This window comes from Romboutsia weinsteinii (genome assembly GCF_002250835.2).
GTDB classification, from domain to species: domain Bacteria; phylum Bacillota; class Clostridia; order Peptostreptococcales; family Peptostreptococcaceae; genus Romboutsia_A; species Romboutsia_A weinsteinii.
Genome location: NZ_NOJY02000006.1, coordinates 1 through 115343 on the forward strand (window position 1 = coordinate 1; position 115343 = coordinate 115343).

Consider the following 115343-nt stretch of genomic DNA (forward strand, 5'->3'; position numbering starts at 1 on the left):
TACTTCTTCTTTATTTGAATCTATTATACATGTAAAAGTCACACTATCTTCTTCCATAGTGTATTCTTCACAATAGATGTCATTATCCTTTTTAAATCCAAATGTTTTTAATTTGTAGATATGAGGCGTATTTTTAATTGTTGCTAAGTACTCATCATCTCCATTTACAATTAATGTGTTTGATTCATCAAAGTTTGTAGCTATTTCCATCTTAGCTTGTAAAATACCAGCTTGTGATCCTAAGTTTTCAACATGAGATAATCCTATATTAGAAATAACTCCGATTTTAGGGTTTACAATGTTTGCTAGATATTCAATTTCTTTAAAATGAGACATTCCCATTTCTATGACTGCACATTCATGGCTATCATTTAGTCCAAATAATGTTAAAGGTACTCCAAAATGATTATTTAAATTCCCTTCATTTTTTAAAGAATTAAACTTCGCACTTACCACACCATATATCAAGTCTCTAGTAGTAGTTTTTCCTACACTTCCAGTAACACCGATATAAGGTATATCAAATTTGTCTTTATAATACTGAGCTATATGGCCAAGCGCAAGTTCTGTATCTTTAACCTCTATTAAGTTTATATCCGAACTCTCTAAATTTATGCCGCTACTTTCATTTTTTATAAAAGTTCTACACCCTTGCTCATATGCAGATTGCATAAAAGTATGACCATCTAAGTTCTCTCCTATTATAGCAACATATGCATTTGTTTTACTTGCTTTTCTACTATCTATAATAATATCATCTACACTGCTATTTTCATGTCCAATAGTTAATTTTCCTTTTGTTGCAAGTACTAACTCTTTTATTGTTAGACTCTTCATATCTTCCCTCCTTCTTAGATCTTAAGAATCTTAAAGCTACTCTTAATAAAAGGCAATGTATACCATAATATACATTGCCTTGGTAACTCTTAACTTTATAATTATATACCAAATCGTCTTGTTTTTGAAGATATTTATGAGTATATGTTAATTATCTCCTTTTGATTCTTCATAATATATCATTATACTAGACCCTTCTTGAACCTCTACCCCTGGTTTAGGGAACATATCTATAATCTTTGTATCTTCTGGCAATTCTATATCTGAATCTAGTATTGGTTTTAGCTTAGCTTCTTCTAATACTTTTACTGCATCCCCAATCTGTAAATTCCTAACATCTGGAACTTTTACCTTTGGCTTTTCAAGTTCAGCTTTTTCTTCATCAGTGTACTTAGGTTCTACTCCTAAATATTTTAGAGAGTTACTCATTACCTCTTTAATAATTGGCCCCGCTGTTGTACTACCAAATGCGCTTACACCAGTTGGCTCATCAACTATTGCAAGTACTACTATCTGTGGATCATCAGTAGGTGCTATTCCCACAAAAGAACAAATATATTTCCCTTGAGCATATTTACCATCTATAACCTTTTGAGCTGTACCTGTTTTACCACCTAATCTGTACCCAGGTAGATAAGCTATCTTTCCTCCACCCTCTGATACAACAGATTCTGTTATCTCCATCATCTGCTTAGATGTTTCTTCTGATAATACTTGCCTTACCATCTTAGGTTCTATCTCTTCAGTAATATTTCCTTTGTTATCCGTATACCCTTTAACAACTCTCGGCTGCATTAATTTACCCTCATTTGCAATAGATGATATTGCAGTTATAAGCTGTATTGGAGTTACTGATATTGATTGACCAAAAGATATTGTTGCAAGCTCTACAGGCCCTACATTTTTTTCATTATAGAAAATACCTTTTGCTTCCCCTGGCAAGTCTATTCCTGTTTTTGCTGTCAATCCATAAGCTTCTATGTAGTCATAAAGTTTTGAAACACCTAATCTATCACCTAACTCAACAAATACCGGGTTACATGAGTTTTGAACTGCATGTTTTAAATCTTGAACTCCATGTGGTCTATAATGTCTCCAACATTTTATTCTTCTTCCTCCTACCATTACACCACCTGTACAAGTAAACTTTTCACCATCTTTAACAACACCCTCTTCAAGTGATGCAGAAGTTGTTACTAATTTAAATGTTGATCCTGGTTCATATGTATCACTTATCATAGTATTTCTCCACATTTGATAATATCCTTTTATCTTGTCTTTATCACTATACTCATCTAGTAAATTTTGGAAATACTCATATTGTGGTGTATTTGGATCATTAGGGTCATAATCTGGCTTTGATGCCATTGCTAGTATATCACCACTTTTAGGATCCATTGCTATTACAGATACTTTCTTTGCATTATTTTTTTCATAAGCTTTTTGTACTGCATTTTCTGCATAGTGTTGTATAGTTTCATCTATTGTCAATACTAGTCCATTTCCTTGTACTGGTTCATAATACTTCTCCACACCTTGTGCTATTTCTCTTCCTGATGCATCTGTACTTATTATTAATCTTCCGTCTGTTCCTTTTAGAGCTTTATCATACTTCATCTCTACACCAGCAAGTCCTGTAGCATCTGTCTTTGAAGTATGCCCCAACACATAAGCAGCAAAGTTTCCATAAGGATAGTATCTTTGATTATCCTCTGCTACCCATATCCCCGATAGCTTTGTATCTCTTATTTTAGATGCTGTTTCATCGTCTATCCATCTTTCTATTTTTACTAAAGCTGTATTTGTTTTATTTACTAGTTTATACACATCTTCATATTCTTTACCTAGTATTTCAGCTACCTTTTTTGCTGTATCTTCTTTGTCTTTTACTTCTACTGGTTTGCACCAAACTGTATACTTAGTTACACTGACTGCAAGCTCTTTCATATTAGTATCGTATATAGTCCCTCTTTTAGGTTCTATTGGTATTTCTCTGGTTTGCTGATCTAATGCCTTAGTGCTAAGCCATTCTCCTTTTATAAGCTGTAGGTACCCTGTCCTAAGTATCAAGCAAAAAAATAGAGTACACGCCAATATTAAGGTTAAAACTAATCTTTTCTTACTAATCCTTTTTATTTTTTTCAAACTTCTCTCCCCCTAGTTATCAACATCTATATACTCAATCTGATCATCTTTAGGATATTCCATATTTAGCTCATCCTTGGCTTTTTTTTCAATTTCTTGAACAGATGTATTATTACTCAAAGTTGCTTTTACTTCTTCTAGTGCTACTTCTTTTTGTCTTAACTCTTTTTCTAAATAGTAAATATCATACTTAAGCTGAGACACTGCGGAGTATCCATACAGGTTTCCTATAACAATACCTAGGATACATATAGCAATAAATATTTTAGGGATTATTTTTTTAGTTTTTTTCTTACCTCTATTTCTATAATTATTCTTATTGATCTTTTTATATTCGTTTAACTCTCGTATTTTATTATTTGCTTCCAAATTATCACCCCAAAAATTAATATAATAATAATTATATTTCTCATTATACTTAGCTCTTCCTTTAAGCTTTTATCTCAAAATTAGTACTATAAAATACAATTTTTTTATAGTACTTTTTAATTTACATAAAAAAATCGTACTGTTATATGCTAACAATACGATTTTTGTCTAATAAAAATAGTTTCTGTCTATTTATTTTTTATATAATACTTTAAAACTCTACTAATAATCTAGCTGGTAATGCATCTAAACCTTCTATCTTCATAGGTAAACAATATACTTTAAATCCTTCATTTGGTATTTTATCTAGATTCGTCAAGTTCTCTATAGCATATGTATTATGTTTACCTAAATAAACATCTATAGTACCATGATTTCTTCCGACTCCTAGACCTAGAGTATCTATTCCTATCATATTAACTTTTTTATCTACTAAGTGTTCAATAACTTCCATAGATATTTCTGGATGACTATTATATTTTTCATCATCTAAATATTTATCCCAGTTAGTTTGGAAAAATACATACACCCCTTCTTTTACATATGAAACGTCTAAATCATTTAAAGTTATTGGCCTATCTATAATACTAGAAACATCCAGCTTTATTCCAGGTCCTATTAATCTATCATTTTCAATTACTATATCGGCTCCCATTACATCAATGTGCGTCCCCATGTTATGCACATCACATGAAAATGACGTTGTAATATACTCACTTCCACTTTTTGAGTAACGCTTAACTTCTTCAACCTTTAGAGGCGCTGATCCTGTTCTATACTCTTTCCCAATTTTTGTTGTTTGTGTAATATCAATTATCATAGACAATTCTCCTCAATAATAAATTTATAAACTAACGATACTTTTATTATTTAAAATACCATATTTTTTCTTAAATATATATATTGACTATTAAATTTAGTAATTATCTCAAATACCATAACTTAAGCCATGTATAACTAATTTCATGCCTATACATATAAAATAAGCTACCCTATAAGAGTAGCTTTGATAAATGATGCTATATTATACTTCTTCTACAAAATTAGTTATTTCAGAAGTTTGTAATGTTTTTTTATAAAATATCGTAAAGCAAGTTATAGTAGTAATCGATGCTACTATATCAGCTATCGGCTCTGACAATAGCACGGCCTGTAGACCATTATCTAGTATACTTGGTAATATAAATATTAATGGAACTAAAAGCACTACCTTTCTTAGAAGCGCTAGTACTAATGATATTTTAGCCTGACCTAGAGCTAAGAATGTTTGCTGACACGCTATCTGAGCACCAAATATAAACATTCCTGAGAAGTATATTTTAATACTCCATGATGTAATCTGAACTAGCTCTGGTTTATTATTAAATATACCTACAAAAGCTTCTGGGAATAACATCAATAATATAACCATTGAACATGAGTAGAATAAACAAGTTTTAAGTAGTAACTTAAAGGTTTCTTTAACTCTTTCATAATTTTTAGCTCCAAAGTTGTAGCTTATTATTGGCTGTGCACCTTGAGTAAGACCCATCAAAGGTAATACTATTATTTGCATAATACTACTCATTATTGTCATAGCTCCTACAGCTAAGTCACCACCAAATCTTGATAACTGATTATTTAAACTAATTAGTACTAAACTCTCTGTACCTTGCATAATAAATGGAGCAATACCTAGAGATACAATAGAAGTTATTACCTTTTTATCTAGCTTTAAATATTTTTTTCTTATTTTTAAAATACTCTTGTTTCCAAATAAAAACTTTAATACAAACATTGCTGATACTGCTTGCGCTATAATACTTGCAAGTGCTGCTCCTTTAACTCCCATATCAAATCCAAATATAAATATTGGATCAAGTATTATATTGATAACTGCACCAATAGCAACTGTAAACATCCCTATTTTTGCAAATCCCTGAGTATTTATAAAAGAGTTCATTCCCATAGAGATTTGTACGAATATACTACCTATAACATATATAGATAAGTAATCCATTGAATATCCTATAGTAGCTTCACTAGCACCAAATGCCCAAAGAATAGGCTCTTTAAATACTAGGAAGACAACTGTTAATATAGTCCCTAATATTATCAAAAGTGAGAAACTGTTGCTCATAATTTTTTCAGCTTCGTCATTGTTTTTTTCTCCCATTTTTATAGCTACTAGAGGTGCTCCACCACTACCAACTAGTGCACTAAATGCAGAAATAATCATAATTATCGGCATTGCTATACCGATACCAGCCATAGCTAACTCACCACTTGGCATTCTCCCTATAAATATTCTATCTATGATATTATATAGAATATTTACCATCTGAGCTATAATTGCTGGTATAGCTAGATTTGTAAGCAATTTAGGTATACTATTGTTTCCTAAATCAATACTCTTATTGTCCATTATATACTCTCCTTTTTAGTGTATATTTTTTTGTATATTTGGTATAATAAAGTATATGGTAACCCGATAGTCAATAGGAGATTAAAATAATATGAAAATAAACTCAAAATACCTAACAACAGGAGAATTCGCAAAATTATGTAACGTGAAAAAACACACTTTATTTCATTATGATGAAATCGATCTTTTAAAACCCGAAGTATATTGCGAAAATGGGTATAGACTATATTCCTATGAACAATTGAATTTATTTTACTTTATATCTGTTATGAAAGATATTGGAATGTCCTTATCTGATATCAAAGATTCTTTTAATAATAGATCACCTAAGTATATGGAAAAACTTTTTTTAGACAAAGTTGATGTATTATCCGAAGAAATTAATAAGTTGAAAAACTATCAAGATATATTAATTTCTCGAGTAGATAAAATAAGATTAGCATCTGATATAAATACTACTGAGTTTTATGTAGAGCATAGTGACGAGGAATACTATTTTCTAAGTATACATATTGATCGGTCTGATGACAAAGAGATTTATAATCTAATCAAAAATAATTTTAATGATTATATCTATAAATATAGTGTAGATGATTCACTTTGTTCATTAATTAACATTGAAAACCATAATGGAGAGTACAAATTAAACCAACAGTACTATATAAAGAAGGTAGATAAGAAAATCGATCCGGATAAATTATTCATAAAAAAAGGTGGTCGTTATCTAATTGGATATCATAGAGGATGCTACGATACTATAGAATCTACATATAAAAATATGTTCAAATATATAGATGAAAACAATTTAAATATTGGAAAGTATTCTTATGTTAAAGAAATATTGGATGAGTTAACTTCTATTAGTAAGGAACACTACTTGTTAAAAATTACGATTGAGCTAATTTAAAATATAGCTTTGGTATAGTATTTTTATCACTACACCAAAGCTATGTTTTTATTTATATATTTAAACTCAACACTTCTTTACTTTCAATATAATCTATCAATTCTAACAGTCCCCTTACATCATAAATCACAAAGTCAGCACCTGCATCTTTGAATATCTTAGATACTCTTTCTCTTTGTACTTCTTTTTCATCATCAGTAAGTGAATTAAACTCTCCTTCTGTTAAAGCCATTTCAGAACTTCCATCAATTAGTCCTACAGTATATACTCCTGCATTTTTGCCTTCTAATATATCAGATACTGTGTCCCCTACTTTAATTACATTCTTTACTGATGATACTTTTAATTCTTCTAGGTTTTTGAACAACATAAACGGATAAGGTCTACCTACATTTTTTGTTGATGTTGGGCTAAACATACAGTCTGGCTCATATCCTCTTCCTTTAGCTTCTCTAGTCACTATCTCCATCATTTCATCTGTGTACCCTGTTGTTGAACCAATCTTTATGCCCCTATTTCTTAACTGTTGTATAGTCTCAACAACAAATGGCTTTGGTTCGCCATAGTTATGTAATATACTCATAAGCTTATCTAAAAATATATCATGCATATTATCTATATCTTTATCTGTAAATTCCCTACCATGATTTTCAATCCATAATGAATTTATTCTATGCATAGACATCATAGTTTTTATATGATCCCACTTTAACATTCCCATCGGCTTTCTTGTTTCCTCTATTGTAGGTGAGATTTTATATGCTTCAAATACCTCTATAAACGCTCTTACGGGTGCAAAGCATCCATAATCTACTGTAGTTCCTGCCCAATCAAATATAACCGCTTCTATTTTATTCATTATATAGTCTCCTTTATAAGTACGAATTTTTCAAATATATCACAAAGGTTATTTATATCTTCTTCATATATTTCACCTATGTTCCCAATTCTAAATGTATCTACTTTAGTTAATTTCCCCGGATAAATTGCATATCCATTTTCCTTTACAAAGTTATACATCTCAATAAAACTAAAATCATTATTTTCATATAAGAAAGTTGTTATTATTGGTGATTGTATGTCTTCTTCTAAATATGAATTTATTCCTAACTTTTTCATCTTATTTCTCAAAATTTTATTATTATTTGAATACCTTTTATTTCTAGCTACTACTCCACCTTCTGCTTCTAATTCATCAAGTGCTTTGGAAAATGCTAAAATAACGTGAGTAGGTGATGTAAATCTCCACTTCCCATCCTTATCCATACCTATCCATTGATCGTATAAATCAAGAGAAAGACTTCTAGCTTTTCCTTTACTTTCTATAAGTTTTTCTTTATTAGCTATAATAAAAGAGAATCCTGGAACACCTTGAATGCACTTATTTGAGCTACTAATTAAAAAATCTATTCCATAATCTTTAAGAGATATATCTATCCCTCCAAAACTACTCATAGCATCTACCATAAAAGTCTTTGAGTACTTCTTTGAAATTTTCCCTACAGCTTCTATATCATTTAAAATCCCTGTAGTTGTCTCACAGTGTACCATCATCACATGAGTTATGTCCTTATCATCCTTAAGTATTTCTTCAACTTTATTTACATACGGTACTATATTGTACTCTTCGCTTAATACTACATAGTTTATTTTATGATATTTTGCTATATCTAGCATACGTTCACCATAAGCTCCATTTGTTACAAATAAGCATTTATCTTCTTTACCTATTACACTAGATATTACTGATTCTACTCCAAATGTTCCACTACCTTGCATAAGCACTGTAGTATACTCCTCTTCATTAACATGTGCTAGTTTTAATAGTTGTTTTCTTATCCTTTGAGTTATAACTTTATAATCATCATCCCATGTACAATGATCAAATAGCATCTCTCTTTTTACACTATCAGTTGTAGTTAATGGTCCTGGTGTTAATAATTTATAATTTTTCATGAACTTTCTCCTTTTTAATATCTTATATAAATTTTATATGTTTTTATTTACAGCTTTCAGAGAACTCTTGATGCTTCTTTAGTAGATCAACAGTTAATTTTTCACTAAATTTCTTTGGATATGCTGATGCTTTATTTGAATCTACTTCTTCACCTTCATATAAAGCATTTGGATAAGTTTTCATTATTTCACTTCTTCCATTTTTTATGATGCACTCCGCCATTTCCATAGCTAATGGATTAGTGTTATCACCTTTATTGATTACTGCTACTGACTCTGTTAATTCAAAGTTTCCTTCTATTGGATCTCTGTAATCTATAGGTAGACCTTCTTCTTTATCTTTTACAGCTTGATGTCTAAGACCAAAAGCTACTCCTACTTCTCCTGCACGCAATTTTTTAATAGGTGCAGATCCAGAAGATTCTAAATGAGGACCTACATTTTCAATTATTTTAGTTAAAATTTCTTTTCCTTCTTTTTCTCCATATTCACTTATTATGTCTTGGACTAATAACCATCCTGTCGAAGAACCTGTTATATCTGGTATAGATATTAATCCTTCATATTTTTTATCTGATAAATCTTTTATTGATTTTGGTGCTTCAAGGTTATGTTCTTCTAATACCTTAGTATTTACTATTATAGAGCCTTCTTGTGATGTTATTGGAGCGTAGTACTTTGGATTTTCTCCTAATGTTTTATAATCAAAGCTTAGATCTTTAAACATCCCTTGTTCTTCTTGAGCAGTGTCTATATAATATGAACTCATGGTAATTAAATCTGCTTCTATATTTTTTCCTTCAGCTATTAATTTACCACCTAGCTCTGAAGTTCCAAGAGATTGTATTATATATTTATTTTCATAGCCATTGTTATCTAAAGAATTTTTTATAGCCTTCATAGCTTCTTCATCTGCATTTGAGTAAATTACAACCTTTCCCTCATCACTACCACCAGTACTAGAACATCCTATCATTCCAGCCATCATAGTTACTGATAAACTTAAACCTACAAAAGATTTTACAAGTTTCTTCATACTAATATTACCCTCTTTTCCAACTTTTTTAGTTTCTCTACTGCCCATCTTAGATAGCCTCGTAAAGATTATTTTTGCAAATAAGTTTGTAAAGAATATTAGTAGTGAAAGTACAAATATTTCATCAAACTTAGCATAGTGTTGAAGCTCTTTTATTTTTGTTGTAATAACCATAGTTCTTGCACCTGTTATAAAGATTACAGCACTTATAGTTACCATTGAGTTTATAAAGTAATAACTAAATACTTCTAATATAGTTCCTTTTACATTTGGCGTTACTACTCTAATTATTGTTTTTATCCAGCTATCTCCCATAAGCATTGCTGTAGTCTCCCAAGATCTATTCATTTTAGATAATGAGTTTTTCATCATTAAGTATGGTGTTGAGAAAAAATGTATTATATTTGAAAGAATTATTATAATAAATGTATTTTGCAAGCTTGTTCCCGAAAAACTTACTAAAAATGCAATTCCAAGTATCATTCCTGGTATTGTGTTTGTTACTAGAGCAATAGATTCTATTATTGATTTATACTTTTTATCTATTTCACTTCTAGATGTAACTAGTGCTGCTCCATAAGCTATCAGTGTACCTATAATCGCTGTAGCAATAGCTATTTTTAGTGAATTTGCATAAACAACAGTTAAATTAGAATTAGCAAGAATATTCTTGAAATTACCCATAGTAAAAGTCACATCATAAGGCCAACTCTTTACAAATGGCACTACAAATATAACTACGAATATAGATGTTATTCCTAAAATAATTATCATGGATACAAATCCCAGTCCGTAATCTCTTATATTATTTTTCTTTAATTCTACTTTTGAAATCTTATTGTATCTAAAGTTATACTTTTCTAAATAGTTGAGAGCTGCTATCCCTATTATAGAAGGAATAAGCATAACCATAGCGATTACTGCTCCATTATTAAAGTTTGGTATAGATCCTAACATGTGATTATACAGAGTTGTAGCAACTACATCAAAGCTTCCACCTACTGATGCAGGTATACCAAAATCAGTAAAACTTAAGAAGAAAGCTTGTATAAATACTGCTGCCAATGTGCCAACTAATGGTCTAAAAATAGTTATATAAAAAGTTTTTAAGCTATTATCTCCCATCATTTTTGATACAACTGCAAATCTTTTATCTATATATTTAAAAGTATTATTTATCAACATAAATGATATCGGTAAAGTATATATACTGTAGCCTAGCACTAATCCATTAAATCCATATAGTTCAAATGGTTGAAATCCAAGTATTTTAGTTATAAGACCTTGCTTACCAAAAGAGTAAATTATAGCAAATCCATAAGTTATTGTTGGAAGAAGCATCGGCAATGTAGCAACAGCCGTTATAATTTTCTTTATATTTTCATTTAAATTTGTGTTGTTAACTGTATAAGAAAGTAAAAATGCTATTAATGTAGTAATTAATGCACTACACGATGATACCAAGAAGCTATTTTTTAAGGACTGTATAAACACTTCACTTGTAAGTATTTCTAGGTAGTTTCCTAGGCCTATGCTTTTATTACTTTGAAAAGATTTAAAAAGTAACATCGTAGTTGGGATAGCTAAAAATATTATAAATATTGATACTACAAATAATAAAATTAATTTTGTTTCTCTATCTTTCTTAAACATAACATCCTCCAAATAAAGAGAATATATTTTCCTTCTTTATTTCTAATTGATTTAATATAAAATCTTTGACGAAGTTATTTTTAGGATCATTTATTATTTCATCAGGCGTAGAGTATTGCGATATCTTACCTTCATTTAATATAAGTACTCTATCTGAAAGAGTTAACGCTTCTTCTGGGTCATGAGTTACTATTATAGTTGTAAGGTTATATTCTTTAGCTATAGTCTTTATTCTATCTTTTATTGATTCTTTAATTACTCCATCAAGTGCACTAAGTGGTTCATCTAAAAGTAATATCTTTGGCTTCATAACAAGAGTTCTCGCTAATGCTACCCTTTGTTTTTGCCCACCTGATAGTTGATCTATCTTCTTATCAAGATGCTTAGAAAGTCCTAATAGTTCTATAAGTTCATCTACTTCTTCCTTAGTTGAAATATTAGGTTTATTTTTTAAGCCGTAAGTAATATTTCTATACGCATTTAAATTTGGAAATAATGCATAGTCTTGAAACACAATATTGAATCCTCTTTTTTCCATAGCCACTTTAGTTATATCTTTATTGTCAAATATTATCTGACCATCTGTTGGATCTGTTATCCCAAGTATTAAATTTAATAAGGTTGTTTTTCCACTTCCTGATGGACCTAATATTGAAACTATCTCTCCATCCTCTATATCTAAACTTATTCCACGTAATATTTCTACTCCATCATAAACTTTCTTTATATTATTAAGTGTTAACAAATTGACTCATCTCCTTTAATTTATCTCTTCTCGCTTACAACAACAATGTTATCATTTAAGTTTTTGAGGTACAATTAAATCGAAGTTAACAAATTGTTAAAAAATGGATATGATTTGTAGTAATTCTACAATTCATAGCCATAATAATCATTTCTCATATTTAAATTTATTCTTTATTAATAACTTCTATCTTCAGATATGATACTATTCTTATCTAGTATTTTGGAATATTTATCATAATCACTTAATATTACCCCCATATAAAGCATATCAACTATTGCTATTTGTGAAGATCTTGAAAATATAGCACTTCCATAGATTGTTGCCTTAGAATTACTTGAATATATTGATACATCTGCATACTCATTAATAATTGTATCTTCAAAGTTTGTAATAACCAAAGTTTTTGATCCACAAGATTTTGCATTTCTTATAGCATCAACAGTATTTTTAGATGTTCCTGAGTATGATATTGCAATTGCTAAATCGTCTTTATCTAAGTTTGAAGCACACACATTTTGCATATAGTTATCAGTATAGTACCTTATATTTAATCCTAGATATATTAGCTTATTAACTAAATCACTTACAACAGACATAGAATTCTCGACTCCATAAATATCTATCCTTTTAGCTTTTATTATCATATTCACTGCTTCTTCAAAAGAATCTATAGAGATAGATTTTAACGTTTCTTCTAATATTTCTATTGTTGTACCTATTGTTTTAGCTGGAATATTGTCTATTAGGTCATCTTTGTTTAGCTCAAATCCATAAAGTAATTCTTGCTTTTTAGATTTATTATTTCCAATCTCCATAATTATTGCATCTTTAAATTCTCTGTATCCATTAAACCCCATTGCTTTTACAAATCTTATTATTGTAGGCTGACTTACATTTACTCTTCCTGATAACTCTGTAATAGTTAATTTTGATACATCCTCTGTATTTTTAAGTACAAATTCAGCTACTTTTTGCTCAGATGGTCGTAGTGAAAAATATGTACTTTGTATTTTAAATTTATATGTGTCTTGTATCCTCAATTTATTGCCCCCTTTATTTGTAAAAAAACTACATAAATTAATTTATTTTTATAATATATTAATGATTATTGCTTATTAATTTTAAAATCAATATACATTTGAGTGATAAATAAGTCAATAACATATTTTTTATTCATATTAACTCCATATAAAATTAAGTTCTATTTAAGTTTATAAAATTATAATTTAATCATAAAGATAAGCCAAACTATTTAAATTGGAGGAAATAATATGGCAATTAAGTCATTTAAACGATTTGAGAAAAAATTTATATTAAGTCAACAACAATATAATGAATTAGTACCTAGATTACTTGAATATATGAATCCAGATACCCATTGTAAAAATGATAAAAACTATACGATTTACAATATATACTATGATACAAAAAATAATGATGTCATTAGGCATTCTATATCCAAGCCTTACTACAAAGAAAAACTTAGATTGAGAAGCTATACTGTCCCTACTAGCCTAGACGATAAAGTTTTTCTAGAATTAAAGAAGAAAATAAATGGGATTGTAAGTAAAAGAAGAGTTGTAATGACTTTAGGCGAAGCTTATGAATTTTTATACTATGGCAAGAAACCTATTCAAGATGATTATATAAATAAGCAAGTTTTAGAAGAAATAGAATACTATCTAAGCAAAAACAAGGTATACCCAGCTGTCTACATAGGCTACACAAGAAATGCATACTTTGGAAAAGATGATACAGATTTTAGATTGACTTTCGATTCAAAGATTATTGCTAGGCGATATGATTTATCTTTAGAAGATGGCTGCTTCGGTAATGATATCTTGGGTGAAGAAAGATATTTGATGGAGGTTAAGTTCTTAGGTGCTATACCTATATGGTTTACACAAATTCTTTCAGAGCTAAAAATCTATAATACAAACTTCTCAAAATATGGCAATGAATATATGTCTTATTGCTTTGAAAATAAAAATAATAGTAGCAAAAGGAGAGAAAAAATATGTTAGGAACAATAATTTCATCAACAACTGGAGAGTCATTTACTCTCACAAATGCATTAATAGTAATAGTAGCTTCAATTTTACTGGGGCTTGTAATTAGTTTTGTATATATGAAAACTAACAAAAAAAATGGCTATAACTCAGGATTTACAACTACATTAGTTATGCTACCAGTAATAATTTCTATTATAATCCTATTAGTAGGAAACAACGTAGCTAGAGCATTTAGTTTAGCTGGAGCATTTTCAATAATTCGTTTTAGAAGTGCACCTGGAGATCCCAAAGATATTTCTTATGTATTTTTCACTTTAGCTGTTGGACTTACTTGTGGTATGGGCTATATAGTCTATGCAGTAATATTTACGATAATATTATGTATATTAATGTTTGTTCTTGATTTAATAAAATTTGCAACACCTAAGGGTAAGCCTATGCATCTTAAGATAACTATACCTGAAGACTTAAACTATGATGGTGTATTTGACGAAATCTTAAATGAGTATACTAATACATATCATATTGAAAGAATTAGAACCAGAGATTTTGGTGCATTATATGAATTAAACTATATGATAGAGTTAAAAGATAGTATAAGCCAAAAGCAATTTTTAGATAAGTTAAGATGTAGAAATGGCAATTTAAATATAAGCCTTACTCTTTCTGGATTTGAAGAAAAAATATATGGATAATAATACAAGCTCACTTAAATTTAATTTAGTGGGCTTTTTATTTTAGAATTAATTCTATTTTAAGGTTTATATGCTAAAATTTGATTAATAGTTTACAAAAAGTATATTATATAAAAAGGAGGGAATTTATAATGAGATTATTACTAGTAGAAGATGAAAAACAGCTTTCTGAAGCCCTACAACAGATCCTTATTAAAAATAACTACACCGTTGATGCAGTATTTAATGGCGAAGATGGATTAAACTACGGACTTACAAATGTATATGATGTAATAGTTTTAGATATTATGTTGCCTAAATTAAGTGGAATACAAGCACTTAAAATGCTTAGAAATAAAAAAATTTCAACACCAGTGATTCTACTTACTGCTAAGGATAGTGTTGAAGATAGAGTTCTTGGACTTGACTGTGGAGCTGATGATTATTTACCTAAGCCCTTTTCTCCGGAAGAATTATTAGCTAGACTAAGAGCTATTACAAGAAGAAATGGTGATTTAATCAATGAGAATATTTTGGAGTTCTCTGATATTAGACTTAATCTATCTACATATGAAGTTGAGGTTAATGATAACTCTATTACACTTACCTTAAAGGAATTCGATATATTGAAGTATTTTATGCAAAGACCTAAGATTGTAGTAAGTAAAGATGATTTAATTATGAAACTTTGGGGATTTGATTCAGATATAGAACACAATAATATTGAAGTATATATATCATTTTTAAGAAAAAAACTTGCTTATATTGAATCTAATGCGAAAATCACGACTATAAGACGAGTTGGATATAGGTTGGAATAATTATGTTTGATAAATTAAGAATTAAATTTATATTAATTAATATGACTTTGCTTACAGCTGTATTTGTAACTATTTTCGGATTTATATATGCTACTACTAGCTCAAATATAAACAATGAGATTGATGGAACTTTATTTGCACTTATTAATAATAACAAAAAACCGATGCCAAATACTATAAATATAGTTGTTGAAGTTAATGAATCTGGCAAGATTATAAAAGATTTTAAGCCTTTTAACATAAGCATTGACTCTACTATTCTCCAAAATGCTGTTGACCTTGTTTTTAAAAATGAAAATTCTTCTGATAAAATAGATATGGGCGATAGCTCTTATTCTTATCTAAAACAGACTACTAGACTTGGAACTAAGATTGCATTTTTAGATAGAACTCATTACCAAAATCTACTTATTGAATTGCTTAAAACATTTATACTAACAGGTTCTATAAGTCTAATTGCTCTACTTGTTATAAGTATTTATCTAACAAATAGAACTATAACACCTATTAAAGGTACTTTTGAAAAGCAAAAACAGTTTATAGCTGATGCTTCTCATGAATTGAAAACTCCCCTGACTATTATAAAAACTAATACATCATTGATCTTGAGCCATCCTGATGATAGCATCAGAAATCAAGAAAAGTGGATAAATTATATAAACTCTCAAACTGATAGAATGTCCATCTTAATAAATGAGATGCTATCTCTTGCTAAACTTGATACTGATGATAATATTATAACTCTCTCTTCTATAAATATTAGTAAAATTATAGAAAGTATGCTCTTGATGTTTGATGCTGTTATTTATGAAAGTAATATAGAATTAGAAACTAATATAAAAAAAGATTTGTATATCAATGGAGACAAAGAAAGTATAAAAAAGTTATTTAGTATAATAATGGACAATGCTATTAAGCATACAAATAAGAATGGTAAAATCACAGTTTCCCTATTTTCTGATAAAAATAAAATTAAGTTGATCATAAATAATACTGGTGAAGGTATATCCTCTGAACATCTTGAAAAAATCTTTGAGAGATTTTATAGAGTTGATAGTTCTAGAGATAGAGATACTGGAGGATATGGCCTTGGTCTTTCCATTGCTAGTTCTATTATTAAGCAACACAAAGGAAAAATTTATGCACAAAGTAATTTAGGAAAATCTGCTTCTTTCATTGTTGAAATACCTCACCAATCTTAGAAATTTAAGACATTAATAAAAAGCTCTGAGTTATTACTGCTCTGAGCTTTATTTATTAATATATATTATGATTATATGATATATATATTTGCTATTGTTTAGTAGTATTCATGTCTGAAGGGTTTTTCATTTCTTTTCTATCACCTTGTCCGCATGGTTGACCCTGACCTTTAGGTCCGCCTACTCCACCTCCAGTAGTTGCTCCTTCTTGAGTAATATTAGTTATAGTATCTTGCGCTGCTTCTGTTTTAATAATAGTTCCTCCTGAATGTTTTCCTTCAGAGTATACTCCATCTGTAGATTTTCCAGTTGAACTTCCTCCTACTAATACAGCATATTTTTTGTTTGATTCAATATCTGGTGTAGATACTATTACTGATTGATATTGTTTAGCTGGTGCAAATGTTAATATTTCTTTTCCATCTTCAGATTGTATATTTATTATATTACCTGCCTCTTGCGATGTTAGACTTATGTTTAAAGCTTTCTGAGAAGATGAACTACTTGGTGTTTGTACCATTCCAGCACTTCCCGATGCTATTAAAGTCCCTCCGCTTATATCAAATATACCATCATAATCTAGACTCCCATTTCCATTATTTGTAGGTCCATTTACTATTAGTGTACCATCTTTCATAGTAATATTACCATTTGAGTCTATACCATCACCACTAGCATCTACATAAGTATATCCACCATTAATATTTATTTGAGCCTTTTGCGATGCTCCATTTTGTTTATTTGTTTGTTGAGTATTTTCACTTGATTCAGTACTTGTTTCGGTTGCATTTATTCCATCATCACTTGCAACTAAATGTATACTACCATCATTAATATTTATTACTTCACTTTCAAGTCCTTCGTATGACTTAGTTATATTAATAGTTCCTCCATTAATATTTAACTCTGCATCTGAATGTATCCCATCATCTCCAGATGCTATATTCATAGTTCCTCCACTGATAGTAATGCTATTATTTGAGTGTATAGAATCATCACATGAGTCTATTTCAATATTACCACCCTCAATTACAATATTAGAAATTGCTTTTATTGCCTTTGTGCTTACAGTTTCTTCAGTTATTGAATCTGATGCTTCATTATTTCTAACATTTTCCTCTAAAGCTGGTTGTTGTTGATTTGAGATTTCTGGCATTTCCGGCCTTTCTCCCATGTCTTCACCTTGAACTGGCATCTCACCCACATCTTGATTTGGAATCTCTGATCTATCTCCTTTACTACCGTTAGATTTAGTGCTATTTTCACTTCCTCCACCTGAGTTTATAGTTATATCTCCATCCTTTATTAATACTTGAGTCTCTGCTTGTATTCCATCTTCACCAGATGTTATATTCAATTTACCACCTTCTATAAATACATATCCTTTAGTCTCATCAGTAGTATTATTGGATTGTATTCCATCTCCTTGAGAGTTTATAGTTATATCTCCATCAGTTATATTTATACAATCTTTTCCTTTTATTCCATCATTATTTGCATTGATAGTTATATTTCCACTTTGAATCTTTAATTTATCTTTACTTACAATCCCGTGATTATAATTTCCATTTACAGTAAGCTTACCTTCTCCAATAATAACTATATCATCTTTACTAAATATTGATGCATTTGGCTCATCACTAGATTCATCTTCAAATATGTATTCTTCTCCATCAGTTATATTATTCTCTGTTCCTTTTTGTAGTGCAATTATTAATTTCTTAGAATTTAGTGCATATATAGGTGCACTGTTGGAGCTTGTTATATCTACTCCATTTAAAATAATGTATACCTTATCTTCATCTCCTGCATTTACTATTATTTGCCCATTTTCTAACTTACCACTTATACTATATGTCCCTGCTGAAGTTATCTTAACTTTATTATTTTCTACTCTTGCTCCTTCTCCTTCAATACTAATTTCACTTCCAAGTTTTATAAATGTATCTGCATCTCCTATACTTTCACTCTTCATAGACTCTATATTAACACTCGAACCTGTAGTATTTTCAGTTTTAGAAGTATCATTTTTTTTAGAACATGCTGCTACACTCACGCATAATGAAAGTGCCGATATCATTGTTATAAGTTTCTTATTCATAATTTTCCTCCTTTAAGTTTTTATTTATATAAATTAAGTAATTGTATTTGTTCATTAAATATAGGTTATCACTCATACCTTAATCTAATCTTAAAGAAGAAAATAAAAATGGACTCTAATTATAAGAGTCCATTTTCTATAGAAACTTTTATGCTCACCTTACATACAAATTTAGCATCACGTAACAAAACGCTACTCTATCTAAATATTATTTTAAGCGTAAACTATATGATATAATCTACTACTATCCTATTTGTATATTAGTTGATGTGTTAGTATCCTCATTTAATATTAATACCTTATTATAGATGTTTATTATTTCCATATTTGTATTAGCTTTTACTACTATCTCATGTCTACCTGCTTGTACTCCTTCATGTATTATACCTACAAAGCTAACTTCTTTTTGGTTATTATATCCACTCATCTTAAGAGCTACTTCTGTACCACCAATTTTTACAGTAAGATTTCTATCTCCCATTATCGATACATTTTGACTGAATTTCAAATTAAGCTTTAACTCGTCTCCAGCTTTATAGGATTCTTTATTTCCCTCTATCATTACTGATTCTAATTTTGCAGATGTAGATGATTCTTCAGAGTTATGTTTAATGTAGTCTAAGTTCATTTCTGTATAAGACATTTCTTTTACATCAGTACCTTCATAAAATAGTCCTACATTACCATTAGGAAGTTCTGTTAAACATGAATATGCAAAGTATCCTGGCTTAACCAGTTTACTGTATTTCCAATCAAATTCATACTTGGGCTCTCCATTTTCATGAGTTCCATTTTGTGATATTAAACCAACACGAACAGTACCATTAGCTCTACTACTTGCATTTGGGTTTGAGAATATCAGTGCTTGTTTACCATCTACTTCTTGGCTGTAATTCATAACACTTAGCTGACAGTATGGCTCCCTTAAACTTTTATCTTCGACAACATCGTTGTCCCAAGTTTGTCCACCATCAAAGCTTGTTGCTATTCTTACATAGTTTCCTGTATTTCTCATAAACATTTTTAACTGACCATTAGGCATTTCTACAACTTGACACTCCGTCAACTGATTTCCTGATGTTTGAGTTTGCGCATTACCAACTTGACCATTCCCCATATCTCTACCATCAGTAGCAGTCTCCCCTATATTCCATGTTTCACCATTATCATCACTGTATATAGCTCCACTTGATTGGAATCCTGCTGAATTAGTTAAATATATTGGGAATACTAATCTTCCAGCATATTTACCATTTTCTATTCTATGTCCTCTACCTGGTCCAGTACCTAAGAATCTCATCCAATCTTCTTTTACTTCTTTGTTGAGATCAACTGGTTTACTCCAAGTCTTGCCGTCATCATCGCTATGAATTAGTGATAAGAAGCTTGTTCCCAGCACTTTTAATGGACTTGTTCTAGATAATACATTATCTTTTATTTCTCCATTTTGATATAGATTTTTATCTTCATCGACTGTATATTCAGTTATATTTCCCTCACTATCATATACCTTTCCTTCTTCCCTAACTGTATACTCTTTGTTACTTTCATCATGTAGTAATAAGTATCTCTCCCCATCTATTTCCTTATATCCACTTCCAGTTTTTGAACTAGGGAATCCATAACCTGATGCAAAATGAGTTACTAATAAAAATATTCTTCCAGTCTTCTCATCTTGCACCATAGCAGTATCTATAGCAGATGCCTTATCTGGGTAATCTAATATGATTTGACCATCATCCCAAGTTTTTCCTCCATCCTCACTTCTTCTAATAGCTGTGTCTATATTATTTGGAGCGTCTCCTCCATGATCTATTCTTGCATCTATTGATGCTAGCACTGTACCAGCTTTTGTTGTAAACAGTGCAGGTATTCTATATGCATTAGAATTTAGAAATCCTGGTTTAAATAAATCTACAGGCTCAGACTTATATGCGTCTTCTGGTAATACCTCCTCTACTGACGGTGTACTGGTTTCACCAGTTTTGCTTATAAGATATGAATCTGATACTGATCCATTATATATATCTATAAAATCTATATCTCCTGTAAATGGATATTGATTACCTGTCAACCTAGGTGTTTTCCCTAAGTAGGCACTATTTAATCCAGATATATCTTTTAAAAACTTTGTGTCATTAGTATTCTCAGTCTTAACTAGCTTCCCATTTAAATATAGAGAGTATGACTTATCTTTTTCAACTTTAAATGCAACCGTATTAAATCCTTTATTTAGAGTAACATCTGCATATATATGTTTGTTAAGCTTTGATGCTTCATCTCTAATTTCAACTCCTACTCTCCCTCCTGATTTGTATAAGTGAAAATGAGTTGAAGATTTACTATTATTTGATATTCCTATTAAACTTGATAAGTTATCATCGTTTCCTTTAAACCTGGCTACGATTGTACCTTCTTCTAATGTTTTCAATTCTTCTATCTTATCCGATATATCTACAACAGCTGAGCTTGAATTTATTCTTATATTTTCATAAGATCCTACTTTACTCGAGTTATTTTCTTGATCATTATTAGCTAGTAAACTCTCACTTATTTCTTGTGATAGTATTGGACTAACTAAGTCATTTCCGTTAGTTGTTGCTGCTAGTGATATAAAGCTATTACTTGCAACAATTGTCGCTATAATACCAACTGCTATTCTTTTGTTTCTCATAATAAAATCCCCCTTGTTTTTATATAGGTTTGCTTTGATATGATTTAGATGTGTATGATTAAAATATCAATTTGTTAACGTTTTCCATTCAGTTATATAAATATCTGTTAATGTATTTGTATAGTATTAATTTGCAATTTAGCGCTTTATACTTTAGTATAATTTTTAATTAATATTAGTATTCTTTGTCTGTTTTTTTTCTCCTGCTTATTTTGAAAAAATATTTCATATTATTTTCTACTTTAGTATTTTTTTAAAATTTTTTTTCAAATCAAAGCACTTTTTAACCTGTCACTTACATACAGTTATTATATTAAATACAAAATACCCCTATATAGTAGACTTTCATGTATCTATTATATAGGGGTATTACTTAATTATATATGATATACTTTAGCTTGCTTCTAATATTCAAACTCTCTATTCTTATATATTATACTTTTAGCATAAATCTATTACCTGAACTTGATATACTACAGTTATAATCTGACCTGGTGTCATAGTATTTAAATTAAATCCAGCTGATGGGTTATAATCTGTGTGTGCTACACCATTTACAACTACTGAGCCTAATACAAATACTGAATTACGAGGCGTTGGGTCTAAGAACACTACGTTAGTAGCATTAATATTTCCCTTATTAATAATTGTAATCGTATAAGTTAATCTCTCACCTACAGTAGCATACTGTTTATTTACTTCTTTTGTAACACTTAAATTGCCATATGCTATATTTGTTGTTACTTTATTTGAATAAGTTGTATCACTGTATGGTGCTTGTTTTGGATCTACTACATATTTAAATGTAATCACAGCTTGATTTGTTATTTGGTTTGATGAAGGTACTGATACTACAGATGCTGAGAATTCTACAGTTACAACTTCACCTATTCCTATATCTCCAAGACTAAATCCAGCTGTAGGGTCATAAGATGTTTGATTTATTCCATTAATTTTTACACTACCAGACGTAAATCTTGCACCAGTTGAAGGAATATCTTGGAAGTATACATCATTGTCTATTACATTTCCTACATTTGTTAATGTAACTGTATATACCAATGTATCTCCAATAGTTGCAATTGGTTTATCTACAATTTTTGATGTTGTTATCTTACCTAATACTACGTTAGTTGTTACACTATTACTAAATTGAGTATTTGTTGCCAATGATCCACTTGGATCTACCTTATAACTAAATTGAGTTTGAGAAATATTTGTTATATATGGTGGTGTTGGTAGTGAATTTATCTTAGCATCAAAAGCTACAGTAACAGTTTGGCCTGCTGCTAAATCAGACAAATCAAATCCTAACGTTGGATCAAGAGCTGGATATAATACATTATTTATTCTTACAGTTCCAGATATATAGGTTACCTCATTTTGTAATGAATCTATAAAGCGTATATTAGTTGCATTTATATTTCCTATATTAGTTATAGTTGAAGTGTAAGATACTGTATCATTAACTTTTGCGTACATTTTATCTACTGATTTTGTATTTGATAAATTCCCCACATTAATATTAGTAGTTACTGTATTTGAAGTGGCAGATATCGGATAATCCACTCCTTGTGGATTTATTTTGTACATACCATTAGATACAGCATAGTTTGTTACTTGTGGTGGCGATGGTATTGCATTTATTATAGCCTGGAATTTTATCAATGAAGTATTTCCAGCTACTAAATCATTTGGTAGATTAAATCCAACTATAGGATCATAAGTTGAATAGCTTACACCATCTATGGTTACTGTACTAGCCTTGAACGTAGCTCCATTTGATAATACATCACTAAAGAATAATTGATTAATAGTTGTGTTACCTGCATTTTTTACTAATATACTATAGTTTAGAGTATCTTGTAGAGTTGAATACGTTTTGTCTACTGTTTTTATATTGACTAAAATAGGCATAATTATAAAACTAGATACTGTATTTGACTGAGCTGAGTGGCTATAGTCTGATCCATTTGGATCTATTTTGTAAGAAAATGATGCTATCGCAAAGTTTAAAACTGAGTTTCTAATTGGTTGTTCCACTACAGTAGCTGTAAATGTTACTGTTACTGATCCTAAAGATGCTATATCTCCCAATCTAAATCCATTAATTGGGTTATAGTCTGGATAAGCTGTTCCATCTATTTTTACAGAACCTTGATTAAATGTTAAATCTGATTGTAAATTATCTGTAAATATTACGTTTTTAGTATCTACATTTCCATCGTTATTAACAATTACTTTATAAGTTAATACATCACCCTTAGTAACATAATTTAAATCTACACTCTTAGTAAGCTTTAATGAGCCTACATTTATTTGAGTAGTTACTGAATTTGAATTAGCTTGTGCATATATATCATCACCACTTGGGTTAACTTTGTAAGCAAAAGTAAGTTGTGCAGTATTGCTTACTAGTGATGGTATTTGTAGTGATGTAACATTAACATCAAATTTTACTACTACAGTGTCTCCAGATACTATATTTCCTAAAGTAAAACTTTCATATGGGTCATATCCTTGATAAGATATTCCATTTATACTTACTGAATTTTGTACAAATATTAATCCATTTGGTATAACATCTCTGAAGTTAACATTTTTTGCAAGTACATTTCCGCTATTGAATACATTTATTGTGTATGTTAATACGTCTCCGATGGTTGCATAAGATTTACTAACAGACTTGGTTGCTACTAATGAACCTACATTTATAATTGTTGCTACAGTATTACTTATAGATTGTTTCTGCACTGGTAGATTTGATGGATCTACATAAAATTCATAGTTTATTAAACTATGGTTATAAATAGTATAGTCTACTGGTGGTATACTCTGAACAGTTACTACAAAACTAACTGTAGCAGTATCATTAGCTGGTATATCATCCAAGTTAAATCCAATATTAGGATCGTAAGTTGGCTTACTTACTCCATTTACTATTACTGATCCATTTACAAATCTGGCATCTATTTGAATTAAATCTTGGACAAATACATTTGTACTATTTGTATTTCCTTCATTTGCTATTTTTATAGTGTAAGTTAAGTTGTTTCCTACAGTCTCATATGCTTTGTCTACAGTTTTTGTAACAGTTAATTTACCTAATAAAATTAATGTTGTTACTTTATTTGATGTTGCAGTAGCATCAACAGGAGTGTCTGTCGGTGTTAACTGATAGGTAAATGTTGTATCTGCACTATTTTCTATCTTACCACTAGCAGGTAATGAATCTACTTTAATACTAAATGTAACTGTATGATATTCATTTGGTAGTAAGTCTGATAAAGTAAACCCATCTATAGGATTAAAATCTAATTGAGGCAATCCATCTACAACTACGCTGTTAGTATTAAATGAAGCTGAAGCTGAGATTATATCCTTAAAGTTAAGATTTGTTGCTGCTACTGAGCCCGTATTTTTTATTCTGATAGAGTAATGTATATTATCTCCAACTGTAGCGTAAGCTTTATCTACTGATTTTGTAAGAGTTAATTCTCCTACTGCTACATAAGTTTTTGTAGTGTTAGTATCTATATTTGCATTTATAACGTCCGTATCAACTGTGTATTGATAATCTATTGAAGCAAAGTTATAAATTAAATTATCAGCTGGCCTAGTTGTTACAGTAGCTTTAAAAGTTACTGTTGTTGTACTATTTGGATCTATATCATCAAGGCTAAATCCATCATTAGGGTTATATCCAGTTCTTTGGTTACCATTTTCATATACTGAGTCTTGAACAAACTCAATATTAGGATCTAGCATATCTTCAAAGTGTACTGAGTTTGCATTAACGTTACCTTCATTTTTTATCTCGATCGTGAAGTTTAGTATTTCTCCTATCTTAGCCGTTGCTTTATCAACCATTTTATTAGCAGACATTATTGTGTCATAAACAAATACTGTTGTAGTATTTGATGATGTTGTTTTACTTGTAAGTGATCCATTAGGGTCTACATAATATGAATAGTCTACATCTGCTTTATTTAATAATTTATTTTCTGATGGCAATGAATTTACTGTAACTGTAAAGCTAACTGTAGTCTGTTGACCTATTTGTATATCACTTAAGCTAAATCCATTATTCGGATTATAGCTAGATTTTGACTCTCCATTTACTACTACTGAACCTGTATTAAATGATGATTCTGATTGGACTTTATCTGTAAATAAAATATTTTTTAGTACTGTGTTTCCTGTATTAGATATTACAAAGTTATAAGTTATTACATTGTTTAATCTTACTTTGGTTCTATTTGCACTCTTAGTTACTGTCATGCTACCTAAGTTTATATAGGTAATTACAGTGTTACTTGCTACAGTTTCTGACTTTACATATCCATTTGGATCAATATTGTAATCATAGTTTATAGTAGATGTGTTTGCTATTTGAGACTTATTAGGTACAGAGTCTACAGTTATATCAAATGTAACTGTTACTGAAGAACCTACATAAATAGTGCCTAAAGAAAATCCAATATTAGGGTCATAGTCTACTTGTGATTGTTGATTTATTTTTACAGATCCAACTACAAAAGTCGTATGCATTGGTATTATATCTGTAAATTTAGTATTTGTTATGTCTATATTTCCATTGTTAGTTATTACTGATGTGTAAGTTATAGTATCTCCTACTGTTGCATACATCTTATTTGCACTCTTAGTGTTTGTAACGCTTGTTGATACTATATTTGTAGTAACTGTATTGCTAGTTAGAGTACCACTATTTATAGATGATGTTGGGCTTAGTTGATACTTAAAGTTTATAGTTGATGAATTGTTAATCTGTGGAGGTGTTGGTAAACTAGCTACTCTTACTTTAAACATTACAACAACATTTCCGCCAGGTAATACATTACTTATTAAAAATCCCAAATTAGGATTATAATCCGGTTTACTTACTCCATCTATAACTACAGATCCATCCACAAATATAGCTTCATTTGGAATTATATCTATAAAGTTAACACTTGTTAAAGATACTGTACCTGTATTATTAACAGTAACTGTATAATTTAAAGTATCTCCTATAGTCGCATACATTTTGTCCACTTGCTTAGTCAATGTCGCTGTGTAACTATTTATTATTGTTGTTACAGTATTACTAGTTGTAGTTCTAGTTATTGGCTGACCATTTGGGTCAATATTGTAACTATATGATGTTATAGCATTGTTTTTTATACTGTTTGGGTTTGGTAGATTCTCAACTTTAGCCTTAAAGCTAACTGTTACAGATTGACCAACCACTATATTTCCTAAGTCAAAACCTACTTGAGGATCATATGATGGTTTACTTATTCCATTTATATATACAGACCTAGTTACAAAACTTAACTCTGTTTGAAGTGTATCTGAGAAAAATGTATTAAATACATTTGTGTTACCAGTATTGGTTGCTGTAAATGAATAAGTCAAAGTCTCTCCTACTGATGCATAAGACTTATCTACATTTTTTGTTAAGTTTAGTTTTGCATAAGGTACATATGTGTTTACTTCATTAGAATATACAGTCTTAGTTATTATAGGACTGTTTGGTGTTTGTTGATAGGTTAATGTAGCTTCTGACATATTTGGTACATATCCAACTGGTGGATTCCCTATTATTGTAACACCAAATGTTATGGTTGCAGTATCTCCAGGATGTAGGTCATCTATCGTAAATTGACTTTCTGGATTGTAGTCTGGATAGTTTTCTCCATTTATATATATACTTCCTGGATAAAACTTTAAATAAACTCCAATATAGTCTGCAAATTTTATATTTGATAAATCTACAGTTCCTGTATTTTCTATTGTTGTTGTATATACTAAATTATCGCCTACTTGTGCATATGATTTGTCTACAGTCTTAGTCAATTTATAGTCTGCTTTGTTTATAATAGTTTGAACTGTATTACTATTAATTGTACCTGTTAATATATTTCCATTCGGATCTGGTTTATAGCTATATACTAAGCTAGATTGGTTATATACAATATTTGGGATAGGCACGGAATTAACCTTAGCTTGGTAAGTTACTTCTATTTCTTCTCCTAAACATATGGTATCAACTGTAAATCCTTGTGTTGGGTTATATGCTGGATATGATATTCCATTTATTGTTACAGTACCAGGTACAAATGATGTGTCTGGTGCTAAATTAGATAAAAATACTGTATTAGTAGCATTTATATTTCCATTATTACTTATTTTAACGTTGTAATATAATGTATCTCCTACTGTTGCATATTCCTTATCTACAGTTTCAGATATATTCATGCATACATAGTTAGCTATTGTCTTAACCATATTTGATTCTTCTTCAGAATCTATATCCCCACTTCCTGGAGATATCTGATATTTATATGGAACTTGAGCAATATTTTCTATTATACCTGATGGGTTAATTTGATTTACTAATACTTTGTACTCTATATTTGTAGATTGTAATGGGTTTATTGGATCTTCTAATGTAAATCCATTAAAAGGATTAAGGTCTTCTTCTGTAACACCATTTATTTTGACACTTGAGCTTATAAATGTTGCTCCTGGTATTGGTGGTTCTAATACTTGAATATTATTTGCTGGCATATTACCAATATTAGTAAGCCTCAAATTATAAGTAACTGTATCTCCAACATTAGGATAGTTATTATTACCACATCTTTCGCCTACAATGTCTACATATTGAACTTGTATTGATACTACATTACTAAATATTGTTTTTTCTCTGATATAACCATATTGGTCAAATATATATCCAAATGATATACATGAGTCATTTGTTACCTTTGTCGAAGGTGGCAATGAGTTTACTTTAGATTGAAGTATTATTTCTGTATTATTATTTGGCTCTAAATTAGGTAAAGAAATACCTTGTGTAGGGTCATAATTAGGATAAGACACTCCATCTATAACTACTGATCCATTTACAAATGAACAACTTAAATCTATTTTATCTTGGAAGAACATATTTGTTGCTAGTTCTGTTCCTATGTTTTCTATATCAATAGTGTAAGTTACAATATCACCTACACTTGCACTTGTTTTAGATGCAGATTTATTAATACTTAGTAACCCATCCTGTACAATAACTTGTATAGAGTTAGTTTTACCAGAGTTTGTTATTGTGCTTGATCCTGATGTAAATTGATAGCTATAGTTTACATTTTGGCTTAGTAATCCTCCAGTTGGTACTGAGTTTACTCTTACAGTAAATAATACATTTAATATTCCTTTTGGAGGTATGCTATCAATATTAATTCCATTTGTTATATTTACATTACTTTGCTTTATAGTATTAATTGTTACAGATCCTGGTACAAATGTTGTTGAAGTATCAAGTGCTGCTGAAAGTATAATATTATTTGCTGGCACACTTCCATCATTTTTTATCTTAACTGCATATACTATAAATTCTCCAGCCTCAATATTGTACTCATCATCTCCATCTATATCATACATTACTAATTCAGCAGTTATATTAGGTGCTTGAGCATTTACTTGAGTTCCCATCGCTACTAATTGTAGACCATCTCCACTACCATTTGAAATAATCTGTCCTGCTAGTAATGTTTGATTAGTGATTAAAGATTTTGTAATATCTACGTTTGTTATATCCCATTTGTTTCTTGCACCCAGACTTTGAGTTGGAACAAATCCATCGTTATTGTTAATACCATTAGTACCAACTATATTTAAAAGTCCATTACTACTGCTTAGAGGGTCTGCTACGTTTATTATTCCTGAGAAAAATTTATTACCTGGGTTGTTAGGGGCTGTTCCTGGATTTGAGTTTGGGCTATATACTACGTTACCTATATTTGTTAATTGCGCAAAAGATGGACCAGCAGATACTATATCTTCTCCATTAAGAGGCTCTCCATTTGCACAAGCTAAAAATATACTACCTTTTAGACTTGCTTGTTCTGAGTCAGTTGTAAAACCTGTAAGACTTGTTTGTAGTGGTAAATCTGATGTTGATGTTGCTATACCTGAAGAGTAAAGTATCTTTTGAGGTAAGAAAGAATCATTTCTATAAATTACTGTAAGTGTCCATCCAGCTCTTGAATTACTTAGACCTGCTTCTGGTAAACTTATTGGAACATTGGACACTGTGTATGTTCCTGATAGGGCATCTTGTACATATGCTGTTACATCTGCTGCTCTGTATCTATCTATACTCCCTGATGCTCCAGCAAAGCTATCAGTATACTTAGGTGTAATTTGATAACTTCCTTTTGATGTTGTAAATGTCACTTGGCTATCTTGTAAACTTCTTAAGTCTGTTGCTCCTTGTACATTACTTTTTACAGTGGAATACCATATAAGCTCTGCATATTGTACATAACTATTTGCTAGTATATTTAAACTAGCACTACTACCTGCCTGTTTATAATCTCTAGTAGTCGTCCCATCAGGCTTAATCATATCTGAAGTATTGTTTCCTACTGATGTTGTACTTCCACATACTACTAAACTATTTCCAGTAGCGACTAATATCGACTTATCAACAGTCGAGAATCTCGACATTAATGACACTTTTCTGCCTCCTTTATATTTAATTTTTGAAAATTTTGTTTGCAAATTTAATGTGATTAATTTATTCGACCACGTAATATAATATTAAAAGCAATACGCAAAGTTGCCTATTACCTAGGATTTCAAAAATATTTTCTGGATTTTTGTATTAAGTTATAGTAACTCAATTTTACTAATTTGAATATCTTATAATGATAATTCTTATAGGAGTGATGCTATGCCATCTAATCTATTGAGCTTAAATATTGATAAGACTCAAAATATACAAATCGCGGTAGGTTCTACATCTACCTTTAATATAAGTATTAAAAATCTAAGCTCTAGCCAAAGGTTATATAATTTAGGACTTAGTCTAACTTTGCCTGATGGAATGGTTATTTCTTCATCAACCATACCTCAGACATCAAGTGTCACAAATAATGATAATAGTATTACTTACTCTTGGGTCAATCTAAAAGATATTGCACCTTTGGAGGTAAGTTATACTTTTAGTATTACTGTAAAATGTAATACTAAGTTTAAAAATGGTACTACAGTGCCTTTTGGGTATACTTTTTCTGGAATAAATGTAGGTTGCCAGGCAGATACAATGCCTAGAGGTAGCTATGATGTAGGCAATGAAGTAATTACACAACAAGTAGCTATGACTTTTTTAACTGTTATGTTTTACAGCACTATATCTACATCAGGTAAGGTATTAAAAGGTGCTGGATATTCCCCTACTTTAAATGATTATACTCAGGTTAATACTACAACCTGTAAATTTTATAATAACTCAGTATCATCATCTTTAGTCAGTATAACTATACTGCTTGAAGATGGAATAAGATATATTGGAAATATTGTTACTTCAGGTACTGATGCCACTCAGTTTAATTCTCCTACTATCAATACAGTAATTATTAATAATAAGACTTATACTCAAATTTATTATAGTAATATAAATCTTTCTATTGGAAGTAGCACTACAGTTACTTTTAATTACGCTGTTTGGAATCAATACAATAATAATCAAGGCAAGTTTATAAATCATGGTACTGTGCTAAACATGTTTATTAATATGAGCTCTGCCAATCCTCTTATAGTATCAAGCTATGATAGTAGTGTAAGCTTTTCTGCTATGGATTTGATAATTACTACTTCTACAAGTAAGTCTGTTGTAGATGTTCAAAGTACTTCAAGCTATACTTTTGTTTATAGAGTTGGTCAGTACTATAATATACAGGCTATAATAGTTCACTATTTATTGCCTGATGGAGTGTTTTACTTATCTAGTTCTTATACTCCTACATCTGCTGTTGATAGCTCTACTTTGCAAGGTTATTATTTAACTTATAACTTTCCTACAGCTACTCAAAACTCTACAAGAAGTGTAACTATTAATGTTAAAATTGATAGTTATTACAGATATAGAAAAGATAGCCAAGCTTCAAATTTACCAGTAGTTGCTTCAGATCCATTTACAGCTAATACTGATATTTTAGGAACTCTTATGGGAGTCCTTACTCAAGTTAGAGATAGCTCTGATGCTTCCTCTAGTATCAATGTAGGTAGCATTACGAAGCAATTTATAAAAGCATATTATAATGATGGTACTCCTAAAACTATAACTCCTCTTGCTCCAGGAGATCTCGCTGAGTACACATTAACTTATAATTCATCCACTTTAAAAGCTATTCAAAAACAAGTTTATATAGATGATTTTTTCCCATTATCTGCTGATCCTATAGATAACTTAACTTATATATATACTGGCTATAAACCTATATCACCACCTAGTTTGATAAGCCCACATGGAGTTGATTTTTACTATGGAGATATACCAGGTTTGTCTTTATCAACTATTAACTTTAAAGTTCCTATAAAATTGCTTGGTTCTTCTTCGCAAAATGCAAATCTTATGAAGTTAAAAGGGGTAAATACTTATGGGAATGCTTATAGTAACAGAGCACAAGTAACCATAAACATAGGCACACCTAACCTTCAGTTAACTAAATCGGTAACTGGAACAAACAAAAATGCTATACAAGCTCAGGAAATTTATACCTATACAGTCACAATAAGTAATACTAATACTTTAGGATCTGAGACTGATGCCTTTGATTTTGCTGTAAGTGATAGTTTATCTACTTGGTTTACTGTTGATCAAAGTAGCATAAAAATAACTGGAAGTGGTAGTTTTAATACTCCTCAAGTTCAAGATAATAATATAGTTTTTTATATAAATAAATTAGCTCCAGGTCAATCACTCACTTTGACATATAAAGTATCTATAAGTCCTGTAATAGCGCCAGGAGTAATCATAACAACTACAGCTACTAATACAAATCCTTACTCTCAAGTATACAGCGAAGGATCTAGTAATTTTCAGTATACAAACCTTAATAAGTCAGCTTCAGTGACAATATCATCAGCATCAATAGTTCTTACAAAAACTAATGCTTCTAGTATTCTTAAAGTAGGCTCGTTAATTTTGTATTCAATTACTGCTACGATTCCCCAAGGTACAATAGCTTATGGTCTATATATTAGAGATACTTTACCAAGTGGAGGTCAAAGTTATGTAGGTCCTTCTTATAGAAATGGAAGTCTTGTAACTCCTACAGTATCCTCAAACGTAATTACTTTTCCTCCTGATGGAACTATTGATGCTAGAATTTCAGCAAAAACTATTACTTATTCTATGACTTGTAAAATAAGTAATATAAATAAGAGCGTAAATGCCATAGTATCAAGCCAAACAAACACTGCCCAATGTCTATATCAACAGACTCCAGGAGGTAGTGTTAATACTATTTCTAAGACATTGGTTGTAAGTATAAATCATCCTAACTTGTTATTAAGTTTAAGTGCAACAGACAAAACAACCTCTACTATATATAATCAAACTGCAATTATAAATACTAATTCTACAATGCAATTTAGACTTACTTTCCAAAATAATAGTGCTATAAAATTAGTAAATGGAACTATAGAAATACCTATTGATAATAATTTTATATTTACATCAATAGATACAACAGTACTTTGTAGTGCAACTTACAATAGTACTTCTAAAAAAATAATCATAAGTGTGCCGGAGTTGAATAATTCAATATCTGGTTATGTAACCTTCACTTTAAAACCTAATTCTAATTTAAGAGCAGGTACATCAATAAATACACAGGCTACTGCTGTTTCATATTACAATAATATTAACCCTAGCAAAGTATACAGTGGAGAAAAAAGTAATATATTAACTTGTACACTACCTCCAGGAGTATCTCTTACACCAAATCCACTTTACCAGATAAATGACTCAACAGCATTTATTGTGACTCCACCAGGAAATACAGCAATAATTCTTAATTATTTTAAAAATACTGGTGGGGGATATGATGACTTTACTTTGACTATACAAAAGGTAGCACTACCTTATACCTTATATATTAATGATATTAAAATAGCTGATGTAGCTTCTAATACACTGTATCAAGCTAATTTATCATCAATGACTAATTTAGCTCCTAATACTAGTAAGGTAATAAAAATAACTGCTATTATTCCTTATGGTCAATCTCTTGGCGCTAGATATGATTTTATAGTTACAGTTAAATCAAGAACTAGCCCATATCCTGAAAGGACAGTGCTAAATATTGACCCAAGTTAGATAATATTTTTTAAATATAAAAACCATCGATTATAATTTATAGTCGATGGTTTTTAATAATATAGCAATAGATTAGTGCTAGTTATTATTGAGTTTTTGTTTAATATGTTGACCGATGCATTGTGTATTTTAACTGTTATTTTATTTTTATCTGATAAAGTTATTCCAACAGGTACTAGCATATAAGTTGAGAAACCATAGATACGTCTTGTGTTTTTAATTACATCAGTCTTATTTTTTTTAGATTTACTATTTTGACTTGTCTTATAAGAAATATTATATTCTAAAGTCCCAATTGCTATTAAAGTGCATACCTTAGATTTGTAGCTTTTATATACACTGCTTGTTGGTGTATTTACAGTCTTTAACTTTAATATTTTTACATGTACTTCAAAGTCTTCTATTGATGAAATATCATTTGTGACTTCTATATTATTGTCTACTGTAAATTGCTTAAATACTTTATTTCTTACTTCAGTGCTTACATTGTTACTTGATACAGGCATTTTTATAGGTTTTTCTTCTATATTATAAGTATAATCATGGTCAATAATTGAATAGTTATTTATAGTTCTATTAAAACAATTTGGTAAAATTCTAACTCTAAATTCTATATTTATCCTGCAACCTGGTGCTATATTTCCTATATAAAATCCCTTATCTGGTCTTAGACCTCTCTTCTTTTGCCCATCAATTTCTACTGAATTTACTATAAACATTGTGTTATCTGCAATATCATCTCTAAAATGCACATTTGTTACTATAAAATTACTTATATTTGATATTACTATGGTGTAGGTTAATATATCAAAGGAATAAGTGTTCATTTTGTCTACGAACTTATCTACCTTTAATATGTTTTTTACAATATCAGTCGATACCACGTTGCTAAAGGTTGTCTTCATTACTATAGGGCTTTTAGGTGATAATCTGTACTGAAAATCAACCCTGCATTCATTGGTAACCCTCACTGTATCACCTTTTTCTATTTATAGATTTTATATCTTTATTAATGCTCATCTAAGTATTGAACTATCATCGTTACGCTTACAAGTACTAAATTTGAAGTAAGCTTAACCACTGTCGTATCTTCTATTAAATATCTTAAATTAATATTATTACAGTCATATATATCCTGTGGAATAACTATAAATGTGCTAAATGGTATATCAACATCAACTACATCTCTTTTCTTTGGATCCTTACTTTTTTTATTCTTTGTATTGTAGCTTAATATTAAGCTAGCATTTAAACTACCTACTAATAATAGATTTCTTCCACTTAAGCACTGACCTTCTAGTGAAGTTCCCTCTATTGTTTCTGTCATTGTTGCATCTATTATTTTAGTTGAATGCATTTGAATCTTAGGAATGGTATTTTCTATATTGCTTATATTCATGTTTTTGTTATTAAGTTGTATATTTTGATATACATTAAATTGGCTAAAGTATTGTAGTGGACTTAGTTCTTCAAGACAGGATGTATTACAAATCATTTTCTTTAAGCTAACTTTCATATATGTTCCCCCTCAAAGTACATACAGTAACTAGGTTAAAATGTACAGTACTACTCTTTATAAATCTAATATATAATATGTAAAAATTTTATTGAAAATAACTACTTTTATATAAGATTTCGTTTATATAAAAAATTGTGTCTTATTTATAATGTAAATAATCTTAGTATATTCATAGAGTAGAGAATCTTTACTCCTTAATAAATCAATGTGGGAACGAAACGTTCCTCCTATGCCACCAAGGTCAGTAACTTTATATAAACTATATAATAATATATCTAAATAATAAAAATCCCGTCATTGTGATTAGTTTATAAATCTATCACAATGACGGGATATGAGTTTATTTTTTACTTCTATAAAAAATTCCTGTTGATATCATTAATATCCCTGCAATTAATAAATACTTCTTATCCAAAATATTTCCTTGCATCATTGAAAACAAATAAAACTTTCCTAAATATTTTTTCCCTGAACCATAGCATAAAATATAGTATAACATAGGAACCATATATCCTACTGCTATATTGTCTATTATAGAATATACTAAAATACCTAAGCCTCCTAGAAAAATACAAGTTGATATAGTTCCATATAAGTATTGTAAAAAATCAAAGGTACAATTTCCAATTTTAAGATACACTAAAAATCCCAGCATTATAATTACTAAAAAAATTACCGCTTGTGTTATTCTTATTAAATAATTTATAGCTATGGATTCCCTTTTAGATTTTATCAAATCTCTTATATCCTTATCTTGCTCTGGCATGAATAGTGGAACTAGTAATATCATTCCGAATAATGATATATACATATCTAATATTTTAGCTGTGTTTAAACTATCTAAATTTTTTAATCCCATAATTAGCGGAGATATTAAACATAAACCAATTACAACAATTATATGGGGAAATAAGTTAAACTTTAAGTTCACTTTAGCTATTTTTAAGTATCTTTCCATTTGAATTTAATTTCCCCTTTCTTTTTATATCATAAACAAATATAGTCATCACTATTAATACGATTCCAACTATACTATAAAAAACTCTATTTATCACAAGTTCATCAAAAATTCTAATATATATGTCATAATTTCCATAAGAGTTAAACCTAGGAATTAAGTTCATACCTACATTTCCAACTAAATTAGAAACACCTACTGACATACTTACAAACCACCATATACCTTGAACCAAAATTGCAATTGGTCCATTTGTAAGTTCTGTTAAGAAAAATCCCATCGAAACAGTAACTAATACAGTTGGCATAAGCCACCCAAATATAACTCTTAAAAAAGCAAAATAATCTGCGCTTATTCCATTACTATTAGCTGAATAAATTGATTGTAGGGTTGGTGTAATACTTATTAAAATTAATGGTAGTATTATCATAACTACAATTGCTAAATATCTTGATAATATAATGGTAGTTGATGGGCATCTCTTAGAAAAGATAACTTGCTCTGCCTTTGCTCTTTTATCTTTTAATGCTCTAGTTACTGCTAAGAATATTGGAAGTATAGCTAAGACAATTCCCATATAATCACTAAATAATCTTGCATAAGCTCTTGATACCTTATCATCATTTATTACACTTTCATAATCTTTAAGTGCATCGTCATAAGTTCTTCCAACTCTTGCATTTATATGTAAATTTTTAGGATTAAAATGATAACTTCCTCCACCTAAAATATCATCTACTTCACTTATGTATTTTGAAAATTCTTTAAATGTAATATTATCTTTTGCTTTTATAAACTCAATTTGTGGACCGTTTGGTGTAGTAGTATAGTTTTCAAACTTTCGTACTAATTGTTCTTCCTTTATTCCTGTTATTTCTTCTAAAATATTATAAATTTTAGATATTTCACTATCATTAAGTTTTACTTCTTTATAAAATAATCCTAGGGGATATGTTGTATATGAGTTTGCACTAAATTCATATGCTAGTCTATCAATAGTAGATTGCATTATTATATTCTTATCATCACTATATTTAAACCCATAGCTTTCTTCGTTAGGCATAGGTTTTGACATACCTTGAAAGCTTCCCATTTGAGTAATAAAAAATATAACTATACAAGCTAAGAATATATAATAAGTAATACTTCTTAGTGTTTCTTTACATTCTTTCAAAAATAAAGTCTTAAACATTATCTTGCACCTCCATTTATATGCATAAGATACATATATGCATCTTCAACATTTGGAAGTGTTACCTCAGCGCCCTTAAAAACTTCAGACTTACTCTTAGCAATGAACCTTACATTAGCCTCAGTAGCCATCATAAGTATATTAGTAACTATATGTTTTTTCTTTATACCTTCCACTTCAGCTCTTGATATTTTTGCCTCATATATATTGCCATTTGCATTGTCTAAAAGCTCTGTTACCGTACCTTTGAAGATTATTTTTCCTTCATCCATTACTGCAATATTTTCACAAGTAGATTCTATATCTCCAACTATATGAGTTGATAATATAACTATTCTATCTTCTGCTATTTCAGAAAGTAAATTTCGAAAACGAACTCTTTCCTCTGGGTCTAATCCAGCTGTAGGTTCATCTACTATTAATACCTTAGGATTATGAAGTATAGCTTGAGCAATTCCAAGCCTTCTTCTCATACCTCCTGACATAGCTTTTACCTTGGTTTTCATATTATTATTTAAGTTTACTTTAGCCAAAAGCTCTGGTATTCTTTCTTTTCTAGTTTTTTTATCTAAGCCTGATAGTACCCCTAAGTAGTCCATAGCTTCATAAGCTGACATATTGCTATACATTGAAAAATCTTGTGGTAAGTATCCTATCATTTCTCTTATTTTACTAGCGTCATTTACATTTATACCACATACTGTAATTTCACCTGAACTTAAAGAAAGTAAAGTTGCTATTGATTTCATTAAAGTAGTTTTTCCTGCCCCATTTCTTCCTAATAAACCAAACATTCCTTTTTCTATCTCTAAATTGATATTGTTCAATGCTTGTTTATTTCCATAAAATTTACTTACATCTTTTAATATAATACTAGTCTCCATAACCGTCTCCCATCTCTTATTTATTAATATAAGTAAATTTTAACTACTAAATATCTATTTTTTATCTACATTTATAAAAATTTCACTACACTTTATCAGTATGTAGGCAAAGACTATGTATTACCAACGACTTTGTCCGTTGCTAAAAAAACTTGCACATACAATAGCGCCACCGCTTGTACTATTATTTAAAGTAAATTTTCCTCCATGCTTTTCACATAATGATTTACATATTGTAAGTCCTATACCAAAGTGTCCATCTACACCAGCTCTACTGCTGTAATAAGGATTTGATGCTGAATATATTTCCTTCTTTGAAAAACCATCCCCATTATCTCTTATATAAATATATATAACATCATGTTCCCATTCTAAAATAATATCAATCTTGTTTTTCGTAAATGATAAAGCATTAGATAATAAATTATCTACAACTTGTAAAATAATACTTTCATCAAAATATCCTTTATCCTCTTTTAATTTGTTATATATATTAATTTCAATATTGTCACTAGCCCTAATTCCATTTACAATTTCCTCTATCTTTTTTTCTAATAGATTGAACTCTTTGAGCTTTGGCTTTATCTCCATCGCTCCAATATCCTGTATATCCTTCATAGTTTCTGAGAAGTTCTTTAATCTTGTTAATTGAGACTGTATTAAAGTAAGATTTTCTAATAATTTTTCTTCTGTTATTTTACCTTGTGGGTAGTACTTAACTAACATATCTGTGTATCCCCCTATAACAGTAAGAGGGGTTCTAATATCATGAGCAAAAGCTGAATTTAATTGTCTTTGTCCCTCCATTAGACTCCATATATTTTCATTATTATTAATAAGTTGTACTCTCATTTTATCAAAAGCTTCGCATATTTCCCCCAGTTCATCTTTGCTATTATAAATACATGAAAAACTCAAATCATTACGACTTATATGCTTAGCCTCTTCCTTTAAAATCTCTATAGGGATTTTAATTTTATTTTTGTAAAACATATTAGAAGTAACTATTATTGCAATTATAGAATAAATGACTATTGAGTATACTTTAATAATGTTTGCTCCATATAAAATAACTTTATCTATTAATTCTAGCTCAACAAGTTCCTCTATTGGTATGTAACTATTTATATCAATAGAATACTTTGTATAGACAAGCCCTTTCCACCCTTGGCAAAAGACTGCAGTTAATATATATAAAATTATCACTGCAATAATCGCTATAAATATATATAAACTCATGACTTTTCTTAAGGATTCTGCTTTTATCTTATCTTTTAATTTTAATAGTTGTTCATCTATCCAATCCATTTATATCCTACTCCCCAAACTGTTTCTATAATCGTATCATCAGTATATTTAGCAAGCTTCATACGTATCCTTCTAATGTGTTCAGTAATAATACTACTATCGCCATATTTATCAAATCCCCAAAGTTTTTCATAAATATTTTCCTTAGAAAAAATTTGTCCACTATTCATACTTAAAATTTCTAAAATATCAAATTCTGTCTTTGTAAAATTTATTTCATTATCTCTACAAAAAACTTTTCTATCAGAATAATTAATAACTATTTCTTTTAAAAATTTTACCTTCTCTTTTGTAGTTTTACGTTCTTCACGCCTTAAATGAGCTTTAACTCTAGCATTTAATTCTTCTATACTAAATGGTTTTATAATATAATCATCTCCACCTACCATAAGCCCTTTTATTCTGTCACGTTCTTCAACTTTTGCGGTTAAAAATAAAATTGGACAGCTAACAAAATTTCTTATTTTAGTACATACTTCTATACCATCCATTTCTGGCATGTTAATATCTAGTAATATAATATCTGGATCTATATCTATTTTCTTTAAAGCATCTTCTCCATTACAAGCTGTATAAACCACAAAATCTTCAAGTTCAAAAAAATCTTTTAAAAGTGATACAACACTAACTTCATCATCTATAACAAGCATCTTATATTTCATTTACTGTACTCCTACTCTCTATTTATTTTTATGTAATAATTAAAACTTCACAGTTTTAGATTTATAATAAATTTTAATATATACTATTGATTATCGTATATATCAAAATATCTATTTACACTTATAAGTTTATCACAAAAAAATCTGACCTATCTATAATAGTTGGTATATATAATTTCGATTATAAAATTTATTACAATCCTGTTATTTACCCTATTACTATGGATTTTTTTGTAAACTAAATATAAAATAAATGTGAATAAGTGGATGCATATACTATAAATTAGGAAGTAAATACTGGTTATTTTAGGAGGGGAAAACAATGAATTTAAAAAGTAGATTATTTGATATAGTTATATTTCTGTTAACTACTGTATGTTTATTTATTACGGCCAATTTATTTATGAACATGGGTATTTTCGTAGATGAATACAACTTATCTCCAGATATAGTGCTTGGTGGAGAGTTTTGGCTTAATATGGATTGGTTAAGATTAGGGTTCTTGTTTGTTATATGGGTTTTATCTGGAATCAATATATTCCGTACAAAAACTAAATAGTAGATTTTAAATTTCTATACTTAAAAATTTAAAATAGGGCTATAAACTTTAAAATAAAAGATTATAGCCCTACTTATTATATTACTGATAAATTTTACTTATCACATAGTTTTTAGTTTAAGATATTTTTTCCTTCAGCAGTTGGTATTTCAAATCCCATTATTTTTGCAAGTGTTGGGGCAACATCAACTAACCTTAGTTCCTCAATATCTTTATTTTTTTCTATATTAACTCCTTCAATATAAAAAGATGCTCTCATATCTTGAAGATTTTCACAGTATCCATGTTGAGCTTTTTGTTTTGTATTACTATCTAAATACTCACCTACTGTATCTTCTCTTACTTCATATCCAGCCTTAGATATAATAACGTAATCAGCATCAGGGAATCCTCTTCTAATTTCTTTAGCCTCTTCACCTGTTATTACTTCACTAATACCACTATTCTCATCATTTAAAAGTTCATTTAATATTCCTTTAACTTTTGTTCTTACTTCTTTATTATCTTTATCCTTAAGTCTTATTTGTCCAGTTCCACCAGAACGTTGACACCATACACTCCAGTCTAGTAGCTTTCCATTTTTATCAACCTCTATTAATTTATTTTCAGCAAAAATTATATTAGGTTTTATATCATACTTATTATCTATCGTACCATGATCAGAAACTACACATACTACTACATTGTTATTAGTAATCTCATGAGCTTTCTCTACTAATTCTCCTACTAACGCATCTATTCTCTCAAGATCAGATATAGCTTCTTTACTATATACTCCTTTTATATGAGCAGTTTCATCATAAGATGCGTAGTAACAAGACATGAAAAATGGCTTTTCTTCTAAATGTTTTTTAATCTTATTATCTAATATCCATAAAGCAGCCTTCTGTCTTATAGTATCGCCTTCAATAGTTAAATCTGTTCCACCTGCAAATTGTCCTATTTCCTTCTCCATTTCCCTAACAATACCTTGTGGTCTACTTACTGCATCTATTAACTTACTATCTAGATGAGTTCCATCTCTCCATATTTCTGGTATATGATAATCAGAGTTAGCTCCAACAGATGCTGGGAATCCTACACTTGAAGATATATATCCATTTTCTTTAGCACATTCCCATAAGTTCTTAGCATCTTCACTTACATACCAGTACCATGCATCCTTATGTTTTCCTGTTGGGTCAAATATAGTATTCGTGTGTATTCCATGAGTTGCAGGATAAGTTCCTGTTATCATAGAATGGTGGCAGGTATATGTGAACGTAGGAAATACACTTTTAACACCTTTTGATGCATAAGTTCCATTTTCCACGAAATACTTTTTTAAATTAGGAAGATTTACTCCTATTCTCTCAGAGTCAAATACAAACTCTGGCTTTAGAGCATCTATTGATATTAATAAAACACTTGGTTTACAATTCATCTTCTTTTCTCCTTATTTTAAAACAACAATTTTAACACTCTTATAAATCTCTATTAAGATTGATTACTTTCATAAGTTTTTTATTAATTAATAATCCCAAAAATCCAAAAGCTATTATAATGCTAAATAAAATTTTATATCCAAGCAAACCTTCAAATTTATCTAGAATACTTCCATATAATGAATAAGAAAATACTAAAGGTGAGTATCCTATAAAACTTGCCAGCGATATTGCTGCTCCAGATATATTTTCTTCTATGCCTACTTCTTGCATCGGGGCAAATAGCAATGCTTTCATAGAATTTACTAAGGCTGAAAAAATAACAATAGCCATAAATACTAAATTTGCACTAACTTCATTTTTAGATAAAATAATCATAAATATCATAATAAATATTATTGATATAAAGCTAAACCTAAAATACTTCGATGTAGATTTAAACTTTTTATCTGCTAGATATCCTCCCAGTGGACCTGCTACCATTTTTATTCCATATTGGTTTATCATCCCATAGACTCCTATTAACAATACACTAATGTTATATGTGTTTTGTAAAAAAGGCATCATGTATGTTAATCCACAATAAATAGAGTAAGCACAAAATATATTTCCTGCTACTAACCAAACTTTTTTTGATTTTATTGCTTCTATTGGCACACCTAATTTACTTTCTTCTTTTGCTCTTATAGGTTCATCTTTTTCTAAAACAAAAAATGATACTATGCCTATAACTATAGCTGCTGATGAGTAAAATAGTATTACATACTTAAGTGAGCCTAATGTAGAAAATAAATATAATGCTACAAGTACTACCACTGTATCAAATAATCCTCTACCTGCTTCAAAAAATCCAAATATTCTTCCTTGTAAATTGCTATTAGCAAGTTCTTTTATACTCTTTACCAATACTGGCCAGTAAAGCATATCACTAAATAAAGCAAATGAAATCCATACTAATATAAGAACATTATAATTTGGAAAAGTAGATAAATATATACCTGTAATACCAACACCTATAAGTCCACATGGTATTAATATTTTTTTAGATACTCTATCTATAAAATATATAGACCCTAAAAAACCAAAAACACTAAAGAATCCAGATATTGATAATATGTTTCCAATCTGAGTATGGGTCAAATTTAAACTTTCTTGTACTGGAACGTAAAATATATCTTGAATATATGGCAACCTATAAATTACTCCTGTGGCCATTGTTAAAACTATAAATAGAATATATTTTTTAATTTTATTCTCAGATGTCATAAATCCTTTTCCCTTTCAATACTAAATATTAAAGTCAACACTATTATATAATATTTTCTATACTTTAGGCTTTCTATACTTTAAAAAGTTTGTATTGTTATATACTTACATTTTATTTTGAAACTTATCAATAATGTGTTTTGGTTAATTTTATCAAAATAGCTTTGATACAAACTAATCAAAGCTATTTTGTGCATTGTAATTTTTTAAATCTTTTTGTAGGAGATTAATTTTTAAATTTACTTATGCATTTACTTGTTGTTCTTTATTTTTTTTAATTGTATTTATAAGTAATGTACTAACTACAACTCCAAGAACTGCAAATCCTATCATCATCATAAATACCATTCTATATCCTGATAAACCTGGGTTGTTATCTAAAACATTTCCATATAGTGAGTAAGCAAACATTCCTGGTGCATATCCTATAAAACTTCCTATAGACATTGCTGCTCCTGTTATATCATCTGATATATTTATTTCACCCATTGGTGCAAAGTAAGTAGCTTTCATTGAGAACACTATTGCTCCGAAAGTTAATGTCATAGCCATACCTAAATAAACATTTAATGAATTATGTGGTGCTATAACCATTATTACTAAAACAACTATAGATGCTATAAATGCTGCTCTTAAGTATTTTGCTGGTGAATGGAACTTCTTATCTGCTAAGTATCCACCTATTGGTCCACCAACCATTTTTAAACCATATTGGTTTATAACTCCATATGCACCAACTAATGCAACTGGTAATGCATATATATTTTCTAAGAAAGGTATAAAGTAAGTTATTCCACAGAATACTGCATAAACAAAGAATGTAGTGAATGCTGCTAACCATATTTCCTTTGTCTTTAAAGCTACCATTGGAGAGATCTTAACTTTTTTACCTTCTGCTCCTTCTACTTGATCTATTTTTTTGTCATCTTCAATGAAGAAGAATGCTAGTATACCTACAACTATAACTGTTATAGAGTAGAATAATATAGAATTTACAAATCCTAATCTTCCTGAACCAAAATAAGCAAATATTCCAAGTGCAGCAAATGCTACTACTGTATCTACAAGACCTCTACTTGCTTCAAAATATCCAAACATCCTACCTTGTTCTTCTTTACTTCCTAGTGACTTAACACACTTAAGTAAAACTGGCCAAAATACCATATCATTTGTTAAAGCAAATAAAGCCCAAATTATTAATACTTCGTTGTAACTTGGTAAAGTTGCTAACCATAACCCTAAAAGACCACAACCTATAAGGCCTACTGGTAATAATATTCTCTTAGATACTCTATCTGATAACCATACTGCTGCTATAAACCCTACAGTTGTTACAGCACCACTTATAGACATTGCGTTACCTAATTGTGTATGCGTAAGACCTAAGTATTCTTGCATTGGTCCATAGAATGCATCTTTTAAGAAACATAGCTTATATATAGTCCCTGCTCCTAATGTTAAAATTATAAAAGTAATCCACTTTTTAATGTTGTTATTCTTGTTGTTCAACTGTACCACTCCTTAATATTATTTAATAATGATTCCATTTTTTAGATAACCTTTTCCCGCTTATAAGTTAATCTTATTTAATTATGGGTCTTAGTCTCTAAAAGTATTATCTCATTTTCATTTTTAAGTATATACGGATTTTTGTGTAATTTCAAGCATTATTTTGCATTTTTGTGCATTTTAAATTCAAACCCCTTATAAATCCACATAAAAAAGCAACTTTTGCTAATTAAAAGTTGCTTTTTTATGTGGATTTGTTTATTTGTTTATTATCTCTACACCATGTTTTAAGTACTTATCGATGATATGTTCATCTACCTTGCTATCTGTTATTATAAAACTAATGTCTTCTAAGTTTGAAATTTTAGTTAAAGATACACTCTCTATCTTGCTACTATCTGCCAATATAATAGCTTCATTTGACATTTCAATTAATATTTTTTGTATCTCTACCGTATGTATATTATAATCTGTTATCCCTCTATTTAAAGAAACTCCTCCAACACCTATAAATGCTCTATCAACAGTAAAATTAGTTAATATATTTTTGGCAAACTCACCATAAAATGCATACTCTTTGCTATTTAATAAACCACCTGCTAGTATTACCTTTATACCTTGGCTATTTGCTAACTCTGTTGCTATTGCTAATGAGTTAGTTATAACAGTTAGATTTTTAAACTTATTTTTTAATTGTTTTGCTATCTCTACATTAGTAGTACTATCATTTAATGCTATAGATTGACCTTCAACAATATATCTCACAGCAATAGATGCAATTTCTGATTTTTCTTCTTTAAATTCTTCTTCTCTTTTTTCAAAACTTAGTTTATCTACTGTTATTTTTTTTAAAACAGCTCCGCCATAAACTCTATCTAATACGCCTTCTTTTTCCAAATGTTCCAAGTCTCTTCTTATAGTTTCTATAGATACATTTAGTTCTTTTATCAGCTTAGATGTCTTAACTGCTGAGTCTCTATTCAAGCTTTCTATTATATATTCATATCTCTCTTGAGCTAACATTTATATCTCCTATATCCATTTTTTTAATATACTTTATTTATTAAATATTATATTTTTTTATATATAATATCAAGTACTCTTTTCTCTTGTATATAATTTAGAAAGATGGTGGTGTAACTGCAAATATTATTTCACAATCTATGTCAGATATATTTTCCCACTTATGATTTGAATGTGGAGGTATTTTAACACTATCTCCACAATTTAATTCAACTATATCATTCATTAAATAAAGGCTAACAGAACCTTTTATCACATAGGCAACCTCTTCACCTTTATGACTAAAAAGCTCCTTTGAAGATGATTTTTTAGGTGGTATTTTCATAAGTAGAAACTCAATAGATCCTTTTGTGTTTGGTGTTAAAAGTTCATAGGCAAAGCTATCATCTTCAGCAAACATTATTTTTTTACGACTATCTTTTCTAACTACTAAATCTTCAGTCCCAGCATCATTTATGAAAAAATTAAATACTGGTATGTCTAAGGCTTTAGATATTTGCTTTAGTGTATTAATAGATGGATTCGCACTTCCTTTTTCTATTTGACTTAGTAAAGATGGTGTAACTCCAGCTAAATTAGCTAATTCCTTAATCGTTAGTTCTTTGCTCTTTCTATATTCAGTGATATTTTTTGATATATCTAATTCACTCATTTATAAACTACCTCACCCTATGTATTTTTAATTATCTTTTAGATAATTATATCAATATAGCATATATTGTGCAATTCAGTTAAATTATATTTAATTAAGCTAAAAATAATTAAATATAATTGACGTTATTGATAAAATATGTTAACATTTTATCAAAATATAAATAATATTTAATTTAATCAATATATTTTAAATGTTATTTAATAATTAGTAATATATTTATCAGTTTTAGCAAATAATTTTTTTAATAAAAAGATAAGGATGGTTAAATATGATTAATTCAAAAGTATTAGGCAAAGAAATATCGACTTGGATAAATGAGTATCCATTATTAAAAGAAATAATAGATTTAAAGGAATCATTATGGATAAATCCTAATCATAGTAACTTTGTTGAAGGAATGAAAAACGTTTCTCTTTCACAAGATGATGTACTTGATGCGGAGAAAAGATTAAATAGATTTGCTCCATACATAGCAAAAGTATTCCCAGAAACAAAACCAGAAAACGGAATAATAGAATCTCCAACAGTTAAAATAGACAATATGAAAGCTAAATTAGAAGAAATATGCGGTGAACATCTTCCAGGAAATCTTTTATTGAAGTGCGATAGTCATCTTAAAGTATCTGGATCAATAAAAGCTAGAGGTGGGATCTATGAAGTTTTAAAACACGCTGAAGACTTAGCTTTAGAAAACAATATAATTACTATAGAAGACAATTACGAAAAATTAGATAGTGATGAAGTTAGAGCCTTCTTCTCTAATTACTCTGTAGTGGTTGGGTCAACTGGAAATTTAGGTTTAAGTATAGGCATAATGAGTGCTAAACTTGGATTTAAAGTTACGGTTCATATGTCAGCAGATGCAAGACAATGGAAAAAGGACTTACTAAGAAGCAGAGGTGTAGAAGTCATAGAATATGAATCTGATTACAGTAAGGCTGTTGAAGAAGGTAGAAAACAAGCTGAATCAGATGCTAATAGCTACTTTGTAGATGATGAAAATTCTAAAAACTTATTTTTAGGATACTCTGTTGCTGCTAAGAGATTAGATAATCAATTAAAGAAAATGGGTGTAGTTGTTGATGATAATAATCCATTATTTGTATATCTACCATGTGGAGTTGGCGGTGGTCCTGGTGGAGTTGCTTTTGGACTTAAGCTTTTATACAAAGATAATGTACACTTCTTCTTTGCAGAGCCAACACACTCTCCATGTATGATGATAGGATGTATGACTGGTGAACATGATACTGTATCTGTTCAAGACTTTGGAATAGACAATGTAACTGCTGCTGATGGTTTAGCAGTTGGTAGAGCTTCTGGATTTGTTGGTAAGACACTTGAAAAATTAATGAGTGGATGCTACTCAGTTAGTGATGAAAATATGTATAGATTGTTAACTAAAATGGCTGATAGTGAGAAGATATTCTTAGAACCTTCAGCACTTGCTGGTGTTCCAGGAATTATAAATATCCTTACTTCAGAAGAAGGTAAAAAATATTTAAGAGATAACAATCTTGAAAATAAAATAGAAAATATAAATCATATTGCCTGGGCAACTGGTGGAAGTATGGTGCCAAAAGATATGATGGATGAGTACTACAATAAGGGTATTTCATTACTTAAATAAATATATAGTTAATATTACCTATTATTAAGCAGAAATAAAGTTGTTTCAAAATTAATTTTATTTATAGAATCTATTTTGAAACAACCCTTTTTATCTTTATGGAAAGATAACTTTATTAAAATATATCACGAATCTTTGCATATTCTTCTCCTAGCTCTCTTTGCATACTTTCCCTGAATATACTAACACTCTTATAAAAATACATATCATGTTTAACATACTCTTTAGCCATAAATATCATTGGCTTACTTTCCGTCCAAATTACCTCAACTGAATTTTTATTTATAATTTGACCAAATATAACTTCTCTAGAATCAGATACTACAGTTATCCATCGTCCGCCCATTTCTTCATATTTTTCTTGTGCTAAACCATGCCTATAATATGATTTCAAATCTACCTTAGAATCTTCTGAGCTACTATAATAAATAACGCCAAGATTTATTCCTTTAGATTCTAACTCTTTTAGATCATCTATAATTTGTTCTATATCTTCTTCCCAAATTTGTAAGTATAATTCTTTTTTAGTATTTTTTATTATATTTCTGCACTTATCAAATACATTTTTATACTCTTTTATATGCCAAATATATTCTAAATCTACTTTTGTATCATAGTCTTTCAACTGCTCTTCTATCTTGTCTAATGTATCTTCCATTTCATGCTTTAAGTTTTTACTAATCTCTTCTATTGGAATAGCAGAGTAAGCATTTCCATTGCCATTTTCCGAGAATACTATAAATCCTTTATTTATTAAACCTTCTAAAACATTATATACCTTTGATCTCGGAACTGTAGAAACTTTACTCGCTTCATACCCTGACAAACTTCCATTTTTAAGTAATGCAAGATATACCTTCGATTCTGAATCTGTAAGACCAATTTTATTTAATAAATTTATTTTTTCCTGCATATACATTCCGCACCTTTCTAAACCTGAAAATTACCAAGTCTGCATTGCTCCACCTTCATCAGCAGTTCTACAAGTACTTGCATAAACTGCTAATACACCTTTTTTAACTTTCGGCTCTGGTCTAACCCATCTATTATGTCTTTCTTCTAACTCTTCATCTGTTAATTCAATTTCAACCACACCATTATTTACATCAACAACAATCATATCTCCATCTTCAACTAGCGCTATTGGTCCCCCATCATAAGCCTCAGGGCAAACATGTCCTACTATCGCACCGTAATTAAAGCCCGAGAATCTTGCATCAGTTACAAGTCCAACACTCTGTTCTAATCCATAAGCCACTAGTGCATCAGTAGAAAGCATAACCTCTTTCATTCCAGGAGCTCCCTTACATCCTTCATATCTTATAACTATAACATCTCCTGGTACTATTTTACCACTTTGTATAGCTTCTAAGGCTTCGAAGTCATTTGAATATACTTTCGCAACACCTCTAAAGTGCTTCATTTCTTCGTATACGCCACTTGGTCTTATTATTGCTCCTTTTGGAGCTAGGTTACCTTTTAATACTTTAAGTCCAGCTTCTTTGTGAAGAGGATTGTCTAAAGTTCTTAGTACATCACTTGACTCTACTATCGTGTTTTCTAAAATATCGTTCCAACTATTTCCTAATAAAGTCGGTACATCTTTATGTAATTTATTTTCTATCATTTTCATAACTGCAGGTACTCCACCTACATTATGAAGATCCACTACATTATAGGGTCCACTTGGTCTTACTCCGCAAATACACTTGATCTCTTCACTCAATCTATCAAAGTCATCAAGTGTAATATTGATATCTAAATCTCTAGCTATTGCTAGTATGTGAAGAACAGCATTTGTAGAGCCTCCTATTGCCATATCAACCATTATAGTATTTAATAGTGTTTCTTTTGTTATTAACTTACTTGGAGTTAAACCTTTATTTATTAAATCTACTATATACCTTCCTGCATCTCTTGCAGACCTAAGCTTTATTAAGTCTGCTGCAGGTATAGTTCCTGTTCCTGGTAATACTAAATTTAAACATTCTCCTAGTATTTGCATAGTATTTGCAGTTCCCATTACTGAACAAGCCCCAAAGCTAGGACAAACACATTCCTCCATATCAGATAAATCCTTATCATCACCAGATAGTATAGCTACATCTACGTCTGGAGCAAGAACTTTTTTACCCTTGTACACACCTGGCATCATTGGACCACCAGTTACAACAAGTGTTGGCAAATCTAATCTAGCTGCTGCTAAATATGTTCCAGCTATTATATTATCACATGATGCAACTAATATTAATGCATCAAAATGATGGACATTTGCAACAAATTCTATAGACATAGATACAATATCCCTACCTACTAACTCGTATTTTAATTCTTCCGCACCATTACTTACATTTCCGCAAGTACATGGTATACCAAATTCTACAGGCATACCTCCTGCTTCCCATACGCCTTGCTTTATAGATTCTGTTATTGTTCTTAAATGTGCTGCTCCTGGAGACCCCTCCATAAATGCATTTGCTATTCCTACATGAAACTTTGTTTTTATATCTTTGTCACTAAACCCTGACCCTTTGTACATAACCCTTCTATGTGCTCCATTAGGCGCACTCCAATAGCTTCTATCATTTACATCTTTCATTTTGGTTAGTCCCCCCTTTTTTTACCACTCTATTCCTATACCTTTTTCTACTGCTTTATCATAAATTTTCTTTGCAGTGACTACATCCTGAACAGCTATACCAACAGTTTTAAAAACTATGATTTCATCATCATTTTCTCTTCCTAAAATTTTACCACTAATTACGTCTCCAAGCTCTCCACTAAAATCATTTTTAGTTATGCTACCATCTTTTAATGGATTTAATATATCACCCGACTCTGATAAAACTGCTTCTGTAGATTCAAAGAATATTTTACTTGCACGAGTTAAAGCTACAGGATCTAGTTCCTGCATAACAGGTAGATATGATCCAACAGCACTTATTGTAGCCCCTTTTTTAACTTTATTTCCATCAAACACCGGTCTTCTAGAAGTGGTAACAGTAATTATTACATCTGCATCATCTATAGCCTCATCAGATGTTTTTGCTACTCTAAACTTAGTATTATAATGTTTAAGTTCCTCCTGCATCTCTTCAACAAAAGCTTTTGTCCTATTCTCATCAAGGTCAAATATATACACCTCTTCAAGATTCCTAGCTTCAACCATAGCTTCTAATTGAGTACACGCTTGACCTCCAGTGCCTATAAGAGCCCCTTTTTTTGCATCCTTTCGTGCTAAAACATCTATAGCTGCTCCTGATGCAGCTCCTGTTCTAAGTTGAGTCACATATGTTCCATCTAAAATTGAGCAAACTTCTCCTGTAGTTCCATCTAGTAGTAAAACTGTAGCCGGTGTTACAGGCTTACCTTTATTAATGTTTTTAGGAAATACTGATACTATCTTTATACCTGCACAATCTAAATCTTCAATATATCCTGGCATAAACAGCATACTTCCTTCATATTTAGTGGCAGGTATATTAGTTCTTAGTGGAACAACACTTCTACCTTCTGTATATATTCTAAACGCCTCTTTGTCAGCTTCAATAGCGTCTCTCATTGTAAAAATATTTTTAATGTCATTTTTATTTAATAATAGCATTTAATCTCCCCCCTATATTTTATCAAAATTTAATAAATACTTTATTAAGTTGTATTTTTAATATACCCCTTTAGTAACTATTGTATATAATTTCCAAAAACTTTCAACATATTTCTCAAGGTATATTTTTACTATATATTTTCAAAATAATCTTTTATATTTAATTTCAAAATAATCTTTTATATTTAATTTTTTATATAAATAACCTGTACTCTTATGATCTGAACTTCGGTTTCTTTTTTAATTTATAGTTGCACATATTTTACTTTATAACTACAATCTATATTAGTAGTTACCTACATGATATACTAATCATTTATTTTAATTTACTAAGGGGGATTATTTATGGGAAATGCAGCCAATCTACAAAAAATAAAACAACCTAAAGACTTATATTTTTGTGGATCTATGCTAAGTTTTGTTGGCTTTTCATACTATGGTATGAAGTTAGTTTTATTGCTATTTTTAGCTGAGCAACCTACAAAAGGAGGATTAGGACTAACATCTTCAGAGGCTACTATAATAATGGCTTCTCTTATGGCATGGTCATACTTATCTCCAATAGTTGGAGGTTGGATTAGTGACAGATTCTTGGGTCCTAAAAAATGTGTAGCTATAGGTCTTTTGATAACTTCTATCGGGTATCTTGTAGGGTTCTTTATCACAAGTAAACTTATGGTTTATATAATGATTTTATTATGCGTAATAGGACCTGGTTTTTACAAAGGAAATTTGCAAACTTTAATTGGTAATTTATATGCTAATGATGACCCTAGAAAAGATGGTGCATTCTCTATTGCTTATACATTTACTAATATAGGTGTTTTCTTTGGACCTTTATTATGCGGGCTTGTTGCTAACGAATGGTTCGCACAAAAAAATGGTGCTGAAATGTTGGTATATGGGTACAAATATGTATTCTTGGTTTCAGCTATAGTTACATTTATAGGATTTATAGTATTTCTACTTGGCCAAAACAAGTTCTGCAATGAAAATAATAATTCTAGTAAAGAAAACTCAAAAGACTCTTTGGAGTATAAAAATCAAATAGCATCAAAACCTTTAAGTAAAAAAGAAAGACAAAGAATGATGGTTATAATCACTCTAGCATTCTTTACAATATTCTTCTGGATGGCTTATAATCAAGCATCTATGTCTATAGCACTATACACTCAAGAACATATTAATTCTTCAATTGGAAATTTTGTAGTTCCAACATCTTGGATAGACTCTTACAATGGACTTCTATGCGTAATACTTGGCCCTATAATGGCTGCTATCTGGTTAAGATTATCAAAAACTAAACGTGGTGACTTAAGTATTCCACTTAAAATGAGCTTAGGATTTATATTCTTAGCAGGTGGATTTTTATTTATGATAGGATCTGTAATGCAAAGCGGGTATGGTGATACTACAGTTCAAAAGGCTAGTCTGTTATGGCTTGTAGGATTCCTAACTTTACAGGGTATAGGAGAAATGTGTTTTGCTCCTGTTGGCTATGGTATGGTAAATAAATTAGCTCCAGAAAAATACTCTTCTCTTTTAATGGGAGTATGGTTTGCATCTACATTCTTTGCAAATAAGCTTTCTGGATATGTTCAACTTATCATAGATAAAATGGGTATTTTACAAGTGTTTATACTTATACCTTCTTTCCTTGTTATCATAGGTATTTTATTAATTATTCTTAATAGAAAGTTAGAAGAAATGGCAAATTAAAATTATCAGGAGGAAAACGTTAATATGAATAGATTGGAAAAAGTTGTTAATTTATTAAAAGATAATAATTTAGATGCTATATACTTAACAAATCCATCTAATGTAAATTATATAACTGGATATACAGATGAAGAAGCCTATGCTCTTATATCCAAATACGGAAACTTTGTTATAACAGATACTAGATACATAGAACTTGCAGAAAGTTTATGTAAAGATTTTGAAATAATTAATTGGCATCTATTTGATAGAAGCATACCTAAAACTCTAAAAGAAGTATGTATTAAAACTAATATAAAAAAATTAGGTTTTGAGAAAAATAATATAATATTTGATAATTATAATACCTTAAAATGTGAGTTGGAACCTGAGGGTATACACCTAATACCTTCAGAAAATATAGTAGAAGAATTAAGATACATAAAAACACAAGATGAAATTGATAATACAAAAAAAGCTTGTATGATAGCTGACAAATCTCTAGAAGAATTGATTCCTCATATAAAGATAGGTGTCACAGAAAGTGAATTAGCTGCTAAGCTAGAATATTTTATGAAAATCAACGGAGCTAATCAAGTTGGATTCGATACTATTTTAGTTTCTGGAACTAAAACATCTCTTCTTCATGGAAAACCTAGTGATAAAGTTCTTGAAAATGGAGATCTCCTAATCATAGACTATGGTGCAAATTACAATGGATATATTTCTGATACTACAAGGACTTTTATAATAGGAAGTGCTAATGAAAGACAATTGGAATTATATAATTTAGTAAAAGAAGCTCAACTTGTAGGTCTTGAAAATATGAAACCTGGAGTTCATGCTACACATCCTGATACTAAAATAAGGGAAGTAGTAAAAAAATATGAAGATAATTACTACAGAGGACTAGGTCACGGTGTTGGTAGAGATTTACATGAAGAACCATTCTTAGGTAACTATGGTACTAAAACTATTAAAGAAGGTTGTATAATCACAATGGAGCCTGGTATATACTTCCCAGGATGGGGTGGAGTCAGAATTGAAGATACTGTCCTTATTACAAAGGGTGGTAATGAAATTCTAACTAAGTTTCCTAAAGATTTAATGATACTAGATAAACAATAATAAATATGATCTATTGATACGATTTATTATAAATTAAATATTTTACTTAATGTAATAATTATAAAATAAGTATTTTAGGGGGAAATCATTATGTTAAAGAAAGAAATTATTGTTGCTAAAAACGCTCCTGCTGCTCTTGGTCCTTACTCTCATGGTGTAAAAGTTGGAGATTTTATTTTTACTGCTGGACAAATAGGTTTAATACCAGAAAGCGGAAAGTTGGCTGAGGGTGTTAAAGAACAAACTAGGCAAACATTAAAAAACTTAAGCTCAATATTAGAATCATGCGGAAGTAATTTAAACAACACTCTAAAAGTAACTGTATTTGTAAATGATCTAAATGACTTTAATGATGTAAATGATGTTTATAAAGAATTCTTTACAGAGGAATGCCCTGGAAGAAGCTGTGTAGAAGTTAGTAGATTACCTATGGATTGCTTAGTTGAAATAGAATTAATAGCTTTATCATAATATTTTAATTAATAAAAAATAAAATATCCAGAACTAGTAAAATAGACCCTATATAATAGTCACGTGAGAAGATAGTGACTATTTATATAGGGTCCATTTTATTTCTACTTTACACATCTTTTATCATTTAATTATCATTACACTAAACCCCTAAAGTACAATATTCCCATCTATAATACTTATGGTTCTATCACTATAACTAGCAACATTCTTATCATGAGTTATCATAATAATAGTATTTCCCTGATTATTTAACTCTTTAAATAGGGCTAATACTTCTTTTCCGGTTTCTGAATCTAGTGCACCAGTTGGCTCATCTGCTAATAATACTTTTGGGCTTGAAACTAATGCTCTGGCTATTGCAACCCTTTGTTGTTGCCCCCCTGACAGTTCATTTGGTTTATGTTTTATCCTGTCTTCTAATCCTACTAATTTTAATTTATCTAATGCTTTTTCCCTTGAAACTTCTCTGCTTACACCTCTTATTAATAAGGGCATCATTACATTTTGAATAACACTATACTTAGGTATTAGATGATACTTTTGAAATATAAAGCCTATTTTTTCATTTCTAATCAAAGCTAAATCATCATCATTTGAAGTACTTATGTCCTTATCATCTAAGATATAACTTCCATCATCTAAATTATCCATACATCCTATAATATTCATAAGTGTTGATTTCCCAGAGCCTGAAGGTCCTAGTATAGATATAAATTCTCCATTTTCCACATTAAAACTAATACTTTTTAATACATGAAGTTTTTCACTTCCTAAATTATAAAATTTATTTACATTTCTAAGCTCTATTATATTATTCATTGTTTTTTCCTATGAAATCACGTTTACTGATAGTATGTTCGGGTTTTCTGATTTATCATCATCCACGGATATTTGTAAATAAGTACCTTCTTTTATAGCTGTTAGTCCTTCCCCACTTCTACCTGATAATATGCTTATATTTACACCTGTTGGTATTGTTATAGTTTTAGTATCTCCTGTAAATTCTAATTCTACTAAAGGCTTATTTTTTTCTATTTCTCCAACTGAAACTTTTTGATCTTCTCCTGGTTTAGCTTCCATAGATGGAGTCAAAGTTGCTGCAGGTGTTTCTTCTTTAGTTTCACCTTTATTTTCTTCTTTTTCTTCACCTTCTATTTGAGTACCTGGGTCCTTTGCTAGCTCAAACTCTATTTCATTTCCTACTACACTTTTTACTTTTCCATAGATAAACTTTTCTTCTTTATTTGTTGATTCTTTTTTATTTGCGTCATTCTTAGAGTCATCATTTTGACCATTCTGTTGACTACTTACTGAAGATTCATTACTTCCTTGTCCTTTGTCTTGTGAACTACAAGCTGTAACTCCTAATGCTAATGATATAGCTAATCCTAATAATACTGGTTTTTTCATAATATTTTCTCCTTTTATTTTATTTATTCATAACTTAAAGCTTCTACTGGCTTTAATTTTGATGCTTGGTATGCTGGATAGAATCCAAACACTGTTCCTGTTATCATTGCAAATAATAGTGCAATTATCTTTCCATCTATAGTAAATAAAACTGGTACTCCTAAGTACTTTGTTAATGGCATTAATAAATAACTTAATACAATTCCCAAGATACCTCCAACACTACTTATTAATACAGATTCAAGTAAGAATTGAATTAATATATCTCTACTTGAACTTCCTAGTGCTTTCAATATGCCTATTTCCTTAGTTCTTTCTTTTACCGTTACAAACAATACATTCATTATCCCTATACCACCAACTATAAAAACAATTGTTGCAACTGACATTAATAATATGTTCATAGTTTTTGCTGATGCTAAGGCTGCTTCTATTTTACTCCCTGCATCTTCAACCATATAGTTACTTGCTTCATCATCAAAAATGTAATCTAGAGAATCCTTAACATCTCTCATTCCATCTTCAACTTTATTTATATCTTTAACTAGTGCAATTCCTTGAGGTATAGTATATTTCTTATCAAGTACATACTTATATCCTGTTGAGTAAGGTATAAAAATACTTTGGTCTGGACTTATTCCCTGTATTCCATCACCTTTTCTTTCTAAAATGCCTATGACTGTATAAGTCTTTCCACTTATTTTTATTTTTTTTCCTACAGCACCTTCAGCATTTGCAAAATGTTTTTCTGCTACGTTTACCCCTAGTACACATACTTTTTCACTTTTATTTTGATGTTCTTCATTTAAACCTTCTCCAAATTGTATTTTGAAATTATTTATATCATCAAATTCATCTGTAACCCCTACTATTGGCTCATAGTCGTCTTTTCCAAGTATTTTTACCGAAGCACTTCCTGATATATTTAAAGCTACATTACTTATATTTTTTGAATCCTCTAAGACTATTTCCATCTTCTCCTCATCTAATTTAGGGATTTTTTTAATATCTATATTTGGATTTGTAAAATCAACATTTATATAAATACTTCCTGCACTTAACCCTGCAAATTGTTTTTTTACTTCCTCTTCTCCACCCTTACCAATTGCAATTACCATTATAATAGTTGCTGCTCCTACTATAATTCCAAGTGAGGTAAGAATTACTTTAAACTTATTTTCTATTAAATTTATCAATGTAATATTAAGTATCTCTGAGAATTTCAAAGCTTCTTACCTACCTTTCCTCTACTACAGTTTGGCCTTCTTGTAATCCCTCTAAGATTTCTGTAACACTTCCATCAGAAAAACCAGTCTTTACTTCTACTTCTTTTATTTGCTCATTTTCTTTTACTTTAACTATTTGTTTATTATCTTTTAGTTTTATAGCTTTATTTGGAACTTGTACTACATCTTCTTTATTTTTTATTATAAATTTAACTTCAGCCGTCATTCCTTGATATATTTCTAAGTCCTCAATATCAAGCTTTGCCCTTACTTTATAATCAACATCCTCACCTTCGCCTGAGCTTATATAACTTTTTTCTTCTACGATTCCTTTAACTTCAATATCTGGATAAGTTTCGAAGGTTACCTTAACCTCTTGATTTTCCTTTATGCTTACAATCTCTGTTTGTGGAAGTAAAACATCTATATAAACTTTCTCTTCATTTCCTATTACTGCAACTGCCTTTGATGGTGTTGCTTCTGCTTCTTGTTCATATCCTATATCTAGAACTACTCCATCTATCTTTGCATATATATATAAGTTGTTTAAGTCTGACTGTAAGTTTTTTATTTTTTTATTTACTATATCTAACTCACCTTGAGCAGTCCTTATTTGTGAGTCTAGGGATATATCATCAGGTGAATTTTTCTTTTGTTCTTTTAATTGATTTATATTTTCAGATTTACTTTTTTGCTCTATTTTTAGTTCTTCTATTTGCGAGTTAATTTGTTTATCTGATATTTTGGCTATCTTATCACCTTTTTGTATTTTTTGACCTTTACTCACATAAATTTCTTCAATAGTTCCACTTATTTTAAAGTTATGTTCAACTTCTTCTAATTTAGCAGCTCCACCTCCGTCGATTCCCACGGTTATATCATCAACCACTACTGTGTGTTCTCTTTCTCTTTTTACTTCTTCCTCTTGCTTTGGTTTCATAATTAGTAATATAGAGCCACCAACGACACAAATTCCTACTATTAATGCTACTAGCTTCTTTTTAGCTTTCATACGCTCCCTCCATTTTCTCTGCTGCTTTCTTATAAGCTAACTATACTAAAATGGGTATAAAGTTTTTGTTAAGAAAAATTTAATTTACTTAGATAAATTATTAAAATAAAAAAAGCTATGAAAATTAGTTCTTAATTTTCATAGCTTAAAATTAAATAATATCTACACTCATAATTGTTCCTTCTTCAAGTACAGATTCACTTTTATCTGAATCATTTTCATAAACCCCTATTCTAACAAATAAACCCTCTTTTAAATCGTTAAAATCTGAAAGGTTTGTGGCTACTCCTATCAACTCAATACTATCTGTTTTTCCAGTTTCTTTAAGATTTGATGTATCTAGGTCTAAATCTTCGTTATACCCCTTATCATTATATCCATCTGGAGTGTTTACAAATTCTGCTTCTATTTTGGTACCGTCTACATTTTTTATTTTTGCAAATTTATATTTTATATTTTCATTCATATCTTTATTCTGCTGTTCACCTATTTCTTTCATTTCTTCTTCTGTAAGATACTTTTCTCCACTCGGCTCCTCTTGCTTAATTATTGACTCTTCCTCTTCTCTATTAGTCTTACTACAAGCCGTTATCCCTAAACTTACACATAATACTAAACCTAAAATTAATGTTTTTTTCATATTTATATCCTTTCATCTTATAATTATTTTAATTTACAACTTAATAATACTCAAAAGGATATAAAATTTTTGTTAAGAAAAATTATTTGTATGGGATTTTTATAGTAAATTTGCTTCCAAACTCATTGCTTTCAACTCCAATAGTTCCATTATGCTGTTGTATTACAGTCTTTACAATTGAAAGCCCTAATCCTGAACCACCAATTTTCCTAGAACGAGATTTATCTACTCTGTAAAAAGGCTTAAATATATTTTCATAATCTTCTTTTTTTATTCCTATTCCACTATCTTCAATATCTATATTTATAAAATTATTGTCTTCTTTTAAATAAATTTTTACATATCCATTTTCATTATTGTACTTGATACTATTTTCTATTAAATTATAAAGTGCTCTATATAAAAGCTGCTCATTTCCATAAAACTCCTTACGATTACCGTCTATATCTTCTACAATACTTATATCAATATTTTTATTAGATGCAACTTCTTTAAGCTCGTCTGTAATAGATTTCAGTATTTTACTGAATTTGATTTTATCACTACGCTCTATCTCATCTTTATTACAAATGCTAAGCAATTCCTCAACTACCTTTGATAATCTATTGTTGTTTTTTTCTACTATTTCAATTAATTTTTCATAATCTTCAATAGTATACTCTTTCCTCTTCTTAAAAACATCTATTTTCATTTGTATAACTGCCAAAGGTGTTCTAAGCTCATGAGCTACATTTGCTGAAAACTGTTTTTGACTTTCAAATGCATCTTCTATTCTAGATAACATATTGTTAAAAGATTTAGTTAAGTCTTTTATTTCGTCATCTGCACCTTCTTCTTTTATTTTTTTAGATAAATTATGCTCACTTATATCTTTTATTTCATCACTTAAATTTTTAACACCTTCTAATGATTTTTTTGTTGTTAAATAAGTTATTATTCCCCCTAAAATTATAACTACTATCATACAAAATGTACTTGTCATTACTATATTCCCTTTTGCTACACTCGTAGCTTGGGTTAAACTCTTTGCTTCTATTACTGTTGCATCTTTCAACATATTATTTTTATTTGGAATAGATGGAATTGTACTTGCTGCACTTTCTGTTGGTGAAAATTGGCTTAGTAAATCAATAGACCTTACTGCTGAAAGTGATGTTCCTATAGTCAGTATTACACTACAAAGTATAAGTACTATTGTGTTTATAAAGGTTACCTTAAGTCTTAAGGATAAATTAAATTTCATTAATTTTCTTCCTCCAATGCTTCTATTATATACCCCACACTAGCAACATTTTTTATCACTTCATAATCTAAATTTTCTTTTAACTTTTTTCTTAAGGCATTAATATGAACCCTTACAGAGTTACTAAACATATCAACACTATTATCCCAAACATGCTCTATTAGCTCCTCTTGGCTAATTACTTTATTTATATTTTTCATTAAATATTCTAGTATTGAAAATTCTTTTTTAGTTAACTTTATTGGATTATTATCTACATAAACTTTTCTTGATTTCATATCTATTTTTAAGTGCTTATATTTAAGTTCGTTATCTTCTTGTATAAATTTTATTCTAAGTAAACATCTTATTCTAGCTTCTAATTCATCAAAATGAAAGGGTTTAACTAAATAATCATTTGCTCCCAGATCAAGCCCTTTTACTCTATCTTCTATTGCTGATCTAGCTGTTAGTATTAATATTTTTGTTAACTTATTATGTTCTCTTATATTTTTTAAAATATCTATTCCATCTATATTAGGTAAATTTAAATCAAGAATTATAAGGTCATAATCATTTATAAGTGCAAGTTCTAAGCCTTCATCCCCATCATCACTTGTATCTACTGCATATCCATCTATTCTTAATCCTTCTGCAATTGCTTCTAATAAATCTATTTCATCTTCTACGACTAAAATTCTCATCTTATGTCCTCCTAAATACACTTTACTACTTATTATATACATATTAGTATAAAATTTTTGTTAAGTTATAATACATTCGTATACAAAAAAGTGTATAAGTAAATTTAAACCTCTACTTATACACTAGTTATCATATATTTCTATTTTTTAATTAGTTACATTCTCTGTATCTAAATCTTTATTTGTTTTAATTTCTCCTGCCATCTTAAAAGCTTGTTTAGCTAGAAATACTGCTATAATCTCATTTATAACAGCTGCTGCTGCAATAGTTCCTTGTATCATAGTAGCATATTCTGGTACAAGTGGTGTTAAAGTTGTAACTGCTATTCCTGTAAATATAAGCGATACTCCTGAATGTGGTAAAAGAGAAAGCCCTAAGTACTTACATACTTTATCATCAGCTTTTGATAACTTACCACCTGTGTAAGCACCTAATATCTTACCAACGCCACGAGCTATTATATATATAGCAGTAAGAAGTCCTGCACCAAATATTAAGTTATAATCTAGTGGTGCTCCTAAGTTTATTACCATTATAACTAATGCTATACCTATTATAGGGTTAACAACTTCCATTATCTCATGCAATCTTTCTTTTCCAACCATATTTGCGATAATAGCAGAAAATGATATACCAGATAATAATAAATTTATTGATAGTATATTGTCATTTACATACCTACCAACAATAACTGTAATAGCTATTAGTAATGTAAGTTTTAATAAAATTTCTAACTTAGACTTTTCATTACATGAAATCTGACCTTCTGTAATACCCGCAAATGCAGTTACTTCTTTAGGTTTCTTATTTTGTAATATTTTAGCACCTATAATACCTGTAACAGCTCCTATAGCTAGTGGTAATATTATCATCATTAATATAGAAATAATATTTACTTTTTCACCAGTCATAGCTCCTGAGACTACTCCTATAACTAAGAAAAATACAAATAGAGCTAATACATCATCTAATGCAGCAAGCGGTATTAAAGTTTTTGAAACAGGTCCCTTAGCATTATACTCTTTAACTATTGATAAAGATGGTGCTGGTGCTGTTGCTAATGCAATTGCTCCAAATACTAGTGCTATAGAAATCGGAACATCTGCAAATATGAAAAATGCAACTGCAACAAATATAAATGCTATCATACCCTCAAAAAAGCATATAGTCACTATTTGTTTTCCTGACTTCTTAAGTTCTTCAAGTATTAATTCAGTACCTATTAGCATACCTACTAGAACTTCTCCAATGTTGCTTAAAACATGAAACCACTCTGCATCCATTATGCTACTATTCATCCAATTTAGTGCATGTGGCCCTATTACCATACCTGTCAATAACCATCCAAGTATAGATGGTAACTGAAGTTTTGAAACTAACTTTCCAACTATTAATCCTATAACTGTAAATATAGCTAATAGTATAATTCCTTTAATCACTTAAACGTCCTCCTTTTATTTATCAATACCTTCAAATACCATTTCTAGCATTATCTTATGGTCTCTTCTAAATTCTTCTATAACAATGTCCTTATCCTTACACTCTATATCTTTCATATGTTTTTCTTCTAATTTTGAACCTATCATTAGAATTAATTCAAAAGCTTTTTCTCTATCAAACTTCGGATTAAAATCTATACTTTTTATCACTTCATATAATAGAGTATTATTATAATCCTCAAACTCATTAGCGATTTTTCTTGCATCTTCTATAGTGTTATTTAATACTAGATTTACAATAATCTTAGAGTACAGTGGATTTTCTCCAAAGAATTCAAACTTAGAATTAAAATATTCACTTATATAATCGATACCCTTCTTATTGCTATCTTGTATATGTATTTTTATATTTTCTTTAAAATTGTAAATAACGTGTCTAGCTACAGCTAAATACATGTTTTCTTTCGAGCCATAATAATGATAAAGCAATCCTTTTGATACTTCAGCTTTTTTACAAATCACATTGGTAGACGTTGCTTGGTATCCATTATGTGCAAATTCTTCAAGTGCTATATTAAGTATCTTTTTTTTAGCATCTATAGAAGACTCTTTTTCTTTCATACTTATCCTCCTTGATTGACCATGTGGTCTATAATTATAAATAGTATCATTCATTGACCACATGGTCAATAAATTATTTAAATAAATATAACAAAAATTCCCTTATATATATCAACATGTCTGAAACATCTCAAATTTAAATAATTAGAGAATAAAAAAAGCATTGATTATATAATCAATACTTTTTTCGTAATTTTCAATTGCTAAGTTTATATAGCTTTACAATTATAATTTTTTAATCGACTTACTCAATATATTTAAAATGATGGAGGTGTTACTGCAAATATAACCTCACAGTCTTCATCAGTGTTATTCTCCCATTTATGATTTGAATGTGGTGGTATTTTCACACTGTCTCCACAGTTTAGCTCAATAATAGAATTCATCAAATATAAACTTACAGAACCTTTCATAACATATGCAACCTCTTCACCCTTATGGCTAAAAAGTTCCTTTGAAGAAGACTCTCTTGCTGGTATCTTCATAAGCATAAATTCTATAGACCCTTGTGAATTTGGAGTTAACAATTCATAAGCAAAACTATCATCTTCTGCAAACATTATTTTATTACGACTTCCCTTTCTAACTACTAAGTCTTCAGTTGACTTATCACTTATAAAGAAATTAAATAATGGTATATCTAGTGCTTTAGATATTTGCTTTAGTGTATTTATAGATGGATTAGCAGTCCCTTTTTCTATTTGACTAAGCAAAGAAGGCGTTACACCTGTTAGGCTAGCTAATTCTTTTATAGTTAATTCTTTTCTCTTCCTGTATTCAGTAATATTTTTCGATATATCTATTTCATTCATTTATTGTTTACCTCATTTATTTTCTTTAAATTATCATTACACAATTATATCAATATAACTAATATTTAGCAATTTAATTAAATCCAATTTAATTTTATCTTATTAAATAAAATTATATTGACGCGAACAAATGAAAATGTTAGTATGAATTCAGTTAAATTAATTTTTTACGATAAAAAATTAATACTATTTAATCCAACTTAATTTAAATGACATCAATCGAAAGTAGAGGTATATGATATGAATATAAACTCAAGTACATGGGCCGAGGTAAACTTAGAAAATATAAAATATAATGTGGATAATGTAAAAAAAGCTTTAAATAAAAATACTAAACTATGTTGTGTTGTAAAAGCAGATGGTTATGGACATGGAGCTATAGAAGTATCTAAATTTCTAGATAATTACGAAAATGTAGACTTCTTCTCTGTAGCCAGATTAGAAGAAGGTCTTGCCCTTGTAAAAGCAAATATTAAAAAACCTATTCTATGTATGGGATATGTAGATAGTTGTAGCATCCAACATGCAATAGACAATAATATAAGAATCACTGTATACTCTTTAGAAATGGCTACAAATATAGATGAATTAGCTAAAAAAAGCAATAAAAAAGCTTATATACACATAAAGCTTGATACTGGTATGAGTAGAATAGGGTTCTTAGTAAATGAACAGTCTATAGTAGACATAAAAAAAATATTTGAGTTAGAAAACTTAATAATAGAAGGTATATATACTCACTTTGCAAAATCAGATGAAGAAAATAAAGAAGCAACTTATAAGCAAGTAAGTAAATACAACCAGGTTATAAATGCTCTAGAAGAAGCTAACTTAAATATACCAATAAAGCACGTATCAAATAGTGCTGCAATCTTAGATTTAAGAGAGTGTGACTTTAACATGGTTAGACTAGGAGTATCTTTATATGGTCCTTATCCATCTTCTGATATTAGCAGAGAGATAAGCTTAAAGACTGCACTAGAATTAAAAACTAAGGTAAGTAATATAAAGACTATAGAAAAAGGAACTAGCGTTAGTTATGCTGGAACATACACAGCAGATAAAGACGTAAAAATAGCAACATTACCAGTAGGTTATGCCGATGGCTTCCCTAGAACTCAAAAAAATCCACAAGTATTCATAGGTGGTAGATTGTTAAATATCATAGGAAGAATCTGTATGGATCAAACTATGGTTGAAATACCAGAAGACCTTGATGTAAAAATGGAAGATGAAGTGATCTTAATAGGAGACATCGATGGAATAAGAATAGGTGATATATCAAGTAAAATGGGAACAATAGACCATGAAATATTATGTTGTTTAACTAAGAGAGTAAATAGAGTATATATTACTAAAGAGAGCAAATATATAGTTAACAGTCTTTTAGATTAATATAATTTATAAGTTTATATACAATACATCTTAATTGAGAAAATAAATATAATTACTTTATAAAAAGGCATAGTCAACTGACTACGCCTTTTATTATCTAACATATTTATAATTCTCTAAAATATATTTATTCCTATAAAACTCTTATTTATTTAATTGACATAACCTTTCAAACTCGTCAGCAACAAATTGTACATGTGTTCCAACTACAATTTGTACACTTGTTTTACCTGGTCTTATTATACCTGATATACCTGCAGACTTTATAACCTTTTCGTTAACTAAAGATTGGTCTTTTACTTCTAAACGAAGCCTTGTTATACAGTTATCTATAGAAGTTACATTTGAACTTCCACCAAGTCCTCTTAGTATAGTTTCTGCTACTCTAGTATATTTATTACCATCTGAAGTTACAGCTACTTCTTGTAACTCTATATCTTCATCATCATCTTCTCTACCAGGAGTTTTTAAATTAAATTTAACTATTGCAAATCTGAATATTGTATAGTAAAGTCCCCCAAATCCTAACCCTATTGGCAGTAATAAAAGTGGATTTAATGCCATTGGAGCCGAGAAACTTAATACATAATCTATAAGACCTGCACTGAAGTTAAATCCTGCTCTTACTGGCAGCATAGCACATATAAATGATGATAGACCTGTTAATATAGCATGTATTAAGTATAACGGTGGAGCTAAGAACATGAATGCAAATTCTAATGGCTCTGTAACACCAGTTACAAATGAAGATACTGCAGCTGCTAATAATAATCCATAAGCAAGCTTTTTCTTCTTATTCTTTGCTGAATGATACATTGCAAGTGCTCCAGCTGGTAAACCAAACATCATTACTGGGAAGAATCCAGTCATATACATTCCAGTTACACCTTTAACACCTTCTCCCATACTTCCCCAGAAGTTACCTATATCATTGATTCCAGCAACGTCAAACCAGAATACTGAGTTAAGCGCATGGTGAAGACCTGTTGGTATTAATAATCTATTGAAGAATGCATATATCCCAGCACCTATTGAACCAGTAGATATTATAGACTTACCAAAAGATACTAATGCATCATAAACTGTTGGCCATACGAAGAATAATATACCTGCAGCTACAACTGATAATGCTGCAGTTACCATAGCAACACATCGCTTACCACTGAAGAAAGATAATGCATCAGGTAATTTTGTACCTTTAAATTTATTATAGCAATATGAACCTATTAAACCTGATAATATACCTATAAATTGATTTTGAATCTTACCAAATGCAGGTGCAACATCAGCTACATCTATTGATTTTAAGAAACCAACTGATTCTACTGATAGTAATGTTGTAATTATAAGCCATGATACAAGGCCAGCAAGTCCTGCTGTTCCATCGTTGTCATCAGACATACCTATACCTACACCTATAGCAAATAATATTGCCATATTATCTATTAAAGCGCTACCTGCCTTAATAAAGAATGCTGCAAATACACTGTTTGCTCCCCATCCACCTGGGTCGATTGCATAACCTATACCCATAAATATACTTGCTACTGGTAAACAAGCAACTGGAAGCATTAATGATTTTCCTAACTTTTGAAACAATTTCATCATAAGAAACATCCCCCTTTATTTTATAATTTTTATTTAAAGAATATAAATTCTTGTAATCGATTTAATATTTAATTAGTTGTTATTTTATAATATCGATTATAGTATCTAGCTCATTTACTTGTAATGATTCACTACCTCTTATATCTTCAAACTGATCACTATTGCAGATAACAACTGGAGTAATTGTATCATAGCCAGCTTCATTAATTTTTTCTATATTGAATTCAATTAATAAATCTCCTTTTTTGACTTTGTCTCCTGAGTTTATATGTGATATAAAATGCTCTCCATCTAATTTAACTGTATCAAGTCCTATATGTATTAATATTTCTATACCATCTTCACTAGTTATCGATACCGCATGATTTGTTTTAAATATCATACCGATTTCACCATCTACCGGAGAAACTACTCTTCCCTTTGAAGGTTTTATTGCCATACCTTTTCCAAGCATCTCATCTGCAAAAGTAGGATCATTAACTTTTTTTATAGAAACTACTTCTCCCTCTAATGGAGAACCTATTGTTAAAGCATTGCTATCTTTCTTATTTAACTTTTCTTTTAATTTCTTAAACATCTCTTTACTCCAATCTTATATTATTTGCTCATCTCATTTGAAAGCACTGTCATTCTTCTTATGTGAACAGTTAGATATGCTAATTCTTCATCTGATATCCTATGTCCATGTTTGTTTATTATATGATTTTTTATTTTTAAACTACATTCATACTCACTTGGATATGAAGTCTTAATTATATCTGCTAAAATATCATCATTATTTTGTAATTGCTCATTTAAAAATAATCTTTGCGTTAGAAACTTTAGATGAGTAACAAGCCTTGAATAATGTAGACTTTCCTTGTCTAGCTCTATTTCAAATAAGTCAGTAACAATATTTAATATTTCACCTATTAAAGTAGTAATCTTTAGGGCTTCCTTCATATTTGTATTGTACTCGGCATTTACAATATGAAGTGCAATACTTGCCGCCTCATCCTCACTCATATCTACACCAAGTTGTTCTTTAATTAATCTAATAGCATATTCTCCTATTAAAAATTCAGATTTATAAAATTGCTTTACTTCCCATAACAATGGATTTGAAAACTGCATCCCTTCTTTGTATCTTTGTACCGCAAAGCTTATATGATCAGTTAATGTAATGTATATATTTTGGTTGAGCCTTTTTCCTAGAGTACGCCTTGAATAACTTATAATTTCATTAGATACCTTGATATGCTCCATAGGTAAATTTTCTAATAACTCTTTTAGTTTATCTACTGTTGATTGGCTATTCATCGTGAAGATTTTTTCTATATTTTTTTTATTAACAACATCTCCTTCTTTTACCTTAAATCCAATTCCTTTACCCATAATAACAACTTCTTTATTATTTGCGTTATAAGCACAAACAACATTATTGTTAATCACTTTTGTAACTTTCATAAATATTTTCATGCCCCTTTATTGTATAAATTAAAGTATTTATTTATTAACATGTAAAAAAGACCAAACTTTATAAAACATTATCAATTTAATGTTTTATAAAATTTGGTCTTGCCTGCATTATCAGTAACACTCCAAATACATTTATATTCATTTGTATATTTTTTAATATTTGTTAACGTTTTCTAAGATTATTATATAAAATCAGGAAACAATTGTCAATATTTTTTAATATTCTTTTAAAACATATATATTTATTTAAATTTTTTCTTACAAATTTATAATAATCTATATAGAAAAAGCAGTAATAGTTATTAAATCATCACTGCTTTTTCTACAATTTATGGTAATTATATCTGTATTTCATAATAATATATGTAAATATAATATTTGGAGTGACTCTTCTTACCAGCCACCACCTATATTTTTAGATCCCCAGCCATTTGTATTTCCACCTTGTAATTTATCTGTAGCTCTATCAATTTCCATAGATAGCTCTTTTAATTTCTGAAGCCCCATAAAAATTTGCTTTTGATTAGAATCTACCCTTGAAGCTAAAGCCAATAATTGCTGTGGCTGTGGTGGAACGTTACCTCTTGCATATGTTTGTAATTCTACTTCTATAGAATCAAATGCTAATAAACCTTGTTGAATCATCTCAGATACAAAATTTACCTTATCTGCTATCATATCAATTCTATTAGCAGTTACTTGTGCAGGCATAGTATTCCAACCAGATCCCATATATTCTAAATCACTAGCTGGGATAGTTTGTCTATCTGCATTTGAATAATCAGCTTGTACTGTCTCTGGTAGCTTAGTTGTCATCTCATGAATAACATCTTTAACTTCTGATTTCATATCCATTGCTGCTAATTTTAAGTCATCTACTAAGTTTTTTATCATATATGCCACCTACTATCCTTGGAACTTATCTGTCATTACATCGATTTGGTTAGTAAGCTCATCAATCTTATCTGTTAATGAATCTATTTCATTTGTGTATTTATCTACATCTTTAATATTTTTTCTAACTTCTTCTTGGTTATCTATAGATGTAGATACCTTTGAAGATATTTCTTGTGCTATAGATTGCACTAAGACTTGTATATGTTCAGGTGCATTCGCTCCTACTTGTTGAACTAGTCTATCTAATAAAGATTTTATTTGGCTTAATGTTTTTACAGAGTTTGATAACTCTCTTCCACAAGAATTTAATTCCGCATCTATTTTATCACAAGTTCTATCTATATCTGATTGAGTTATCTGATCTATCTCCCTTATTATTCTATCGATGTCATTACCAACGCCCCTAGCACCTTTTTTACTTACAAATAAAGCCATAAGTAGTCCTCCCTTGAATTTAATAATTTGTTTACATTATATCACATAATTACCATATTTTTTCCATAAGATGCTATTTTATTTACATGTAAAAATAACCAAACTTTATAAAATATTATTAATTTAATGTTTTATAAGGTTTGGCATTACTTAAATACTATCCCTAAAATAATTTTACTAATTCTATAACTTCCCCATTATTAACTATAGTTATATTTTTTCCACTAACTAGTTGATAATCTGTTTTATCTCTTTCTATAGATACCTTTATAACTCTTCCCTTAAATCTAATTTTAAACTCTATCTTATTAAACTTATCACATAATCTTGGATTAAAATGTAACACCCCATCAATTTGCCTCATTCCACCAAATCCAAATACTATACATTGCCAGCTTCCTGCCATAGATGCTATATGTACCCCGTTTTTCACATTATTATGTAAGTCATATAAATCTGTTTTTACAGTATTCTCAAAGAATTTATAACTCATATCTTCATATCCAAGTTCATTTGCTATTATTCCATGAATACATTCAGATAATGATGAGTCATGAGTAGTTACCTTTTCATAATAATCAAAATTTGCCTTCTTTTCTTCATATGTGAAGTTTTCTGGTATTAATAACATTGAAAGTATTAAGTCCGCTTGTTTAATAACTTGATGCTTATATATTACCATTGGATGGTAGTTTAATAATAGTGGATAGTTCTCCTTTGGTGTGTTTTTAAAGTCCCAGACCTTTTTATTTAAGAATGCATCATCCTGTCCTATTAGACCCTTTTCCTCATCATAATGTATGTACATATTTTTGTATATATCTTCAAATAATTTAATTTCTTTAATTTTAACATTAAACTTAGATAATATATCATTATATAGCTTTTTATCATTTGCCTTCAATGATTCTATAAAATCCACTAAAAACTTAAGTTGATATCTTACCATCATATTTGTATAAGTGTTGTTATTTACAAGTGCACAATATTCGTCAGGTCCAGTAACACCATTGATACAATAACCTCTACCCTCTATATAATCTGAGTAATCTGCATAGAATCTTGATGTTTCAAGTAACATTTCAAATCCTTTACTTATCATAAACTCTAGGTCTTCAGTAACTTCATAGTACTTCTTTATAGAGTACATTATATCTGCATTTATATGTATTTGCGCTGTTCCTGCTGGGTAATATGCTGAAGACTCTTCTCCACATATAGTTCTCCAAGGATATAAAGCTCCTTTGTAACTCATTTCTTTTGCTCTATCTTTTGCTTTACTTAGTATCGAGTATCTATATTCTAATAATTTTTTTGCAATATCAGGATTAGTATATATAAAATGAGGTATTACATAAGTTTCAGTATCCCAGAAATAATGACCTTCATACCCATCTCCTGTTAATCCTTTAGCTGCTATATTTGTTTTTCCATTTTTTCCTACTGATTGAATAAGGTGGAATATATTAAATCTTATAGCTGCTTGTATTTCATTATCTCCATCTATTACTATATCTGAATTCTCCCAAAACTTATTATAGTATTTTTCTTGTGATTCTTTGTAATACCCATAATTGTTTTTACATAATTCTCTAAAGTCTTTTATCTTATGATCTATTTCATTTTCTAATCTATCTTGTTTATCAAAGTAATAATAACAGTACTTTGTTAGATTACAAACCTCATTTTCTACTACTTTAATATTAATACTTTCATAAATATTGTTATCTGTAGATTCATCAGATTTTTCGATTTCTCTATCTATTACATTATCAACCTTATTTATAATAGATGTTATAAGTCCTAAATTAGAGTTATTAGTTTTAGATTTTGCTATAATTAAATCTTTCTCGCAGTATTTATCATATATATTTAAGCTATATTTTAGTTCACCTGAAACTCTAGGATCATTTTCATCTATATCATTTAATTTATCTCTTTTTATTCCTGATTTTATATTTATTTCTCCACTAAAGTTAAGAGGCTTTAAGCTTAAATTTATAGCCATCAAGTTCTCATACTCCATAGATATTAATCTTTCAGTATTTATTAATACCTCTTTACCTGTATTCGTTCTCCATTTTAAGCTTCTATTTATTATTCCTGTTTTTAGATCAAGCTCTCTGCTATGATTTTCTATTATTGATTTTTCAACATCTAAAACTTCACCATCTATAGATATGTATATTGTTTTGCTGTTTGGCACTAAAAGTTGAGTCTGACGATTCTTAGCATAACCATAAGCAGCTTCTCCATATACGATTTCTTCAGTATCATAAAATGCATTTACAAAAGTTCCTTCAATTTCCTGACTACATCCTTCTTCCAAAGTTCCCCTAGTTCCAAAATATCCATTAGCTTGAGCAAATATAGTTTCACTCTCACTATAATAATCAAGCGTTTCTAAATTATGTTTTATAATCCAATTATTTATATTTAAATTATTCATATTCATCTCCTAATAAACTAACCCTATTTTAATATTAAAACAGAAGGATAGTACATCCTTCTGTTTTGTTTAAATATATTTATACTATTTCATTTGAGCATCTATATCTTTGTTAGCCGTTTCAGTAGCCTTTTTCATAGCTTCTACTACAGTTAAATCTCCTGATATAGCAGCTGGCATATAGTTTTTAAATTCTCTATCTACTATTGGAAGCGTTAAACCTTTTTGCCATACTGAGCCATACTCTGCTCCTATTATATGAGGCTTAAGTATTGCATCTTCATCAACTTTAGTAGATTCTGCAACTGACTTACGAGTTGGCAATGTACCACTTCCTGTTGTCCAAGTTGTCATACCTTTTTCGCCACTAGCGTAGTTTATAAACTGCCAAGCATCTTCTTTATTATTAGATTCTTTATTCATTGCATATCCAACAGTGAATAATATGTTTGATTTTTCACCTTTATATGTAGGCATTTCTAAAGTCCCATATTTAACGTTAGGGAAATTATCTCTTAAGTGACCTACAACCCAGTTACCTTCTATCATTATAGCTGCAGCTTCTGAACCAAAAGCATCTCCATTCCACCCAAATCCAAGATCTTTAGCTTGATGAGTTGAACCATTTTTAAATAATGAGTCAACTAATTCTAATGCTTCTATAACCTTAGGATCTGATAAATTAGAATATCCTTCTTTATCTACTACATCTGTACCATTAGCTTCTATGAATCCCATAAGTCTTGCTAGTTCTGGGTCTATCATAGCCGCTTTTTTACCTTCTGGTAATTTAGATTGTAATTCCTTTAAGAATTCTGGCCATTTTTCAAGTTCTGTTGGTATATCATCCTTACTGTACCCTGCTTCTTTTAATAACTCTTCATTATAGTAAACTCCTAATGATGAATAATCTTTTGGCATAGCATATACTTCACCTTCTTCATCTTTGAATCCAGCTAATAAGTTTGGATATATATCATTTACATTAAATTCATCTGTTGTATATTGATTCAAAGGCTCTAATACTTTAGAATCCATTAATTCTGGAGATACGTTAACGTCTAAATAAAATACATCTGGTGCTGTTCCACCTATTAAATCTGTTTTTAATTGTGTTTGATAATCTGTATATACTTTCTTTTCTACCTTTATTCCTGTTTCTTTCTCAAAATCGTTTATCATTTGTGTCAGTGCTTTTTCTTCAGCCTGATTCCCATTCCATACACCAACAGTTACTTTTCCGTTTCCTTTGCTACTATCACTTCCTGATGAACTACAAGCCACTAAGCTTATACTTAGCATTCCAGCCATCGCTATAGCTGCTAATTTTTTAAATACCATATCAAGTTCCCCCTCAATATATAATGTTTAATTACTATAATTAAATATTATCCGAAAACGTTTCGGATGTCAACACTTTTCCAGAAAACATTTTCCTTTTTTCTATTATTTTTTATATTTAATTATAATTATTTATTTAATTCTTGTATAATTCAACACAAATCGCACAATATTAGACCTGTATAGTTGAAATCTCACTCTTTATAAAATAACTAAGATATTATTTCTATTGTAAAACGTTTTGGTATATAAAAACCTCTTCACTTAAGGCAAACATCAATGAATACTTCATTCCACCATAAACTATAAATCAAACTCGTAGTCATAACTGTATATTAATAAATAATAGAACATAAAAAGGAGATAGGTTAGATGCTCATACTAGAATACCTAATCTATCTCCTTTAATAATATGCTTTATAAGCAGTCTTTACTTTTTATATTCATATCTATTTGCTAATACACATAACTAATTGTTAATTACTATATTCCATCCATTATCATTTTCAATATTTACTTCTATACAATTATTAACTCTTGTTATAGATATATTAAACATATCATTTGCTATCAGCATCTTCTTAACTTCTAATTTATCTAATTCATCAGGGAGCGTTGCATTTATGTATATAGTTTTAGTATAAGCGTTAGGACTTATTCCCATAATCCCACCAATTAAAGTCCAGTTAACGCCGTAACTTGACCAAGATTGTAAAAAACAGCCTTTATCTGGTAGGTTTTCACTTATTGCTCCAGGCATAGCACAGTTTAGTAGACTAGCTAGTTTTTTAGTATATTCAAAAGATTCATTTGCTCTCTTATATATGCTTTCTGCATAAGCCATCACCCCTGAAGAAATCGACATAGAAATATCTAAAGCGTATATATCATCACTTTTTTCATTATTTGCTATTTCTATATCTTTTTTAACTCCACACAATTGAAGTCCATATTCATTGGTAAATTCAGAAGTTTCAAGCCTTTTAAATATAGTTTTAGCTCTATCACTATCAACTAATTTAGCCTCAAGAGGGCATACTGTTATCCAATTTTTCATAAGCCAAGGTATATCTTTATTTTCATCTTCACATCTATCAAGTGCAAAATACTTTTTCATTTCAATCTTTTTATAGCTATCCATTTTTTCATTACCAACAAGATGTGGGACTCTTTCCTTCATATCAGATATAGTTCCTGACATATCTGCGTATAGACATTCATCTTCCATCCAAAACTTTTTATCTATCTCTTCTTTGATTTGAGGTATTAATATTTCACATCTTTCTACTACTTCTTTATCATCCAAAACTTTAGCCATATTATAAAGACCTTCTAAAGCTTCATATGTAAGCGTTGCTGTATCAAGCATCTCTAAGTTGAGTGCGTAAAGTTCTATTATTCCGTATCCATCAGCTAATAAGTCACCGTCTTTATCCATCTCACCTAATAACCATCCGAATACACCTTTTTTGCAGTAATCATACATCTCTTTTATAAAATCTATATCTCCAGTCCATAAGAACACTTGGTTAACAGCCTTTACAAAGTGAGGAGTTTCTTGAGTATTACCTTTATTATAAGTAACATCAAAAGTAGATGTTTCATGAACTATTCTACCATTACCATTTTCTCTATCTGATATTTCTTTTATAATTCTTAAAGTATCCTTACATTCTTCATGTTGCCCCATAGATAAAGCTGCTGGAATAGTGTAACATGCATCTGTTCCAAACCACCAAGGATAATGCGGAAATCCTGCTCCGTATCCTCTTCCTAGTCCAGGTATTTTTCTTATCATCATATCTGCATTGTATTTGAGCCACTCACATGCATCACTTACTTCTTTATTATCTATTATTATCTCTGATTTCTCTCTTATTTCTTCATATCTAGTAGCTTTAACTTCTTTTAAATACTCAATCTTGTTTAATGCCACATCAAGACTTTCATTAAATTGTTCATAAGAAACACTTGATCCTACTATGATAAATCTTAATTTTTTTGATTCACCGCTTTTTAAATTTAAATCATAGCTAAGATTCACTTTGTATAAATCATCTTTTGAAATTGTTATAATACCATCTTCTAGTGCACATATACCTGCAAACCAAGGGTTTAAGCTATCTTTAAATATTACTTTATTTGCACCATTGTTTTCAAATATCTCATCTTCCCCGTTAGTAAATCCTGCATCTTCAGCAGTCCATGTCCCTATAATATTTACTTTTGCATCAAATACAAATTTGTACTTAACATCTTCAAGAGCATTTATTTTATAATCAACAACTAATATTTCTAAGTCATCTGGTACAAATTCACTTTTAACTATTTCTAGCTTATCACTTACAAAATTTGTGTTCGCTTGTATCGGCTCTATATTAAAAGATTTTGCTTCTATATTTAACTCATTTTCACCTTCAAAAACACTTATCCCATACTCATTAAATAGCTTTATAGGATGAGCCCACACCCCTGCCATCTCACCTTCAACATGCCATCCTATTCTTGGAAATTCTCCATTTTGATTTGCAATTGAGTACATTCTATTTCCTACCACTATATATGGATCATTTAAGTTATTAGTTTTTGTTATACTACTCATATTTTTCTCCTCTCTATATTAAAAGACCCTAAAAAGGGTCTATTTATTTGTCTCCACCGATTCTTACACCTTCCATAAAGTATTTATTAAATACAGCATACATTATAAGTATAGGAGTTATTGTTATCATAGATGCAGCCATTATATAGTGCCACTGAGCTACATACTGAGTTTGGAACATTTGAAGACCTAATGTTAATGTATACTTTTCTGGTGAATTTAAGTAAAGCATAGGCTTCATAAATTCATTCCAGAATGACATAAATACGAATATAGCTTGTGTTGCAAGAGCTGGTTTTGCCATAGGTAGTACTATTTTAAAGAAAGTTTGTGTTCTAGTTAATCCATCCAATGATGCTGCCTCTTCTACTTCTTTTGGGAAGTTTAAGAAGAACTGTCTCATCATAAATATATAAGTTGCATTTATGGCTGCTGGTATTATTACCGCACTAAAACTATTTAGCATACCTAAATTCTTTATTATTAAGTAATTTGGTATTATAAGTATTTGACCTGGTACCATCATTACTGCAAGTATTATATAAAATAGTTGGTTCTTACCAGGGAATCTAAGTCTTGCAAGTGCATAACCTGCCATACTATTAAATAATAAATTAAGAAGAGTTCCTACTGTTGCTATAAAGAACGAATTACCAAACCACTTTAAGAAGTCAGATCCAACATTAAATATATATTTATAGTTGTCTAAACTGAAATTTTCAGAGAATATACTAAGTCCTCCCCCAACAATCTCATTATATGGTTTAAATGACGCCGATAATCCCCAGATAAATGGATATAGAGTTATCAGAGCATATATTATTAATATTGTATAAACTAAAACTTTACCTAATTTTTGTTTTTTCATTTCTCATCCCTCCAGACCTATATATCTTCTTTTTGTAATTTTTTAGCGATTATAGCTACTATAAATATTACTACTGCTAGAACTACTGCTATTGCAGCCGCATATCCCATAGTTCCACTAGTCTTAAATGCATATTGATACATAGATAATGCAACTGTAAGAGTTGAGTTTTGAGGTCCACCCGATCCATTTGAGAAAATGTAGGCTTGATCAAATATTTGGAAACACCCTATAAGCCCTTGAAGTACAACAAACACTGTTATTGGAGCTATGTTAGGAACTGTAATTTTAAAGAATTTTTGAACAGAAGTCGCTCCATCTATTGATGCCGCTTCATATAAAGTTTCTGGTATATCTTGAAGTCCTGCTAAGTATATAGTCATAAAGAATGGAACTGTTGACCATATATTCATTGCCATAATAACCTTAAGAGCAAACTTCGGATCTCCTGTAAAGTTTATGGCTTGGTCCATTATTCCAGATGAAACTAGAAACTGGTTTATCGGTCCATTTACACTAAATAAGAACATAAATATCATCGTAAGCACAGCAGATGATGTTAATGTAGGTAAAAATAGCACTGTTCTTATTAAGTTCTTAGCTTTAAGTTTTTGATTTAGCACATACGCAAGAACTAACGCTAAAAACGTTTGCGCCGGAACTACAACTATAACATAGTTAAATGTATTTTTAAATGCTATCCATATACGTTCATCTTGGAATAGATTTATATAGTTTTGTAATCCCACAAATTTATACGAAGTATCTCCTAGTAAATTAACTTTTGTAAAAGATATAAATATCGAGTATATTACAGAGAATAATACAAATGTACCTAATATAAGAACTGTCGGGGTTACAAATCCTAAACCTTGTAATACTTCCCCTCGCTTTTTACTGTTTGACTTTTTCTCTTTTAGCATTTCACTAGCCCCCTTGTATTAATATATAAATAATAGAAGGGTACTCCCTTCTATTATTTATAAAAACTTCATCATAAACAGAATAACAAATTATTATTTTATAATTATATACCAAATCGCTTCGGTTTTCAATTTTTTTTAATCACTAAGCTTCTATTAGACTAGATTCTACAACGCTTATTATAGTATTTTTCAAAGCAGAAGTACTTGGTATAACAATATTTGCATGCTTTAAGTTTAATTCACTACCTATACCTATAGAATACATATTTGCATCATTTATCGATGTAACTCCTGCTTCTGAATCTTCAACACCTAAACACTCATTAACCTCTAATCCTATAAGTCTTGCACCTTCTATGAATATATCTGGTGACGGTTTACCAGCTTTTACGCTAGTTGGATCAACTATTATATCAAAGAATTCGTTTAATTCTAACTTATTTATTATAAGAGGTGCATTTTTGCTAGCAGAAGCTAATGCAACTTTAAAATTATTTTCCTTTAAATATTCTAGTGTATCGTGTATATTATCCATTACATCTTTAGGAGTTAATTTCTCTAATAAAGTTAAGTAATAATCATTTTTTATTTTTAATAATTTATCTTTTTCTTCTTGAGTGTAATCATTTTGTTTATTACCTTTTACAAGTATTCTTTCTAATGATTCACCTCTAGAAATTCCTTTTAATGTTTCATTAAATTCTATATCTATATCTATTCCTATCCTATCAGCTAAATCTTTCCAAGCTATAAAATGATATTCTGCTGTATCAGTTACAACACCATCTAAGTCAAATATAACACCTTTAAATTTCATAGTATTTTCCTCTTTCTAAATAATTATAGTTAACACCTATGCTAGTTTTATAGTTATACTATTAGTTAATTTACACTCATTGCCTTTATGTATAAATCTTATTTCTTCATTGTTATTAGTAGTATTTACTATGTTTAACTCTTCACTTGTTATGCTTATATTTAATAGATCTCCATGCCAGTGTAGAGGTAACTCTAATTTATTCCAAGTCTTAGGTAAACAAGGATTTATTCTTAGATTACCATCTATCATTCTAACCCCTCCAAATCCATTAACAATACATTGCCATACTCCACCAAGAGATGCTGAATGTATGCCTGCATCTGAAGTTTTCATATTAGGCCCTAAGTCTATATCACAAGCTTTCCTAAATAATTCATAAGATAATTCACTATGTCCTAAGTCATTAGCTAAAGTGCAGTGAGTTGATAAACTTAATGATGAGTCATGTAAAGTCTTTGGCTCATAATATTCCCAGTTAGCTTTTTTAACTTCTTCAGAGAATAATCCTTCAAGTAATAAGAATAGTACCATTATATCTGCTTGCTTAGATACTTGTATTTCATTAGCTTGGTGCATATTATAATCTTTAAAGAAACTTCCTATATTAGTTTGATTTTTATATTTAGTTAAATCTATTATTTCTTTAGTTAAGTAAGTATCATCTTGAGGTATTATATTATCTTCATTTGGCTTAGGAAGATACACTTTATCTACTTTAGAAGCCCATTTTGTAAAGTTTTCATCTAAGTTTAATTTTTCATTTAACTTATCAAATAAATCTCTTCTATTTTCTTTTAATTCATTGTAGTAATTCATAGCAAGATCTAAATTCCACTTAGCTGTGTAATTTGTAAATGCATTATTATCTACATGTTCTTTATATTCATCTGGCCCTATTACACCCGTTATTTCAAATATTTGTTTTTCTTCATTCCATTCAAGTCTTGATTGCCAGAATGTAGCACAGTCAAATATTATTTCATATCCACAGGTATCCATAAATTCTTGGTCATTAGTTGCATTGTAGTAATGCCATGTTCCGTATACCACGTCACTAGTTACATGTATTTCTATAAATCCAGTCCAAATTTTTTCAGCTTTCCCTGTTATAACATCTGCTGACCCCCATATCGGAGTAACTTCTCCATCTTCAAGCCATGCCGATTCCCAAGGGAATTGAGACCCTTCGTATCCATTTTCTTTAGCTTTCTTTCTAGCTCCAGCTAAAGTTAGGTATCTATATTCTAAAAGTGATTTTGCAACTTTAGGGTCTGTATATATGAAGTAAGGTAGCATAAATATTTCTGTGTCCCAGAAAGTATGACCTTTATAACCTTCACCTGATAAACCTTTCGCTCCTATATTCATTCTGTTATCATGACCTGGAGTCATAACAACTAAGTGATATTGAGCAAACCTTATTGCTAATTGCTCATAATCATTTTGTGAGTTTATAGTTATACTACACTTTGACCATATTTTTTCTTCCCATGCTTTAGCTGATTCTGATTGCAGAGTTTCGTAACCTCTAACTGACTCTTCTTTTATTCTTTTTAATGAAAGTTCTTTTAACTCTTCATAAGATAATCCTTCACATTCTTTATCTCTTGAAGTAAATACATTAGATATTTTTTCAATCACTAATGTTGAACTTTTCTCTATAGACATTTCGTAATTGTAGTAAACTTTTCTTCTATCCATTACTATTAAGCTATTTGGTTTTACAGTTTCACTATTTATTTCAAAACTATTAACTGTATTTAAAACAAAATCTATATTAGACTCTGTAGTTTTTTGAGTGTATTGAATATATTTAGCATCGTAAACTCTTTTTTCTCCTTCAGAGAAATGTTGAGCTCCAGTATTGGATACTTGACCATTTATTCCTGATTGTATTTTTATATCAAGGTTCTTTTCAATAGGTGTTATACTTACTCTTTGACCTATTAAGTGAAGATCATTTAAAGATACAAATCTTTTAAATTCAAACTTTATATCTCCGAAATCTTTATTTGTCCATATAAAACTTCTTGTCAATTCTCCATTTTTTAAATTTAGGCTTCTTGAGTAATCTCTAACATTTCCTTGTAAAAGGCTAAATCTGTCTCCATTTATAAATATCGTAATTTCAGTTAAGTCAGCAGCATTTGGCAGTTCAGTAACTTCATCATCAAATTTATTAAACGTTCCCGCTATTAACATATCTCTTGTTTCGCCAACATACTTTTCTTCTGTTGCTGATCTTAATCCTAAATATCCATTTCCTAGACACATTATAGATTCACACTTACCTAAGTATAACGAATCAAAATCGTTTTCCGAAACGATCCAGTTTTTATATTCTCCACTACCTAAATCATATTTCATTAAGCTCATATTGTCCTCCCCAAATACTTTTTATATAAATTCAGTAACTCTCTTAGTTATCTTCATCGTCAATATTATTTATATTGACTTTATATCTATATATTACCGAAGCGTTTCGGTTTTGTAAAGAAAAAAAAAGAAAAAATAATAATTATTTTTTCTTCAACGTACTTTCTTGCTCATATAATTCACACTCAGACTTAAGTATTCTCATAGGTATACCTTTATTTAAATAGTCAATAAGCATACCTGAGGCCTTGTACCCTTTATCGTAACTATTTTGCTTTACAGTAGACAAAGTAGGTGTTATGTAGTTTACCATATGTATACCATCAAAACCAAATATTGATAGTTCATTTGGTATATTTAAGTTATTTTCTTTCGCAGCTTGAACAGCCCCCATAGCCATCAAGTCACTTGCGCAAAATATTGCATCTACACCTTTATTTATAATATTATTTGCACATTCCTTGGCTATATCTATTGAGAAGTCGCCATCTTTGATTATATCATCATCTACTTCTATCTTATATTCTTTGAGCGCATCTATATATCCACTTTTTCTTTCCATTGATACATAAGCACCCTCACTACCATTTATTAACCCTATTTTTTTTCTACCATTTTCTATTAAACTTTTTACTGCTAAATATGAGTATTTTTCATTATCTACAACTACCGATCCAACATTTTGAGTTAGATACGGTATATCTATAAGTACCATCGGAAAATCTGACTGCATTAGTTCCTTTAAATTTGGATCATCTCTCTTTATACCACAAAGTATTGCTCCACTAACTCCTCTTTCTCTGCAAAATTGTAAATAACTTTTCTTCTTTCTCATATTTTCTGAGTATAAATATAGCACCACTTCCAAATCATTTTCTGTAGCACTATTAAAAACACCACTCATTATATCAATCAACATATCATTACTACTACTTTGCTTTTCAAAGCCCACTACTATAAGTGCTATAGCACTATCATTTTTACTCGCAAGTTTTTTAGCTGCTAAATTTGGCACATATCCTAATTCATCTACAGCTTTCATAATTATTTTTTTCGTTTCTTCACTTACATCATCATGATTATTTATAGCTCTTGATACTTGTGTTAACGAAAACCCCGTATGTCTTGCAATATCTTTTAGTTTAACCATGTCTCCTCCTTAGTTAATAATTTATCTACTAATCCTATACTTTTATATTAAAAACTTAAAATTATTAATAAAATCTATTTGTGCTATCATCTAGGCTATACATCCCAATTATTGGCTATAGTTATAATAATATATAATCCGAAAAGTTGTCAATAAGTCTATAAATATGTTATTTAATCATAGAAGTTACTTACTGAAATCTTATGACAGTATTGAAATTCACGGTCCATGGAAAATCTATTATATCTATACACTTTTTTAATTGATTTAACAATAATATATAAAAATCCGCATACCTATAAAATATTGGTATGCGGCTTAATGACTATCTACTAATTAGATTTAAACTTATTTTACATATTACAATTCTTTTTGTGTGCCATTCTTACGAGCGCAGTAAACAACATACACTATGAATATCGTAAGGTATGGTAACATTTGAATAAACTCTATCGGTAGAGAGTATCCTTGTAAGTAGTTAGATAAACTCTCACTAAATCCAAATAGGCCTGAAGTTAAAAGACCTATTACAGGATTTCCATTTGCCATAGCTTGAGTAGCTAGTGCTGTATATCCTCTACCTGATGTCATACCCGCCGAGAATAGTGTAACATATCCCATAGATAAGAATGCTCCACCCATGGCAGCTAATGCACCACTTATAGTAAGTGCTATATACTTTATCTTATTTACTGGTATACCAACTGATTCAGCAGCTTCAGTTGACTCTCCAACAGCCTTAATTCTAAGACCTAATGTAGTATATTTAAACATTGCCCATATTAATACAACAAGTACTAATCCAGTATAAGTTAATATATGGTGTCCTGATAATATAGGTCCTATTACAGGTATATTTTCTATTATTGGTATATTTATATTAGGTAATGCAAGTGAGTGTAGTGATGTAGATGCTCCTTTATCTCCTGTGAATAAGTATAGAGCAAATACAGTACCTCCTGTAGCCATTAGGTTAAGTGCAATACCTGTTAATATTATATTAGATTTTAATTTTAATGCAAAATATGCAAGAATATTACTCATTATTATACCTGATATTACCGCCATAAGAAGTCCTAGATATGCATTTTGAGTTAATGCACTACCTATAACCCCAACAAGAGCTGCAGTTAACATTGTTCCTTCTAGTGCGATATTTCTAGCTCCAGCACGAGATGCTACTATTGCACCTAAAGTTGTAAGTAACACTGGTGTAGTTGATCTAAGAACTGCAAACCAGAAATCTTGATTTAATAATATATCAAAAATCATTTCCATAATTACTTACCTCCTTTATTCATAGCATTTTCTAGAGCCATCTGGCTTTCTTTTCTTTGCTTCATAAAGTATAAGAAACGCTCAGCTGTAACAAGAAGTATTATAATACCTTGTATTATTGCAACTAATTCATTTTGAACATCAGTTTTTCTTGACATTATATCAGCACCTACACGTATATACGATAAGAAGAATGCTGCTAATGGTATAAACTTAGGATTGTTTCCTGAAAGTGTTGCTATTATAACACCATCCCATGCATAAGTTGGTGCATTTGCCCATTGGAAACGATTATACATTCCTAATTTTTCAATAGCTCCACCCATAGCTGCAACAGCACCTGATATAAATGAAGTATATAATATTACTCTTCCAGTTTTTATACCTGAATACTTTGCAAATTCTATATTACTTCCTACTAATCTTATTTCATATCCCCACTTAGTACGAGTTAAGAATATGTAAAGAGCTGCACAAAGTAATAACGCTATAACAAAACCATAGTGAAGTCTAGTTCCATCTACTATGTTTCCTAGGCTAGAACTCTTTAAGAATTTTAATGATGCAAAGTTACTTGCATTTCTATCTATTAAGAATTTGTTTATTATGTATATTCCTGAGAAGAAGAATACATAGTTTAACATTAAAGATGTAACAAGTTCATTAGCCTTAAATTTAACTCTACAAAATGCCGGTATAGAACCTATTAATCCCCCGATAACACCTGCTATTAATATTGCAAATGCAGGATGTATAACAGCTGGTAGTGGTAGTTTTATAGCTATAAATACTGCTATAACAGCTCCCATATAAAATGATGCATCTGTTATCATCGAGAAGTTCCCAGACTTAAACACTAATGCAAGTGATAAACCTGTAAACATAAGTGGTACCATCATTTCTAAAACATTAAAGAAGTATCTCTTTGATTGTAATGGTCCTAATAATAAAGTTGTAAGTGCTTCTATTGGGTTTTCACTTACTGAAAATATAATTACAGTCGTAATAGCTAAAGCTATAAGTATAGCTACTAATAATCTCATAGAATCAAAATACTTTAAAAAGTTAGAATTTGATTTTGACTTTTTACTCATAGTAAGCACCTCCAATCACTTCTTTGCTGTCTTCTTTGATTCCTAACATGTAAAGTCCTAACTCTTCTTCAGTAACCTTACTTGCGTCCTCAATATATCCTACTATTTTTCCTTCACTCATAACTATGATACTATCACTTAAAGATAAAACTTCTCCTAAGTCTGCTGATATAAGTAATATTGCTTTTTTAGCTTCCCTCATATCTAGTATCTTGTGTCTTATAAATTCTATTGCTCCAACATCTATTCCACGAGTTGGTTGATTAACTATTAAAAGCTTTGGATCATATAAAAATTCACGACCAACTATTACCTTTTGTATGTTACCACCAGATAAGTCTTTAATTGCTTGCTTAGTAGTATCATGCTTAACCTTAAATTCACTTACAAGATTACTTGTAAACTCTTTTATTTTCTTTAAGTCCATAAGACCTTTGCTTTTTAATTCTTTCGAAGCATATATTTTAGATATAGCATTATCTTCAATAGATAGTTTAGGTGCACTACCATAAACCATTCTATCTTCTGAAACGTGAGATATTCCCATCTCTTGTCTATTTAATATACTAAGCTTTGTTATATCTTTACCTTCTAACTTAATTTGACCTTCTACATTTTGTATTCCACCAACTATTGAAGATACAAGCTCTGATTGGCCATTCCCTTCTATACCAGCAATACCAAGAATTTGTCCTTGTCTTACTGTGAAAGAAACATTATTTACTACTTTTTTATTAAAAGAGTTTGTATGCTTTAAATTCTTAACACTAAGAACTACATCTTTAAAATCACTTTCAGTTTTTTCTATATTTAAGTCAACATCTCTACCAACCATTAATCTTGATATTTCTTGCTCACTTAACTCACTTACCGAATATGTACCCATTGTTTTTCCGTCTCTAAGTACAGTAAGTCTGTTACAAAGTTCTTTTACCTCATGAAGCTTATGAGAAATAAATATTATTGTATATCCATTTTCTCTTAAAAGCTTTAACTGTTCAAATAATTCGTCTGTTTCCTGAGGAGTTAACACTGCAGTTGGTTCATCAAGTATAAGTATTTTTGCACCTCTATAAAGAGCCTTTAATATTTCTAGCTTTTGTTTCATGGCAAGAGAGATATCTCTTACTTTTGCTTTTGAATCGACCTTAAGGTTATATTTCTTAGATATTTCTTCCGTAACCCTAAATGCCTCTTCTCTTTTTAGGAATCCATAATTTTGTATTTCATGACCTAATATAAGATTTTCCGCAACCGTTAAAGAAGGCACCAGCATGAAATGCTGATGCACCATACCGATACCTTTCTGTATCGCATCATTTGATGATCCAAATGATACCTTTTCTCCATGAATAAATATATCTCCACTAGTCGGGCTTATCATACCAAATAGCATTTTCATCAGTGTAGACTTACCTGCACCATTTTCTCCTATTAAAGCATGAATTTCGCCTTCATTTATACTTAAATTAACACCATTATTTGCAACTACTCCACCAGGGTAGACTTTCGTAAGCTCTGTAGCTTTCAAAATTTCTTTTTTCATTTTTCTAGTCTCCCTATGTGTAAATTAGTATTACTTAGCGTTTTTTATTATTTCTTTTAACTTAGCTTCATCCATTCCTAAAGCTGTAGTAACTTTTATTTTTCCATCTGCTATTTGAGTACTTACTTCTTCTACTTTAGTTCTTATTGCTTCTGGAACTGTTGTTGTGTATATTTCATTATTAGCAAGTTCTACACCTTTTTCTTTAACACCTAATACTTCATGAGTGTTGAATTTTAACTCATCATTTAATAATTTTTCAACTGCACCTACTAAAGAGTTATCTACTCTCTTAAGAGCTGATGATATTATATATTGTTGCTCATCTTTACCTTCATAAGCCATAGCTTGGTCACTATCAACACCTAATACATACTTCTTGCTAGCAGCTGCTGCTTCTATTGATCCAACTGATGCTGGTCCTGCTGATGTAAATACTACGTCTACTCCGTTAGTATATTGAGCTAATGTTAATTCTTTAGCTTTTGCTGAATCTGTGAATGATCCTACATATGATACATCTACAGTTACATCTTTATCTATAAACTTAGCACCTTCTATATATCCAACTAAGAAGTCATTTATTACTGCTGATGTATCTCTAGCACCAACAAATCCTATTTTCTTCTCTGGGTTTGCAAGTTCCATATCACTTGTAGTAACAAGTGCAGCTAATGCTCCAGCTAAGAACCCTGCTTCATTTTGCTTATATGTCATTGAGTATACATTTTCTAATTCATAAGAATCATAATCTACATCTGTATCGTAAACTATATATTTCTTATCTTGGTATAATGAAGCTGTATTTTCAATATGCGCTTTCATATCCCATCCACCAGTTACTATTACGTCTGCATCAGACTCTGATGCGTCTAATAATGATGGTTCAAATTTAGTTTGGTCAAATCCCATTTCTATAGTTTCTACTTCTACGTTATCTCCAAACTGCTTTTCTATAGCTTTTATTCCTGCGTTAGCTGAATCATTGAAACCTTTGTCTCCTAAAGCTCCTGTTACTAAAAGAGAAACTTTTATTTTGTCAGAGTCTCCTTTTTCGCTATCTCCTGATGCACTTGAGCAACCAGTTAAAGCCGCTACACCCATACTCATTACTAAAAGAGCACTTACTAATTTTCTTTTAAACATTATTAATCCTCCACATTATATAATTTATTTTGATTTAAATTGTTTAACAAGTCTATATACTCACTTATAGTAAGTCTTGGATTGAATTTGCTTTTTATATCTTTAGCTAATTCACCTTTATTTGAAAGTAATTCAATTGTTGTTGCTCCTAAGTATTCCATAGGTAATTTGTAAGCAATATCTACATCACCAGTTTTAAAGTTATATCCGTGAATGTTTCCAGTAAAACCTGCTACACCAATTTGGACTGTTGGTACTAAGTGAGATAAGTCACCTATATCTCCCGATGCATATGAGTGACAGTCTTTTAATACTTTATCTTTGCTCATAAAATCAGTTAATGTATCTTCTATTACTTTAGTAAGATTTTCATCTTGTGTAAGTGGTAGGTATCCACCTGTATCACATATTTCTATATCACATCCAACACCTAAAGCTCCTGCTCTTAATGCTCTATCAACTTTTTTATTAACCACAAGTATAGCATCAAGTGTTTTTGCTCTTATATACATATCTAATATCGTCTCTTCAGGAACTGAGTTTACAGTTGTTCCACCTTGGCTCATTACGTAATGCACACGTATTGCATCTTCTTCTTTAAATGTTTCACGTAAAAATGTTATAGCATTCATAGCTAAAGTTGCTGCATTTAAAGCATTGATACCTTCACTTGGATTAGCACCTGCATGTGCTGATTTCCCTTTAAATATAGCTCTTTTTCCTAAGAATCCATTTAAAGTTGAATTAGTTTCTGCTAAGTAATTAGTTCCTGTTCCCATAGTGTGGCAAGATAAAATACAATCTAATTCATCAAATACTCCAAGCTTTATCATCTCTTGTTTACCTGATATGTATGTTAATTTTTTACTCTCTACTAGATTCTTACGATATTCAAAATCGCAATATTCCTCAGCTGGAGTAGCTATGAAAGTTATCTTTCCTCCTAAACTATCAAGAATATTTGATTCTTTTATACCTAAAAATACACCTAACATAGTTCCTACCTGTGCATAATGACCACAAGTGTGAGCTGCATTATCTTCTTTATTTGAAAATTCATGGTTTATAGTAGGTACAGCATCTAATTCACATAATAAACCGATGTGTGCACCTTCTTTTTTTGAATCTAAAGTTGCAACTATTCCTGTTAATGCAATATTATTTTCATAAGATATATCATGCTTATCTAGAACTTTACATATTAATTCATTTGTATTGTACTCTTTAAATCCTAATTCAGGTCTCTTAAAAATTGATTCACTTAGTGAAATCATCTCTTCTTTTATATTATCTAAAGACTTTATAAATATATCTTTCATACGCACCTCCAAATACGAACTTAATAATTTTAAATCATTCATTCATTCGACATCTTTAGACTAATTATATCAATTTTCAAATACATTTTCAACGTATTATTAGACTTTCTTAATATTGTTCTTATATATATCGAATAATTAATTAATACATGGTTATTTCATATATAAAATCGTTCATCTACTTTATTTTTTTAACCAGTTTTATTTCCATAAATTGTACCAAATCGAACTTTATAGGATCTTTAGTCTATGTTTTAATTCTTTAAGTTGCAGTTTCCTGACAATTAAAAAATCCCACGATATGATTGGCTACACCAAACTTACCATGGGACTTTATTTTATTCTAATTTTATAATATAGTCTAAACTTGCTCTATAAGACCATACCCATCATGTCTTTTATATATAACATTAACTGTTTCTGATTCTAGCTCTCTAAATATAAAGAAATTATGACCTAGCAAATCCATTTGTATTATAGCCTCTTCGTGAGTCATTGGCTTGTCTATTTTAAATTTTTTTCTTCTTTTTATTGGTTCGTCATCATCTAAATCACAAGCTACATATTCCTCTATATTTTCAAATCTTATACTCTCATTTCTCTTATTCTTCTTTAAAGTTTGAGTTTTATATTTTCTTAATTGCTTATATAGTTTATCATATACTAAATCTATTGCTGAGTATAAATCTTCCTGAGATTCCTCTGCTCTAATTATAACTCCAGCTTTAGTGTGTATCGTCACCTCTATTTTCTGATTCTTTTTCTTAACATCTATTTTTACATTTATATCTGTATCTTCATTAATATACTTACTCAGCTTCTCAATTTTTGCTTCTATCTTCTCTCTTATTGCATTTGTTATTTCTACCCTCTTTGATACTATTATTATGTTCATAATATACTCATCTCCTTATAAGATAACTTTATTATTTATACTAAATTTTAAGTATAATCATTGATTAAGGTATCTAACATTTTATTTTGTAGTTTGTGTATCTTTGTTTATACTTATTGTACAAGGAAATCGTTACTAGATATAGTCTTTAATTTTCAGAATTTTTATGATATTATATAAAGGTAGGGTATTTTTAAAGAATTCAATGTAGAACATATAAAAATAGCTCTAGTTATAAAAACTAGAGCTTTAATATTATCTATTATTATTTCTATTAGAACTTATCTTCACGTAATATATACTCGTTACCATCTTGATCCTTAAATGTAAATAATCTAGCATATGGCATAGTTACTATATCAGTAACTTCTACATCTTTAGCCTTCATTTGATTATAAGCATTGTCTAAATCTTCAGTACTTAATACTACCGTCTTATAGTCAGCATTAGCTGATGGACATTGTTCTTTCATAAGATTTTTGTCATATAAAACTATTGTAACCCACTCACTATCTTGTGGTGCAATTTCTATCCATCTTAATGGTCCTTCTGTTGCATCTATTTTAGTTACAAAGTTTAATTTTTCTGTCCAAAATTGCTTTGCTTCATCTTGATTATTTACATATATTGTAGTCTTTGCTATTCTATGTATCATTGTGATCTCCTTCTGATGCCTATATGTGCATTTCTGTATAGTCTTTATATATCTTAACATATTAAGACAGATTATAGCTACAATGATTTAATTACTTTCTAGAATATAAATTCTTTTCTTACTATATTAACCATTCCTTCTAGTGCTTCTTGTATTATCAATTCTCCCTTTTCCTTAGAACTAGTTCTTCCTATTGATAAAAGACCAGACTTCGGTACTAAATCCTTTGGTATTGGATATACTTGATAAGATGGAACTTCTTCTATCTTTTCATCTATTAATCTATCCATATGAACTGTTTCTGGTGCAAACTTCAATATTAAAGAGGTCTCTGTAATAGCTGCATGCTCTAGAGCCCATCCTGGAAATTCTACCTCATCAAAAACTTTATCAATGGTATCTTGAGTAATCAAATCCCACCAACTCATCATTACTATTTTAGTCCCCTCTGGCATGTTTCTACTTACTAAGTCTATTGCTTCTAATAAAAATGCTTGATTTTCAAAATGAGAATTTACTATAGCTATCTTTTTAACACCATCTCTTATTAATTCTTCTATAATATCTTTTACTAAAGATATTAGTGTTGCTCCATTTAAATCTATTGTTCCTGGAAATAATGGACCACCACCAGATGCTGGTTGTGACTTATATCCATAGTTTATAGCTGGCATTACTATTCCATTTACCTTATTGGCTAGAAGATTAGAAAATTTTTCTGATATAATTGTATCTGTAAAAAGTGGCAAATGTGGACCATGTTGCTCTACTGACCCAACTGGAAGTATAACTAAATCTTTATCTTTTCTTGCATCAAACTCATACCATGTCATATTCTTCATTAAGTTCATCTATCTATCTCCTTGTTTATCTATTTCAAATTACTCGTTTTCTATGTATTTTAAATAATTATATATCATTAATGCATTCATCAATTCATTTTTAAAAATCGGATCTTCTAAGTTACTATCTAGTATTGTTCTTATTTTATTTAGTCTATATATTAACGTATTTCTATGAATAAACAGTTCACTAGAAGTCTTTATAAGGTTGCAATTATTTATTAAATAACATCTTAGTGTACCTAATAAATCAGCGCTTTTATTTTTATCATAATCTAAAATTCTCCCTAAGATTTCGTCACAGTATATTCTAAGCTTCTTAAAATCCTTTACTTCAAATAGAATTTTATAAAACCCTTGACTGTTATAATCTATAATGTCTAAATCCCAATTATTGCATCTATAAAGTTTAAAAGCCTTGATCGATTCATAGTAACTATCTCTTACCTCTACTAAATTATCACGTATATTACCTATGCTTAAGCTAACATTTATATATCCAGATATCTTTTCATATACTAATTTTAATAAGTCTTTACTTCTATTAAAGTCTGAATTACTGTCTAATGCTACAATACAAATAATACAATTATCATAATAATCTATAATAGAGCGTATGTTATTTTTATCAATCATAGCTTTTATCATATTCATTATATATTCTGTTGATATGTGCTTTTCTTCGCATTTATCTATTAGATTAAATGATGCCACGTATGCACTCGTATCTAAACTAAACTTGCTGTAATTTATTAGATTTTTTATTTTCTCCTTATCTAATTTATAAGAAAGTAATAACTCCCTTAGCAGTTCATTCTCCTTATTCTTATTTAGATTAGACTCCATAATATAGTTCGCTATTTCTTTGTTTACATCTATGAGTTTAATATTCCAAGGCATGTCAAATAAGGGTAGGTTCTCTTTATCTGCAACCTCTATTACTTCATCTGATATACAATCAATATACTCACTGCTTGTAAGTATAACTAAACCTGAAATATCTTTTTTTGAACATTCATAAATTAAATTAATTAATTTATGATTGCTTAAATTCATGCCCATGCCAGTTAGAAACATTAACTCTCCTCCATTTACCCATTGAGAAAAATCTAATGTCTGGCAAATATATGGCCAAGATATATTTTTGTATATTCCATTCTTTCCAGCAACTAACTTTATATCTTTAAAAATATTAAGACTCAATAAATCATTACAGCTTACCATAATTATGCAAGTATCCTTTCAAAAATAAAATTATTTCTATGATTATATCATATTAGAATTACTTTATTCTTTCTATTTTATCTTAAAAAGATACTATCTGTTTCAACCGTTTCTGGTATTCGTCTAAATAATATTTCTCCATTTCTAATTGAATATAAAACTGATACTCTATCACATATAGCTTCAAACTCAGTCTCAGCATTTAACACTATAAAATTTGCTTTTTTACCAACCTCTATTCCGTACTCATCACTTATATTAAGCGTTCTAGCACCATTTATAGTAATAAGATCAAGAGCATTATTTATTTCTTCAAAACTCATCATTTGGCATATATGAATTCCTGCATCTAATATATTCATCAGATTTCCAGAACCTAGTGGATACCACGGATCTGACATTGAATCTTGTGCAAAACATACATTTATACCTTCTTCAACCATTTCTTTTACTCTAGTAACACCCCTTCGTTTTGGATAAGTATCAAATCTTCCTTGAAGGTGAATATTTTCTGTTGGACAAGCTATAAAGTTTAATTTAGATTCTTTTAAAAGCTTAAATAACTTATATGTATAAGCATTATTATACGAATGCATAGCACAAGTATGACTAGCAGTTACCTTTTCTCCGATACCTTCTAAATATGCATGTGCGGCTAATACTTCTAGGAAACGAGATTGCTCGTCATCAGTTTCATCACAATGCACATCAACTAGCTTGTTATACTTTAATGCAAGCTCTATAGTTTTTTTAACTGATTTCTCTCCAAATTCTCTTGTATATTCAAAATGAGGTATAGCACCTACTACATCTGCCCCCATCTTTAAAGCTTCTTCTACTAATTCTTCCCCACCTTTATATGCATACATTCCTTCTTGTGGAAATGCTATTATTTGCATATCTACAATATCTCTCATTTCTTCTTTTAGTTCTATCATAGCTTGTAGAGATGTTAATTTAGGATCAGTTACATCAACATGAGTTCTTATATATTGTATTCCACTTAAGATTTGTTTTTTCAAAGCTATTCTTGCTCTTAATTTCACATCTTCTTTAGTTAGATTTGATTTTGAATCTGACCACCTTTGAATACCTTCAAATAATGTACCTGTTGAATTTGTAGCACCTGGGGTATTAGCTGTATATACATAATCTAAGTGTATATGTGGCTCAACATAAGGTGGAATTGTTAATTTCCCCTTAATATCAACTATATTTATATCATTATTATCTTTGTATTTATCTTTTAGATTATATGCAATTTCTTTTATTATTCCATTTTCAACCAAAATATCTAATTTATTGTTATTCCCTTTTAACTTAGTATTTATAAAAAGAATTCTTTTCATCATATTTCTCCTCACAACTAATAATTGTATTCTTTATATGATGCTATCACATAGGTTTCCTACAGTCATTGTACGCTGAGTATAATTATTTGATATAGTTTTTGTATAATAAAAATACTCATCCCAAATTGGTATGAGTATTCTTATATTTTGATATTTAAGAGTAACGTATTTTAAAGATAATAGTATTAAACTAAATAGCTTTCATATTTATTGTAATCTATTTTACTACACTCAATACTAAAGATAGTGCCATCCTCTGCATACACAGTATCTAAAATAGTTGTATTTTCTCTTATATCAGATACTAGTCAATATATATGTTATTCAGTTTCTAATAGTCTCCATATCCCTATTTTAGGGCTTATAAATAAATCTTTTCTATATTTAAGTACTTTATCTGCTTCATAGCTTGATTCAACAAAACCTTGATGTATAAGTATCTTTGCTATTTTCCCGATTCTCATTTCTTCTTTTACCGTTAGTAAGACTACGATTTTATCTGCTACTCTATCCATTTCTTCTTTAGTATATTTCATATTATTCTCCTTTATATCTTTTGCTTATATCTTATTATAAACTATATCTAATCATATTAAATAATTAAATCAATATAATCATTATCTAATATTCATTTTAGAATAATTATTGTCTAACAGAAGTCATATAATAATAACGACTTAGAATTTTATTATAGAAAATTAACTTCAAAATTTATAGGGGGTAATATGTGTAAATCTCATTCTAAAAATTATAGGAAACAAGAATTAGACGAAGTATCATTACAACTAAATGTTATTCAAATTGGTAGACTAGCTACTATACTTTTTATTATTGGATGTTTTCTCAATTTCATCGAGTATGATAAATCTGAAAAAGCTATTTTTCAAGCAATGGATGATGCAACAAAAAATTTATCTACTGATAATGAGCTTCAGGCTTCAAGGATTGCAGAAGTCGTTAGCGTAATTTTTCTAATTGCTATTTCCATGTATACGAGTAATGCTCTAACCACATTAAAACTTCGACTAGATAAATCTAATTTATCTAGTAACCAAGGATGGAGATTTATTGCATTTTTTGATCTAGTGAAAGTAATGTCTTATGCAGGGGCTGCAATAGGATACTATATAGCTACACAGGAACTAGAAGAATATCAATCTTAATTATTTATATAATTAAAATCCACCATATATCTCAAAGTAATTACATAACAAATAATTAATAAAGATAAAAAGGTTGAACCTAAATAGTTCAACCTTTTACTAATAAATAATTTACTTCTTCTCAGCAACTCTAAGCTTAGCACTTCTAGATCTAGGGTTAAACTCTATCTCTTCGTCACTAGGAATTATAGGCTTTCTAGTAATAACCTTAACTTCCGATTCCTTGTCACACTGACACATCGGAATATGAGAAGGGCATATACAATCAAGCGCTAAATCTCTAAATGCATTCTTAACTATTCTATCCTCTAAAGAATGGAAAGTAATTATACATACTCTTCCACCTTCATTCATTATAGAAACAGCATCATCTATCATCTTAGTTATAACGCCAAGTTCATTATTAACTTCTATTCTAATCGCTTGGAAAGTTCTCTTAGCAGGATGCGGTCCATCCATTCTAGCCTTCTTAGGAATCGCTCCCTTTATTAAATCTACAAGCTCTCCAGTAGTCTCAATAGGCTTTTCTGCTCTACCTTCTACTATAAACTTAGCAATTCTTTTAGCCCAGTTATCTTCGCCGTAGTCTTTTATTATCTTTGCAAGTTCTTCCTCAGTATAAGTATTTACCACATCATAAGCTGAAAAATCACATCTTACGTCCATTCTCATATCAAGTGGTGCATCTTGCATGTACGAGAACCCTCTATCTGCTTCATCAAGCTGATGCGAAGATACTCCTAAATCTGCAAGTACTCCATCTATTTTGTGTACTCCAATTTTTGCAAGTTCTTCTTTAATATTTTCAAAGTTACTATGAACAAATTTTACTCTGTCACTGTACTCAGCTAATCTTTCTTTTGCAGTTGCTATAGCATTTTTATCTTGGTCAAATCCGATAAATAAGCCGTCTTTAGATAGTTTCTTTACTATCTCCTTAGAGTGTCCTGCACCACCCATTGTACAATCTACATATACCCCGTCAGGTTTTATATTTAAGTTATCTATGCACTCGTTTAAAAGTACGGACACGTGATGAAATTCCATGTTATCTTCTCCTTAATACTACTTAATTTGTTTCATTATTTTTGTTTTTCTTTGATAAATATATGTGTGCAACTATACCACCTACTACACCTACTAAACTTATTACTTGAGCCATTCTTAACGGTCCTATCATAAGGCTATCTGTTCTAAGTCCTTCTATAAAGAATCTTCCTAAAGAGTACAGTGTAATATAGTAAACTATAATTTGTCCTTCATATTGCTTTTTCTTTCTAAATAACCATAAGAATATGAATATTCCTAGGTTCCATATTGACTCATATAAAAATGTTGGATGCACCTTCGCACCATCAACCATAATTCCCCACGGTAAATCTGTTTGACCTCCATGAGCTTCTCCATTAATATAATTTCCCCATCTACCTATAGCTTGTGCTAGAGGCATACCTAGCATAACAGCATCTGCCATTTTGAAGAAATTAATTTTCTTAACCTTTGTATATATGTATCCTGTTAAAATACCTGCTATTAATGCACCATGTATTGCCATTCCTCCGCCTCTAAAGTTTAATATCTGAGATGGGTTTTGAGAATAGTATCCCCAATTAAACAATACATAATATAATCTTGCGCCTAAAAGACCTACTGGTATTGCAATTATTGCAAGATTTAATACATCATCTTCTTCGATTCCAACTCTCTTTGCTTCTTTTAAAGCAATTAAAGTCCCAAGTATCATACCAGTTGCCATTAGTATACCATACCACATTACATCTATTCCAAAAATAGTAAAAGCTATTCTATCCATATGATCTCCTCTTATCTTTTAAATAATTTAGTGAAAAATCCTTTTTTTTCTATGTACTTTTCAGGATTTGGTATTTCTAGCTCCTCATTTTCTATTATGCTATTAGCATTTCTTGAAAATAAATCATCTGCGTAATCTTTTCCATAATTACTACGAATATAATCATAGCTTTCCCTCATTAAAGGTCTTCTTCTTGTAGCACTATGTGCATCACTTCCAACTAAGTGAACCATGCTGTGATCAAGTAATAATGTACAAAGATTTTTTGTTTCCTTACCATTTTTCCCTATTATACTAGATGCATTTATTTGTATTAAAGCACCTTCTTTTATGCAGTCATATATTAGATTCGGGTTGTCCTCAATTCTTGCATATCTTTCCACATGAGCTAATATTGGTGTATATCCTTTTAGTTTTATCTCATATACTATGTCCGCTAAGTTTTGTGGAACATTTAGTGGTGGAAATTCTATTAATATATGCTTACTATTTCCCATTGTATTAAAATCTAAATGCTCTATTTCTTCTATAATATCCGGTGTATAGTAAAGCTCATTTCCCACTATAACCTCTAAGTCTATATTTTTTTCCTTTAGAAGTTTATTAAATGAATTTAATTTTTCTAAGACTACTTCTCCCGTTTCATATTCAAAGCTAGGATGATAATGTGATGTATTAATTATCTTTTTTATTCCTTCGCTATGAGCAATCTTTGCCATTTCTAACGATTCTTCTAAATCCTTAGAACCATCATCTACACCAGGTAATATATGGCAGTGAATATCTATCATAGGTCTATGCCCCCTTTATTGCGCTTAAAGTTTATCTTAATATTATACCATTATAGCAATAAATCTAAAAGCTTAAGATTACCTAGTTACTACATAGTATTCATTTCTAAATCAAATTCTTTAAAAATACTTATCCTTACAACAACATATTAAGAATTTTAAAGGTCATAATATTTATATGATACATTTTAATTATGAAATAAAAATGAATTTTTATTTCTAATATTTTGAATTAAGTATAATTTTTTCATTAATATTTATATAAGTTTAACTTATATTTAATTCAAAATATGTATGGATGTATTTTTGTTTTTTATTTGCAATATCATCTTGTTTATTTATCTAGGAGGTCAATTATGAAAAAAATAAAAACAAAACTTACTAAAAGGAGTCTATATTCTGTTATTATAACATCCCTTGCTATAATAATTAGTATAACCTCTATATCCATATCATATTGCTATAATCGTAAGGATAATGATGCTTTAACTACTGATAGTATCAATGATAATAGTGATAATCCAAAAGTTTATAACCATCTTCAAAATGAATTAGGTAAGCATGTACATGTAGGTGTCTCAGCACTTGGTAGAAACTATACTGACGATGCTTTAGTAGTAGCTCAGAAGCTAAATGCTTCTGATTGTGCAAATAATGGACACAAGGTTGTTTATTTAACATTTGATGATGGAGTATCAACTACTAGTACTCGAAAAGTTTTAGATATACTAAGAAACTATGATGTTCATGCTACATTTTTTGTAACAGGAGTAAGTTTAATTGAGGGTGGCGATAGAGCGGCTTCTTTATTAAAGCAAGCTTTCAATGATGGTCATGCTATAGGTAATCACTCCTACAGCCATAACTATAAATATCTATTCCCTAATAGAGTTTTAAATTTAGATAATTTTGTAGCTGATTATAAAGAAAATGATAAGTTATTAAGTAAGATATTAGGACCTTCGTTTGTTACCCGCGTAATAAGATGTCCTGGTGGTCGTATGTCATGGCAAGGAATAGAAGCACTTGACAATTATACAAAAGAAAATCATATAGCTGCAGTTGATTGGAATGCATTAAATGGAGATGCAGAAGGAAACACTAAAAATGCACAAGAACTTTATAACTTTGCTGTTGCTACTTCACAAGGAAAAGAACTTGTAGTTCTATTAATGCATGATGATTACGGAAAACAAGCAACTGTAGATGCTCTCCCTAAAATAATTGAGTACTTTAAATCAAATGGATATGATTTTAGAACATTATCTTAAAATATAAATATATTAAAAGGCATGTCTTAAGTAAATCCTTGAGACATGCCTTAATTATTATTTTGGTTCAACTATTGATATTACACTATATTCCTCTTTAAAATGAGATTTTAATCTTTCTTCTACCTCTTCAAATTTAACTGACTTTATAACATCTAAGTAGTCTAATAGATTTATTCCCTTAAAGTTATAAGTTATAAAGTTGTTAGCTATGAAGTTTACAGAATCAAAGTACTTTAAGAAATTACCTATTTTCTTTTTCTTAGTTCTCTCAAATTCTTCTTTTGACAATCCTTCAACTTTATATTTCTCAATATATTCATGAATAGTTCTCTTAACTTCTCTTGGATCCTTAGAGTCTCCACCTATTATAGTAAATCCATAATCAACTTGTGATGAGAAACCTGAACCAAAGTTTTCATTTATTAATCCATTCATATATAAATCTTCGTAAAGCTTGCTACCTTTTTTAAGTATCATATCTATTAATATTTCGGTAACAACTTCTTTTCTTAATAATTCTTTTCCTTTTGTACCAACATTATTATCTTTAAATGCTATATTAAACATTGGCATAGATATTGGGAATTTAGCAACTACCTCTTTTTCATTTACATGAGCAGGTTCTTCAGGGTAGAATCTTTCTATTTCTTGAGATAATTTTTCTACATCATAGTGATTCACTTTCTTAGCAACTTCCATAACCTTATCAGCCTCTAAATCTCCTACAACAAATAACGCCATATTTCCCGGGTTATAAAATGTATTGTAGCACTTATATAGTTCTTCTTTGGTTATTTTGTATATACTTTCTACCGTCCCTGCTATATCTACTCTTACTGGATAGTTTACATAAAGCGCTTTTAGACAGTTGAAGTAAACATTCCAATCTGGGTCATCATCATACATCTTTATTTCCTGTTCTATTATACCTTTTTCCTTTTCAACATTTTCATCTGTAAAATAAGGTGTTTGAACATAGTCAATAAGATGTTCTAAACTTTCATAAAAATGTTCTGTAGTTGAGAATAAATAAGCAGTCATAGTAAAGTTAGTAAATGCATTAGCATTTGCTCCCCACTTAGAAAACTTATCAAATGCATTTCCTCCATCTGACTGTTCAAACATTTTATGCTCTAAGAAGTGGGCTATACCTTCATTGACTCTTATTTTTTTATCTTCACCAATAGGTACAAACTCTAGCTCATTTGAACCATAGTTTGTTGCAAGTACTGCATACTTCTTAGTAAATCCTCTCTTTGGCATAAAGTAAACATCTAGTCCATTTTCTAGCTTCTCATAGTAAAGTTCTTCTCTTAATATATCGTTAACTATTTTTTTCATTTATTTATGCCTCCTTAATTACTTAAGAAATATATAGTATCAAGAGTTATGTCCCCTGCTATGTTTACTATATCTTCTACACTTACCTTAGCTACATTGTCAATTATCTCTTCAACAGTTTGATTAGTTTTACCCATGCTTTGAGAGAAATAAAAATCTGACATTCCTCCTATGCTATCTCCTATTGATTTCATAGAATTTATTAAACCTATTTTACTATTCTCTATTTCTTCTTGTGATATATCTCCAGCTTTTAAGCTTTCTAATTGTTGTTTTACAAGATCTAAAGTCTTTTCGTAGTTTTGAGCTTCTATACCCGCAGATGCAAATAATATTCCTTTGTATTTTTCAACAGATGAATAGATATAGTAGCATAAACTTTCTTTTTCTCTTATATTTATAAACATCTTAGAGTGTGGTCCTCCACCTAATACATTGCATCCTACAACTAATGGATAGTACTTATCTACATCATTATAATCTATATTAGTCCTATAACCCATTACAAGTTTACCTTGAGTTATATCCATATTTTCCTTTATTTCTTTTACTTCTGTTACTTCTTTCTTGTAATCTGCTCTAGGTATATCTATGATATTTCCTCTTTCAAAGGTAAAGTTCTTTTTAATAGTTTCAACCACTTCAGCTTCATCAAAATCACCCTCAACTACTATATCAATTGGTGATGTTCTTAATATCTCTTTGTAATGATCGTATAAATCTTGAGGGCTTATCTTATCAAGATCTTCTTCATACCCATATTCACTTATACTATATCTCTCATCACTACACATTTCTTCAAATAACCTTTCAAGAGCATATCTCCCCTTGTCATTAATTCTTGCTTGTATTCTAGTTTTTAAATTTTCTTTTTCAATGTTTACGTACTTTTCATCAAAGCCACCATCAACTAATAATGGCTTATTAATTATTTCATTGAAAAATTCTATTACATCATTAAATATATTTTCATCTAAATATTTTTCATTAGTATTTATTATCTTGAAGCTTATAACTTGACGCTCTCCTCTTTTTCCTACATCTCCAAACATAGATGATCCATATAAGTCATCTAACTTGTTAGAAATCTCTCTAGCACTTGGGTACATCTTAGAACCACTAGTGATTAGAGTTGGAAGTAGAGCGTTTTTCGTAGTTTCTTCTCTATCTAATAATCTTTGTATGTATATACTTACAAGGTTAGACTTAAACTTTTTAACTGGTATAAGAGTTAAATTAATGTTATCGTCTAAGTTAATTTTTTTAATGTCTTCCATATTATCCTCCTATATTGGCAATTAATGATATCTTAATAAATATTTCTTCAGCTAATATATCTAGCTTTTTTTTGGGGTCTATATAATAAAACTTTGTGTTTCCCATATCAAGTTCCTTGAGTATGCTTTCTACTAAATACCTGCTATACATAGTATCAATTGTACAGGTTGTAAGTGCAACATACAAGGTATCAATTCCATATTCTAGCAATTCCTCGCCAGACTTTACTATATCATGTTTATTATTTTCTAAAAGCGGTAATTTTATTTGAATATCTTTATTTTTTTCTTCTTGAAGTATATAATCTCTCACAGTTTCTCTAAATTGTATATCCTGCTCAAGATTATTCTTATCATGAAGCCCTACTAAAAGTACTCCTGCATCTTCTTCCTTTTTATTAATTTGTTCTAAAATTTCATTTTTGTACATCATAGCTAATCCACTTGATTTATAAAAAGTATCAAGCACTTCTAATTCTTTAAGCTCATATGTACTAAGGTTTAAAGTATCAAACCTGTCCTTAAACACATTATAATCAACTCCCTCAGTCATAAATAAAGGACACAGTATTATTTTTTTAAAACCTTTTGATATAACACCCTCTAAGCTACTTTCAAAATATGGAGATGAATATAAATAAGAATTTACAACCTTATAGTCATTTCCAAGCATAGTTCTTAGTTTTGATGCTATTTCTTCAGCATTTTCCTTAAAATTACTAGATCCAAACTTTGAATAATAACGCTTATAGTTGTATAAATCCTTCGTAGCTGTTATGTAGGACTTATTACCATCTTCATAAGCAACTTGCGTAGCTCTTTCTCTTAAATTATAATTTTTGCTTTCTCCTTCTGATACTAATAGTATTAACGTTTCTTCTCTCTCCTGGGCTGGTTCTGTATCTTCAAATTTTATATAATTTCTAAATCCAAGAGTTACTAAACAATTTACTCCTATTATGGAGATAATAACTGCATAGCACATATATTTATATTCTTTATTTATTATTATTTGCTTATAAAATGCTATTACTGCTAAAACTATAAATATATTCTCCATATATCCATCAAATATAAAACTTAAACATATACAGATACATAAAAGTGCCGAAATCAACATAAAATCAACCCCATTATAAAGTATAGTTTACATCTATTATATATATGAGGTATAATCAGTATGTATGTCTAAATTAGATATTTTAAAAATCGTATATTTAGCTTATTAAGTGATGTTCATCTCTTAATAGGTTGTATAAAATTCGCTGAGCTCATATCATAGATGTTATTGCTCAAGGGAAATAAATTGACAAAAGAGAGGAAGATAAAATTATGAAATTAGGTATAGTTGGTTTACCAAACGTAGGTAAAAGTACACTGTTCAACGCTATAACTCAAGCAGGTGCTGAATCTGCAAACTACCCTTTCTGTACAATAGAGCCAAACGTAGGTGTTGTTTCTGTTCCAGATGAGAGATTAGATAAATTAAAAGAATTATATGATTCTAAGAAAATAGTTCCTACTGCTATAGAGTTTTGCGATATAGCAGGTCTTGTTAGAGGAGCTTCTAAAGGTGAAGGTCTTGGAAACAAGTTCTTATCACATATAAGAGAAGTTGACGCTATAGTACACGTTGTTAGATGTTTTGAAGATCCTAACGTTGTTCACGTTGATGGAAATGTTGATCCTTTAAGAGATATAGAAACTATAAACTTAGAGTTAATATTCTCTGATATAGAAATATTAGAAAGAAGAATACAAAAAGGTTCTAAGGCTGCTAGAGCTGATAAGAGCTTAGCTGCTGAATTGGAATTCTTAAAAGAAATATTAGCAGTATTAGAAGACAGCAAATGCGTTAGAACTATGAGCTTTACTGAAGAACAACAAATATTTGTTGATTCATTAAACTTACTTACTTCTAAGCCAGTAATCTACGCTACTAACGTATGCGAAGATGATTTAGCTGATGAAGCTGCTAACAACGAATTAGTTAACAGAGTTAGAGAATACGCTGCTACTGAAAGTGCTGAAGTTGTAGTTGTTTGTGCTCAGATAGAAGCAGAAATAGCTGAACTTGATACTGATGAAGAAAAGAAAGAGTTCTTAGAAACTTTAGGTCTTGAGCAATCAGGATTAGATAAATTAATAAAATCTTCTTATGCATTATTAGGACTTGTTTCTTATTTAACAGCTGGACCTCAAGAAGTTAGAGCTTGGACTATAAAAGTAGGAACAAAAGCTCCTGCAGCTGGTGGAAAGATACACTCTGATATAGAAAGAGGATTCATAAGAGCGGAAACTATAGCATTTAATGATTTAGTAAATGTAGGAACTATGTCTGCTGCTAAAGAAAAAGGATTAGTTAAACTTGAAGGTAAAGAATATATAGTTAAAGATGGAGATGTTATATTATTCAGATTTAACGTATAATTAATTAAAGAGATGATTTCTGTAATTTACAGGAGTCATCTTTTTATTTTGCACCGATATATTATCTTTCATAAGGCTATCATCCTCTAAGTAATAATAATGAATATGTAAAGAAAGCCAATCATAAAGTGTAATAGAGTATCTATAAGGGGGAAGATTATGATGAATGAGAGAAAGTATGTTGTTCTATCATTAGAGTTACATTTATTCTTTGCTAGAATAATGAAAGAGCACGGTATTTTTTTAGAAGCAGGATTTACATGTAAAGATTCTAACTATGCTAAGAAAGCAGATCACTACAAAAAAGAATTTGAAAAACTTTTATGCTGTGCATTATCAGCTAGTAACTGTATGATTAGATCAAATGTATTAAATTCTGGAGAACTATTTACTGAATATACCATAGATGCAGAACAAAAAACACAATATCTCACTGGCATAGAAATAAATACAGATATAACGGTTAATGAGCTAAGCTTACAAAGTGGAGACAATACACATATTAGCCATGAACTAATGGACTATGTAAAGCAACTTAACTCTAATGCTCTAAAATTAGTTGAAGGTATTATTGACTTTAAGAAAAAAGTGCTAACAGAAATGCTGTCTTGTAAATTATTTACATCAAATTATCCACTACTTATTGAGCACATAATGCGTGAGGCAAGGCTATATAGATCTTATATTATTGCACTTGAAAATGGCCAAGATATTGATTACGATGATGCTAAAGAATCTGAACTATTTTGGGATCAAATTATGATGGAGCATGCACTGTTTATACGAGGATTACTTGATCCAACTGAAAATGACTTAATTAATGCTTCAAATAACTTTGCTAATGATTATTCCGATCTAATTGCTAAAGCAAAGAAGATGACTGATGCAACAATATCTAGTGTTACAGATGAAACTTTAAGTAAAACTATGGAGCTTAAAGAATTTAAAACAGCTGGAACAAAAGGCAGCATTGATTGCCAAATAAGATCAATATTTGTTCCTCTTCTTGCAGACCACGTCCTTAGAGAATCTAATCACTATATTAGATTACTAAAGGGTTATAAAGATATGATGTAGAATAATAAATACCCTACAATGAAGATATTTTAATTATCTACGTTATAGGGTCTTTATTATTTTATAGTCTATTTTATTAGTGCTACTATTCAGCAGCTAAATCTTGTATTTCTGAAGTTTTTATTTTACCTACATTCATTAAGAATACTAAGAATAATCCCGCTGCAACTACTACTCCAACTATATTAGAGAATCCTGATGCTAACTTGAAACCTTCTGGAGCTTGTAATATATAAGCTGTACATACTGCACTCATAAATGTTGCAGGTATTAAAGTCATCCAGTAGTTAGACTTATTCTTCACTAAGTATACTGTAGCAGCCCATAAGAATATAGCAGCTAAAGTTTGGTTAGACCAAGCGAAGTATCTCCATATTATGTTGAAATCTATTGTAGTTAAGAATATACACACTGCAAATAGTGGAATAGCTAACACGAATCTATTTTTTAATCCTTCTTGTTTTATCTTAAATGAATCAGCGATTGTAAGTCTAGCACTTCTAAATGCTGTATCTCCACTTGTTATAGGACATGCAACTACTCCAAGTACTGCAAGTACTGCACCTAGTGGTCCTAATAAGTCTTTAGATAACATACCTACTACTCCTGATTGTCCACCATACTCATTTAAAGCATTTTGTATAGATAAGCTGTCTCCAAAGAATGCTATAGTAACAGCACACCAGATTAAAGCAACTATACCTTCTACTACCATTGCACCGTAGAATACTTTTTTACTCTCAGATTCCTTGTGTATACATCTTGCCATCATTGGTGATTGAGTAGCGTGGAATCCTGATATTGCTCCACAAGCTATTGTTGTGAATAAGAATGGGAATATACTAAGTCCATCTGGATGTAAGTTTTGTAAAGTCATTTCTGGCATTGTCATAGATCCGTTGAAGTGCCCAACAAACATAGCTCCACATAAACCTATTGCCATGAATAATAATGCGGCTCCAAATACTGGATATATTTTACCGATTACCTTATCAACTGGTAATACTGTAGCTAACATGTAGTATATTATTATTACTGCAACCCATATATTTTTATCTATTCCAGTCATAGATGTTAATAACCCTGCTGGAGATGTTACGAATACTGTCCCAACTAATATAAGAAGTATAACTGAGAATACTCTCATAACAGACTTCATTCCATCTCCTAAGTATATACCTACTATTTCAGAAACAGAAGTACCATTATGTTTCATAGATATAACTCCTGATAAGAAGTCATGTACTCCTCCTGCAAATATTGTACCAAACGTTATCCATAAAAATGCAACAGGTCCGAATAATGCTCCCATTATAGCCCCAAATATAGGACCAGTTCCTGCTATATTTAAAAATTGTATTAAGAATACCTTATGCCAAGGCATTGGCATATAGTCTACACCATCTTCTAATCTTACTGCAGGTGTAGAATTTTTGTCATTTAAAACTACTGATTTTTCAACTATTTTACCGTAGACAAAGTATCCACCGATAAGAATTGCTAAACAAACTAAAAACGTTATCATTGCATTTATCCTCCTACTTATTTAAACTATTATGATTACAAATCTATCTTAACCTAATAAATAAGTAGGTAGAATAGTATTTACATGAAATGCAGAAATTTCTACATGAAATGCATTTATATCTTCATAAGTGCTCTAAATTCTTTTATTTTACTTCTACTTACAAATACTTCATCATCCATATCATGTAGTTTAAGTTTATAGGTACTATTGAACCACGGTACTATTTCTTTTATTTTTGATAAATTTACAATATAAGACCTGTGTGTTTTAAAAAACGTATTTGCTGGTAACTTCTTTTCAAATTCGATTATTGAACTTTTAGATATATATTCTTTCTCTTTTGTATATACTATGGTTTCTCTTTCCCTAGCTTCACAATAACAAATATCATTTGTATTTATTACTACTAATTTGTCATCTCTTAAAAGAGTAATACTTTGAGAAGATAAAGCATTGAAATTTGTGTGTTCTTTAGCTTTTACTTCTGGAACCTTATTTTCTAATTCACTGCTTTTCTTAAGTTTCATTAAAGTTGATACTATACGTTCTTCCGAATATGGCTTAAGTATATAATCAAAAGCGTCTAACTCAAATGCATCTACTGCGTATTCCTTATAAGCTGTTATAAATACTATTTTAGGCTTATCTTTAAACTGATTTATAGTCTTAGCGAGTAACATACCATCAAGCATTGGTATATTAATATCTAGAAATATAACATCTAAAGTATTATTTTGAATGAATCTTAATACATCTAATCCATTATCAAATTCACTTAAAATTTCTATATCACTAAAATTATTTATAAAGTATTTTAATTCTTCTCTTGCTGGAAATTCATCTTCTACTATTATCGCTCTCATATTTGCTCCTAAATGTAAAATTCTATTTCTGTTCCTGGGTCTAGTCTGTATATCTTAAGACCTTGACCATAAATCAATTTTAATCTAAGGTGTACGTTATAAAGACCTATCTTATTTTCTGGAACACTGTCTGTATATACTTTATTTATTATATCTCTATCTATTGTAACACCATCATTTTCTATCCATATCTTTGTACGGCTATCTTCTTGCCTTACTCCTATAATAACAGTACCTGCTCCACCATTTTGTCTTATTCCATGTATGATTGCATTTTCTACTAGTGGTTGGATTATCAGGCTTGGAATCTTTGCCTCTATATTTTCCTCTATATCATAAATAACCTCTAACTTATCTCCAAATCTTGCTTTTTCTATTTCTACATAAGCCTTTACTTGCTCTAGCTCCTTATGGATGTCTATTAAGTTATCACTAATCTCTAAATTATATCTCATATATGTTGATAGATTTATTATAAGCTGTCTTGCTTTGTCTGGATTAATTCTAATAAATGATGTTATTGTATTTAATGCGTTAAATAAAAAATGAGGATTTATCTGAGTTTGTAGAGCTTTTATTTCAGCCTTATTTTTTTCCTCTTTTATTTTTTCTATCTTAGATATTTCCATAAGTGTGGATATCATATCTGATAGACCTATTGCTAGTGATTTTTTAGAACCACTAATATCATATTTCTTAGTATAGTAGATTTTTAATGTTCCTATTACACCTTGAGAATCTGTAAGAGGTATTATCATAGCAGTCTTTAGATTGACTTTTTCACTTAAAGAATGTTCATCTTTATCCACTTTTATATTTAATATTTTATTTGTTTCTATAGATTCTTTAGTAAAGTTACTTAAACTTATTCCTGGTTTATTAAATGCCTGCTCTCCTACACCTACATAAGTTAATACATGCTCTGTATCTGTTATACTTACTGCATCTGAATTTATTTCTTCTTTTATTATTCCGCAAATTTTTTGTAATGCTTCTGGCGTTATATTTCTAAAGTATGGTAGAGTCTTGTTGGCTATATCTAAAGTTAATTTAGATTGAAATGCTGCTATTTCATCTTTTTCTTTCTTTATTGATTCTATTGTTGAGATCATAAATCCTATACCAATCTGACCTACTATCATAGGTATATAAATTTGCTTTATAATTAATAATGCAACTCCTCTGGGTGTTGATATTAAATATATCAACAGCATCGTTATACTTTCTGCTATTACACCACATATAATTCCATATACCCACCTGGATACACGCCTTGGCTTTGAATTAAATTTTGTATAAAATATTCCTGAAAGTATCCCCGAACTTATGCTTGATATAAAGCATGGTAGGGCAGTTATTCCACCAACATCGATAAGGTATCTATGTACTCCAGATATAAAACCAGATACTATACCTACTATTGGACCAAATATTACACCTCCTGATACTATGGTCATTATCCTCGTATTAGCTATAGATCCTTCAACGTCTATACCAACAATTGTCCCTAATATTGATAACCCACTAAATATTATTGATATAATTATCAAATCTTTCACACTATAGGTTTCTTTTTGAAACATTTTCTTAAGACCTTTAGTTTTACTTATTAGTATAAATAGAACTATGATTAAACTTGCCTTTTCAAGTAAGGTCAGAAACACTTCACTTTTTTCCATCTGTTACACCTCAATTTTGTCTAATATGTCGAATACATCTATTATTGTACATAATATCTTATCTTTTTTCCACACTTCTCAATAGTCTTTCTTGCAAGCACATCCAATGAATCTATATAAAATTCATCATCTAAATTGTTATCATTCTTGATTATGGAAAGCTCTGTACACCCTAATATTACACAATCACAATCTCTATTTTTTATAGAGTTTACCAAATTATAAAACTCTTTTATATCTACTTTCTTACCCTTTTTTACCTGGTTGTAAATAATATCCATTAGGGAGTTCTGATTATCTTCATCTAGTATTTCATAATCTAAACTTTTTTCTTTGCATATATTTTGATATATTTTAGAGCTAATTGTTCCATGTGTAGCCAAAATACCGGCTTTATTTAACCCTTTACTCTTTATATGTTCTACAGTTTCTTCTAATATGCTAACTATAGGTATATTTACATTTTCTTGTATTTCATTATAAAAATAATGTGCTGTGTTACATGCTATAACAATAAAATCTGCTCCACTAGCTTCTAGCTTTTTTGCATCTTGAATTAAGGTATCTACAGGATTGTTTTTTGATTTTCCAATTATATACTCTGTTCTATCGTAAGTAGTTGCATGGTTAGTAATTACCATATCTATATGATCTTGATCTTTTTTTGCATCAGTAAGATTTATAACATATTCTAAAAAATATACTGTCGCCATAGGTCCTAACCCTCCTATAACTCCAACAACTTTTTTTACATTTTCCATAGCATCACCTATCTATTAATTTTTTAGTAAAAGTATCACTACATATACCATACTAATAAAATTCTAATAAATATTTGTTTACTTTATGACTACTTTTAATAATATTAAAATAAATTTGCTTATAAAAAAACCACCTTCAATACATCGTTTTGAAAGTGGTCTATTTTTATATTATTTAGCTAAGTGACCTTTAAGCCAATCTTTTCCTTCTACCAATCTTGCTACCATCATCGAGCAAACTGTGTTTCCTGTAGAGTTTAAAACTGTTGCTGGTGCATCTATTATTGTACTTATAACAGCTATTATCGGTAATACTTCTGGTGAGAATCCATATACACTTAGTATTAACATTTCACCCATCATACCACCACCAGGGATTGCTCCCATAACTGCTCCAACTAAGAATGATACTGCAAGTATTCCAAATATAGCTGATATACTCGTCATATCTCTTCCGAATAATCCAAATAAGAATGTTACCTTAAGCACTCCACCGATTACTGAACCATCTTTGTGAATGTTAGCTCCAAGCGGTATTACTGTTTCTGCTATATCTTCTGGTACACCCATTTTCTTAGATGCATCTAAGTTTACTGGTATTGATGCTGCACTTGAACAAGTCGCTAGAGCCGTTACCGTTGGTGCTATAGCATGCTTCCAGAATATTTTTATACCATCTTTTCCACCTGACATGTAAGCATATACTGTGAATAATCCGAAGTATAAAACTGCAGTTAGTATTAAGTATAGTATGAATGCTCTTGCATATCCTGAAAGTATTTGAGGTCCAAGTTCACCTATAACTGATGCAAAGTAACATCCAAGTCCTATAGGTGCTAAGTTCATTATTAAATCAACTATTTTCATCATAACTGCAGAACCTGCTTCTACAAACTTAGCTATTGGCTTTGCTTTTTCTCCAGCCATAGCAGTTGCTACACCTACTAATATAGAGAATATTATTAATTGTAACATGTTACTCTTTGATAATAAATCTTTAAAATCTGTTACTGTAACTGTATTTACTATTTGTTGTAATATACCAACTTTTTCATGGTCTACAGCCTCAGCATTTGCCATAAGTCCAGCAAATGTACTTGTATCTAATCCCTTTGTAGGATTTACTATTAATACACCTATAATTCCTATTATTCCTGATATTATTGCTGTTACTGTAAATACTAATACTATATTTCCTAATATCTTTCCAAGCCTTTTCATTTCACCCATATTAGATATTGCTGAAGTAACACTGAAAAATACAAGTGGTACTAGTGTCATGAATAATAAATTAAGGAATAAATCTCCTACTGGCTTAAATATAACTGCCTCAGGTCCCATAAATACTCCTACAGCTCCACCTATTATTATCGCTCCAAGTAATATCAATGATGACTTATAATTTGCTAAAAATGTCTTCATCCTTGTTGTCTCCTTATTTTAATATTTTATTTATTTCTCAAGAATTCATTTGCTATTTCTTTATCATCAAAATGATGCTTAGTCTTACCTATTATTTGATAGTTTTCGTGCCCTTTACCTGCTATTAATATTACGTCATTTTTATTTGCCATACTTATAGCATGTCCTATCGCTTCTTTTCTATCTATTATTACTTCATAATTTTTATTATCTCTGTCTAACCCATTTAGTATATCATCTATTATAACTACTGGATCTTCTGTTCTTGGATTGTCAGATGTTACTATACATGTATCAGATAACTTTTGAGCTATATCACCCATTAGTGGTCTCTTAGTAGTATCTCTATCTCCACCACATCCAAATACAGTTATTATTTTTCCTTTTGCAAATTCCTTTGCTGTATTTAATATATTTTCTAGAGCATCTGGAGTATGTGCGTAGTCTACTATTACACTTATTTCTTTATCATTTGGAACAGTTTCAAATCTTCCTGCAACACCATTAGTTTTTCCTAAACCATTTATAACTACTTCTTTAGGTATATTTAACATATAACATGCTGCTATAACTGCTAAAGTGTTGTAAACAGTGAACTTACCCGGTACTGGTACAAACATATCTTCCTCATAAGTTGGAGTTATTAGTCTGTAAGATACTCCTTTTGCATCTATTTTGATGTCTTTTGCCATAAAATCAGCATTGTTATCTATTCCGTATGTGTAAGCTGGTGTTTTAAGATTTTTTATATTTTCATATATTTGCTTTCCACCATTATCATCTATATTTATTATATTTGCTACTGTTGTCTTATGGAATAAAATTTCCTTAGCATCTCTATAATCATCTAAGTCCTTGTGGAAATCTAAATGATCTGGAGTTAAGTTTGTGAATAATCCTATCTTAAACTCTGTTTCATCTACTCTATTTAATACTAGCGAGTGAGAAGAAACTTCCATTGCACAGTAGTCACATCCATTGTTTACCATAGTATTAAAGCATTCTTGTAAATCAATACTCTCTGGCGTAGTAGCATTTGACTCTACTTCTTTTTCTCCATCAAATATTTTTATTGTTCCTATTAGTCCAACTTTTTTATAATCCGAACTTAATATTTCATTTAGGAATGTAGTTATACTAGTTTTTCCGTTAGTACCTGTAACTCCTATAACTTCAAACTTTTTTGATGGATGATTGTAAAAGTTATCTGCAACTTTTGCCATAGTTTTTCTAGTATCTTCAACCTTTACAAAAGTATATCCTTCTATATTTATATCCTCTTGAACTAAAAATGCCTTAGCGCCTTTTTCTATAGCACTTTGAATATATTTATGTCCATCTGATGTAAATCCTTTTATACATATGAATAAAGTTCCTTCAGTAACTTTTCTTGAATCGTATTGTATATTGTCTATATCTATATTTAATTCTCCGTTTATATCAAGTACGTTTATGCCTTGTATTACGTCTTTTAAGTTCATAAATTTAATACCTCCCAGTTTTAAATTGCCTCTTTATATCATTTATTCTTAGGTAATTTAACACTTTTTACTCATTTTACTATCATTATATAATTTTTTTTTTACTATGTACATAGTTAATAATGCTTGAAATATTGTAAAAAATGCTCTATAATTCAATATACTAATTTTTTAAAAAGGGGTCTGTCATGAAAAATAGAGATAATAAGATAGGATATTTAAATGATAACTTTAAAATTTTTCACATAAAAGATAAAAAAGATACTAAGTTTGAGTACCATCATCATGATTTTAACAAAATAATTATCTTTATTTCAGGTGATGTTACCTACTTTGTTGAAGGTAAGTCTTATAAGCTTAAGCCTTGGGATATATTATTTGTAAATAACCAAGAAATTCATAAACCTGTAGTAAATCCTGATGAGTATTACGAGCGTATTGCAATTTGGATAAGTCCTGATTTTATGAAGAGATATTGTGAAGAGCAAAGCAATTTATTAAGATGTTTTGAGATTTCATCCACAAATAAATGTAATTTACTTCGACTAGATGTTAACTGTATAAATAAAATAAAAACTTTCGTTACAAATATAAAGGATAATGAAAATAGTGATGAGTTTGGTAGTGACATCTTAAAAAACGCTCTATTCCTCCAGCTAATGGTGTTTATAAATAGATTATTTTTACAAGATAATGAAAGTGTTGAGTATGAAGATATTCAATATGATGAAACTATAGAGAATTTGTTAGCTTATATAAATAATAATTTAAGTAATAATCTTTCAATAGATTCACTTGCAACAGAATTTTTTACTAGTAAATACTATCTTATGAGAAAGTTTAAATCTCAAACAGGTAGTTCAATCCATAATTATATAGTTCAAAAAAGGCTAATTCTTGCAAAATCTCTTATACATCAAGGACTTTCAATGGCTGATGTATGCGCTAAGTCAGGATTTAATGACTACTCAAGCTTTGTAAGGTCTTTTAAAAAAACTTATGGAGTATCTCCTAAAAATTATCTAAACAGTACAAATATATTCGATAACAAGTTTTCTAATGAATAAAAAATTCGCCTTGCTCATGCCATACCCATGCTGGGCACTTACGTCTGCTCGGCAAGCTCACATCCCGTTGCTTAAAACTCGCTATGCTCATGGCGCCAACGTCTGTTCGACAAGCTCACATCCCGTTGCTTAAGATTCGCTTTACTTGAGCGATGTGTTTTTTGTTAATATTAGATTCTATTTTAAAGTTTAAAGGGTATATCTCAAATCACTTGAGATATACCCTTTTATATATTATACTGCTTTTCTATATTCTTTTGAATCAAAGCTTATTTCTAATTGTTCAACAAATATTTGATGCCATAAACTAAACATAAATATTGTCCAAACTTTTCTAGAGTTATCTTTCTTTCCAGCTATATGATCATCTAGAAGTTTTATAGCATATTCTTTGTTTATGAATGAATCAACTTTTGCATCCATTATAGTTTTTCTAACTACATGTCCTAAGTCTTCTTTTAACCAAACTCTTATTGGAGTTGGGAATCCTAACTTTCTCTTTTGTACAACGTGCTCAGGTACTATATGCTCAAAAGCTTCACGAAGTAATACTTTTGATTGCTCTTTAGTTACCTTTTGCTCTAATGTTAATTGGCTAGATAATTCAAGTACTTCTTTATCTAAGAATGGTACTCTAAGCTCTATTGAAGCACCCATTGACATTTTATCACCTTTTTGTAATATGTCTCCTGGTAACCATGTGTTCATATCTACATATTGCATAGTAGTTACATAGTCATATCCTCTTTTTTCAGCCTCATCGTATATTGCTTTAGTTGCATTTTGGTATATGAAGTTTTCATTGTAGTTCTTCACAACATTTCTTACTTCATCATTTTCAAATATTTTTGCATTTCCTATATATCTATCTCTTAATGGAGTAGTCGATCTTAATAAGTAGCTCTTACCTGACACTTCTGGCATCATCTTAGCTATTTTATTTACCATACCATTAAGTGCATTAGGTATGTTTAGTAGAGGCTTAACGCTATAGAATTCTTTGTATATGTTGTATCCTCCGAATAACTCATCTGCACCTTCTCCTGATAATACTACTTTAACATGCTTTCTAGCTTCTTTTGATAAGAAGTATATTCCAAGAGCTGATGGATCTGCTAATGGATCATCTAAAAGACGAACTACTTCTGGTAAAGCATTAATGTAATCATCTTGGCTTACTCTTACTTGTATGTTTTCTATTCCTAATGCATCAGCAGTCTTCTTAGCTACATCTACTTCGTTGTATCCATCTATACCAAATCCTACAGAGAATGATTTTATCTTAGGGTTTATTTTAGATGCTAAAGTAGCAAGTATTGATGAATCTATACCTCCAGATAAGAATGTACCCACTTCTACATCAGATATTAAATGCTTTTCTACTGAGTTTAAAAGCGTATTGTATATAT

At 29.7% G+C, this 115343-nt stretch carries 92 protein-coding genes (1 of these 92 running past the window's edge); 17 read left to right on the plus strand and 75 right to left on the minus strand.

Annotated elements, in window-relative coordinates:
* The 5 genes from CHL78_RS04635 to CHL78_RS04655 form a co-directional block, all read right to left on the minus strand.
* The coding region (locus CHL78_RS04635; RefSeq protein ID WP_147295794.1) for a UDP-N-acetylmuramoyl-tripeptide--D-alanyl-D-alanine ligase at positions 1-837 on the minus strand (837 nt) is incomplete at its 3' end.
* Positions 838-984: 147 nt separating this feature from the next.
* The gene (locus CHL78_RS04640; protein WP_094366410.1) at positions 985-2982 is read right to left on the minus strand and encodes a stage V sporulation protein D; all 1998 of its coding nucleotides are present in this window, start codon (positions 2980-2982) and stop codon (positions 985-987) included.
* 12 nt (positions 2983-2994) lie between these two features.
* Entirely contained in the window at positions 2995-3351 is a 357-nt protein-coding gene (locus CHL78_RS04645; protein ID WP_094366409.1) for a hypothetical protein, read from the minus strand.
* A 211-nt stretch (positions 3352-3562) separates the two neighbouring features.
* Positions 3563-4171 carry a cyclase family protein gene (locus CHL78_RS04650; protein ID WP_094366408.1) on the minus strand — a complete coding sequence of 203 codons (609 nt, stop codon included), beginning with the start codon at positions 4169-4171 and terminating at the stop codon, positions 3563-3565.
* Between the two features lie 204 nt (positions 4172-4375).
* Entirely contained in the window at positions 4376-5755 is a 1380-nt protein-coding gene (locus tag CHL78_RS04655) for an MATE family efflux transporter (protein ID WP_094366407.1), read from the minus strand.
* 91 nt (positions 5756-5846) lie between these two features.
* Here CHL78_RS04655 and CHL78_RS04660 point away from each other — a divergent pair, with 91 nt between their 5' ends.
* Complete coding sequence (locus CHL78_RS04660) at positions 5847-6662, plus strand: MerR family transcriptional regulator (RefSeq protein WP_094366406.1); 816 nt, start codon at positions 5847-5849, stop codon at positions 6660-6662.
* A 52-nt stretch (positions 6663-6714) separates the two neighbouring features.
* On the opposite strand, the gene phnX is transcribed toward CHL78_RS04660, so the two are convergent.
* From phnX to CHL78_RS04685, 5 genes are all read right to left on the minus strand, one after another.
* Positions 6715-7521, minus strand: coding sequence for a phosphonoacetaldehyde hydrolase (gene phnX, locus CHL78_RS04665; protein WP_199533991.1), 807 nt, complete (start codon positions 7519-7521; stop codon positions 6715-6717).
* Positions 7521-8618, minus strand: a complete 1098-nt coding sequence (gene phnW, locus CHL78_RS04670) for a 2-aminoethylphosphonate--pyruvate transaminase (protein ID WP_094366404.1) — start codon at positions 8616-8618, stop codon at positions 7521-7523. Before phnW ends, phnX begins: the two co-directional genes overlap by 1 nt.
* Before the next feature lie 43 nt (positions 8619-8661).
* The gene (locus CHL78_RS04675) at positions 8662-11307 is read right to left on the minus strand and encodes an ABC transporter permease subunit (protein WP_094366403.1); all 2646 of its coding nucleotides are present in this window, start codon (positions 11305-11307) and stop codon (positions 8662-8664) included.
* Positions 11300-12052, minus strand: coding sequence for an ABC transporter ATP-binding protein (locus CHL78_RS04680; RefSeq protein WP_094366402.1), 753 nt, complete (start codon positions 12050-12052; stop codon positions 11300-11302). Before CHL78_RS04680 ends, CHL78_RS04675 begins: the two co-directional genes overlap by 8 nt.
* A 176-nt stretch (positions 12053-12228) precedes the next feature.
* Entirely contained in the window at positions 12229-13095 is an 867-nt protein-coding gene (locus tag CHL78_RS04685) for a MurR/RpiR family transcriptional regulator (protein ID WP_199533992.1), read from the minus strand.
* Positions 13096-13326: 231 nt separating this feature from the next.
* Between CHL78_RS04685 and CHL78_RS04690 the strand changes: the two genes are divergently transcribed.
* The 4 genes from CHL78_RS04690 to CHL78_RS04705 all read left to right on the plus strand — a co-directional run bounded on the left by CHL78_RS04690 (position 13327) and on the right by CHL78_RS04705 (position 16764).
* A complete protein-coding gene (locus tag CHL78_RS04690; protein ID WP_094366401.1) occupies positions 13327-14079 on the plus strand; it encodes a polyphosphate polymerase domain-containing protein in 753 nt (250 codons plus the stop codon).
* Positions 14073-14762, plus strand: coding sequence for a DUF4956 domain-containing protein (locus CHL78_RS04695; RefSeq protein ID WP_094366400.1), 690 nt, complete (start codon positions 14073-14075; stop codon positions 14760-14762). The genes CHL78_RS04690 and CHL78_RS04695 overlap by 7 nt, the downstream gene beginning before the upstream one ends.
* A gap of 131 nt (positions 14763-14893) precedes the next feature.
* Positions 14894-15562: a response regulator transcription factor gene (locus CHL78_RS04700; protein ID WP_094366399.1), complete on the plus strand. Its 669-nt coding sequence runs from the start codon at positions 14894-14896 to the stop codon at positions 15560-15562.
* Between the two features lie 2 nt (positions 15563-15564).
* Positions 15565-16764, plus strand: coding sequence for a sensor histidine kinase (locus CHL78_RS04705; protein WP_094366398.1), 1200 nt, complete (start codon positions 15565-15567; stop codon positions 16762-16764).
* Positions 16765-16855: 91 nt separating this feature from the next.
* Here the strand turns inward: CHL78_RS04705 and CHL78_RS04710 are convergent, their stop codons facing one another.
* The 3 genes from CHL78_RS04710 to CHL78_RS04720 all read right to left on the minus strand — a co-directional run bounded on the left by CHL78_RS04710 (position 16856) and on the right by CHL78_RS04720 (position 30053).
* On the minus strand, positions 16856-18865 hold the full coding sequence (locus CHL78_RS04710; RefSeq protein ID WP_094366397.1) for a carbohydrate-binding domain-containing protein: 2010 nt from the start codon (positions 18863-18865) through the stop codon (positions 16856-16858).
* 244 nt (positions 18866-19109) lie between these two features.
* Positions 19110-21539: a sialidase family protein gene (locus tag CHL78_RS04715; protein WP_094366396.1), complete on the minus strand. Its 2430-nt coding sequence runs from the start codon at positions 21537-21539 to the stop codon at positions 19110-19112.
* Between the two features lie 441 nt (positions 21540-21980).
* Positions 21981-30053 (minus strand): DUF7507 domain-containing protein, encoded by an 8073-nt coding sequence (locus tag CHL78_RS04720; protein WP_243446374.1) that lies wholly within the window; start codon positions 30051-30053, stop codon positions 21981-21983.
* Positions 30054-30279: 226 nt separating this feature from the next.
* Here CHL78_RS04720 and CHL78_RS04725 point away from each other — a divergent pair, with 226 nt between their 5' ends.
* On the plus strand, positions 30280-33711 hold the full coding sequence (locus CHL78_RS04725) for a COG1361 family protein (RefSeq protein WP_094366394.1): 3432 nt from the start codon (positions 30280-30282) through the stop codon (positions 33709-33711).
* Between the two features lie 53 nt (positions 33712-33764).
* Here the strand turns inward: CHL78_RS04725 and CHL78_RS04730 are convergent, their stop codons facing one another.
* The 7 genes from CHL78_RS04730 to CHL78_RS04760 form a co-directional block, all read right to left on the minus strand.
* Complete coding sequence (locus CHL78_RS04730; RefSeq protein WP_094366393.1) at positions 33765-34682, minus strand: hypothetical protein; 918 nt, start codon at positions 34680-34682, stop codon at positions 33765-33767.
* 38 nt (positions 34683-34720) lie between these two features.
* Positions 34721-35227, minus strand: a complete 507-nt coding sequence (locus tag CHL78_RS04735) for a hypothetical protein (RefSeq protein WP_094366392.1) — start codon at positions 35225-35227, stop codon at positions 34721-34723.
* A 343-nt stretch (positions 35228-35570) separates the two neighbouring features.
* Positions 35571-36188 (minus strand): hypothetical protein, encoded by a 618-nt coding sequence (locus tag CHL78_RS04740; RefSeq protein ID WP_094366391.1) that lies wholly within the window; start codon positions 36186-36188, stop codon positions 35571-35573.
* Positions 36163-37380 (minus strand): hypothetical protein, encoded by a 1218-nt coding sequence (locus CHL78_RS04745; protein WP_094366390.1) that lies wholly within the window; start codon positions 37378-37380, stop codon positions 36163-36165. The genes CHL78_RS04740 and CHL78_RS04745 overlap by 26 nt, the downstream gene beginning before the upstream one ends.
* A complete protein-coding gene (locus tag CHL78_RS04750) occupies positions 37380-38264 on the minus strand; it encodes an ABC transporter ATP-binding protein (RefSeq protein ID WP_094366389.1) in 885 nt (294 codons plus the stop codon). The genes CHL78_RS04745 and CHL78_RS04750 overlap by 1 nt, the downstream gene beginning before the upstream one ends.
* Positions 38265-38384: 120 nt before the next feature.
* Positions 38385-39572: a HAMP domain-containing sensor histidine kinase gene (locus tag CHL78_RS04755; protein ID WP_094366388.1), complete on the minus strand. Its 1188-nt coding sequence runs from the start codon at positions 39570-39572 to the stop codon at positions 38385-38387.
* Positions 39560-40234, minus strand: a complete 675-nt coding sequence (locus CHL78_RS04760; protein WP_094366387.1) for a response regulator transcription factor — start codon at positions 40232-40234, stop codon at positions 39560-39562. Before CHL78_RS04760 ends, CHL78_RS04755 begins: the two co-directional genes overlap by 13 nt.
* A 322-nt stretch (positions 40235-40556) precedes the next feature.
* Between CHL78_RS04760 and CHL78_RS04765 the strand changes: the two genes are divergently transcribed.
* Positions 40557-40793 (plus strand): hypothetical protein, encoded by a 237-nt coding sequence (locus CHL78_RS04765; protein ID WP_094366386.1) that lies wholly within the window; start codon positions 40557-40559, stop codon positions 40791-40793.
* 112 nt (positions 40794-40905) lie between these two features.
* Here the strand turns inward: CHL78_RS04765 and CHL78_RS04770 are convergent, their stop codons facing one another.
* The 5 genes from CHL78_RS04770 to CHL78_RS04790 form a co-directional block, all read right to left on the minus strand.
* Entirely contained in the window at positions 40906-42216 is a 1311-nt protein-coding gene (locus CHL78_RS04770; protein ID WP_094366385.1) for an alkaline phosphatase family protein, read from the minus strand.
* Between the two features lie 40 nt (positions 42217-42256).
* Positions 42257-43483: an MFS transporter gene (locus CHL78_RS04775; RefSeq protein WP_094366384.1), complete on the minus strand. Its 1227-nt coding sequence runs from the start codon at positions 43481-43483 to the stop codon at positions 42257-42259.
* A 243-nt stretch (positions 43484-43726) separates the two neighbouring features.
* Positions 43727-44992, minus strand: a complete 1266-nt coding sequence (locus tag CHL78_RS04780; protein ID WP_094366383.1) for an MFS transporter — start codon at positions 44990-44992, stop codon at positions 43727-43729.
* A gap of 258 nt (positions 44993-45250) precedes the next feature.
* On the minus strand, positions 45251-46015 hold the full coding sequence (locus CHL78_RS04785) for a DeoR/GlpR family DNA-binding transcription regulator (protein ID WP_094366382.1): 765 nt from the start codon (positions 46013-46015) through the stop codon (positions 45251-45253).
* A gap of 97 nt (positions 46016-46112) precedes the next feature.
* Positions 46113-46667 (minus strand): helix-turn-helix domain-containing protein, encoded by a 555-nt coding sequence (locus tag CHL78_RS04790; RefSeq protein WP_094366381.1) that lies wholly within the window; start codon positions 46665-46667, stop codon positions 46113-46115.
* A gap of 271 nt (positions 46668-46938) precedes the next feature.
* Between CHL78_RS04790 and CHL78_RS04795 the strand changes: the two genes are divergently transcribed.
* On the plus strand, positions 46939-48300 hold the full coding sequence (locus tag CHL78_RS04795; protein ID WP_094366380.1) for a D-serine ammonia-lyase: 1362 nt from the start codon (positions 46939-46941) through the stop codon (positions 48298-48300).
* A gap of 115 nt (positions 48301-48415) precedes the next feature.
* Here CHL78_RS04795 and CHL78_RS04800 read toward each other — a convergent pair whose 3' ends face one another.
* Genes CHL78_RS04800 through CHL78_RS04810 form a run of 3 tightly spaced genes read right to left on the minus strand, consistent with a single transcriptional unit; the run spans position 48416 to position 51904 of the window.
* Entirely contained in the window at positions 48416-49213 is a 798-nt protein-coding gene (locus CHL78_RS04800) for a TrmB family transcriptional regulator (RefSeq protein WP_094366379.1), read from the minus strand.
* Positions 49214-49243: 30 nt separating this feature from the next.
* Entirely contained in the window at positions 49244-50899 is a 1656-nt protein-coding gene (gene ilvD, locus CHL78_RS04805) for a dihydroxy-acid dehydratase (RefSeq protein WP_094366378.1), read from the minus strand.
* 21 nt (positions 50900-50920) lie between these two features.
* A complete protein-coding gene (locus CHL78_RS04810) occupies positions 50921-51904 on the minus strand; it encodes an ornithine cyclodeaminase family protein (RefSeq protein WP_094366377.1) in 984 nt (327 codons plus the stop codon).
* A 345-nt stretch (positions 51905-52249) separates the two neighbouring features.
* Here CHL78_RS04810 and CHL78_RS04815 point away from each other — a divergent pair, with 345 nt between their 5' ends.
* The 3 genes from CHL78_RS04815 (at position 52250) to CHL78_RS04825 (ending at position 55201) form a co-directional block, all read left to right on the plus strand.
* Positions 52250-53623 carry a peptide MFS transporter gene (locus tag CHL78_RS04815; RefSeq protein ID WP_094366376.1) on the plus strand — a complete coding sequence of 458 codons (1374 nt, stop codon included), beginning with the start codon at positions 52250-52252 and terminating at the stop codon, positions 53621-53623.
* A gap of 24 nt (positions 53624-53647) precedes the next feature.
* Positions 53648-54730 carry a M24 family metallopeptidase gene (locus CHL78_RS04820; protein ID WP_094366375.1) on the plus strand — a complete coding sequence of 361 codons (1083 nt, stop codon included), beginning with the start codon at positions 53648-53650 and terminating at the stop codon, positions 54728-54730.
* A gap of 90 nt (positions 54731-54820) precedes the next feature.
* Positions 54821-55201, plus strand: a complete 381-nt coding sequence (locus CHL78_RS04825; protein ID WP_094366374.1) for a RidA family protein — start codon at positions 54821-54823, stop codon at positions 55199-55201.
* Between the two features lie 150 nt (positions 55202-55351).
* Here CHL78_RS04825 and CHL78_RS04830 read toward each other — a convergent pair whose 3' ends face one another.
* The 10 genes from CHL78_RS04830 to CHL78_RS04875 all read right to left on the minus strand — a co-directional run bounded on the left by CHL78_RS04830 (position 55352) and on the right by CHL78_RS04875 (position 64291).
* Complete coding sequence (locus CHL78_RS04830; RefSeq protein ID WP_094366373.1) at positions 55352-56023, minus strand: ABC transporter ATP-binding protein; 672 nt, start codon at positions 56021-56023, stop codon at positions 55352-55354.
* Positions 56024-56032: 9 nt separating this feature from the next.
* Positions 56033-56614: a hypothetical protein gene (locus CHL78_RS04835; RefSeq protein WP_094366372.1), complete on the minus strand. Its 582-nt coding sequence runs from the start codon at positions 56612-56614 to the stop codon at positions 56033-56035.
* Positions 56615-56637: 23 nt separating this feature from the next.
* Positions 56638-57840 carry an ABC transporter permease gene (locus CHL78_RS04840; protein ID WP_094366371.1) on the minus strand — a complete coding sequence of 401 codons (1203 nt, stop codon included), beginning with the start codon at positions 57838-57840 and terminating at the stop codon, positions 56638-56640.
* A gap of 10 nt (positions 57841-57850) precedes the next feature.
* Entirely contained in the window at positions 57851-58852 is a 1002-nt protein-coding gene (locus CHL78_RS04845; RefSeq protein ID WP_094366370.1) for an efflux RND transporter periplasmic adaptor subunit, read from the minus strand.
* A gap of 151 nt (positions 58853-59003) precedes the next feature.
* Entirely contained in the window at positions 59004-59492 is a 489-nt protein-coding gene (locus CHL78_RS04850) for a hypothetical protein (RefSeq protein ID WP_094366369.1), read from the minus strand.
* An 82-nt stretch (positions 59493-59574) separates the two neighbouring features.
* Entirely contained in the window at positions 59575-60735 is a 1161-nt protein-coding gene (locus tag CHL78_RS04855; RefSeq protein WP_094366368.1) for a HAMP domain-containing sensor histidine kinase, read from the minus strand.
* Positions 60735-61418 (minus strand): response regulator transcription factor, encoded by a 684-nt coding sequence (locus tag CHL78_RS04860; RefSeq protein WP_094366367.1) that lies wholly within the window; start codon positions 61416-61418, stop codon positions 60735-60737. The genes CHL78_RS04855 and CHL78_RS04860 overlap by 1 nt, the downstream gene beginning before the upstream one ends.
* Before the next feature lie 147 nt (positions 61419-61565).
* Positions 61566-62858 (minus strand): cation:proton antiporter, encoded by a 1293-nt coding sequence (locus CHL78_RS04865; RefSeq protein WP_094366366.1) that lies wholly within the window; start codon positions 62856-62858, stop codon positions 61566-61568.
* A 15-nt stretch (positions 62859-62873) separates the two neighbouring features.
* Positions 62874-63479 carry a TetR/AcrR family transcriptional regulator gene (locus tag CHL78_RS04870; protein ID WP_158540630.1) on the minus strand — a complete coding sequence of 202 codons (606 nt, stop codon included), beginning with the start codon at positions 63477-63479 and terminating at the stop codon, positions 62874-62876.
* A gap of 257 nt (positions 63480-63736) precedes the next feature.
* Positions 63737-64291 carry a helix-turn-helix domain-containing protein gene (locus tag CHL78_RS04875; RefSeq protein WP_094366364.1) on the minus strand — a complete coding sequence of 185 codons (555 nt, stop codon included), beginning with the start codon at positions 64289-64291 and terminating at the stop codon, positions 63737-63739.
* Positions 64292-64531: 240 nt separating this feature from the next.
* Between CHL78_RS04875 and alr the strand changes: the two genes are divergently transcribed.
* Complete coding sequence (gene alr / locus CHL78_RS04880) at positions 64532-65686, plus strand: alanine racemase (protein WP_094366363.1); 1155 nt, start codon at positions 64532-64534, stop codon at positions 65684-65686.
* Positions 65687-65830: 144 nt separating this feature from the next.
* Here the strand turns inward: alr and nagE are convergent, their stop codons facing one another.
* The 24 genes from nagE to CHL78_RS05000 form a co-directional block, all read right to left on the minus strand.
* The gene (gene nagE, locus CHL78_RS04885; protein WP_094366362.1) at positions 65831-67294 is read right to left on the minus strand and encodes an N-acetylglucosamine-specific PTS transporter subunit IIBC; all 1464 of its coding nucleotides are present in this window, start codon (positions 67292-67294) and stop codon (positions 65831-65833) included.
* A 79-nt stretch (positions 67295-67373) separates the two neighbouring features.
* Complete coding sequence (locus CHL78_RS04890; protein WP_094366361.1) at positions 67374-67871, minus strand: PTS sugar transporter subunit IIA; 498 nt, start codon at positions 67869-67871, stop codon at positions 67374-67376.
* 20 nt (positions 67872-67891) lie between these two features.
* The gene (gene licT / locus CHL78_RS04895; protein WP_094366360.1) at positions 67892-68740 is read right to left on the minus strand and encodes a BglG family transcription antiterminator LicT; all 849 of its coding nucleotides are present in this window, start codon (positions 68738-68740) and stop codon (positions 67892-67894) included.
* 405 nt (positions 68741-69145) lie between these two features.
* Positions 69146-69646: a hypothetical protein gene (locus CHL78_RS04900; protein WP_094366359.1), complete on the minus strand. Its 501-nt coding sequence runs from the start codon at positions 69644-69646 to the stop codon at positions 69146-69148.
* 12 nt (positions 69647-69658) lie between these two features.
* Positions 69659-70084, minus strand: a complete 426-nt coding sequence (locus tag CHL78_RS04905; protein WP_094366358.1) for a hypothetical protein — start codon at positions 70082-70084, stop codon at positions 69659-69661.
* 163 nt (positions 70085-70247) lie between these two features.
* Positions 70248-72533, minus strand: coding sequence for a glycoside hydrolase family 65 protein (locus CHL78_RS04910; RefSeq protein WP_158540631.1), 2286 nt, complete (start codon positions 72531-72533; stop codon positions 70248-70250).
* An 84-nt stretch (positions 72534-72617) separates the two neighbouring features.
* Positions 72618-73874 (minus strand): ABC transporter substrate-binding protein, encoded by a 1257-nt coding sequence (locus CHL78_RS04915; RefSeq protein ID WP_094366356.1) that lies wholly within the window; start codon positions 73872-73874, stop codon positions 72618-72620.
* A 469-nt stretch (positions 73875-74343) separates the two neighbouring features.
* Positions 74344-76476, minus strand: coding sequence for a glucosidase family protein (locus CHL78_RS04920; protein WP_094366355.1), 2133 nt, complete (start codon positions 76474-76476; stop codon positions 74344-74346).
* A 43-nt stretch (positions 76477-76519) separates the two neighbouring features.
* Positions 76520-77344: a carbohydrate ABC transporter permease gene (locus tag CHL78_RS04925; protein WP_094366354.1), complete on the minus strand. Its 825-nt coding sequence runs from the start codon at positions 77342-77344 to the stop codon at positions 76520-76522.
* A gap of 17 nt (positions 77345-77361) precedes the next feature.
* A complete protein-coding gene (locus CHL78_RS04930; protein ID WP_094366353.1) occupies positions 77362-78267 on the minus strand; it encodes a carbohydrate ABC transporter permease in 906 nt (301 codons plus the stop codon).
* A gap of 145 nt (positions 78268-78412) precedes the next feature.
* A complete protein-coding gene (gene pgmB / locus CHL78_RS04935; RefSeq protein WP_094366352.1) occupies positions 78413-79087 on the minus strand; it encodes a beta-phosphoglucomutase in 675 nt (224 codons plus the stop codon).
* Positions 79088-79123: 36 nt separating this feature from the next.
* Complete coding sequence (locus tag CHL78_RS04940) at positions 79124-81466, minus strand: glycoside hydrolase family 65 protein (protein ID WP_243446372.1); 2343 nt, start codon at positions 81464-81466, stop codon at positions 79124-79126.
* A gap of 142 nt (positions 81467-81608) precedes the next feature.
* The gene (locus tag CHL78_RS04945; RefSeq protein ID WP_094366350.1) at positions 81609-82616 is read right to left on the minus strand and encodes a LacI family DNA-binding transcriptional regulator; all 1008 of its coding nucleotides are present in this window, start codon (positions 82614-82616) and stop codon (positions 81609-81611) included.
* A 360-nt stretch (positions 82617-82976) separates the two neighbouring features.
* Positions 82977-83894 (minus strand): ABC transporter permease, encoded by a 918-nt coding sequence (locus CHL78_RS04950; protein WP_094366348.1) that lies wholly within the window; start codon positions 83892-83894, stop codon positions 82977-82979.
* Between the two features lie 2 nt (positions 83895-83896).
* The gene (locus tag CHL78_RS04955) at positions 83897-84988 is read right to left on the minus strand and encodes an ABC transporter permease (protein WP_094366346.1); all 1092 of its coding nucleotides are present in this window, start codon (positions 84986-84988) and stop codon (positions 83897-83899) included.
* Positions 84981-86534 carry an ABC transporter ATP-binding protein gene (locus CHL78_RS04960; protein WP_094366344.1) on the minus strand — a complete coding sequence of 518 codons (1554 nt, stop codon included), beginning with the start codon at positions 86532-86534 and terminating at the stop codon, positions 84981-84983. Before CHL78_RS04960 ends, CHL78_RS04955 begins: the two co-directional genes overlap by 8 nt.
* Before the next feature lie 30 nt (positions 86535-86564).
* The gene (locus tag CHL78_RS04965) at positions 86565-87680 is read right to left on the minus strand and encodes a BMP family ABC transporter substrate-binding protein (protein ID WP_094366342.1); all 1116 of its coding nucleotides are present in this window, start codon (positions 87678-87680) and stop codon (positions 86565-86567) included.
* Positions 87681-87682: 2 nt separating this feature from the next.
* Complete coding sequence (locus CHL78_RS04970; protein ID WP_094366340.1) at positions 87683-88999, minus strand: amidohydrolase; 1317 nt, start codon at positions 88997-88999, stop codon at positions 87683-87685.
* Between the two features lie 361 nt (positions 89000-89360).
* Positions 89361-89894, minus strand: a complete 534-nt coding sequence (gene hpf, locus CHL78_RS04975; protein WP_094366338.1) for a ribosome hibernation-promoting factor, HPF/YfiA family — start codon at positions 89892-89894, stop codon at positions 89361-89363.
* Between the two features lie 274 nt (positions 89895-90168).
* Positions 90169-90549: a VOC family protein gene (locus tag CHL78_RS04980; protein ID WP_094366336.1), complete on the minus strand. Its 381-nt coding sequence runs from the start codon at positions 90547-90549 to the stop codon at positions 90169-90171.
* 98 nt (positions 90550-90647) lie between these two features.
* Entirely contained in the window at positions 90648-91400 is a 753-nt protein-coding gene (locus CHL78_RS04985; RefSeq protein ID WP_199533993.1) for a creatininase, read from the minus strand.
* Between the two features lie 30 nt (positions 91401-91430).
* The gene (locus CHL78_RS04990; RefSeq protein ID WP_094366334.1) at positions 91431-92615 is read right to left on the minus strand and encodes a PucR family transcriptional regulator; all 1185 of its coding nucleotides are present in this window, start codon (positions 92613-92615) and stop codon (positions 91431-91433) included.
* Positions 92616-92692: 77 nt separating this feature from the next.
* Complete coding sequence (gene codA / locus CHL78_RS04995; RefSeq protein ID WP_094366332.1) at positions 92693-93964, minus strand: cytosine deaminase; 1272 nt, start codon at positions 93962-93964, stop codon at positions 92693-92695.
* A gap of 323 nt (positions 93965-94287) precedes the next feature.
* Positions 94288-94503: a hypothetical protein gene (locus tag CHL78_RS05000; RefSeq protein WP_094366330.1), complete on the minus strand. Its 216-nt coding sequence runs from the start codon at positions 94501-94503 to the stop codon at positions 94288-94290.
* Positions 94504-94692: 189 nt separating this feature from the next.
* Between CHL78_RS05000 and CHL78_RS05005 the strand changes: the two genes are divergently transcribed.
* The gene (locus CHL78_RS05005; RefSeq protein ID WP_094366328.1) at positions 94693-95130 is read left to right on the plus strand and encodes a hypothetical protein; all 438 of its coding nucleotides are present in this window, start codon (positions 94693-94695) and stop codon (positions 95128-95130) included.
* A gap of 111 nt (positions 95131-95241) precedes the next feature.
* Here the strand turns inward: CHL78_RS05005 and rsmH are convergent, their stop codons facing one another.
* Genes rsmH through CHL78_RS05020 form a run of 3 tightly spaced genes read right to left on the minus strand, consistent with a single transcriptional unit; the run spans position 95242 to position 97734 of the window.
* Positions 95242-96177: a 16S rRNA (cytosine(1402)-N(4))-methyltransferase RsmH gene (gene rsmH / locus CHL78_RS05010; protein WP_094366326.1), complete on the minus strand. Its 936-nt coding sequence runs from the start codon at positions 96175-96177 to the stop codon at positions 95242-95244.
* A 22-nt stretch (positions 96178-96199) separates the two neighbouring features.
* Positions 96200-96943: a prolipoprotein diacylglyceryl transferase gene (lgt, locus tag CHL78_RS05015; protein WP_094366324.1), complete on the minus strand. Its 744-nt coding sequence runs from the start codon at positions 96941-96943 to the stop codon at positions 96200-96202.
* An 11-nt stretch (positions 96944-96954) separates the two neighbouring features.
* Complete coding sequence (locus CHL78_RS05020) at positions 96955-97734, minus strand: tyrosine-protein phosphatase (protein ID WP_094366322.1); 780 nt, start codon at positions 97732-97734, stop codon at positions 96955-96957.
* Between the two features lie 356 nt (positions 97735-98090).
* On the opposite strand from CHL78_RS05020, the gene CHL78_RS05025 reads away from it, so the two are divergent.
* A complete protein-coding gene (locus CHL78_RS05025; RefSeq protein ID WP_158540632.1) occupies positions 98091-99005 on the plus strand; it encodes a polysaccharide deacetylase family protein in 915 nt (304 codons plus the stop codon).
* Positions 99006-99062: 57 nt separating this feature from the next.
* Here CHL78_RS05025 and yfmH read toward each other — a convergent pair whose 3' ends face one another.
* The 3 genes from yfmH to CHL78_RS05040 are packed head-to-tail and all read right to left on the minus strand — an operon-like array spanning position 99063 to position 102746.
* Positions 99063-100349 (minus strand): EF-P 5-aminopentanol modification-associated protein YfmH, encoded by a 1287-nt coding sequence (gene yfmH, locus CHL78_RS05030; protein ID WP_094366318.1) that lies wholly within the window; start codon positions 100347-100349, stop codon positions 99063-99065.
* 14 nt (positions 100350-100363) lie between these two features.
* Positions 100364-101626 carry an EF-P 5-aminopentanol modification-associated protein YfmF gene (gene yfmF, locus CHL78_RS05035; protein WP_094366316.1) on the minus strand — a complete coding sequence of 421 codons (1263 nt, stop codon included), beginning with the start codon at positions 101624-101626 and terminating at the stop codon, positions 100364-100366.
* Position 101627: 1 nt separating this feature from the next.
* Positions 101628-102746, minus strand: coding sequence for a ferrochelatase (locus CHL78_RS05040; protein WP_094366314.1), 1119 nt, complete (start codon positions 102744-102746; stop codon positions 101628-101630).
* Between the two features lie 212 nt (positions 102747-102958).
* Here CHL78_RS05040 and ychF point away from each other — a divergent pair, with 212 nt between their 5' ends.
* Positions 102959-104056, plus strand: coding sequence for a redox-regulated ATPase YchF (gene ychF, locus CHL78_RS05045; RefSeq protein ID WP_094366312.1), 1098 nt, complete (start codon positions 102959-102961; stop codon positions 104054-104056).
* Positions 104057-104215: 159 nt separating this feature from the next.
* Positions 104216-105133 (plus strand): DUF2935 domain-containing protein, encoded by a 918-nt coding sequence (locus tag CHL78_RS05050; protein ID WP_094366310.1) that lies wholly within the window; start codon positions 104216-104218, stop codon positions 105131-105133.
* An 85-nt stretch (positions 105134-105218) separates the two neighbouring features.
* Here CHL78_RS05050 and CHL78_RS05055 read toward each other — a convergent pair whose 3' ends face one another.
* The 6 genes from CHL78_RS05055 to CHL78_RS05080 all read right to left on the minus strand — a co-directional run bounded on the left by CHL78_RS05055 (position 105219) and on the right by CHL78_RS05080 (position 112867).
* Positions 105219-106658, minus strand: a complete 1440-nt coding sequence (locus tag CHL78_RS05055; protein WP_094366308.1) for a carbon starvation CstA family protein — start codon at positions 106656-106658, stop codon at positions 105219-105221.
* Positions 106659-106774: 116 nt separating this feature from the next.
* Positions 106775-107524 carry a LytR/AlgR family response regulator transcription factor gene (locus tag CHL78_RS05060; RefSeq protein ID WP_094366306.1) on the minus strand — a complete coding sequence of 250 codons (750 nt, stop codon included), beginning with the start codon at positions 107522-107524 and terminating at the stop codon, positions 106775-106777.
* Between the two features lie 8 nt (positions 107525-107532).
* Positions 107533-109203: a LytS/YhcK type 5TM receptor domain-containing protein gene (locus CHL78_RS05065; RefSeq protein ID WP_094366304.1), complete on the minus strand. Its 1671-nt coding sequence runs from the start codon at positions 109201-109203 to the stop codon at positions 107533-107535.
* A gap of 41 nt (positions 109204-109244) precedes the next feature.
* Complete coding sequence (gene cuyB / locus CHL78_RS05070) at positions 109245-109964, minus strand: cysteate racemase (protein WP_094366302.1); 720 nt, start codon at positions 109962-109964, stop codon at positions 109245-109247.
* A gap of 171 nt (positions 109965-110135) precedes the next feature.
* Entirely contained in the window at positions 110136-111386 is a 1251-nt protein-coding gene (locus CHL78_RS05075; protein ID WP_094366300.1) for a dicarboxylate/amino acid:cation symporter, read from the minus strand.
* Positions 111387-111412: 26 nt separating this feature from the next.
* Positions 111413-112867, minus strand: a complete 1455-nt coding sequence (locus CHL78_RS05080; protein WP_094366298.1) for a UDP-N-acetylmuramoyl-L-alanyl-D-glutamate--2,6-diaminopimelate ligase — start codon at positions 112865-112867, stop codon at positions 111413-111415.
* Between the two features lie 188 nt (positions 112868-113055).
* Between CHL78_RS05080 and CHL78_RS05085 the strand changes: the two genes are divergently transcribed.
* The gene (locus CHL78_RS05085) at positions 113056-113934 is read left to right on the plus strand and encodes an AraC family transcriptional regulator (RefSeq protein ID WP_094366296.1); all 879 of its coding nucleotides are present in this window, start codon (positions 113056-113058) and stop codon (positions 113932-113934) included.
* 234 nt (positions 113935-114168) lie between these two features.
* Here CHL78_RS05085 and asnB read toward each other — a convergent pair whose 3' ends face one another.
* Positions 114169-115343 carry the 3' portion of an asparagine synthase (glutamine-hydrolyzing) gene (gene asnB, locus CHL78_RS05090; RefSeq protein WP_094366294.1) on the minus strand. 697 nt of this gene lie beyond the right edge of the window, so only the last 1175 of its 1872 coding nucleotides appear in the window; the start codon falls outside the window, past its right edge — the gene reads right to left on this strand; the stop codon is at positions 114169-114171.

What these genes read in the sequence shown, in the direction of transcription:
- CHL78_RS04650 (WP_094366408.1), bottom strand. Translation starts at nt 4,171, where the DNA reads ATGATAATTGATATTACACAAACAACAAAAATTGGGAAAGAGTATAGA.
- CHL78_RS04655 (WP_094366407.1), bottom strand. Translation starts at nt 5,755, where the DNA reads ATGGACAATAAGAGTATTGATTTAGGAAACAATAGTATACCTAAATTG.
- CHL78_RS04660 (WP_094366406.1), top strand. Translation starts at nt 5,847, where the DNA reads ATGAAAATAAACTCAAAATACCTAACAACAGGAGAATTCGCAAAATTA.
- phnX (WP_199533991.1), bottom strand. Translation starts at nt 7,521, where the DNA reads ATGAATAAAATAGAAGCGGTTATATTTGATTGGGCAGGAACTACAGTA.
- phnW (WP_094366404.1), bottom strand. Translation starts at nt 8,618, where the DNA reads ATGAAAAATTATAAATTATTAACACCAGGACCATTAACTACAACTGAT.
- CHL78_RS04675 (WP_094366403.1), bottom strand. Translation starts at nt 11,307, where the DNA reads ATGTTTAAGAAAGATAGAGAAACAAAATTAATTTTATTATTTGTAGTA.
- CHL78_RS04690 (WP_094366401.1), top strand. Translation starts at nt 13,327, where the DNA reads ATGGCAATTAAGTCATTTAAACGATTTGAGAAAAAATTTATATTAAGT.
- CHL78_RS04695 (WP_094366400.1), top strand. Translation starts at nt 14,073, where the DNA reads ATGTTAGGAACAATAATTTCATCAACAACTGGAGAGTCATTTACTCTC.
- CHL78_RS04700 (WP_094366399.1), top strand. Translation starts at nt 14,894, where the DNA reads ATGAGATTATTACTAGTAGAAGATGAAAAACAGCTTTCTGAAGCCCTA.
- CHL78_RS04705 (WP_094366398.1), top strand. Translation starts at nt 15,565, where the DNA reads ATGTTTGATAAATTAAGAATTAAATTTATATTAATTAATATGACTTTG.
- CHL78_RS04710 (WP_094366397.1), bottom strand. Translation starts at nt 18,865, where the DNA reads ATGAATAAGAAACTTATAACAATGATATCGGCACTTTCATTATGCGTG.
- CHL78_RS04715 (WP_094366396.1), bottom strand. Translation starts at nt 21,539, where the DNA reads ATGAGAAACAAAAGAATAGCAGTTGGTATTATAGCGACAATTGTTGCA.
- CHL78_RS04720 (WP_243446374.1), bottom strand. Translation starts at nt 30,053, where the DNA reads ATGTCGAGATTCTCGACTGTTGATAAGTCGATATTAGTCGCTACTGGA.
- CHL78_RS04725 (WP_094366394.1), top strand. Translation starts at nt 30,280, where the DNA reads ATGCCATCTAATCTATTGAGCTTAAATATTGATAAGACTCAAAATATA.
- CHL78_RS04735 (WP_094366392.1), bottom strand. Translation starts at nt 35,227, where the DNA reads ATGAAAGTTAGCTTAAAGAAAATGATTTGTAATACATCCTGTCTTGAA.
- CHL78_RS04740 (WP_094366391.1), bottom strand. Translation starts at nt 36,188, where the DNA reads ATGGAAAGATACTTAAAAATAGCTAAAGTGAACTTAAAGTTTAACTTA.
- CHL78_RS04745 (WP_094366390.1), bottom strand. Translation starts at nt 37,380, where the DNA reads ATGTTTAAGACTTTATTTTTGAAAGAATGTAAAGAAACACTAAGAAGT.
- CHL78_RS04750 (WP_094366389.1), bottom strand. Translation starts at nt 38,264, where the DNA reads ATGGAGACTAGTATTATATTAAAAGATGTAAGTAAATTTTATGGAAAT.
- CHL78_RS04755 (WP_094366388.1), bottom strand. Translation starts at nt 39,572, where the DNA reads ATGGATTGGATAGATGAACAACTATTAAAATTAAAAGATAAGATAAAA.
- CHL78_RS04760 (WP_094366387.1), bottom strand. Translation starts at nt 40,234, where the DNA reads ATGAAATATAAGATGCTTGTTATAGATGATGAAGTTAGTGTTGTATCA.
- CHL78_RS04765 (WP_094366386.1), top strand. Translation starts at nt 40,557, where the DNA reads ATGAATTTAAAAAGTAGATTATTTGATATAGTTATATTTCTGTTAACT.
- CHL78_RS04770 (WP_094366385.1), bottom strand. Translation starts at nt 42,216, where the DNA reads ATGAATTGTAAACCAAGTGTTTTATTAATATCAATAGATGCTCTAAAG.
- CHL78_RS04775 (WP_094366384.1), bottom strand. Translation starts at nt 43,483, where the DNA reads ATGACATCTGAGAATAAAATTAAAAAATATATTCTATTTATAGTTTTA.
- CHL78_RS04785 (WP_094366382.1), bottom strand. Translation starts at nt 46,015, where the DNA reads ATGTTAGCTCAAGAGAGATATGAATATATAATAGAAAGCTTGAATAGA.
- CHL78_RS04790 (WP_094366381.1), bottom strand. Translation starts at nt 46,667, where the DNA reads ATGAGTGAATTAGATATATCAAAAAATATCACTGAATATAGAAAGAGC.
- CHL78_RS04795 (WP_094366380.1), top strand. Translation starts at nt 46,939, where the DNA reads ATGATTAATTCAAAAGTATTAGGCAAAGAAATATCGACTTGGATAAAT.
- CHL78_RS04800 (WP_094366379.1), bottom strand. Translation starts at nt 49,213, where the DNA reads ATGCAGGAAAAAATAAATTTATTAAATAAAATTGGTCTTACAGATTCA.
- ilvD (WP_094366378.1), bottom strand. Translation starts at nt 50,899, where the DNA reads ATGAAAGATGTAAATGATAGAAGCTATTGGAGTGCGCCTAATGGAGCA.
- CHL78_RS04810 (WP_094366377.1), bottom strand. Translation starts at nt 51,904, where the DNA reads ATGCTATTATTAAATAAAAATGACATTAAAAATATTTTTACAATGAGA.
- CHL78_RS04815 (WP_094366376.1), top strand. Translation starts at nt 52,250, where the DNA reads ATGGGAAATGCAGCCAATCTACAAAAAATAAAACAACCTAAAGACTTA.
- CHL78_RS04820 (WP_094366375.1), top strand. Translation starts at nt 53,648, where the DNA reads ATGAATAGATTGGAAAAAGTTGTTAATTTATTAAAAGATAATAATTTA.
- CHL78_RS04825 (WP_094366374.1), top strand. Translation starts at nt 54,821, where the DNA reads ATGTTAAAGAAAGAAATTATTGTTGCTAAAAACGCTCCTGCTGCTCTT.
- CHL78_RS04830 (WP_094366373.1), bottom strand. Translation starts at nt 56,023, where the DNA reads ATGAATAATATAATAGAGCTTAGAAATGTAAATAAATTTTATAATTTA.
- CHL78_RS04835 (WP_094366372.1), bottom strand. Translation starts at nt 56,614, where the DNA reads ATGAAAAAACCAGTATTATTAGGATTAGCTATATCATTAGCATTAGGA.
- CHL78_RS04845 (WP_094366370.1), bottom strand. Translation starts at nt 58,852, where the DNA reads ATGAAAGCTAAAAAGAAGCTAGTAGCATTAATAGTAGGAATTTGTGTC.
- CHL78_RS04850 (WP_094366369.1), bottom strand. Translation starts at nt 59,492, where the DNA reads ATGAAAAAAACATTAATTTTAGGTTTAGTATTATGTGTAAGTTTAGGG.
- CHL78_RS04855 (WP_094366368.1), bottom strand. Translation starts at nt 60,735, where the DNA reads ATGAAATTTAATTTATCCTTAAGACTTAAGGTAACCTTTATAAACACA.
- CHL78_RS04860 (WP_094366367.1), bottom strand. Translation starts at nt 61,418, where the DNA reads ATGAGAATTTTAGTCGTAGAAGATGAAATAGATTTATTAGAAGCAATT.
- CHL78_RS04870 (WP_158540630.1), bottom strand. Translation starts at nt 63,479, where the DNA reads ATGAAAGAAAAAGAGTCTTCTATAGATGCTAAAAAAAAGATACTTAAT.
- CHL78_RS04875 (WP_094366364.1), bottom strand. Translation starts at nt 64,291, where the DNA reads ATGAATGAAATAGATATATCGAAAAATATTACTGAATACAGGAAGAGA.
- alr (WP_094366363.1), top strand. Translation starts at nt 64,532, where the DNA reads ATGAATATAAACTCAAGTACATGGGCCGAGGTAAACTTAGAAAATATA.
- nagE (WP_094366362.1), bottom strand. Translation starts at nt 67,294, where the DNA reads ATGATGAAATTGTTTCAAAAGTTAGGAAAATCATTAATGCTTCCAGTT.
- CHL78_RS04890 (WP_094366361.1), bottom strand. Translation starts at nt 67,871, where the DNA reads ATGTTTAAGAAATTAAAAGAAAAGTTAAATAAGAAAGATAGCAATGCT.
- licT (WP_094366360.1), bottom strand. Translation starts at nt 68,740, where the DNA reads ATGAAAGTTACAAAAGTGATTAACAATAATGTTGTTTGTGCTTATAAC.
- CHL78_RS04900 (WP_094366359.1), bottom strand. Translation starts at nt 69,646, where the DNA reads ATGATAAAAAACTTAGTAGATGACTTAAAATTAGCAGCAATGGATATG.
- CHL78_RS04905 (WP_094366358.1), bottom strand. Translation starts at nt 70,084, where the DNA reads ATGGCTTTATTTGTAAGTAAAAAAGGTGCTAGGGGCGTTGGTAATGAC.
- CHL78_RS04910 (WP_158540631.1), bottom strand. Translation starts at nt 72,533, where the DNA reads ATGAATAATTTAAATATAAATAATTGGATTATAAAACATAATTTAGAA.
- CHL78_RS04915 (WP_094366356.1), bottom strand. Translation starts at nt 73,874, where the DNA reads ATGGTATTTAAAAAATTAGCAGCTATAGCGATGGCTGGAATGCTAAGT.
- CHL78_RS04920 (WP_094366355.1), bottom strand. Translation starts at nt 76,476, where the DNA reads ATGAGTAGTATAACAAAAACTAATAACTTAAATGATCCATATATAGTG.
- CHL78_RS04925 (WP_094366354.1), bottom strand. Translation starts at nt 77,344, where the DNA reads ATGAAAAAACAAAAATTAGGTAAAGTTTTAGTTTATACAATATTAATA.
- CHL78_RS04930 (WP_094366353.1), bottom strand. Translation starts at nt 78,267, where the DNA reads ATGCTAAAAGAGAAAAAGTCAAACAGTAAAAAGCGAGGGGAAGTATTA.
- pgmB (WP_094366352.1), bottom strand. Translation starts at nt 79,087, where the DNA reads ATGAAATTTAAAGGTGTTATATTTGACTTAGATGGTGTTGTAACTGAT.
- CHL78_RS04940 (WP_243446372.1), bottom strand. Translation starts at nt 81,466, where the DNA reads ATGAGCTTAATGAAATATGATTTAGGTAGTGGAGAATATAAAAACTGG.
- CHL78_RS04945 (WP_094366350.1), bottom strand. Translation starts at nt 82,616, where the DNA reads ATGGTTAAACTAAAAGATATTGCAAGACATACGGGGTTTTCGTTAACA.
- CHL78_RS04950 (WP_094366348.1), bottom strand. Translation starts at nt 83,894, where the DNA reads ATGGAAATGATTTTTGATATATTATTAAATCAAGATTTCTGGTTTGCA.
- CHL78_RS04955 (WP_094366346.1), bottom strand. Translation starts at nt 84,988, where the DNA reads ATGAGTAAAAAGTCAAAATCAAATTCTAACTTTTTAAAGTATTTTGAT.
- CHL78_RS04960 (WP_094366344.1), bottom strand. Translation starts at nt 86,534, where the DNA reads ATGAAAAAAGAAATTTTGAAAGCTACAGAGCTTACGAAAGTCTACCCT.
- CHL78_RS04965 (WP_094366342.1), bottom strand. Translation starts at nt 87,680, where the DNA reads ATGTTTAAAAGAAAATTAGTAAGTGCTCTTTTAGTAATGAGTATGGGT.
- CHL78_RS04970 (WP_094366340.1), bottom strand. Translation starts at nt 88,999, where the DNA reads ATGAAAGATATATTTATAAAGTCTTTAGATAATATAAAAGAAGAGATG.
- hpf (WP_094366338.1), bottom strand. Translation starts at nt 89,894, where the DNA reads ATGAACATAATAATAGTATCAAAGAGGGTAGAAATAACAAATGCAATA.
- CHL78_RS04980 (WP_094366336.1), bottom strand. Translation starts at nt 90,549, where the DNA reads ATGATACATAGAATAGCAAAGACTACAATATATGTAAATAATCAAGAT.
- CHL78_RS04985 (WP_199533993.1), bottom strand. Translation starts at nt 91,400, where the DNA reads ATGAACTTAATGAAGAATATGACATGGTATGAGTTTGATGCAAGAAAA.
- CHL78_RS04990 (WP_094366334.1), bottom strand. Translation starts at nt 92,615, where the DNA reads ATGGTAAGCTGTAATGATTTATTGAGTCTTAATATTTTTAAAGATATA.
- codA (WP_094366332.1), bottom strand. Translation starts at nt 93,964, where the DNA reads ATGAAAAGAATTCTTTTTATAAATACTAAGTTAAAAGGGAATAACAAT.
- CHL78_RS05000 (WP_094366330.1), bottom strand. Translation starts at nt 94,503, where the DNA reads ATGAAATATACTAAAGAAGAAATGGATAGAGTAGCAGATAAAATCGTA.
- CHL78_RS05005 (WP_094366328.1), top strand. Translation starts at nt 94,693, where the DNA reads ATGTGTAAATCTCATTCTAAAAATTATAGGAAACAAGAATTAGACGAA.
- rsmH (WP_094366326.1), bottom strand. Translation starts at nt 96,177, where the DNA reads ATGGAATTTCATCACGTGTCCGTACTTTTAAACGAGTGCATAGATAAC.
- lgt (WP_094366324.1), bottom strand. Translation starts at nt 96,943, where the DNA reads ATGGATAGAATAGCTTTTACTATTTTTGGAATAGATGTAATGTGGTAT.
- CHL78_RS05020 (WP_094366322.1), bottom strand. Translation starts at nt 97,734, where the DNA reads ATGATAGATATTCACTGCCATATATTACCTGGTGTAGATGATGGTTCT.
- CHL78_RS05025 (WP_158540632.1), top strand. Translation starts at nt 98,091, where the DNA reads ATGAAAAAAATAAAAACAAAACTTACTAAAAGGAGTCTATATTCTGTT.
- yfmH (WP_094366318.1), bottom strand. Translation starts at nt 100,349, where the DNA reads ATGAAAAAAATAGTTAACGATATATTAAGAGAAGAACTTTACTATGAG.
- yfmF (WP_094366316.1), bottom strand. Translation starts at nt 101,626, where the DNA reads ATGGAAGACATTAAAAAAATTAACTTAGACGATAACATTAATTTAACT.
- CHL78_RS05040 (WP_094366314.1), bottom strand. Translation starts at nt 102,746, where the DNA reads ATGTTGATTTCGGCACTTTTATGTATCTGTATATGTTTAAGTTTTATA.
- ychF (WP_094366312.1), top strand. Translation starts at nt 102,959, where the DNA reads ATGAAATTAGGTATAGTTGGTTTACCAAACGTAGGTAAAAGTACACTG.
- CHL78_RS05050 (WP_094366310.1), top strand. Translation starts at nt 104,216, where the DNA reads ATGATGAATGAGAGAAAGTATGTTGTTCTATCATTAGAGTTACATTTA.
- CHL78_RS05055 (WP_094366308.1), bottom strand. Translation starts at nt 106,658, where the DNA reads ATGATAACGTTTTTAGTTTGTTTAGCAATTCTTATCGGTGGATACTTT.
- CHL78_RS05060 (WP_094366306.1), bottom strand. Translation starts at nt 107,524, where the DNA reads ATGAGAGCGATAATAGTAGAAGATGAATTTCCAGCAAGAGAAGAATTA.
- CHL78_RS05065 (WP_094366304.1), bottom strand. Translation starts at nt 109,203, where the DNA reads ATGGAAAAAAGTGAAGTGTTTCTGACCTTACTTGAAAAGGCAAGTTTA.
- cuyB (WP_094366302.1), bottom strand. Translation starts at nt 109,964, where the DNA reads ATGGAAAATGTAAAAAAAGTTGTTGGAGTTATAGGAGGGTTAGGACCT.
- CHL78_RS05075 (WP_094366300.1), bottom strand. Translation starts at nt 111,386, where the DNA reads ATGAAGACATTTTTAGCAAATTATAAGTCATCATTGATATTACTTGGA.
- CHL78_RS05080 (WP_094366298.1), bottom strand. Translation starts at nt 112,867, where the DNA reads ATGAACTTAAAAGACGTAATACAAGGCATAAACGTACTTGATATAAAC.
- CHL78_RS05085 (WP_094366296.1), top strand. Translation starts at nt 113,056, where the DNA reads ATGAAAAATAGAGATAATAAGATAGGATATTTAAATGATAACTTTAAA.